The sequence below is a fragment of the Fulverythrobacter ferritrahens genome (assembly GCF_020539485.1).
GTDB classification, from domain to species: Bacteria; Pseudomonadota; Alphaproteobacteria; order Sphingomonadales; family Sphingomonadaceae; genus Andeanibacterium; species Andeanibacterium ferritrahens.
In genome coordinates this window covers 114,859-225,973 of sequence record NZ_JACDXU010000003.1, presented here as the reverse complement: position 1 = coordinate 225,973, position 111,115 = coordinate 114,859, and the positions used below count along the sequence as shown (strand labels likewise).

Genomic DNA, 111,115 nt, shown 5'->3' with positions numbered 1-111,115 from the left:
GGTGCTAAACCCGCCGGAAAACCGGGGCCCAGAGGCCGCAAGTGACCATTCGCCTTGCCGTGTTCGATTGCGATGGAACGTTGGTCGATGGGCAGGCGGCGGTATGCAACGCCATGCGCGCCGCCTTCGATACGGTCGGCCTGCCAACCCCGCCCAATTCCTCCATCCGCAGGATCGTGGGGCTGAGCCTGCCGGTGGCTGTCCGCCATCTGGTTCCCGAAGCCCTTGGGGAACAGCACACCCATCTGGTCGAAGCCTATCGCGCCGCCTTTTTCGAGGCTCGCAGCAGCGGACAATTGGCCGAACCGCTTTATGACGGGATTCGCGAGTTGCTGGGCGATCTCCATGCCTCCGGCTGGGTGCTGGGCGTTGCCACCGGTAAATCGGATCGCGGGCTGAAGGGCTGCCTTGCCACGCATGGCCTGCTGGACCTGTTCTCCACCCTGCAGACGGCCGACCGGCATCCTTCCAAGCCGCACCCTTCGATGCTGGAACAGGCCATGGCTGACGCTTTCGCAGTCCCCGCCGATACGGCAATGATCGGGGATACGGCCTATGACATCGAGATGGCCCGGGCCGCGGGGGCGCGGCCAATCGGGGTCGCATGGGGCTATCACGAAGTGCAGGAACTGATGGATGCGGGGGCCGAAGCTGTGGCCACCAATGCTGCGGAATTGAGGGAATTGCTCAGGTGAGCGACGATCCGGCGCGCGGGCGCTATTTCACCATTTCCATGATCCGGCTGGCAGGCGTCGCCATGGTGCTGGTGGGCGCGCTGGTGGTGCGCCAGATCATCGAATGGCCCAAAATGGCCGGCTATGTGCTGATCGCGGCGGGCCTCATCGATGTCTATATCGTGCCGCAAATCCTGGCGCGTAAATGGCGGACGCCGAAATGAAACGGTTTTACAAGGATGTAGCAGCCGAGCAGGTCGCAGGCGGCTGGCGAGTGACGCTGGACCGGCGCGGGATCAAGACGCAACGCGGCGCGGCGCAGATCGTACCCTCCCGCGCGCTGGCAGAGGCAATGGCGGCGGAATGGGCAGACCAGGGCGAGGAGATCGACCCCGCTGCCTTCCGCTATCGCGATCTGGCCGATTACGCGATCGATATGGTCGCCGCTGACCCTGCCGCCGAGATTGCGTCCATCCTGCGCTATGCCGAAACGGATACGCTCTGCTACCGCGCGGAACCCGACGAGCCGTTGTTCGCACGCCAGGAAGCTTTGTGGGAACCTGTTCTCACAGGGCTCGAAGGGGTACATAAAGTGCGCTTCGAACGCGTGAGCGGCATCATGCATCGCCCGCAACCGGCAGAGACGCTCGCCGCGCTGAAGGCCCATCTCGAAACGCTCGATCCCTTCACCCTGGCCGCGCTGAAGACGCTCGCCTCCCTCGCGGTTTCACTGGCGGTCGGCCTCTGCGCGCTGGAGGAAGGCGCCGATGCGGAAGCCCTGTGGGCCATCGCCAATGCGGAGGAAGACTGGCAGGCCGAGCAATGGGGCTGGGAATGGACGGCGGAGGAAAAACGCGCCCGCCGCCTTGCCGAATTCACTGCCGCGCTGGACTTCGCCCGGCTGGCGCGGATGCGCTGATCGTCAGGTAATAAGCCCTGCCCTATATCTGTTACAGGGTGCCGCCATGTTGCTATCGCCTGCGCGCTGGAGAATTTCTCCCGGCAATTAAGGCGTCTGGCTCCACTTACAAAGTGCTGTGCAAGGACCGCGAGGGCACCGAAACCTGCCAGTTCTTCAACCTTGTGAGCGACCCGCTGAAACAATTCCCGTTGAAACCGCCCGTCATCTGCGAGGCCAAGGGCGCCGTGCTGCCATCGAACCCGGATGCCAATTACTGCTATTTGCGGGATCGGCTGGAAACAGAAAAGAAACTCTGAACAGCGTTTCGATCAGAGCGGGCGGTGCCCTGTTTGGAAGGATGAATGCTGAAAGAAGCTCGGCATAAAGAGTTTTCCAATATCAGCCCTCCTCCATCCCCGCCGTTCGCTGGGGAGAACGATATCGCTCAAAGCTGCCTGCCCGGAAGCCACGACATTGCGGATATTCCCGCCTCGGTTGGGAAGGCCCTCCAGCCGAACTCGCCGGGCCTCAGCCGATCCACTCCGCCACTTCAGCGGCGACCTTGTTGGCGGCTTCGTTCAGGGCGGGCGCAACGCTGGCGGCGGTGGGGGTCACGCCGCTCACCGTCGCTTCGAAACGGCGGGTGAGAATCTGGCCGTCAGGCTGCTTCAGCACCGCATCGAACCGCACGATCACGGAGCTGGTGCCAGCATCATAGCCCATCTCGCTCAGTCGGCCCGAAAGGCGCGTGGCGGCGGAATAGGCCGTATCGGGCGCCTCCACCACCAGCCGGGTCTGCCTGTCGCGGATCGTTTCGGCCAGCAGGCGCCCAAACAGGCGGGCAGGCTTTTCCACCCAAACCGCATCCTTGAGATAGGCAATGGTCGAGGGATCGACCTGCACGGGCACCCGCGCCACATCGAGTTTCTGGGGCGCGTCCGGCTCGATCACTGCCAGGGCCTGCGCCGCCGTACCGCTGGCTGAAAGGCCTGCCGGGGCGAGAGCTGTGGGAGTGAGCGTGAACAGGGTCGGCGGCGGTTCCTTGCCCAGGCTGACGCAGCCCGGCAGAGTGAGCGCCAATGCGATGGCCGCGAGCCCGGCCTTGCAGGTAACCGTCATCGCGAAATCCCTCATGGCTTATAGTCCGGCAGGTCGTTGCCCTTCAGCAGCGCGCCCGCTCCCTGATTGTCGATCTTCTCGGTGATCTTGCGCAGCGCCTGGCTCGCCTCGCGCAGGTCGCGCAGGGTGGCCTCTGCCGCCGGCAGGGTCGTTTCGGAAAGCTGGCGCGTGGCGGGCTGCGCGGTCTTGAGCGTGGTATCCAGCGATTCCGCCGCCAGCTTGGCCGATTTCAGCGTATCGCGCAGTTGGGCGGCGAGTTGCTCCCCATCCTTCTTCAGCAGGCCATCGGCAGTGCCCATGGTCTTTTCAAAGGCGGCGAGGCTGCCCGATGCCTGGCGCAAGGTGGCCTGCAATTCGGTAAGCGTCGCTTCGATCTGCGGCGAGGCATCGGCCACGTGATCGGTCAGCCGTTCGGTATTCTTGAGAATGCCGGCAATCGATGCCTGATTGTCGTCCGACAGAAGCTGCGTCAGCCGGTCCGTCAGCGTCGCCAGCCGTTCCAGCAGCAGCGGGGCGTTGGACAGGATTTCGCCCAGCCCGCCGGGCTTGGCCGCGATCGTGGGCTTGCCTTCCAGACAGCTGGTGTTCTGGCAAGTGATCTCCGGCGCGCCTTCGCGTGCACCATCGAGCTGGACCTTGGACGATCCCGTGAAGCTGGACTGCACCGTGGCCACTGTTCCCACCAGGATCGGCACATCCTTGCCCACCCTGATCCGCACGCGAACATATTCGGGGTTCCGGGGCCACAGCTCGATTTCCGAAATCTCGCCCACCGGCACGCCCGAGAAAGTGACGTTCGATCCGCGGGCCAGCCCGTCGACCGACTGCTTGAAGAAGATGTCATACTCCTTCTTCTGCGCACCGCTGAGCCCCGCGATCCACATGATGAATACCGCCAGGGCTGCCAGCAGGAACAGAGTGACTGCCCCCACCCAGACATGGTTCGCGCGCGTTTCCATAGGCTGTCTATGCCCCCCCGCCCGCAGGCTTGTCCATGGTCCCGGTTTGTTTTTGACCGGCCCGTTTCTGGCCGGCCCGTTCCTGGCTGGCTTTCGCTGCCCGCCCCCGCGGGCCGTTGAAATATTCCTGGATCCACGGATGGTCCATGGCCAGCAATTCCGGGATCGTGCCCACGCCGATCACCTTGCCGTCAGCCAGCACCGCCACGCGGTCGCAGATTTCGAAAAGCGTATCGAGATCGTGAGTGATCAGGAACACGGTCAGCCCCAGCACATCCGCCAGCTCGCGGGTCAGCCGGTCGAACGTGGCAGCGCCGACAGGATCGAGCCCCGCCGTCGGCTCGTCCAGAAACAGCAGCTCCGGGTCCAGCGCCAAGGCGCGCGCCAGCCCGGCGCGCTTCTTCATGCCGCCGGAAAGCTCGGACGGGAACTTGCTGGCCGCCTCTTCGGGCAGGCCCGAAAGGCGCACCTTGTAGCGCGCGATCTCGTGCCGCAGTTCCGGTGCGATTTCCGGATAGAATTCGCGCAGCGGCACTTCCACATTCTCGCCCACGGTGAGGGTAGAAAACAGCGCCCCGCCCTGAAACAGCACACCCCAGCGGGAGCGTATGTCCGCCTGGCTGCCGTCCCCAAGATCGGTGACCTTGTGGCCCAGCACCTCGATCTGCCCTTCATCGGGCACCTGCAGCCCAATGATGGAGCGCATCAGCACGGATTTGCCCGTGCCCGATCCGCCCACCACGCCGAGCACTTCCCCGCGCCGGACCTTCAGGTCCAGCCCATCATGCACGGCATGCCCGTCAAACCGGTTGACCAGCCCCTGCACGATCACGGGATATTCGCCCTGGAATCGCTCCGGATCGAACGGCAGGGCGCGGCGCTCCACGCTGGCGGCGATCTGTTCCTCGCTCATCCCCAGCCCACCTCGGTGAAGAACACCGCGAAGAAGGCGTCGAGCACGATCACCATGAAGATGCCCTGCACCACCGCCATGGTGGTGCGCAGGCCCACTTCTTCCGAATTACCGCGAACCTGCATCCCCTGATAGCAGCCCGCCAGTGCCACGATCAGGCCGAACACGGGCGCCTTGACCATGCAGACCCAGACGTCATGCAGCGGAACCACTTCCTGAATGCGGCTGAGGAAAGTGAAAAAGGGAATGCCTAGCGTCAGGTCGGAAACGATGGCGCCGCCGATAATCGCCAGCCCGGCAGAAAAGAAGCCCAGCAGCGGCATCATCAACACGGCCGCGATCAGGCGCGGCAGGATCAGCGCCTCCAGCGGAGAGACGCCAATAGTCCGCATCGCGTCCACTTCCTCGGTCAGCTTCATCGTGCCGATCTGCGCGGCAAAGGCGGAGCCGGACCGGCCGGCCACCATGATCGCGGTCATCAGCACGCCCAGTTCGCGCACGGCGAGGCGCCCGGTCAGGTTCACCGTATAGATTTCCGCGCCGAACTGGCGCAGCTGCACCGCGCCTTGCTGGGCGATCACGATGCCGATCAGGACGCTCATCAACCCGATGATGCCCAGCGCGGAGACGCCCACCAGCTCGAACTGGCGCGTGATGGAGGCAATGCGCAGGCGGCGCGGGTGAGCGAGCAGCGAGCCGAATGCCATGAGAATCGCGCCAAGAAAGCCCAGCAGCTTCACCACGCCGAGGCCCCAATTATAGACGCGGGTGCCCACGGCCGCAGGTACGCGAGTAATGAAGGGCAGCCGCGGCGGCTCCACCGTGCCTTCGCCCTGCGCGCCCTGCACCGCTTCGATCAGGCGCTGCGCATCTTCGCTGGCGCCGGTTATCTGCGCCTTGGTCTCGCGCGCGAAACGCCAGACGATCCAGGCGCCCACCGTATCCACCGGCCCGGCCTCTGCCAGATCGATCTGGTCAACAGGGCCCTGCCAATCGCGCAGCTTGCGGTCGATCACGCCAATGGAGGAAATCAGCAAGGGGCCGGCCAGCACCAGTCTGGTGCCGCCCTTATCGTCCGTCTCGACGGTGAAATCAGCCCATTCCCTCATCGTCTTGAGCTATGGGGGCAAAATGGGCCCGGGACAAGGCGCGAAGCGCGCGCCGGGGGGAACGGAGCCATCGCGGCAAGTCATTGGGCATTGCACCGCACAAGTGCGGCTGGCAAAGGCCCAAGCCAGTATGAGCGACACTCTGGACAAGACTTTCGACCCGGCCGCAATCGAGGCCAAGTGGTATTCCCATTGGGAGAGCAACGGCCTGTTCCGACCCGAGCGGCCCGACGCGCAACCCTTCACCATCGTGAACCCCCCGCCCAACGTAACGGGCAGCCTGCATATCGGCCATGCGCTGGACAATACGCTGCAGGACGTGGTCGTGCGGTACGAGCGGCTGCGCGGCAAGGATGCGCTGTGGGTGGTCGGCATGGACCATGCCGGCATCGCCACGCAGATGGTGGTCGAACGCCAGATGGAGCAGCGGCAGGACAAGCGCACCAACTACACCCGCGAAGCCTTCGTGGAGAAGGTGTGGGAATGGAAGGCCGAAAGCGGCGGCGCCATCACCGGCCAGTTGCGCCGCCTGGGCTGCTCCATGGACTGGAGCCGCGAGCAATTCACCATGGACCCGCACTTCACCCGCGCGGTGCTCAAGGTGTTCGTGGACCTGTATAATCAGGGCCTGATCTACCGCGACAAGCGGCTGGTGAACTGGGACCCGAAACTGAAGACCGCCATTTCCGACCTGGAAGTGGAAACCCGCGAGGTTCAGGGCGGCTTCTGGCACTTCAAATATCCGCTGGCCGATGGCGTGAAGCTGGACAACGGGCAGGACTACATCGAAGTCGCCACCACGCGCCCGGAAACGATGCTGGCCGATATGGCCGTGGCCGTGAATGCGGAAGACGAGCGGTATAAGAGCGTCATCGGCAAGGAAATCCTCCAGCCGATCACCGGTCGGCGCTTCCGGATTGTGGCGGACGAACATGCAGACCCCGAACTGGGCAGCGGCGCGGTGAAGATCACGCCGGGGCATGATTTCAACGATTTCGAAGTGGGCAAGCGCGCCGGGATCGCTCCCGCCGACATGCTCAACATGCTCGATGAAAATGCCTGCGTAGTGCAGACGGCGGACGGTCTGGTGCCGGAGGAATTCCTCGGGCTGGACCGCTTCGACGCGCGCACGCTGGTGGTGCAGCGGATGAAGGAGCAGGGCTTCCTCATCCCCCACGTCACCAAGGACAAGGAAGGCAACGAGGTTCTGCACGATGCCGAACCGCGCACCATCCAGACGCCCTTCGGCGACCGTGGCGGCGTGGTGATCGAGCCCTGGCTGACCGACCAATGGTATGTCGATGCCGCAACGCTCGCTCAGCCCGCGATGGAAGCGGTGCGCAGCGGCGCGATCGAGATCGTCCCCAAGAGCTGGGAAAAGACCTATTTCAACTGGATGGAGAACATCCAGCCGTGGTGCGTGTCCCGCCAGCTCTGGTGGGGCCACCGGATTCCGGCGTGGTATGGGCCGGATGGTGAAGTATTCGTCGCCGAGACTGAAGAAGAGGTGACGCAACTTGCGACGGCCCATTACCAGAGCAAGGGCCTGCAAAATCCGCAGATAGATCTGCTCAATGTTGCCTATCAAAAGATAGGGAATGAAGTTGTCGGTTGGGTCGGCGAAGTCCGAGATACCGAAAACACTCAGATTACCAGCTCGACTGTCGCTTTGACCCGCGATTCCGACGTGCTCGACACCTGGTTCTCCTCCGCCCTGTGGCCCTTCGCCACGCTGGGCTGGCCGGACGAGACCGAGCTGCTCGCCAAGCACTATCCCAACGATCTGCTGATTTCCGGCTTCGACATATTGTTCTTCTGGGATGCGCGCATGGCGATGCAGGGCATCCATTTCATGGAAGATGTGCCGTGGAAGCGGCTCTATCTCCACGGACTGGTGCGCGCACCGGATGGGGCGAAGATGTCCAAGTCCAAGGGCAATGTGGTCGATCCGCTGGGCCTGATCGACAAATATGGCGCGGACGCGCTGCGCTTCTTCATGGCGGCGATGGAAAGCCAGGGCCGCGACATCAAGATGGATGAGAAGCGGGTCGAAGGATACCGCAACTTCGCCACCAAGCTGTGGAACGCCACGCGCTTCTGCCAGGCCAACGGCATTGGCGCCTCCGCCTCCATCGAAGCGCCTGCTGCCACCAGCGCGGTCAACAAATGGATCATCGGCGAAGTCGTCGAAACCGTGGCCGAGCTGGACAAGGCCATGGCCGAACTCCGCTTCGACGCGGCGGCCAATGCCATCTACCACTTCGTGTGGGACACTTTCTGCGACTGGTACATCGAACTCATCAAGGGCAACTTCGACGAGGAAACCAAATCCGTCGCCGGCTGGGTGCTCGACCAGATTCTGGTGATGCTGCACCCCTTCATGCCCTTCATCACCGAAGAGCTGTGGAACGCGCAGGGCGAGCGGCCTTACGAACTGATCCTCGCCAAATGGCCCGAACCGAATGCACAGGTCGATCCGGCGGCCAAGGCGGAAGTGGAGTGGCTGATCGCCCTCACTTCCAACATCCGCACGGCCAAGAACGAGCTGGGCATTGCTCCCGGCGCCAAGCTGGAAGCCTATCTCGAAGCGCCCAGCCCGCTCGGCAAGGGCGTGATTGAGGCCAATGCGGCGGCAATCGACCGGCTGGCGCGCCTCTCGGCCATCCGCTTCGAAGCGGCACCGGCAGGCGCGGCAATGCAGATCGTGGCGGGCGGCGACGTGTTCGTCATCCCGCTGGAAGGCATCATCGACATCGAGGCTGAAAAATCCCGCCTGACCAAGGCGCTGGAAGCTTCGCGCAAGGAAGCCAAGTCGCTCGAAGGGCGGCTCGGCAATCCGGCCTTCGTCGAAAAGGCCAAGCCCGAAGCAGTCGAGAAAGCCCGCGCCGACCACGCCCACCACGCTTCCGAGGCCGAGAGGCTGGCGGCGGCTTTGGAACGGTTGGGGTGATGCTGGCGCGCGTGCTTCGACAGGCTCAGCATGGGCGGACTTGTTTTCAAACCCAAGTTCCGCTCACCCTGAGCCTGTCGAAGGGCACGCGCGGGAATTGCCCCAAGTGACTCTCACCCTCGCCACCACCACTCCCGGCGAGCCGGAGATTTTCGCCTCGATCCAGGGTGAAGGCCCCTCCATGGGCAAGCCCTGCGCCTTCGTGCGCCTGTCCCGCTGCAACCTTGCCTGTGTGTGGTGCGACACGGCCTATACCTGGCGCTTCACCGGCGATAACCGCCCGCACCGTGACGGGATCGCCTATGATCGCGCGGAGAACCAGCTGACCCTGCCCGAGGAGGAAGTGGTCGCGCGTATCGCCGCCCTGGGAATGAAGCGGCTGGTCATCACCGGGGGCGAACCGCTGTTGCAGGCCCCCGCCCTTGCCCGCATGCTGGAACATCTGCCCGGCATGATCGTGGAGATCGAGACCAACGGCACGATGAAGCCCGCCGAGGCGCTGGACCCGTTCGTCGCGCAATACAATGTCAGCCCCAAGCTGTCGCATAGCGGAAACCCGGCCGAGCTGGCGCTGATCCCCGAACGGCTGGAAGGCTGGGTCGCGCAGCCGAAGGCGACTTTCAAATTCGTGGTCGCTACCATGGAAGATGTGGCCGAAGTGCTGGCGCTGGCGGAGGCCCATGCCATCCCGCGCGAACGCATCATGGTGATGGGCGAAGGAACCGATCAACAGACCCTTGAACGCCGCGAGGCATGGCTTGCCGATGTCTGCATCAGAGAGCAATTGACTTTGTCCAAAAGGTTGCACATCCAGCTGTTCGGAGACAGCAGGGGCACATGACAACTCAAGCGGAAACGGGCACGGAGCAGGGCGGCGAAATGGCGGAAACCGGCCACCCTAAGGGTCCACCGGGCCGCATGATGCGCGGCGACCTGACGCAGGGCCCGATCCTGCGCACGCTGATTCTGTTCAGTATCCCCACGCTGATGGCCAACATCCTGCAATCGCTGTCCGGCACGGTGAATTCGATCTGGGTCGGGCGGATGCTGGGGGAAGAAGCACTGGCCGCCACGGCCAATGCCAATATCGTGATGTTCCTGGTTTCCAGTGCCGCCTTCGGCTTCGGCATGGCGGGCACGGTGAAGATCGGCCAGCGCTTCGGCGCGCGCGATGTCGATGGCGCGCGGCGCACCTTCGGCACAGCCGTGGGTTTCTGCAGCCTGCTGATGATCGCCATCGCCGCGTTCGGCTGGTACATCGCGCCGGGCCTTCTGACCGTGCTGGAAACGCCGGAAGGCGCCTATCCGCTGGCGCTGACCTATCTGCGGATCATCTTCCTCTCCATGCCGTTCATGATGGTGTCCATCATCCTGACCATGGGGCTGCGCGGCACGGGCGATGCCCGCACGCCGTTGATCTTCATGGGCGTGACCGTGGCGATCGATGCCGTGTTCAACCCGCTGCTGATCGGCGGCTTCGGCCCGATCCCCGCGCTGGGAATTGCCGGCTCAGCACTCTCTACCATGCTTGCCAGCTTCATCTCCTTCCTGGGCATGATCATCTATGTCTATGCCAAGGATCTGCCCCTGCGCCTGCGCGCGGCCGAGCTTTCCTATCTGCGCCCTCAGCGGGAGGAGCTGGGCTATATCATTACCAAGGGCCTGCCGATGGGCGCCCAGATGCTGGTGATGAGCGCGGCGGGCATTATCGTGGTAGGGTTGGTCAATCGGGAAGGCCTGCTGATGACCGCTGCCTATGGCGCGGCAATGCAGCTGTTCACCTATATCCAGATGCCCGCCATGGCCATTGGCGGCGCGGTGAGCGCCATGGCCGCGCAATTCATCGGCGCAGGCAAGTGGGACCGGCTGGACAGCGTGACGCGCGCGGGCGTGATCGTGAACTTCGTGATGACCGGCGTCCTCACCGTAATATTGCTGCTGTTCGACCGGCCGGCTTTGGGCCTGTTCCTGGGGCCCGACAGTCCCGCCGTGCCGCTGGGCCGCCACATCCAGTTGCTGGCCGGGTGGAACTTCATCTTCTTTGGCGTGACGATGGTCTATTCCGCCACCATGCGCGCTGGCGGTGCGGTGATGGTGCCGCTGATCATCATCGCGATCGCACTCTATCCCGTGCGCCTTGGCTTCTACTGGCTGACCTATGACTGGCTGGGCGCAGACGCGATCTGGTTCAGCTTCCCGGTCGCGGCCTTTGCCGGGCTGGTGCTGGGCTGGTGGTTCTACCACTATTCCTCATGGCGCGAGGTGGCGAAGCCCGAAACAGAGGGCGAGGCTGCGGAACAGGCGCAGGCCGAAGGAGAGCCCGCAGGCCGCTTCACGCCATCGGTGTGATGCTCTGCCACGCCTCGTCATTGCGAGCGTAGCGAAGCAATCCAGGGCGCCCTATTCTGAGCTCTGGATTGCTTCGGACCTTTGGTCCTCGCAATGACGACATCTCACGAAGCGCGAGAAGGGGTGGAATTCACCGCCCCTGTGAGCGCCAGCGCTGGACGACCCGCTGAACCATCTCTTCCTCGCCGCCCGACTGGCGCCACAACTCCACGAAGCTGGGATCGTCAGACGCAGGGCGCCGTGAATCTTCCAGATTGTCGAATGACACGCGGATCGGAATCGAAACGCCCTCCCCCACGATGATGCATTCGCGGTTGCGCAGGGCGGGGATGGAATCGAGGAAACCGCGCGCGCCTTCAGGCATGGCGGCTTTCACGAAGCTCTGGTCGCGCTCGTTATTGAGGCGCATCGAGATGATCGTGCCGCATTGGGAGAGCACGCCTTCGGCAAGGTCGGAAGGGCGCTGCGTAATCAGGCCCAGCGATACGCCATATTTGCGGCCTTCCTTGGCTATGCGCGAGAGAATGCGGCCAACGGAAGACCCATCGGCATTCTTCTCGTTCGGGACATATCGATGCGCTTCTTCGCATACCAGCAGGACCGGCCGCTGTTTTTCCTCGCGCCCCCAGATAGCGAAATCGAACACCAGGCGGCTCAACACCGCCACCACGGTGGAAGTGATGTCCGAAGGCACACCGGACACGTCGATGATCGAGATCGGCTTGCCGGAAGGCGGCATGCGGAAGATCTTGGCGATGAATTCCGCCATCGTGTCACCCACCAGCATGCCCGAGAACATGAACTGGTAACGCGGATCGGATTTCAGCTCGTCGATCTTGGTCTTGATCCGCATGTAAGGCGCAGAGGAAGTCGCCTTGTCGAGCTTGCCCATCTCGTTCTGGATGATGTTGGTCAGGTCCGACAGGAGATAGGGGATCGGCGAATCCACCGTGATCTTGCCCATGCTCGCCGCGAGGCGATTCTTGCTGCGCGCCTCCAGCAGGCACTTGGCCAGAATATCCGCATCCTCCTGCAGCGCATTGCCCGTGGTCTTCAGGAAGACTTCGCAATGTTCCTCGAAGTTCATCAGCCAGTAGGGCATCTGCAGGTTCGACACGTCATAGATCACGCCGGTATTGCGGAACGCGGCCGAATATTCGCCATGCGGGTCGATCATCACGATATGGCCCTGCGGCGCGGCTTCGCAGATGCGGTGCAGGATCAGCGCCGCACTGGTCGATTTGCCGGTACCCGTGGAGCCCAGCAGAGCGAAGTGCTTGCCCAGCATGGCGTCGATGTAAATGCCTGCGCGAATGTCGCTGGTAGGATAGACCGTGCCGACTTGGATGGCCGAGCGGCCATCCGAGGCGTAGATCTGCCTCAGATCCGCATTGGTCGCGGGATAGATCAGCGCACCGGGAATGGGATAGCGCGTTACGCCGCGACGGAAGCTGTGGATGCGGCCGGTCAGGCGCTCCTCATCGCCCTCGCCCAAAAAGTCGATATTGGCGACGATACTGGAATTGGGGCCGCGCCGGTCCTGCCGCTGGTTGCGCACGCTTGCCAGCAGCCAGCCGCCGGGCACGCGGATCTTGACCTGGCTGCCCACCTGCCCTGCCAGCGCAATGGAAGGATCGGCATCGCCCGCGCATTCATTCAGCCGTTCGAGATCGAGCGCGATCTGCGAGCCGGAGCCGGCAATCTCCAGCACTACCCCGATGGGCTGGCTGGCATTCTCCCCGGCCGGAAGCGGCGCGGCATGCTGCGACGCCTGCCCCGCATCGTGGGGCTGCCCGGCAGGTTGGACTGGCCTGAAATACTGCTTGTCCAGATCGGTCATTCGCCCCCCGCGGTTGCGTGTGTCTATTCACCGCACCGCATAGGAAAATGACGTTAATATCGCGTCAATGCCGCCCCTCGGATCAGCCTCTGCCCGGATCAGACCAGCGCGAACAGACGGCCTGCCACCCAGCCCATCAGCACGGACAGCACACAGGCGATCAGGCCATAGAACACAGGCTGATCCTCGGAGAATTGCGCTATGAACCGCTCAAACCCCTCCTTGCGCACTTCCACGCGCGAAACGGCAGAGGCCACCACCCGGCCACGGGTGATGGCAAAAGTTTCGGCCGTATAAGTGCCGGTCTGCACGCTGGAAGGCAGCGCAATACGTGCCTGATAGAGCACCTGCTCGCTCACCGAGACGCCCTTGTCATCCTGCTTGTAGAGCCCTTCACGCGTGCGCAAATCCACCAGGCCGGCGGCAAAACGCGCCTGTTCTTCCGGATCGATCGCGCCAATGGGCGACAATTGCAGCCAGCCGAGCCCTAGTTCATAGATCGCGGCTGTCCGCTCATCCACGATGTCCTTGATCGGTCGGGAACTGGCAACAGCGAAGAATGACGGCGCGGAACGGAAATCGCTGCTGTCTACGTTCACCCACATGCCCGCGATCTTCTGCTTCTCACGCAGGCGGATGGACTGGGTGGGGCCCTTCAGCACCACAACGATATCGTAGTCGCGGCCCGCGCGGATGCCGCTGGGATCGAGGATCGCGCCGAAGAGCAACAATTCCGTGCCGGTGAAGCCCTGCCGCACCTGAATCTCGTGCTGGGACACCTCCGGCACAAGGATCGGGTCTCGCTGGCCCGACAATGCGAAAAAGGCCAGCAGCGCCAGCAGAGCGGATGCAGCGCGCCCATTCATAGCGGGACTACCGTGTAAATCTCGTCCGGCCGGTATCCCAGGCCGAAAGCCATGCGCAGCGCAATGGCAAGGACGATGGCGGCGAGAGCGAAGCGCAGATAGACCGGCTTGGCCTTCTGCGCGAACTTTACCCCCAATTGAGCCCCGGTGACCGAGCCGATCAGCAGCATCCCCGCCAGCACGATGTCCACCGCCTTGGTGGTCAGCGCATGCATCATGGTGGTGACCATGGTGACGAACAGGATCTGGAACAGCGATGTTCCCACCACGACATTGGCACTCATCCCGAGGATGTAGAGCATCGCCGGGACCAGGATGAACCCGCCACCCACGCCCATCAGCATGGTCATGATCCCGGTCAGTATACCCAGGATCAGGGGTGCCAGCGGTGATATGTAAAGGCCGGAGCGATAGAAGCGCCAGCGCAACGGCAGGCTGGCGACCAGCGGGTGATGGCGCCGCTTGCGTGCTGGCGGGGCATTGCCGCTGCGCATGGCGCGGATCGTCTGGATGCTTTCGCGCATCATCAGCGCGCCGATAGTGCCCAGCAAGAGGACATACAGGATGTTGATCACCGTATCGATCTGGCCAATCGCCTCAAGGATACGGAACAGCACCGCACCGATGCCGGTGCCGATAATGCCGCCTGCCACAAGGACAGCGCCGATACGATAATCAACCCCGCCGCGGCGGGTATGGGCAAGCACGCCGGAAACGCTGGCGCCCGTCACCTGGCTCGCCGCACTGGCTGCCGCGACGGTGGGCGGCACTCCATAGAAGATCAGCAACGGAGTGGTCAGAAACCCGCCGCCCACGCCAAAAATACCAGAGAGAATGCCCGTCAGCGCACCCAGGCCAATGATCACCAGACCATTGACCGCCAGATTGGCGATGGGGAGATAGACATCCATATCACCGCGTAACGCAGCGTTGCGGCGGATTAAAGGCGCTGTGCCCGAAATTCCGCCAAAATCAGGTGGAAGAGCGGGCGCAGATCACCAGGCACACCTAAAATCCCGTTGAAACCGTAATGGCCGCCCCATCAGAAGGCTCGGCCTGCCCCGCAACCCGCATGCGCCAGTCCACCGACACGCGCGAATTGAGCTTACCCAGCGGCATATAGACGGACGCGGCGGGCCCGACATCCAGACGCCCCGCCCCTTTCTGCGCTCCACCCCAGACGCCCGCCCCGGCGTGCACATCCATAGTGCCGATCCGGACCACCGGACGCTCCGCCCGGACCTGTCCATCGACAAAGGCGCTCGAGTAATCGCCCCAGACATAGCCAGCCTGTGCATAGGCTTCTGCACGAACTCCCAAAGGAAGCTGGACAGGGGGCAATTGCGTTACCGCATAGGCCGCCGGCCGGATGGAGGTGCGCCCGTTTACCCGGGAGACCCGGCCTTCGGCGGCCAGAGTCACGGGCACATCCGCCAGCGGACGCGCGGAAACGCCAAGCGCCCCCTCAACCTCCTGCGCGCCAGCCATGGCCTGACTGATCCGCCCATAGATTTCGGGGCGATGCCCGCTCTTCGGCATTACGCGATAGCGCACCACCACGCCTGCCTGGCTGGCCCCATAGCTATTCCGCCCCGACGCGAGCGCCGTAGTGGTATCCTGACGCAGCAACGCCCAGCCATCTACGGACCACCGGCGCAAGGGCTTCGCCTGCGCGGCCTGAACTGCTGGCTGGAACGGAGCGGCTTGCGGCGTTGCCTGCGCAATGTTTGCCTCCGTATGGGGTGCCCCGGGGGCCAGCGAATAGCTCCATGGCAGAATCCCGGTTGAAGACATCGCGCCTTGCTGGACGGACCCACCCATCGCTGAGCCGGGCATCGCTGAGCCCCACATCGCTGAGCCCCACATCGCTGAGCCCCACATCGCTGAGCCAGGCATCCCTGAGCTCCGCATCGCGCCCGGAGCAGCTTGCTGTTGCCAGACCGCGCCCGGCCGAAATCCCATCCGCATGATGATCTGCTCAATCAGTCCCGGATCGGGTTCTGCAAGGACATAGACCACAGCCGGTACCTGCTGGACTTGCTGGACCTGCTGAAGTTGCTGCCTGTGCCCGGCCAGGGGCGGTTGACCTGCCGTTCCGGCACCCGCCCCGGCAAAGCCCTGCGCCGCATGCGACATTGGTATTTCCCCATATGCCCCGCGCAGGCCAATCCAGCCTCCAAGCACGAGCAACAGCATCATTATCGGCCGGCCGCGTGGTGGCCTGTAATTATTCATACTGTCGCCCCTCTCTTCATGGCCGGATGGGCGTCATGATGAGTCTTGTCCCAATGAGGCGCTACTCCAGCGAGGCTGGCGATATATGCGAACAAAGCCCGCCGCCCGGCCATGATCGCGATCACATTCGCCACCGGTATGCGCGCAATGGCTCGGATACCCTCCCCCATACCATATTCGCGTGTCGTGAACGCGAAGCGCATCGCCGCGCGCCAGACAAAGCTCGCAAAGTTGATCGCCACCAGGGATGCCACCAGCCCATCGCCGACCAGATAGCGACCGAAGCCGAGCTCTTCGGCTACCCACAGCACCGCCGCGATGGCGAGCAGGAGATAGGCGATCGCCAGCACAAGCGCGGTAAGCGGCCCCCGCCGGTCCCGCATCCGCATCCACAATTCGACGGGATGAGGATGCCATCCCAAGCGGTCCCACCCCTGAAAGGCAATTCCGTGAACCCAGCGGGTCTTCTGCCGGATCGCGGCGTTGAGCTGAGCGGGAAAACAGGCGCGGGTAGCCACCAGTTCGCCGTCATCTCCGCGAAGGCGCAAAAAGCGCGACTTGCCGCCAGCGGCCTTGATACGGATGCCCAGTTCATAATCCTCAGTCAGGCTATCGACCGAGAAAGGCCCGTCACTGTCCGGCCGGGCGGCAGTCAGCCGCCCCAGTATCGGGCGCGCGAAAGCACAGCCGACCCCTGCCGCAGGAAGGCCCGCAGCAAGTGCATCGCGCACCACCATGGCTTTGGCGTGGGCTTCGGCGAATTCATCGAGATAATGGCCCGCAACCCAGCGCGATCCGCCCTGAGGCTCCGGCCTGACCGGGAGCTGGATGAAGTCCGCGCTGTCGAGCGCGCCGTCCAACACCCCCAATGCCGCAGGATCGACCATATCCTCCGCATCGTGGAGCAGCACCATCCGGCAGGCTTCCCCCCGTCGCCGCTCGTCATCGCACATCGCCAGATAAAGCCGATTCAGACAATCGGCCTTCGTGGTGGGGCCATCGCGATCATGCACAACCAGCCGCACACGGGCATCGCCCCGGGCCGACTTCATCACAGCTTCCATCGTGGCCGGATCATTGCGATAGCAGCCGACGTAGATAGTCAGTTCCTGCTGCGGCCAAACGGACAAGGCATGGGCCACGGTCGCCCCGATCACATCTGCTTCCCGCCAGGCCGGGATCAGGACGGCGGCCCTGCCCTTTAGCGGCCGGGCGACCTCAACGGCCCGATCGATCCGCCCGGTTTGAGCCCGGCCGGTCAGTTTCAGCCACCCCCAGGCGATATCGATGCCGAATTCATCAAGCGCGCCAAGCAGGAAAAAACATCCTGCAAAAAGCAGCAGCTCATGCTCTGCCAGAGCCAGCCAATCGAGCAGCGCAGATGCCCCGAATTCCACTAATGCGACCCCCGATTCCCCTTATTTCTTAGGCTAATGGCCACTCCGCGCATGCGCAACGCGAGAAACATCCAAAATACCGCATTTACTTGCATCTCTTGCCCCCATCGGAAATGGTGAGCCCATGCAACAGCCATCGCTTATCCGTGTCGCCGTTCGACCCTTGCGTGCACTGTTCGTCAGCGACGCCTTCGAGGGAATATTGCTGATCGCGATTGCTGCCCTGGCGATTATCGTGGCCAATTCCCCGCTCGCCGATGTCTACGAGGGGTTCTTCCACGATCCGCTGGCCTGGACGCCGATCGCCAAGCTGAACACGGTTCACCTGTGGATCAACGACGCATTGATGGCCGTGTTCTTCTTCGTAGTCGGGCTGGAAGTGAAGCGCGAAATCGTGGCCGGGAACCTCGCGGATGCCCGCCAGCGCCGCCTCCCGGTGATGGCGGCCGTTGCGGGAATGGCCGTGCCGGCGGCGGTCTATCTGCTGATTGCCGGCGGCGATCCCCGGCTGGCCAATGGCTGGGCGATCCCCGCGGCGACCGACATCGCCTTTGCCATGGGGGTGATCGGCCTGCTCGGCAGCCGGGTGCCGGCATCGCTGCGCCTGTTTCTGCTGACCGTGGCCATCGTGGACGATATCGGCGCCGTACTGGTCATCGCGATATTCTACACCGCCAATCTCAAATTCGCCTGGCTGATCGCTTCGCTGCTGGTCTTCGGCGGCTTGCTGGCGCTGAACCGGGCGCGCGTCAGCATGATGACGCCCTATATCCTGGGGGCGCTGGTGCTGTGGTTTTGCGTGCTCAATTCCGGCATTCATGCAACCATTGCCGGTGTCGTGGCGGCACTCGCCATCCCCATGCGCGAGCGAGGGGGATCGACCATGCTGGAAACCATGGAACACGCTCTGGTGGGCTGGAACGCCTATCTGGTGGTGCCGCTGTTCGGCTTCGCCAATGCCGGCGTTGCGCTGGCCGGGCTGGGGCTGGAAGAGGCCTTTGCGCCTCTGCCGCTGGCTGTTGGAGCAGGGCTGGTTCTGGGCAAGCAGCTGGGCATTTTCTCCTGCATCCTGACAGCCGACAAGCTGGGAATAGCCAAACGGCCGGAAAATGCAGGCTGGGCTCAGATTTGGGGCACTTCAGTGCTGTGCGGGATTGGTTTTACGATGAGCCTTTTCATCGCTGAACTGGCCTTCCCCACCAATCGCCTGCTGATCGAGGAGGCCAAAATCGGCATTCTGGCCGGATCGCTGGTCTCAGCCCTGCTGGGTTACGCGGTGCTGCGGCTCTCCACAAAGGGATCCCCCGCAGCCGCGTAACCCGGCGGGCGGAGCTTACCAGCTGCCGGTATTTTCCATGCTGACCCAGGGTTCCTGCGGTTCCAGATGGCCGTCCTGAAGCAGTTCGACCGAAATGCCGTCCGGCGTCTTGATGAACGCCATGTGCCCATCCCGCGGGGGGCGGTTAATGGTAATTCCAGCGTCCATAAGGCGCTGACAGGTCTCGTAAATATTATCGACCTGATAGGCCAGATGGCCGAAATTACGGCCCCCGGTATACTTCTCGCCCTCTTCGCCTTCGGCCGGCCAGTTATAGGTCAGCTCCACCTCGGCATCCTGACCGGGCGCGGCGAGAAAGATCAGGGTGAAGCGGCCCTTGTCATTTTCCATCCGGCGCGTTTCTTCCAGCCCCAGCAGCTTGAAGAAAGCCACGGTGGCGTCCGGATCGGTTACCCGGATCATGCTGTGGAGATATTTGACCACGCTTTACTCCATTCATCGCTATTCAAACACGGTTCATCGGCAAAGTAGGATCCATTCATCGTCCGCTTCCCGGACTCAGCGAGGATGCCTGCCATGAGTGAAGACCCTAACGAAGATACCCCTGCCCCCGCCACCGCTTTCTGGCACAGGCATGATACGAAGCTCTTGTTGGGCAGCGCCACAATCCTTGCCGTGGGTCTGATAGTGGGCGGATACCTGCTGGGTGACGGACTTACTCGCGCCAGGGCGGCGGACCGTTCAGTGACCGTGCGTGGCCTCGCGGAACGCGATGTCACGGCAGACCTCGCCACCTGGACGATTTCCTATTCCTCGACCGCGCAAAACCTTGCCGAGGCGCAGGCCGACGTTGACCGGGACACTACCCAGATCAAGGATTTCTTCAAGGAACTGGGCTTCCCGCAGGACGCATTGGAGCCGACTGCGGTGAACGTGTCCAGCTACAACAATAATAACGGGATTCCGCAATTTACCGTCCGCCAGCGCATGAGCTTGCGCAGCCATGACATCAAGCGGGCGCAGGACGCGGTGCGTCGCCAGTTTGATCTGGTACGGCGCGGGGTGGTGCTGGAGGAAGGATCGGGCATGGCCTACACCTTCACCAAGCTCAACGCGATCAAGCCTGAAATGGTGGCAGAGGCAACGAAGGATGCGCGCGCTTCGGCAGAACAGTTCGCCAAGGATAGTGGAACCAGCGTGGGCGGCATCAAGAGTGCGACCCAGGGCTATTTCTCGATTGAGGCGCGCGACGGGGAACAGGGCGGATGGGGCATTTCCGATAGCCCGTTCAAGAAGGTCCGCGTGGTCACAACAGTCGATTTTTACCTGCGCTAACGCCTGCCCGGAGGTTCCCATCCGCGCATGAATAATTCGGGCCGCGTCGAGGAGGCGCTACGCTGCACATAGAAAAGGGCCCGCACCAGTGCCGGTGCGGGCCCCTTCTTTTCGGTTCAAAACCGCGCGGCCCAAAGGCCGCAGCAGCTTAGAAGCTGACGCTCAGCGAACCAACGACGGTGTCGTCGGTGAAGCCCGAAATGTCCTTCAGCGGCGCATCGGCTTCGACGCCGACATAGCTGACACCCAGCGAGACATTGCCCAGCACGGTCAGCGAAGCGCCGATCGAGTAGTCCCAAGCCTTGCTGTTGGCGGTGTAGGTCATGGCGCCATCGGTGTAGCCGACATGCCCGGTCACGGTGATCGGGGTCGACGGAATGCCGATCGACGCATCAGCCGAGAGGTAGAGGTTGTCGTCGGGCAGGCCGACGCCGAAGTCCAGCGAGTCCTGGCTCGGAGCGTAGGCAACGCCCAAGGTCAGGGCGAGCGGGCCGACGGTCGGCTTCAGCTTGGCGTAGAGTTCAAAAACGTCAGCCGGATCGACGGTGTTCGACGGATAGAGGTAGTAGGTTGCGCCGACATCGACACCAAGGCCGTCGGTCACTTCACCGGCCCAACCGGCGAAAAGGTCGAGTTCCATTTCGCCGTAGGCGGGGCTGTCAGCGAGCGAGGAAGCCCAGGTACCGACGTAGAAACCGGGAGCGGTATTCAGCGTGATGCCGCCCTGGATGGCCGGATCACCGCCCGACAGGCCAACGCCGCGGAAACGATAGTCGGTCACCAGTGCAACATTGCCGGTCACGGTGACGATGGGGGTTTCTTCGTCCTGCGCCATGGCGGGAGTAGCCGCCAGCGCGGCACCGGCGAGAACAGAAGCAGCCAGAAGGCTGCGAACGGACGTAAGCATGGCAAGTTCCCTTATAACTTGGTTTTCAGCCTCGTCCCACCTGCGTAAACTGCGGTCGCATCGTTAAGTGTGCATACCTGCAGTTTGCGTAATTAACTTGCCCAGCCATGCTGCATCGCACAAGGCATATTGCCGAGTGTCACATATAATTCGCACTACTGTGGATTTTCAGCATCACCTGTTCCACATGACCCCTCGATTCGACACTCAAGCGTAGTGCCGCTTGCGGTCAACGAAGTGGGCCTTACATCGTCGCCAGCACCATGATTGAAGTATTGCGCAGATTCTTTCCCCTCCCCGTCGGGAACAAGGAACCTTCGGTTCCTGTGGGGGAGCGTGTCTATGCGGTGGGCGACATACACGGGCGACTGGACCTGTTCGAAGCGTTGATCGATGCCATCGAGCGGGACGATGCCAATGGCCGCCCGCTGCGCAGCACCGTGATCCTGCTGGGCGATCTGATCGACCGCGGCCCCGACAGCGCTGGAGTGATCGCCCGCGCACGCGAATGGGGCAAGGCGCGCAAGCTCCACATACTGGCCGGCAATCACGAGGAAATGTTCCTCGAAAGCCTGAAGCGCCCCGATGTGCTACGCCACTTCCTGCGCTTCGGCGGGCGCGAGACCTTGCTGAGCTATGGCATCCAGCCGCGCGCGCGCACCAAGTCGGAACTGGCCGCGCTGCAGGATCTGATGGCGCATTACATCCCCGCCGAAGACCTGGATTTCATCCGGTCCTTCGAGGAACTGGTGGTGATCGGCAATTATGCCTTCGTTCATGCCGGAATCCTTCCCGGCGTTCCGCTCAAGCAGCAGCAGGGGCAGGACATGCGCTGGATTCGCGAACCGTTCCTTTCGCATGAAGATTTGCACACCCATGTGGTGGTTCATGGCCACACCATCACCGAACGCGCGGTAGTACGCCCCAACCGCATCGGCATCGATACCGGGGCCTTCAATTCCGGCCGCCTGACCGCGCTGGTACTGGAAGGCGCCGGGCGGCGCCTGATCCAGACCAAGGTCAAGAAGAAGAAGGGCATCGTCACGCTCGACAAGCCCGCTGAAATGGAAACCCCGGCCGAAGCGAAGGCACAGGCTGAGGCGGATGCGCAGGCGCGGAGACGGCCCCGCAGCGAGGACGAGTAAGGCGAGCCAGCTTTCGGGCCGATGCGCCCATTTGCCGCAGTCCACTTATATCCGTTCGTCCTTCGACAGGCTCAGACAGGCTCAGGACGAACGGAGGCTGAAAGATGGGTTCGGCAACTGAGCATCCCGGCCCTCATAGGCAGAAAGTTTACCACCGGCGATTAAACATGGCTCCTCACAGGAGGGATGGCTGTGATGCAAGCGCAGGCCGCGGGGTCAGCTCAGGAACAGCAGGCTTTGGCCGGAGTTTTCTCCGGATCGCGGCCCCTTGCCAGCATCGCCGGTGATTCTGCCCTGCTGCGGGACTGGGAACGGCTCGAAAGCTGCGCACCCCTGCCCACACAGGCCCATGCCTTCGTAGCCGCCCTGGCAGTCACGCTTCTGGCGGAGACCGCAATCGAGATTTTCACCGCGCCCGGCCTTGAGGGGATCGGCGCACTGCTGCCCCTCTGCCGCGCACCCGGCCACTTTACCGCCTGGCGCATGGCCGGCGCGCGCGAAGTATTCGAGCCGATTGACGCCCTGTGCGAAAGTGCCGCCGCCGCGCGAGGGATGGCAGATCGCCTGGCCAGCCAGCCCCGCGCGCTGTGGTTCGAGCGGGTACCCGCCGAATCCCCTCTGATCCCGGCCATGAAAGAGGCGATGAAGGGCAAGGGCGTGCTTTCCGTCCGTCCTGCCGTCCCCTGCCCCATGATTGCCCTGGATGAGAGTTGGCACGAACCCGAAGGCCGCTTCAACTCTGGCCGCCGTTCCGACTTCCGCCGGGCTGCGCGCAAGGCGGAGCAGATGGGCAAGCTGAGCTATCAGGTGATCTCGCCCACGCCGGACAGTTTCGATGCCCTGTTCGACGAAGCAGTGGCGGTGGAACTGTGCAGCTGGAAGAAGGAGGCAGGAACCGCCATCGCATCCCAGCGCGCAAAGGAGGATTTCTTCCGCACCTATTTCCGGGCAGCCTGTGCCAACGGCGAATTCCGCCTCTCCTTCCTGCGTATCGACGGACGGGCAGCGGCGATGCAGATGGCCGTGGTGCGCGGCGGCCGCTACTGGCTGTTCAAGATCGGCTTTGACGAGGCCTATTGCAAATGCTCGCCCGGCACCTTGCTGATGCTCCACACGCTCGGCTGGGCCGCGCGGGAAGGGCTGGAATCCTATGAGCTGATGGGCGGCGTCGAACCCTGGATCGCCGAATTCTGGACCCGGGACCAGCATGAGACGATGCAGCTGCGCGCCTATCCCTTCAGCCTCGTGGGCATGGGTGCGCTGCTGATCGAGGCAAGCCGGTGGCTCGGCAGGCGAGTAGCGCGGGCCGTGCAATGACATTCTCGCTTCGTGCCGGCGCGCGCCATATACGCTACGCCTTGCCCCGCCATCTCGGCCGCCTGCTGCCCACATCCCATGCGGAGCATGTCGCGCGGCTGGGAGCCCGCTTGAACCGCAGGGGGTGCGCGGTCACGGTGGGCTATTTCCACGCGGACGATGCGGAACCCGAAGCCATCGCTGCGGCGAATATTGCGGCTGCCCGCTTGCTGGGCGCACAGGGCGGCAGCAGCTACCTCTCGCTCAAGGCCCCACCCTTGCGGTTCGACCATGCGCTGATCGCTGCGATTGCCAAGGAGGCAGAGGCCACCGGTATCGACCTGCTGCTGGATGCCCATGCTCTCAAGGATGCCGATGCCACGCTGAGCCTGGCCGCGGACCTGCCGGGCACGGGCATTGCCCTGCCTGCCCGCTGGCAGCGCAGCGCCGGCGACGCGGTGCACTTCCGCAACAGGCCCGCCCGCATCCGCATCGTGAAAGGCGAATGGGCAGATCCGCAAGGCGACGTGCCGGACGTTGCCAAGGCCTATCTCGCGCTTGTCCGCAGCCTGGCCGGACGCAAGGCGCCGGTAGCAATCGCCACTCACGATCCCGCTCTGGCCGAAGCAGCATTGTCGGCGCTGGAACAGGCCGGCACACCGTGCGAGCTGGAGCAATTGCGCGGGTTGCCCCGCCGCCGCTCCATGGCCGTCGCCCAGCGCATGGGAGTGCCGGTGCGGCTCTATCTGCCCTTCGGGCCTGGCTGGTGGCCCTACGCGCTCAACAGCCCGCTGGCACGGCCGCATCTGCCGCTATGGGCGGCACGGGATCTGCTGGGCCTGAAGTAAAATGCCAGGGGGCCTGTAAGCCGGGTTCTGTATCACGGACGGTATCCGAAAACCGGACCGTATCCGCAATGGCAGCCATTCATCTTGGCCACGGATCGCTCCGTGGCTCGAGCAACCAACCCGGGCAACTCGGCTCGAAACCAGCCTGCCCCGGACGAATCCGGGGCGCGTTGCCCCTATTCGGTCTTGCTCCGGGTGGGGTTTGCCATGCGGACCCTGTTACCAGCGCCCCGGTGCGCTTTTACCGCACCCTTTCACCCTTGCCTGTGAGGTCTCCCTCCATCGGCGGTATACTCTCTGTGGCACTTTCCCTGAGCTTGGGGGCCGAAACCCTTCGCCCGGCGGGCGTTACCCGCCACCCTTGTTTCGTGGAGCCCGGACTTTCCTCGACGCATAAACGCCGCGGCTGCCCGGCCCCCTGGCAGACCCTATCTAGTCAAGCCGCGGTCACGATCCAAGAGCAAAGCGAACAGGATCGCGCCCAGTTCCCCATCTATCTCGCCATCGATCCGGCGTGGGCGCCAGCGCCGCTGGAACGCCCGCACCGCCGCGCGGCCATCGGAGATGTCATAGCCGAAGCGTTCCAGCCCCAGCATGAAGGCCCCGTCATTCTCGAAGGGGGAGCCCAGCGTCACCTTGGGCGTCTTGAGCACGAGATGGAGCGAGGCCAGCGTTTCCCAGTCGAACAATTCGCCTGGATCGTCCTTGCGGGCAGGCGCAATGTCCGAATGGCCGACAATATTGGCGCGCGGAATGTCATGGCGCGCCTTGATGTCGGCCAGCAACGGGATCAGCGCGCCCATCTGCTCTTCCGTAAAAGGCCGGTAGCCCCATTCATGGCCGGGATTGACCAGTTCAATCCCGATACTGGCGGAATTCACGTCGGTGATCCCGCGCCACAGACTGCGCCCGGCATGCCAGGCGCGCTTCTCCTCCGGCACCAGACGGAAGACGGTGCCGTCCTCCTCGATCATGTAATGGGCGGAAACCTCCGCTGCCGGATCGCACATCCGCTCCAGCGCCTCGGCCCCGGTGCGCATGCCGGTGTAATGGAGCACCACCATGGAGATGGGCAGCTTGCGCTCGTTCCAATTGGGAGAAGGCGCCTCGCGATCGACGAATTCATTGTCGCTCACCCCACGCGCTCCCCGCCCGACCCTGAAACAGAAATCAACCTTGCGGCAGCACCGCGCCCAGCACCAGCGCATCCTCGCCCAGTGCATATTGCACCCCGCCGCCTGCCTGGCTGGCGAGCAAATGCATCATATGGGCGGGCGCGGTGCGGCTGGAGAGATCCTGTGGCGGCAGCGTGCCGTTCAGGGCCCGCCCGATATTCTCGTCAAAGGCGATGCGTGGGCCAGTGGCGCGCACCGCGATCTCGCTGGCGCGGCCATTCACTTCCGCGCCGATATCCAGCGTGCCGCCGCGCACCAGTGCGTCCATCCCGATGGAGGCGAGGTTCAGCAGCATCTTCACTGCCGGCTTGGGCAACACGGGTTCGCGCACTGCCCAGTTCAGTGTAATGCGCCCGCTTCCGCCCGCCAGCGCGGCGATCACCTGCCGCGCCTCGCCAACGTCCACCCGCTCGCCAAAGCCGCCCGCCGCCCCGAAGGCGAGGCGGAAGAACTTGAGCTTGTCAGCACTGATCTTCGCGCTCTGTTCGAGCAGTTCGAAGCAACGAGCCCGCATCTCGGGGTCTTTTTCTTCCGCCAGCAATTCCAACCCGTTCGACAGCGCCCCAACCGGGCTCAGCATGTCATGGCACAGGCGCGAACAAAGCAGGCTGGCTAGGTCGATGGGGGAAGTGGTCATGTTCAGGTTCAGGCTCGATCAGCTGAAGGATATTACACGTGTTACACAGTCATGGGACTATAGCCCATGACCCTTTAACCATGCCCTAGCAGGCCCGGGCGGCCGGCGGAATCCCCGGTGGAAAGAAAGGCAGGCAGACGGTGCATGGGCCGGGACTACGCCTCCACCAGCCTGTAGCAAAGCGGTTCGAACCCATCCGGGTGATCCACCCAGAAACGCACCACGCCCTGCCCGGCTATGGCCCATACCTTCCCGTCCCCCGCAGCCTGCTCCCGATCCGTGGCTGAAGGTTCCGCCGGCCCGCAGGGGTGCGAATGATAAAAGCCGATCAGTTGCGGCCCGCCGTTTCGCACGGCGCGATAGGCCGCGATCAGCGCGACCGGATCGATCTCGAAATGGCGCGCCTTGTCCTGCGCGACATTCTGGGTCGGGCGCGCTTCGGTGACGCGGCGATCATTGCCCAGCAGCAAGCCGCAGGCCTCCTCCGGCGCGGCACGAGCAGCCTCGGCCATGATGGCTTCCAGAGCCGGACGCACAATCTCCAGCCCGACGTCACTGTAAGGATCAGATGGCTTCGACATGGTTCCTGAACCAGTCCGCCAATTCATCCTCGCTCAGTTCCCCGGCGGCGAGGGAGAGCACCGCAACCACAAGTTCAGCATCAGTCGCAACGAGAGCATAGCCGTTGAGCATCAGGAAGGTTTCGCTGATAACCGCTGCGGTCCGCTTGTTCCCGTCGGCAAACGGATGGTTTCGCACAATGCCGAAGGCATAGGCCGCAGCCAGCTGCGCCGCATCCGGATCACCATAGCTTGCCAGATTTTGGGCCCGGTGCATTGCGCTTTCCAGAGCGCCGGCATCGCGCACACCATCGGCTCCGCCATGCTCGGCCAATTGCTCGGCATGCCCCGCCAGGGCTACTTCGCTGGCAATCCATATCCATCCTTGCGACATGCGATCTACTTGGCGAGTTCGCGCAAAGCTCGTTTGCGTCGCGCCATAACTTCCCTTGCCGCTGCCATCTGTGCCTCGAAATCCGGCTCTTCCGCAGACAGCTCGATTCCGCGCGGCGTCGTCACCAGTGACAGTGTTTCGCCTACCTCGGCGTTGAGATGCGACAGCACTTCCTTGGGCAGGATGATCCCTGCGGAATTGCCGATTTTCTTGATTTTGAGCGAGGTGTTCATACGTGTGTTATAACGCCTCGCCATCGCCACAACAAGACTGTCGCGCCGCCCCTACCCGCCTTGATATGAGCCCTTGGAATAGCCCCGCCCCATCCCCATATCGCACGGGCATGGGGGCCGAGAACATCATTACCGGCGTGCTGGAAGCAGGCGGCGAGCGGCTGGACAAGGCGCTGAGCGCGGCCAGCGGGCTTTCGCGCGAACGGGTCAAGGCCCTGATCGGCGAAGGGCGCGTCAGCCTGGGAGGCAAGCCCGCTACCAGTGCCTCCGCCAAGCCGACAGCAGGTACAAGCTGGTCAATCGATGTCCCCCCCGCTGCCGAGGCAGAGGCCCGGCCTCAGGACATTCCGTTAACGGTAATTTTCGAGGACGAGCACCTGATCGTGATCGACAAGCCCGCCGGGCTGGTAGTCCATCCGGCCGCCGGCAATCCCGACGGCACGCTGGTCAACGCCCTGCTCCATCATTGTCGGGGCCAGCTTTCCGGCATTGGCGGAGTCGCCCGTCCGGGTATCGTCCACCGAATCGACAAGGACACGTCCGGCCTGCTGGTGGTGGCCAAGAGTGACGCCGCTCATATCGGCCTTGCCGAGCAATTCGCGGATCATTCCATCGAGCGCGCTTATCTGGCTTTAGTGGCGGGCCATCCTCGCCCCCTTTCCGGCACGGTGAATGCGCGGATCGGGCGATCCGATTCGAATCGCAAGAAGATGGCCGTGCTGGCCGACGAATCCAGCCGGGGCAAGCATGCCACAACGCATTACAAGGTTCTGAAAGAACTTGATAATTCGGCGCTGGTCGAATGTCGGCTGGAGACGGGGCGCACCCATCAGGTGCGCGTTCACATGGCGTCAATCGGCCATGCCCTATTGGGGGATCCTGTCTATGGCCGAACTCCCGCCCCCTTGCGCCCCCTTCTCAAACGGCTCGGTTTCGAGCGTCAGGCGCTGCACGCGGCGGTACTCGGCTTTGAACATCCGGTAACCAGAAAAACTTTGCGGTTCGAAAGTGATTTACCGGCAGATATGAGGGAACTGATCGACGAAACCACTCGTTGATATCGACGAAATGCAGGAGTTTCCTGCTTTCATCCCCTATATAAGGGGAACGGGGGGCAAGTGGCCGTGCTCCCTTTTGGACGCCCAGCAGGGGTCCGCAAAATATCGGTCGACACTGTGAAAGGTATGGGAAAGTGAGCAATCAGAAGATCGGCAAAACGAGGGCTCTTGCCGTTCCCGCTCTGAGCGGGGAACAGAGCCTCAATCGTTATCTAGCCGAAATCAAGAAGTTCCCGGTGCTGACGCCCGAGCAGGAATATATGCTCGCGAAGCGCTATCAGGAACATGAGGATCCCGAAGCTGCCGCGCAGCTCGTGACCAGCCATTTGCGGCTCGTGGCCAAGATCGCCATGGGCTATCGCGGCTATGGCCTCCCTCTGTCCGACCTCATCAGCGAAGGCAATGTCGGCCTGATGCAGGGCGTGAAGAAGTTCGAGGCCGATCGCGGTTTCCGCCTAGCGACTTATGCCATGTGGTGGATCAAGGCCAGCATGCAGGAATTCATCCTGCGCAGCTGGAGCCTGGTGAAGATCGGCACCACGGCCGCGCAGAAGAAGCTGTTCTTCAACCTGCGCCGCATGAAGCGCAACCTCGACGCCTATGAAGATTCCGACCTGCGTCCGGAAGACGTCGCCAAGATCGCCCATGATCTCGGCGTGGCCGAGCAGGAAGTGATCAACATGAACCGGCGCATGATGATGGGCGGCGATGCCTCGCTCAACGTCTCCATGCGCAATGACGAGGAAGGCTCCGGCCAGTGGCAGGACTTCCTGGCGGACGACACCCCGCTGCAGGACGAGCAGGTGGCCGAAGCAGAAGAAGCCAAGATGCGGCATGAAATGCTGACCGAGGCCATGGACAGCCTCAACGAGCGTGAGAAGCACATCCTGACCGAGCGGCGCCTGGTGGATAATCCCCGGACGCTGGAAGAACTCAGCCAGGAATATGACGTCAGCCGCGAACGCATCCGCCAGATCGAGGTGCGGGCCTTCGAAAAGCTTCAGAAGGCCATGCAGCGCATTGCAGGAGAGCGGCTGCTGGCTGCGGCCTGATCTCGTCATTGCGAGAGGCGAAACCTCGAAGCAATCCAGAGCCCCGGACGCAACGGCCCTGGATTGCTTCGCTTCGCTCGCAATGACGTTTCCCCCCATTCCCTCTCGCCACCAACCTCGCTAAACGAAACGCATGGCCGTTCGGATCATGCGCTTTCTCGTCATGGTTTTTGTGTGGTTCCTCGTGCTGAGCGTGGGGCTGGTGCTGATTTACCGTATCGTGCCGCCGCCGGTGACGGCGACCATGATTCTCGACGGCAATGGCATCACCAAGGATTGGGAGCCGCTTTCCCGCATAGACCGCAACATGGTTTCCGCCGTGATCGCGGCGGAGGACGGCAAGTTCTGCAGCCATAACGGCTTCGACAAGGAAGCGATCGAGAAGGCCATCCAGCGCAATGCCAGAGGCGGGCGCATCCGCGGCGGCTCCACCATCAGCCAGCAGACCGCCAAGAACGTGTTCCTGTGGCAGGGCGGCGGCTATTTCCGCAAAGGGCTGGAAGCCTGGTTTACGGTGCTGATCGAGAGCGTGTGGGGCAAGCGCCGGATCATGGAAGTCTATCTCAACGTCGCAGAGACGGGGATCGGCACCTATGGCGTGGAAGCAGGCGCGCAGCGTTATTTCAACCATTCCGCCGCGCGCCTCTCTCGCGTGGAAGCCGCCCGCATCGCAGCGGCCCTGCCCCTGCCCAAGGAAAGGGCGGTAGTGAACCCCACAGGCTTCACCCGCCGCTATGGCAATACGATCGCCGCCCGGATCGGCACGGTCAGGCGTGACGGCTTCGATTCCTGTGTGTACGACTGAGCGCCATGGGCGCAAATCACTCGCATAATCACTCGCACAGTCCCTTGCACGGCCACGCCAGCGGGCACAGCCATGGCCACGCACCGGGACATGGCCACAGCCATGCCCCCGCCGACTTCGGACGCGCCTTTGCCATCGGCGTAGTGCTGAACAGCATTTTCGTGGCTGTGGAGGCCATCTACGGCTTCTTCTCGGGATCGATGGCGCTGGTTGCCGATGCGGGCCACAATCTGTCTGACGTGCTGAGCCTGCTTATCGCCTGGGCCGCCAGCATCATGGCTGCCCGCCCGGCCTCCGCCCGTTTCACCTGGGGCTTCAAGTCCAGCTCAATCCTGGCCGCCCTCGCCAATGCGGGGCTGCTGCTCGTGGCAATCGGTGCGATCCTGATCGAAACGCTGCGCCGCTTCGTGGAGCCTGCCGAAGTGCAAGGCACCACCATGATCGTGGTCGCCGGGATCGGCGTGGTGATCAACACTGCCACGGCCCTGCTGTTCATGCGCGGGCGCAAGCATGACATCAATATTCGCGGCGCCTTCCTTCACATGGCGGCGGACGCACTGGTTTCCGTGGGCGTAGTGATGGCGGGCATCCTGATCGTGCTGACCGGCAAGAGCTGGATCGACCCCCTCACCAGCTTGGTGATCGTGGCCGTGATCGCCTGGGGTACGTGGGGCCTGCTGAAGGACAGCGTGAAGATGGGCCTACTGGCGGTGCCGGACCGAATCGACGAGGCCGAAGTGCGCGGCTGGCTGGCCTCGCTGCCCGGCGTCAGCGCGGTCCACGATCTCCATATCTGGCCGATGAGCACCACCGAAACCGCCTTCACTGCCCATCTGGTGATGCCATCCGGCCATCCGGGCGACGCCTTCCTCAACGAAATCGCCCATGAGCTGGACGAACGCTGGCACATCCACCACGCCACCGTGCAGGTGGAAACCGGCGAAAACTGCACTCTGCATGCGGGAGCAATATGACGACAAAGGAGGGAGGCTGCGCCTGCGGGGCGGTGCGTTACGAAGTGCGGGGAGACCCGATCTTCGTCAATAATTGCCACTGTACCCTGTGCCAGCGGCAGACCGGATCGACCTCGGTGGTCAACGCCTTCTTCGAAAGCGAGCAGATCACCCTGACACAGGGCGAGCTTGGCGAATATGTGGTGACAGCCGGCAGCGGCGGCCCGCACAGGATCTGCCGCTGCCCGCAATGTGGCACTGCCATACTGAGCTATTACCCCCGTCTCGGCCGGCTGGGCGCAGGGCTGCGTGTCGGCACGCTGGACGATCCCGGCGCGTTCCGGCCCGATGCCGTGATCTTCACTGCCAGTGCCATGCCATGGGTCAGTTTCCCGGAAGGCATCCCCACCTTCGAACAGAGCTACGCCCCGGCAGACATCCTGCCGCCCGAAAGGCTCGCACGGCTGATGGCCATGGTGGAACGACGCAAGGCCGGGGAAGGCTGACAACCCCTCCACTCCCGCCTGCGGCGGCGGTCCCCCTCCCCATTGCTCTGCAACGGGGAGGATCGTGGAGTGCTTAGCTAGCCTTTCCGCTCAAACGCGACGTATCGTTCGACCTCAGGCTGTGACAGCTGGAGGAACCACTCCACATCGAAGCCGCCCAGGAATTCCAGCTTGCGGATCAGCTCATCCCAGTGGGACAGCCTTTCATGCGCGGAGATCACGCCCTGACGGGTCGTGATGTCGCAGCATAGCACATCACGCCTGCGTTCATGGCGCTTGTAGAATTCGACCCGTAGAACGCTGGTGAGTTTGAAGGGCGGCATTTATGCCGCCTCATCTTCCTTCTTTTCCGGCCCGATAACGCGGACCGGTTCCTTGCGGCCTTCGACCACGTCCTTGTCGACCACCACTTCGGTCACCCCGCCTTCCATGCCCGGAAGATCGAACATGGTATCCAGCAGGATGCCTTCCACGATGGAACGCAGGCCGCGTGCGCCGGTCTTGCGCTTGATCGCCTTTTCCGCGACCGCCACCAGCGCCTCGTCCGTGAAGGTCAGCTTCACGTCCTCGAGCTCGAACAGCTTCTGGTACTGCTTCACCAGCGCGTTCTTGGGCTCCTTGAGGATCTGCACCAGCGCGGGAACGTCCAGATCGTTCAGCGTGGCGATCACCGGCAGACGGCCGACGAATTCGGGGATCAGGCCGAACTTCAGCAGATCTTCCGGCTCGCTCATCTGGAGCAATTCGCCCACTTTGCGCTTTTCCGGATCGGCGACATGCGCGCCGAAGCCAATCGAGCGCTTCTCCAGGCGGTCGGCAATGATCTTGTCGAGCCCGGCAAAGGCACCGCCACAGATGAACAGGATATTGGTCGTGTCCACCTGCAGGAATTCCTGCTGCGGATGCTTGCGCCCACCCTGCGGCGGCACGGATGCCGTGGTGCCTTCCATCAGCTTGAGTAGTGCCTGCTGCACGCCCTCGCCCGAAACGTCGCGCGTGATGGAGGGATTTTCCGCCTTGCGGGTGATCTTGTCGATCTCGTCAATATAGACGATGCCCTGCTGCGCCTTCTCGACATTATAGTCGCTCGCCTGCAGCAGCTTGAGGATGATGTTCTCCACATCCTCGCCCACGTAGCCGGCCTCGGTCAGCGTAGTGGCGTCCGCCATGGTGAAGGGCACGTCGAAAGTGCGCGCCAGCGTCTGTGCCAGCAGCGTCTTGCCCGAACCGGTGGGGCCAACGAGCAGGATGTTCGACTTGGCCAGCTCCACATCGCCCGACTTGCCGCTGTGCTTCAGGCGCTTGTAATGGTTGTGGACCGCCACGGAGAGGACACGCTTGGCGCGATCCTGCCCGATCACATAATCGTTGAGCGTGGCGAAGATTTCCCGCGGCGTAGGCACGCCGCCATCCTTCTTGCCGGCGATGCCCGCCTTGGTTTCTTCACGGATGATGTCATTGCACAGCTCCACGCATTCATCACAGATGAACACCGTGGGCCCGGCAATGAGCTTGCGCACCTCATGCTGCGACTTTCCGCAGAAGCTGCAGTAAAGGGTGCTCTTGGAGTCGGAACCGCTCAACTTGGTCATTCTTTCTTTCCCGATCCCCCGGTTCAGCTAGCCCTGAAACTGCGACAAAGCCAAGAGGGATTCGCTTCCAAGTGTAACCCGGAAGTCTTGATAATCAATGCAACCCGCCCGCGCAGCCCCGGTTGTAGACGGCCAAAGCGGGAGGGTTGCCAAAATGATACAGCCTTGCAGCCCGTGGTTCTGACGGCCCGGCCTTATTCAGGCGCGCCGCCCGAACCGCTTTCATCGCCGGTGGCTTCGGTTTCGGGACGGGTCTCGAACACCTTGTCCACAAGGCCGAATTTCAGCGCTTCATCGGCCTCAAGGAAAGTATCGCGATCCAGCGCCTTCTCGATCGCATCGAGCGGCTGGCCGGTATATTTCACATAGAGATCGTTCATCCGCGAACGGATGCGCAGGATTTCCTTGGCCTGGATTTCGATATCCGAAGCCATGCCGCGCGCGCCGCCCGAAGGCTGGTGGATCATGATCCGCGCATTGGGCAGTGCGATGCGCATGCCCGGCTCGCCCGCGCAGAGCAGGAAGCTGCCCATCGACGCGGCTTGCCCGATGCAGACCGTGCTGACGCGCGGCTTGATGTATTGCATCGTGTCATGGATCGCCATGCCGGCCGTAACCACGCCGCCGGGCGAGTTGATATACATGCTGATCGGCTTGGAAGGATTTTCGCTCTCAAGGAACAGCAGCTGGGCCACGATGAGCGAGGCCATGTTGTCTTCCACCTGACCGGTGACGAACACGATGCGTTCGCGCAGCAGGCGGCTGAAAATGTCGAAGCTGCGTTCGCCCCGGCTGGTCTGTTCGACCACGACGGGAACCAGCGCGCCGGTGAACGGATCGCGAGTGAACTGGCCCTGAGTGCCGTAGGTTTCGCCGATATTGCCGAACAGGTCGATCATGAATGCCTCACAAGCTGGAACTGACCGCCTATGTCGCGACTGGCGGCTCGATGTTCAAGTGCAATAGGCGCTATACCCACAATCGCCCCTTGTCAGCCCTCCCCGTCAGCGCACCCTGTCCCATTTTCTGCGACTTCTTGCGACAAAGGCCTGCTTGCGCGGCGGGATTTTCCCGGCAAACTCGGCCGTGCAAAGTGGGTGCGGATGAATAGCGGCCACAGGGGGGAGTGACACGATATGGAATCCAGACGGGGAACCTTGCCGGCAAGGGCAATGCTTGCTCCCATCCTCGCGGCGGGCATTGCCGCCTTTGCCGTGTCCTCACCCGTGAAAGCCGATACGATCCCCCTGGACCAGCTCATTTCGCTGGATGAAGCCGATCCGGCCGACACGATCGTGGTCACGCGCAGGCCTGATCCGGCACCCGACCATGATGAAGTCCGCCAGCAGGCGCGGTCGATCACCCGTTCAGGAAACCTCCATAACGAGCCGCTTGCCCTGTTCTCCTCGAAAATCTGCCCGGGCGTACTGGGCCTGCCGGTGGAGGTTGCGGAAATGGTCGTGGGCCGCATCCGGTATAATGCAGAGCGATTGGGCCTGGCAGTGGCTTCCACCGGCGAGTGCGCCCCGAACCTCATCGTGGGATTTGTGGGCAGCGGAAAAGCCGACATTCGCAAGATGATGGACAAACGCGGATCGATGCTGGCGAAGCTGCCCCTCGCCGAGCGGCGTGAATTGCTGGCCGAAACAGGGCCCGTCCATGCCTGGGCCGTCACTACCGTAAGGGGATTTCACGGCAAGATGCTGGACGGGCAGGAAGCCAATCTGGTCAACCCTCCGGTTCTGCGGGCGGAAGCCTCCCACTCGCTCATTACCATGTCGACGCGCCTCGATATCGACCAGTCGGTGGTGCTGATCGACATCGCCACCATCGACGGAATGAGCGTGAACCAGCTCGCCGATTATGCGACTATGCGCGGCATTGCGCGCACTCGCGCCGTTTCGGGGCAGGCCTCCTATGGAACGATCCTCAACCTGTTCGATCCCGATGCCACCCACGCGCCCGAGCTGACCCCCTTCGATATCGCCTATCTCAAGAGCCTTTACGCCAATGTTCCCAACATTCCCGGAATTGCCAAGGTGGCTGCGGTGAAAAGCGCACTAGCTCGGGAAGTGGCCCTCACGGGTACTGGCCCTGAAGCCCAGCCCTGAAACTGGCATCCGATCTCCCCAAAGGGCCGATCCCCCCAAGGGGAAGCCTAGCTGTCACGAACGAAAAAGGCCGCGAGGATTGCTCCCCGCGGCCTTTTCATCACGCCTCGAAGGCGATTATTTCTTGGCAGGAGCCTTCTTCGCGGCAGGCTTCTTGGCCGCGGGCTTCTTCTCGGCGGCCGGGGCTTCCTCGGCGGCTTCCTTCTTGGCAGTGGCCTTCTTCGCCGGAGCCTTCTTGGCAGGAGCTTCCTCAGCCGCATCGTCGGCCTTGGCTTCTTCCTTCTTGCCCTCGTCCTTCTTGGCTGCAGCCTTCTTGGCCGGAGCCTTCTTCGGCGCGGGAGCAGCGGCTTCTTCGCCTTCTTCGGCTTCGATCGCGGCTTCCAGCTGTTCGCGGGTCACTTCACGTTCGGTGACTTCGGCCTTGTCGAACAGGAAGTCGACGACCTTGTCCTCATAGAGCGGAGCGCGCAGCTGAGCCTGGGCCATCGCATCGCTCGCGACATAGTCGACGAAGCGCTGACGATCTTCCGGACGATATTGCTGGGCGGCCTGCTGCATCAGCATGCGCATTTCCTGCTGGCTGACTTCCACGCCATTGGCCTGGCCGATTTCCGACAGCAACAGGCCCAGGCGCACGCGGCGCTCGGCGATGCGACGGTAATCTTCCTTCTCGTCCTCGATTTCCTTGCGGGCCGCTTCAGGATCGGCTTCGCGCGCGGCTTCCTGCATCAGCTGGTTCCAGATCTGCTGGAACTCGGCTTCCACCATGGTCGGCGGAACCGCGAAATCGTGATCCTTCGCCAGCGTGTCCAGCAGGGCGCGCTTCATGGCGGTGCGGGTCAGGCCGGCAGTTTCCTGCTCCAGCTGGCCGCGCAGCAGGCCCTTGAGCTGCTCCAGGCTTTCAAGGCCGAGCGACTTGGCGAATTCATCATCCACCGTGGTTTCACCAGCGACCTTCACCTGCTGAACGGTGATGTCGAAAGTGGCTTCCTTGCCCTTCAGGTTTTCCGCCGGATAATCTTCAGGGAAGGTGACGCTGATGGTCTTTTCCTCACCGGTCTTCACGCCGACCAGCTGGTCTTCGAAACCGGGGATGAACTGGCCCGAGCCAATTACCAGCGGCGCGCCTTCGGCCTTGCCGCCGTCAAATTCCACGCCGTCCAGCTTGCCGACGAAATCGATGATGACCTGATCGCCTTCGGCGGCCTTCTTGGTCTTCGGAGCGTCGGTATAGCTCTTCTGATTCTCGGCGATCTTGGCGACGGCTTCGTCGACCTGTTCGTCCGTGATGGGCACGACCAGCTTTTCGAGCTTCAGGCCTTCGATCGAAGGCGCCTGGATTTCCGGCAGCACTTCCAGTTCGATGGCGAGCTCGGCATCCTTGCCCTGCTCATAGCCTTCGCTCAGCTCAACGCGCGGCTGCAGCGCGGGGCGCAGCTTCTTGTCGGCGATCAGCCCATCGACCGATTCGCGAATCGTGTTGTTCAGCACGTCGGCATGCAGCGCCTCGCCATGCATCTTCTTCACGAGGTTGGCGGGGACCTTGCCGGGACGGAAGCCGGGCATGCGGACCTGGGGGGCGATCTTCTTCACCTCGCTCTCGATCCGGGCCGCGATATCCTTGGCCGCGATGGTGAGCGTATAGGCGCGCTTCAGGCCTTCATTGCTGGTTTCAACGATCTGCATTTCAGACTGTAGCCTTCCAAAAAATCTCTCTCATACCGGAACCCGCGTCGGGCAAAACTGGTGCGGGCGAAGGGACTCGAACCCCCACATCTTGCGATACTGGTACCTAAAACCAGCGCGTCTACCAATTCCGCCACGCCCGCGGCCCGACGAAGCCTGCAGGCCCGGTATTGCCTGCCGACCTGCGAAACAGGCAAGCGCCCTTATAAGGGAGCAGCGCAAAGGGCAAGCGGAAGCGAGGGCATGTGCCGCTCATTCGCACCGAAGCCAAGCATAAACGGGCCCATGCAGCCCTTCAATCGGGCGTTGCGCGGGCCCCAAGGGGCGATTAGGAGGCCGGCATGAGCGAAGAAACAACCCCGAACACCACCCCTTCCACTGGCGCGGACGTCCCGCCGGACCGGCTGGCGATCAATCCGACGAATCCCTTTTTCGATGCCGAAAAGCTGCAGCGCGGCATCGGCATCCGCTTCAAGGGCACCGTCCGCACGAATGTGGACGAATATTGCATCTCCGAAGGCTGGGTGAAGGTTCAGGCGGGCCGCACGGTGGATCGCAAGGGCAATCCGCTGCTGGTGAAGCTCAATGGCCCGGTCGAGGCCTGGTTCGAGGATCTGGGCGAAGACGCTCCTGTCGCGAAGAAGGACTGAACCCGAAGGGCCGTTCAGCCCTTCCTTTTCTTCTTTGCAGCCTTGCTCTCGCTCGCGGCGATGATCTCTGCGATCACGTCGCGGCGCGGGGCAGCTTCCGATTTCGCGGCCAGCGCGACCTCCTTGCCCCTGGCACCCGGCTTTTCATTGTAGATGAAGCCCGACACCGGCCAGGCCGTGCTGCCCAATGACTGGATGGGGCCGAACCAGACGCGCACCGCACTCCAGTCATTATTCTGGGAAACATCCATCGCGCGCACGTCGTCCTCGATCTGGCCGCGCCGGCCATTAATGGGCGACCAGTTGGCATGGCGCAGCAGCACGGTGCGGCTGTCCACGATCTTGCTGACGGCCGCGACATGGCCCAGCGCCATGTTGCCATGGGGCTGGAACGCCATCACCGCGCCCACCTTGGGCCGGTTGCCGCGCCGATAGCGCCCCTCCGCCTGATCCCACCAGGTCCAGGCATCGCCATAGAGCTGGACGCCCGATACCCGGCGCGCATAAGGTACGCATTGCAGATAAGGCAGCGTATCGATCCCCAGGCCGGATCTGGTATCCGCCGGGTTGATCGCCGTTTCGCCCAGTGCAGGCGCGGCCACCATGACCAGCGCCGCACCGGCGATGAACTGAGAGAATTTGCCCCACATGAGGCGCAAATTCCGACAACTCGGTTATCGGAAAACTTCGCCCTATAGTTAACGACACGGTAAGGATTGCGCCTTTCTCTTGCCATCTGCCCTGCGGCAGGCCACCTGCGATGCAAATGGCAGGCACACCTCTCCCTCAGGTCATCATTATCGGCCGCCCCAATGTGGGCAAATCGACTCTGTTCAACCGTCTGGTGGGCAAGAAGCTCGCCCTTGTGGACGACCAGCCGGGCGTCACCCGCGATCGCCGTTTTGGCGAGGCGCATCTGCTCGGGCTGGACTTCACCATCGTGGATACGGCCGGCTGGGAAGATGACGATCCCGAAAGCCTGCCCGGCCGGATGCGGGCGCAGACCGAGGTTTCCGTGCAAGGCGCAGCGGTCGCGCTGTTCGTATTCGATGCCCGCGCGGGCGTGACGCCGCTGGACGAGGAAGTGGCCCGCTGGCTGCGCGAACAGGATGTTCCCGTGGTGGTAGTGGCCAACAAGGCCGAAGGCCGGGCCAGCCAGCCGGGCATCATGGAAGGCTATTCCCTGGGTCTGGGCGATCCGATTCCCTTCTCAGCCGAACATGGCGAAGGCCTAGGCGATCTGTTCGAGGCGCTGCTGCCGCTGCTTGAAGGCGCCGAGGCCGAGGAGCCGGAAGGCCCCGAGCTTGACGAGAATGGCGACGAACTGCCCACCGGGCCGCTCAAGCTGGCCATCGTGGGACGCCCGAATGCCGGCAAATCGACCATCATCAACCGGATGCTGGGCGAAGACCGGCTGCTGACCGGGCCGGAGGCGGGCATCACCCGCGATTCGATCGCGGTGGACTGGCAATGGCGCGATCCGAAGACGGGCGAGACGCGCGACGTCCGCCTGATCGATACGGCCGGCATGCGCAAGAAGGCCCGCGTGGTCGAGAAGTTGGAGCGGCTGGCCGTGGCCGATGCGCGCCATGCGATCGACTTTGCCGAAGTGGTCGTGCTGCTGCTGGATGCCACCAAGGGGCTGGAGCATCAGGATCTCAAGATCGCCGACATGGTGCTGCAGGAAGGCCGCGCCCTGATGATCGCGATCAATAAGTGGGACGTGGCCGAAGATCCCTCCGCCCTTTATAACGGCATTCGCGAGGCGCTGAATGAAGGGCTGGCGCAGGTGAAGGGCGTGCCGCTGTTCTCCGTCTCCGCCCGCACCGGCAAGGGTCTGGATACGCTCATCGGTGCCGCCTTCGAACTGCGCGAAACCTGGTCCAAGCGCGTGCCTACCGCCGCGCTCAACCGCTGGTTCGACGATGCGCTGACCGCCAATCCCCCGCCCGCCCCCGGCGGCAAGCGGATCAAGATGCGTTACATCACCCAGATCAAGACGCGCCCGCCCAGCTTCGTCATCTTCGGATCGCGGCTCGAAAATCTGCCTGAAAGCTATCGCCGCTATCTGGTGAACGGCATCCGCCGCGAACTGGGCTTCGGTTCGGTGCCGGTGCGCCTGACCCTGCGCAGTTCCAAGAGCCCCTTCGCGAAGGATTGATTCCGCTAGTTCCGCGCCAAGAACAGGCCCAGCACCATTACTGCGATGCCAGCAGGCGCTTGCCGTCGATGCTGGTCTGCGGCGTGCCGAACCAGCCGAAATGATCGATCAGCGCGGTCACTAAAGCGGGTCAATGACCCGAATGCTGACATCCTCCACGTCCGCTCATCCTGAGCTTGTCGAAGGAGACGTCGCGCCCATTGCCCGGATTTCTGCTCAATCGCTTCCGCACCGCGAAATAGCCCGGCAATAATTCCTGCCCAGAATTCACGTTTCACGCGTCCTTCGACAAGCTCAGGACGAGCGGATGTTGGGCTGATTACGAAGCTTACGACGAGCGAATGGTCGGGAATCTCCGACACCTGAAGGCGAGAATCCCAACGCACCATCTCGCCACCAGAATTGTCTAACCCGAGACCAGGATTGCGTCAATCGGGGGGGGCCGTGCCAATAAACCGGCCCGCGATTCGCAATGAAGGGCCTGAACCATGTCAGCTTCCGCCAGCCAATTCGTCCAATCCTTCTTCCACGGGACGCGTGCCGATCTCCAAATCGGCGATCTGATCGCCGTGGGATACCAGTCCAACTTCACTGAAGCCGCACCGCTTTCATGGGTCTATTTCGCTGCGACGCTGGATGCGGCGATCTGGGGCGCGGAACTGTCCGCAGGGGCGGGGCCGCAGCGGATCTATGTGGTGGAGCCAACCGGGCCCATTGTCGATGATCCCAACCTCACCGACAAGAAGTTCCCCGGCAACCCTACCATGTCCTATCGCTCCCGCGATCCGCTGCGGATCATTGCGGAGGTTACGAACTGGCAGGGCCATCCGCCCGAGGTGGTGCAGCAGATGCTGGACGGCCTCGCCCGCCTGAAGGCGGACGGCGCCAATGTAATCATCGACTGAACCACCCCGGAGTTAGGCGGGAATGGGCGCGCTATTCCCGCCCGCTCACCGGATTGCGATAGTGATAGGGCGGCAGGAAATAATCCGGGAACACCGGATAGGGCTCGGTCTTCTCATCCGGCGCCAGATCGTCGAAATCCATCAGCAGTGGCATGGCATGCTGCGCCCAGCCCTTGTCGAAATCGGTGTAGAAGCTCTGCCATGATTTGAGCACGGCGATTTTCCACACGCCGTCTTCCTTCACATATTCATTCTCATACAGGCATTCGCCCCACATCGCCTCGCCGCCCATGCGACCGACCTGGATCAGGGCGCGCAAGCGGCATTGGCCGCGCTGCCCATCGTCGGAGACATGGATAACCGGCTGCAACTGGATATGATTCATCAGCAGACCCGGCGGCGGCGGCCCGAAATGGAGCATATATTCGCGGATGCGCTCATGCCCGAAGAACTTGCCGCGCCCGTTTATTTCCAGCGTGGCATCGCGCGCGAAGAGATCGGCCGCGTGATCCCACTGGCTCTTGTCGACATAATAGCCATAGATCCGCTGGAGATTGGCGATGGCCAGATGGTCTTCGGCGGCCTGGGCACGCTTTTCAACTGCCGCCAGCCGCTCTTTCAGCGCGCGGATTTCCGCTTCGCAATCCATTTTCGATTCCTCTCCCACAGAGCCGCACTAGGGCGAACTCGCTGATCGCTGTCCTGCACAGACGGGGATGAGGCGTCAACGGCGGGCCGCTTCGCAATGGAAGCGCCCGCCTGACAGGCAGAGGCCTACTCCGCCGCTTCGCTGTTCAACTGAACGTAGTTCTGCAGGCCCATGCGCTCGATCATGTCGAACTGGGTTTCGAGGAAATCGACATGTTCTTCCTCGCTTTCGAGGATGCGCTCGAAAATCTCGCGGCTGACATAGTCGCGCACGGTTTCGCAATACTCGATGGCATCGCGCAGCATGGGGATGGCTTCCATCTCCAGCGCGAGATCGGCCTTGAGGATTTCCTCCACCGTTTCACCCACCTTGAGGCGGTTGATCGCCTGGAAGTTGGGCAAGCCATCGAGGAACAGCACGCGTTCGGCCAGAACGTCTGCATGTTTCATCTCGTCGATCGATTCTTCGCGTTCCTTTTCGGCCAGTTTGGAAACGCCCCAGTGCTTCAGCGTGCGGTAATGCAGCCAATACTGGTTGATCGCGGTGAGTTCGTTGGTGAGTGCCTTATTGAGGAACTCGATTACCTTGGCGTCGCCCTTCATGGCCGGCCCCTTTTATATCTGCTGCGAACTGAATGGTCGGAATGATGCGCGCAACCACTGGCCAAGACAAGAGGCCGCGCGAAAAACCCGAGGATTTCTGCGGTCTTGCGAGTGATTAGCGATAGTGGAAGTCTTCGCCCTCAGGCGCGGGCGAAGGCGTGATCGGAGGTGAAAGAGGGTGCCGCTTCGGGCGTGCCCCCGCGTTCCTCAATCAGGATTTCCGCCGCTTCGTCCAGGCACTGCCCGCATTGCGGACGCTTGCCCAGTTTCTCGTAAACAGCGTCAGGATCGCCCGCATGGCAGCGCGCGGCGGCGCGCAGATCGCACTCACGGATGGCGTTGCAGATACAGATGTACATGCGCATTTGTTAATGCGAATGGATTGCAGTAGCAAGAGGAATCTGCATCACTTCCGCAGGGAGAACAGCCTCCCGTAAGTGAGGCACCGCCACAGCCATTCGAGCGGGCCATATCGGAAATGCTCCAGCCACGGCTTCGACCAGGCCAGCATCAATGCGCAGCCCGCCAGCGCGATAGGCAAAAGGCCCGCGCGGCCCAGTCCCCCCCACAGGCCCCCTGCCCAGTGGCGGAACACCAGCATCATCACCAGAGATGTGGCGATATAGTTCGTAAAGGCCATCCGCCCGGCCGCCGCCAGCCTTGCGCCCAGCCAGCCTGTCACCGCGCGCGGTGCACACAGTGTCAGCAGCGCTGCAAGGCCAAGTACCATCGCCAGATGCGGCAATGGCGCGGCAAAATCCGCCACGAAACGGGTGAGCCAATAGGGAAAACCCTGCACCATGGCCCACAGTCCCAGCGGCAGGGACAGCCCGGCGCCAAGGATCACGCCAGCCCAGCCCCAGCGCCGCATGCGTTCCGGACTGCAGCCGCCCGAGAAGAAGCCCAGCCGAAACAGCGCCATGCCAATCAGTATCAGCGGCACCGTCTCGAACAGGGCAAAAGCGGGATATTCCCCCAGCAGATGGGCCCGCTCCTTCGCGACGAAGGAGATTTCCTCACCATAGCTGCCCACGGTGAAGGCCGCGCGCTCCGCCTCGGCCTCCTGCAACTTGCGCCCTTGCGCTTCCACGATGGCGGCATGGTGCGCGGGATTGGCGAGCTGCGCCTCGGCGCTCTGTTCCAGCACGAGCGTGCCGGTAAAGCTGGCCGCCAGATAGATCGCCGCAGCGGCATACCACAACAGCCCCACTCGCAGCAGCAGCCGCTCAGGGAGCGCCAGGAACGGCAAGGCGATGAGCCCGGCAATCGCATAGAGGAACAGGATGTCGCCCCAGAACAGCAGGAAGAAATGTACAAGGCCGAATGCCGCCAGCCAGCCCAGCCGCCGCAATTGCAGGCCTGTGCCTGCTCCACGCGCAGCGGCCCGCGCCGCGAACAGCGCCATTCCGGCACCAAACAGCAAGGTGAAAAGCCCGCGCATCTTGCCGTCGATCAGCACAAATTGGGCCAGCCACAGCCCGTTTTCCAGCAGGCCCGGCTCCATGCCGAAGCCCTGCGGCCAGCCATAGGCGATATGCGGCTGGGCGAAGGCCACGATATTGGCGAAGACGATCCCCAGCACTGCCACGCCGCGAATGAAATCAAGCGTGACCAGCCGCTCGCCTGGAGAAACCGGCCCAGATAGTCCCGGCCCGGAAAGACCCGGCGCAACGGGGCCGGAAGCCCCATCAATGCCCGGCGCGCGCGAATGCATGATCCGTCCTTGCTCAGAAGGCGGGACAATCCCCGCCGGTTAAGCGGCAGGCCGGGTTACTGAGTAACGAGGCACTCCTGCCCGGCCGCCTTCAATTTCACGCAGGCCCTATCCGCTTCCGCACGCGAGGCAAAGCCGCCTGCGAGCAATTTGGTGACCTTGCCCGACGGAACGAGAATCCTCTGCTTGCCGGAAAGTTCCGGGCGCACGGAAAGCTGGGCCCACAGCTTCTGCGCATTGCCCTTCACTCCGAAGGCGCCGAGCTGGAGCTTCCAAGGGCCCGTGGCTGCTACGGCCTGAGCCGGACGGGCGGCCGGCTTAGGCGCAGCGGGCACTGGTGCCGGACGGACAGCGGGTTGAGCAACCTGCGCCGCCGCCGGTTTCGGAGCGGGCCGGGCGGGAGGCGGCGCAATAGGCGACTGAGCAGTTTTCGGCGCGGGGGCGGCGGGACGGGCATAATCCGCACCGGCCGTGGCCGGGCTATCGGTGCCATCAGCCTCCATTGCCTGACGCACCGCAGCCTCCGCCGCCGCGCTGGAAGGCGGAATAGCCGCCTGTCGCACCGGCTGGGGCACGCGGGGCGAGGCCGACGCGAGCGGCGCGGTCGGCGATTTCGGCTTGGCCGCAGGCTGCACTACCGAGCCGGAGGGAAGCGCGGGCGAACCGTCCGCCGCAGAAAGGTCGAAGGCGGCCAGCTGGCTGGCGCGTGTAGCTTCCGCCTGCTGCTGCATTTCCACTGCGAGCGCGGCGGCCTGCTGGCGCTGGGCGAAGGGGACATATTGGTCCATTTCCGCCAGAGCAGGCCCGGCCTGCGGCAGGCCCTGCGTATTGGCCATGGTCAGCAAGGCATAGGCGCGCACCCAATCCTTGGCCACGAGATCGCCGTTGAAATGCGCAATGCCCAACAGATATTGAGAACGCGGATCGCCCCGGCGCGCGGCATCCTGCACATAGGACAGCGCCTGTTCGCGCCGCCCGGTCTGGAACAGGATCAGGCCATAGATGTCAGCCGCGCGGATGTGGCCCTTCTCTGCCGCGCGGGCATAATAATATTCCGCCATGGAGGAATCCTCCTCCACCCCGCGCCCCAGACGATAGGCCTGCGCCATGTTGAACAGCGCATCGGCATCGCCCGATTCGGCAGGCGCTTTCCATTCCGCAACAGCGGCGGCGTAATCACCCCGGCTCCACGCATCCACGCCAGCCTTCACATCGGCCTGCGCGGGAGCCCATGCAGGCACGGCCAGCGCCACTACAGCCAGAGCGGCCATCAATCCGGTGGGGCGAAGAATCGCCATTGTCGCTGCACTCCCCTGGTTATGCGGGCCTGTTTGTACGGGCCTGATTGTGCTGGCCCGAACATTTCGCCGCCCCTTAGGGCAACATAGTGAATGCTGCGTTAGCATGATGCCCCCATCCCAAAGCCGCACCAAACCGGGACATTTCGGCCACAAGAGATAGGCCGGAGATTCGCGCCATCCTTCACTTAACCGAAAATTAGGGGTGATCTGCGATCCCGCCAGGGGAAATGCCGGGAATCCAGGACTGATCCGGCCTTATTGAGCAACCCAGGGGGACAGACCTTGCGCGTATTGGCATTGGCATCTCAGAAAGGTGGTTCCGGGAAGACCACCCTGTCGGGGCACCTGGCCGTACAGGCCCAGCGGGCCGGCGCAGGCCCGGTAGTACTCATCGACATCGACCCGCAAGGATCGCTTGCCGACTGGTGGAACGAGCGCGAGGCGGAATATCCCGCCTTCGCCCAGACGACCGTGGCCCGGCTGGCGAACGATCTGGCAACCTTGCGTCAGCAGGGCTTCAAGCTGGCGGTGATCGATACGCCCCCCGCCATCACGATGGCGATCCAGTCCGTCATCTCGGTTGCAGAGCTCATCGTGGTCCCCACTCGCCCCAGCCCGCATGATCTGCGGGCAGTGGGGGCCACGGTGGACCTGTGCGAACGTGCGGGCAAGCCGCTGATCTTCGTGGTGAACGCTGCTACGCCCAAGGCCAGGATCACTGCGGAGGCCGCCGTCGCCCTGTCGCAGCATGGCACGGTGGCGCCGATTACGCTGCATCAGCGCACCGATTTTGCCGCCTCGATGATTGACGGGCGCACCGTCATGGAAGTCGACCCGGCGGGCAAGTCCTCCCACGAGGTTGGGGCTCTGTGGAACTATGTTTCCGACCGGCTGGAAAAGAACTTCCGCCGCACCATCTTTTCCGCCCCCGGCCTTACCCAACTGCCCGGCACCTATCGCGCCGCGGGCGGCTTCGGCCGCCGGGTGGCTCAGAATTGACGGGCCGCGACATGAACGAACCCAAGCCTTTCGCTTCGCTCACCCCCACCCTTCTGGCGCGCAAGGGTGCGGCGCGACCCGCCATGCGCACGCCGTTCCAGCCTCTTGGGGTATTCGAGCGGCTCGACGCCTTCCCGATCGAGGACGATCTGGGATGGAACGACATGGGCCATGAACAGACCGGCGCGGGTGGTGTCGCCCAAGCGCCTGTGGTTCAGTCGGCACCTCGGCAGCCTGCTGCCAGGCAGATAATCCGGCAGCCCGCCGAAAGCCGCGCCGCCGGGCGCCGCAAGGCGCTGGATGAGGGGCGCCGCGCGGCCTTCACACTGCGCGTGGATGCGGAACGCCATCTCAAGCTGCGGCTGGCCTGCACCATCCGCAATCTCAGCGCCCAGCAGATCGTGACCGAGGCGCTCGACCGGCTGCTTTCCGGGATTCCGGATCTCGACATGCTTGCCGCGCAGGTGAAGCGGAAATGATTACCCAAGGGGATGTGACGATGAACCGTACCGTCAGCACGAACGGGAACAGGGATGCACGGCTGATCGGCCTCGCCCTCACCACCGCGCTTGCCGGGGTTACGCTGACCGGATGCGCAGCATCCGCCCCGCCCGCCAATCTCTCGGCCAGCAAAGCCGAAGCGGCGCTGGCCAAAGGCAATTACGATACCGCCATCCAGCACGCGGAATCCGCTGTTCGCGCCGATCCGCGCAATGCCCATTTCCGTATGACGCTGGGCTCGGCCTATCTCGAGAAAGGCCGCTTCGCTTCCGCCGCAACATCTTTCGACGATGCCATGAAGCTGGGCGACACTTCGCCCCGCACGGCCCTCAGCCTTGCGCTCGCCCTTGCGGGTGACGGCCGGGGCGCGGAGGCTATTGCCGTGCTGCGCGACTGGGAAGGCGATATCGCCGCCTCGGATCTTGGCCTTGCCTATTCGCTGGCCGGGCAGCCCGAACGCGGCATCCATGTGCTTTCCAATGCCGTCCGCAATGGCGAGAACACCGCCAAGGTACGTCAGAACCTGGCCTATTCCTATGCACTGGCGGGCCGCTGGCGTGAAGCGCGGCTGATGGCCCAGCAGGATATCGGCAACGAGAAGGTGGGCGACCGGATGGCCGAATGGGCCGCCAGCATCCATCCTGATGCCTATCGCGTGCGCGTGGCCATGTTGCTGCAGGTCGTGCCTGACATGAAGGATGCCGGCCAGCCGGTGGAACTGGCACTCGCCAATTTCCCCACTGCGGAACAACTCGCCGGCGAAGCTGCCGTCGCCCCCACCATGGCGCAGCCCGCTGCCGCCCCGGCCGCTCCTCAGGTGGCGTTGAACGACGCACCGCAGACGAGTTATGAATTGCCGCCCATCGGCGATGCGCCGGAACCGGCCTTTTCGGCGCCGGCCTACAAGGCACCGAACCCGCAGCGCGTGAACGATTTCCAGGCGGCCTTCCCCGCCAGCGGCGCCAGCAGGGTCGCACTCGACACGCAGAGCTTCGCCAAGCCCGCACCAAAGGCTTCCGCCCGCCCTGCCCCGAAAGCCGTACCGGCAAAGGCAGCCTCCGCAAAAGGCGCCAGCCGCATCGTCAAGGCAAGCGAGGGCACGCATCTCGTCCAGCTGGGTTCCTTCACCAGCGAACAGGGCGCACGCCGCGCCTGGGGCATCTATGTGAAGCGCTACCCGGAATTGGCAGGCCATGAAATGGTGCTGACCCAGGCCAAAGTGAACGGCAAGGCCTATTGGCGCGTGGCGGCGGGCGGTTATTCCGCCGCCAGCTCACGCTCCATGTGCGGCAAGATCGGCAAGGCCGGCGGCGAAGGCTGCATCGCCTATGCCCAGAACCAGCCGCTTCCCGGCACAGTGCAGAACGAACGGCGGCTGGCCAGCCGCTGATCACTCTGGATCAGATCGAACATCCCCCGGAAGCCCTCTGCGGATAACCGCAGGGGGCTTTCTCTTTGAGGTTTCAATCGTCACCCTGTGCTCGGTTGGGGCATATTCCACTGAGACAAGTACCCATTCGTCATCCCGGCGAAAGCCCGGAACGCTGGCCATGGTGGCTGACGGTGGCCAGCGGTCCCGGATCAAGCCCGGGACGACGGGCGGATACTTGTCTTTATGGGATAAACGCCAACTCGGTTCAGGGTCCAATTCTCCTGATCGAGCTACTGCTTGGAAGGAGAGATGAATGCTGAACCGAATTCAGCATGGCGATTGTGGAAGCAGGGAAGCAGCAGGCGGGATTACTTCCCCACGCGCACTCCGCCCTTGTAGAGCGCCGTGACCCGGCCCTGAGCGGGCTGACGGTCAAACGGTGTATTTCCCGCGCTCGCTTCCATCTTGTCGGAAGAGACGATCCACGGCTTCTGCGGATCGACCAGCGCGATGTCCGCTTCCATCCCCTCAGCCAATACGCCTGCTTCCACGCCTAGCAGAGCGGCGGGATTGGCAGCCAGCAGAGCGAAGGCGCGGGGCATGTCGATCACGCCATCCCTCACCAGAGTCAGCACCATGGCGAGCAGGGTTTCGGCCCCTGCCATGCCCGGCTCCGCATCGGCAAAGGGCAGGCGCTTGTCCTCCGGCCCGCGCGGATCGTGGCCGCTGGCGACAACGTCGATCGTCCCGTCGCCAATCGCCTCGATCACGGCCTGCCGGTCCGCCTCATCCCGCAACGGGGGGGACATGCGGGCAAATGTGCGGAATTCCGCAGTTGCGATGTCCGACAGCATGAAGTGCGCAGGCGTGACGCCCGCTGTAACTGCCACGCCGCGCCGCTTGGCCGCGCGCACCAGATCAAGCGCGGCGCGCGTCGTCACCTGCCGCAAATGCAACCGGGCGCCCGCCAGTTCAGCCAGCGCAATGTCGCGCGCCACGGCCAGCGCTTCCGCCTCGGCAGGCGCGCTCGGCAGGCCCAGCCGCGTGGCCATGATGCCCGCAGTAGCGACCGCATCGCCCGCCAGCCCGCCATCTTCCGCATGCGTCACCACCACCATGTCGAGCATCGCGGCATAACGCAGCAGGCGCAGCATTACGCCCGAATCCGCGATCCAGCGCCGACCGGTAGCCACTGCCCGCGCACCGGCATCCCGCATCAGGGCGAGTTCCGCCAGATTATGCCCTTCCAGCCCCACTGTGGCCGCCGCCAGCGGATGAACCCACAGGTCCGGCTTGCCGCTATAGGCGAGGAACTGGACACGCGCGGGATGGTCGAGCGGGGGGTTTTGGTCGGGCATCAGCGCCGCACGGGTAATCCCGCCGAAATGGAATGCAGGCTTGTCCACGGTGAAGACGCCAAGATCGACGATACCGGGAGCGACAAGCTTGCCGCCTGCATCGATGATCTCATCGCCGACATGGGGGGTGACATCCCCCAGCGAGACGATCCGCGCCCCTTCGCAGCGCAAGGTGCCCGGGCAGAGGCCATCGGGCGTGACCAGCGTGCCATTGACGATCGTGAGCGCAACGGGCTTCATCACACGATCTCCCCGGCCATGTCGGCCGCGCTCCAGCCCGGTACTCCGCGCGTGCGGCGGGTCAGCACTTCCAGGCAGGCCATGCGGATCGCCACGCCCATTTCCACCTGCCGCGTGATGATCGAGCGGCCTTCCAGATCGGCCACGTCGTTGTCTATCTCCACGCCGCGATTCATCGGGCCGGGATGCATGATCAGCGCATTGGGCTCCGCCTTTTTGAGCCGCTTGGCCGTAAGGCCATAGAGATGGCGATATTCGCGCGTGGAGGGCACGAACTGGCCGTTCATCCGCTCGTTCTGCAGGCGCAGCATCATAACCACTTCCGCCCCGTCCAGCGCGGCATCGAAATCGTGGAACGGCTTCACGCCCATTTCCTCGATCCCGGCGGGCATCAGCGCGGGCGGCGCGCAGACACGCACTTCGGCGCCCAGCGCGGTGAGGCACAGGATGTTTGAACGAGCCACTCGGCTGTGCAGGATGTCCCCGCAGATGGTCACCCGCAGGCCCCACAGCCCTTCGGCAAATTCCGTGCGGCCCCGTTCGCGCAACGCATGGCGCAGCGCCAGCGCATCGAGCAGCGCCTGCGTGGGATGTTCATGCTGCCCGTCGCCAGCATTCAGCACGGGGCAATCGACCTGCTCCGCGATCAGCCGCACCGCGCCGGAACTGGCATGGCGGATCACGATAGCATCGGCGCGCATGGCATTGAGCGTCACCGCCGTATCGATCAGCGTTTCGCCCTTCTTCACGCTGGACTGGGCCGCGTGCATGTTCACGACATCCGCACCCAGACGCTTGCCCGCGATCTCGAAGCTCAGCAGCGTGCGAGTGGAATTCTCGAAAAAGGCGTTGATGATGGTCAGGCCCGACAGCGAATTGCTGTGCTTGGAAGGCTGGCGGTTCAGTTCCACCCATTGTTCCGCCTCTGCCAGCAGGAACATGATTTCATGGGTCTGGAGCTGACCGATGCCGAGCAGGTCGCGGTGCGGAAAGGCGTACCATCCGGCCGGGAAACGGCCCGAGGCTGAGGGGGTTGGCGTGGCTGTCATTAAAGTCGGGGCAATAGGCACAGTTTGCGCCCATGGCAACGCCTCGTGTCGATCAAGATCGCCGGTTCCTCGGTTTCCTGTGGAACCTTCCGCCAGCCCCGCCTAGGTTATGGTTCGCAACCAATCACGCGGGATCACAAGCGAATGAGTTTTGCAGGAAAAGTCTGGCGCTTGCTGGTCGGGATCAAGGACGGTCTTTCCCTAATTCTGCTGCTGATGTTCTTTTCCGCGCTGTTTGCGATCCTCAGCGCGCGGCCCAGCCCCGGCGTCGTGCGCGAAGGGGCGCTCTATCTCCAGCTTGACGGGTCCGTGGTGGAGGAAGCTTCCGCTCTCGATCCGCTCAATCTGCTGCTCAGCCAGGAACTGCCCGCCGCGCAATATCAGGCGCGAGACCTGATCGCCGCGCTGGATGCGGCCGCCACGGATGACCGGATCAAGGCCGTGGTGCTCGATCTCTCGGCCTTTACCGGCGGCGGCCATATCCACATGCAGGAAGTGGGCGCCGCGATGGACCGCGTGCGCAAGGCGAAGAAGCCCGTGCTGACCTTCGCGCTGGCCTATACGGACGATTCGATGATGCTGGCCGCCCATGCCAGCGAGGTGTGGGTCGATCCGCTGGGGGGCGCACTGATCATGGGCCCCGGCGGGCAGCGGCTCTATTACAAGGGCCTGCTCGATTATCTGAAGGTCAACGCCCGGGTCTATCGCGTGGGCACCTACAAGAGCGCGGTCGAGCCATATATGCGCAACGACATGTCGCCCGAGGCAAGGGAGAATGCCCAGGCGCTCTATTCCTCCATCTGGGAGGAATATAAGGCGAAGATCCGTTCGGCCCGCCCGAAGGCGCAGATCGATCGGGTGACGACAGATCCTGCCGCATGGCTGAAGGAAAACCTGGGGGACAATGCCCGGGCCGCATTGTCGGCAGGGCTGGTCGACAAGGTCGGCGATTGGGAAGCCTTCGGCAAACATGTGGCGAGCATCGTGGGCGAGGATCCGTTTGACGGATCGCCCGGAGCCTTTGCCAAGACGGAACTCCAGCCGTGGCTTGCCGCGATCCGGCCCGCCTCCACCGGGGGAAAGGCCATCGGCATCGTCACCATTGCCGGCGAGATCAGTGACGGCGAAGCTGGCCCCGGCGAAGCAGGCGGCGCGCGCATCTCCCAGATCCTGGACGATGCCCTGACGGACAATCTGGCCGCCCTGGTGGTGCGGGTCGATTCCCCGGGCGGCACGATCACCGGATCGGAGGCGATCCGCCGCGCGATCATGCGCCAAAAGCGCAAGGGCATACCCATCGTGGTGTCCATGGGGAATTACGCGGCGAGCGGCGGATATTGGGTTTCCACCCCGGCTGACCGGATATTTGCCGAACCGGAGACAGTCACCGGCTCCATCGGTGTCTATGGCGTAGTGCCGACTTTCGAGAAGGCGCTGGCGAACTGGGGCGTGGGAACGGACGGAGTCTCCACTACGCCCCTTTCCGGCCAGCCTGACATTCTGGCGGGCTTCACCCCGCAGATCGAGTCGGTCCTGCAGCAGACAGTGGAGCACGAATATGGCGTATTCCTCTCGCTGGTCGCGAAATCGCGCGGGATGACCCCGCAACAGGTCGACCGGATCGGCCAGGGCCGCGTGTGGGATGGCGGTTCCGCCCGCCAGCTCGGCCTGGTGGACCAGTTCGGCGATCTCGATGCGGCCATCCAGTGGGCGGCGCAGAAGGCGGGGCTCAAGCAAGGGAACTGGCACGCGAAATATCTCGGCTCCCGGCCTGATCCTTACGCCACGCTGATCCAGCGCATGCTGGGTAGCGAATCCGAAAGCGCCCGAGCCGGTTCACGCGATCTGTTCGCCACTGTGGCCGGGCGGGAACAGGCCCGGATCGGGCAGGCCATAGGCGATGTCAGCCGATTGATGGGAGGAAGCGGAGCGCAGGCATATTGCCTCGAATGCGCCGCCCTGCCTTCCGGAAAGCCCGCAAATCCGAGGCCTGGCGGGCTGACGGCACAGTTCCTCAGGCTTGTGCGATAGACTTCGGATGCAGGCAGGAGGAAACGAGTTGAACAAATCCTCCCTGTTTGCGCTTGAGTTTGCCGCGCAGCCATGGCAAGGGCGCGCCCCTGCCGTGAGGGAGCCTCGTTCCTTCACTATTCGGCGGGCGCGTAGCTCAGTGGTAGAGCACACCCTTCACACGGGTGGGGTCGCAAGTTCAATCCTTGCCGCGCCCACCATTTCCCTCAGGAGATGGACGCATAACCGGACGCCCGAAGGCCTCCGGGCGGTTCCGCTTGCCCGCTGCGCATGGGCAGTCCGATACGGGACATCACGTAAGGGACTGACGAAGCTTCACAATTTCTGATCGAAAACGGATATATCATCCCAGCCGATCCGTGCGGATCGGCTTGCCTTGGACGTGAACCATCCATATTGAATTGAGCCAGAGACGCAGCCAGGCATTTGAAGTTGAAGCGTTTCATGGGGAAGCGCAACCGGTGATCGGGCGCGCCAAGGTCGTTATGGATAGGGATTCCTCCGGGGACGATATTGCCCTCTTGGCGGCACTCACCGCCAAGCAGAAGGATGTGCTTGACCTGCTGGTGCAACATAAGACGTCGAAGGAGATCGCGCGCGAGCTCGGCATCTCCCCACATACGGTCGACCAGCGCATCCAGTTCGCCAAAACCAAACTCAACGCTGGCACCCGCGGGGAGCTGGCCCAGGAGTATCGCCGCCTTTGCGCTATATGCGACGCAATGACATATGAAAATTCACGTATAGCGGAACCTGCCGAACACGCCGAAATGGTTTCGATGGACGACGCGGAGTCCATGTCTCTTGCTTCGGCGCCAGTGGAAGGGATCAGCCATGGCGAAACGGACAAAAAAGGGGGGCACCACGTCGTTCCGGAGATGTTCGAGGGTCCAAATGGAACCTTGATGCGGATCGGTGCGATTTTGCTGATGGCGCTGGCGATCCTGCTTCTGGCGCTGGGCGGCATGGCGGTATTCATCGAGGCTTCGCGCATCCTGGGCCATTGACCTCGCGGTCATCTCCGCTTTGCCGGGCCGATCCGCCCGCCCGAACGAGGACGCGACGCGATGAAGATCAGCCATTCCCCCCGATCAGCCGGACCGTGCAACGATACGGCTCGCGGGGGGTTCAAGTACGGAATCAGCACTCATATCGCTCCGCATGGCCTCGCCTGACCGAGTTTCGCGGCAGAACGGTGGATGAGCGCAAGGCGTAATGCCTCCCTTTCTGCTCTTCTTTTTGGCGGTCATCCTCGCCCTCGTGGCATGGATGGGCGGCCCGCCGGAGCGCTGGGGCGCGGCCTTCGTGTTTATCCGGCACGTCCTGGTGGATCCGGCCTATCACGCCTTTTCGGAGCCGTCGCGGTTCGACTCATTGGAACCCGTCCACGCCGTTCTGGACACATCGCTCTTCCTGGCAATCCTCTGGCTTGCGCTCCATGCGAACCGGATCTGGCCCATGTGGCTATGCGCCTCCGCGCTGATTGTTCTGGTGGGGCATTTCGTTGTGCTGATGGGCATGAAGGGAAATCAGCTCGCCTATTGGGGCATGACGCAATTGCCGATCTTCATGGAACTGGGCATCCTGCTGGCAGGCACGATCAGCCACCGGCTTCGCCTGCGAAGGACTGGCCCTTATCGCAGCTGGCGGCTCTCATGACGCGCCGAATGGGGGAATGGGGCTGCCATGAGCACTCCTGATGAACCGACAGATTTCGCCAGCCGCCTGCTGGCACTCAGCCAGCAGCTGCTATCCATGGCAGGGGCCGCCACGACCGCGCCTCCGGTAAAGGAGGAAGGCGTTGAGCATTCCCCTTGGAGCTCGCCTGAAGAGGAGCCGAACGAGACCTTGCTGGTTTATGTCGCGGAAGCCATGTATCGCCATCGCCAGTCACGGCGTGAGCTGTTTCCCAACGGGCTGTTCGGGGAACCGGGTTGGGATATCCTGCTGGATCTCTTCATTTCCAGCCGGCGCAACCGGCAGGTGACGGTAAGCGATGCCTGCCTTGCCTCGCTGGTGCCTTCCACCACGGCTTTGCGCTCGCTTGCCCAGCTCGAACAGGAAGGCATGGTGGAGCGCCACCGCGACCCGCAGGACGGACGGCGTATCTACGTTCGCATGTTGCCCAATGCGGAGGCGCGCATGATCGCCTATCTGACGCAGGTTCTGCGGGAACGGCAGGCTTCCGCTTATTGACGCCGCGCCACCGCATGTCATGATCCTCCCTGCCGTTCTGGCATGGAGAGGAGGCTGGCATGTTCAAGACCAATGTAGGCCGGACTGACCGTATTCTGCGCATCCTTGTGGGGCTGGTGCTGATCGCACTGGTATTCGTGGGGCCCAAGACCCCGTGGGGCTGGCTAGGGATCATCCCGCTTGCAACGGGCCTGCTGCGGAGCTGCCCGCTTTATTCGCTGATCGGGGTGAATACCTGCGGCGTAAAGCAAGGCTGACACTTCTTGCATGGGGCGGGCCGAAGCGGCATAGCCCGCGCCCATGCACGACCTGCGATATATCCGTGAGAATCCCGCCGAGTTCGACGCGGGACTGGCCAAGCGCGGGGCCGAACCGGCCTCGACCGTGATCCTGGACCTCGATACGAGGAAGCGGGAAGTCACCACGCGCATGCAAGAGGCGCAGAGCCGCCGCAACGAAGCCTCCAAGGCAATCGGCGCGGCCATGGGCAAGGGTGACAAGGAAACCGCCGAGGCGCTGAAGGCCGAAGTGGCTGAACTGAAGCAGACCCTGCCTGCGCTGGAAGAGGACGAACGCGCCCTTGCCGCGGAGCTTGACGCGCTGCTGGCCGCCCTGCCCAACATCCCGGCGCATGACGTGCCGCTGGGCGCGGACGAGACGGACAATGTCGAGGTTGCCCGCTGGGGCACGCCGCGCGAATTCAACTTCACGCCGAAGGAACATGCCGATCTCGGCCCGGCGCTGGGGCTGGATTTCGAAACCGGCGCCGCCATGTCGGGCGCGCGCTTCACCTTCCTGCGCGGCCAGATGGCCCGGCTGCAGCGCGCCATCGCGCAATTCATGCTCGATACGCAGACTCTGCGGAATGCCTACACCGAATGCGCCGTTCCCCTGCTGGTGCGCGATGAGGCCGTGTTCGGCACCGGACAGCTGCCGAAATTCGCGGAAGACCTGTTTCGCACCACCGATGGCCGCTGGCTGATCCCCACTGCCGAAGTCAGCTTGACCAATGCCGTGCGCGAGCAGATTCTCGAGGAAGATGCCTTCCCCATCCGCATGACTGCCCTCACCCCCTGCTTCCGCAGCGAAGCGGGCGCCGCCGGGCGCGATACGCGCGGTTATATCCGCCAGCACCAGTTCGAGAAGGTCGAGCTGGTCAGCGTCTGCCGTCCCGATCAGTGGCAGGTCGAGCATGACCATATGGTCCGCTCGGCCGAGAGCATCCTCGAAGCGCTGGGCCTGCCCTATCGCAAGGTGCTGCTGTGCAGCGGCGACATGGGCGCCACCGCGAAGAAGACCTACGATCTGGAAGTGTGGCTGCCCGGCCAAGGCGCTTATCGCGAGATCAGCTCGATCAGCTGGTGCGGCGAATATCAGGCCCGCCGGATGAATGCGCGCTTCAAGCCGGAAGGATCGAAGCGCACCGAATTCGTCCATACGCTCAATGGCTCGGGCCTTGCCGTCGGCCGCACGCTGGTGGCGATCCTGGAGAATTACCAGCAGGCCGATGGTTCGGTGGAAGTGCCCGCTGCGCTGCAACCCTATATGGGCGGCGTGACGGTGCTGGAACCCTGAGGGAAGGCACGGCAATGCGCATCCTCCTCACCAATGATGACGGGATCAACGCCCCCGGCATGGCCGTGCTGGAAGCCATCGCCGCGCGGCTGAGCGACGACGTGACTGTCTGCGCCCCGGCGGAAGAGAATTCCGGCGCGGGCCATTCGCTCACCCTGCATATGCCCGTGCGCCTGCGCGAACATGGCGGGCGGCGTTATTCGGTCACAGGCACGCCGACCGATTCCGTCAATCTCGGCCTCAGCAAGCTGTTTGCCGGTGGCAAGCCCGACCTCATCATTTCCGGCATCAACAATGGCGAGAACCTGGCGGATGACGTGACCTATTCGGGCACGATCTCCGCCGCGATGGAAGGCGCGCTGGCAGGCATTCCGGCCATCGCGCTGAGCCAGGCGACGCGCGATCGCGGCCATGGCTTTGCGGCCGCCGAAGCCTGGGCGGAAAAGGTGCTGCGCCCGCTGCTGGACATGCAGATGGCAAAGCGCACTGTCATCAATGTCAATTTCCCCGCCCTTCCGGCAGAAGAAGTGCGCGGCATCCGCGTGACCCGGCAGGGCTTCCACGATTATTCGCGCGGCTCCGTGGTGGAAGGCGTCGATCCGCGCGGGCGGCCTTACTACTGGTTCGGCCTTGAGGATGTGGAACACACGCTGGACCACGGCACCGATCTGGAGGCCGTGAATGACGGCTATATCTCGATAACGCCCCTGCAGCTCGACCTGACGCATCACGCGGCGATCGGCGCGCTGGCTGAAAGGTTTGCCTGATGTTATCCGGCCGTGCCCGGCACTGGATGCTGCCGCTCGCGGCAGTGCTGCTGGTGGCGGCCACGAACGATAAAAAGCCCGACCCTGCGACAGAGACAGAGCATGTGGTGGCTCCCGGCGAAACGCTGGGCGGCATCGCCAACCGCGCCAACGTGCCGCTGGTGGCGATTGCCGAGGCCAATGGCCTTGCCGAGCCCTATGTCGTAAAGCTTGGCCAGAAGCTCATCATCCCGCGCCAGCGCGTCCATGTGGTGAAGGGGGGCGATACCGGCTTTGCCATCGGCTTCCAATACGGCGTGCCGTTCGACCTGATAGCGCAGGCCAACGGGATCAAGCCCGACGCCACGTTGAAAGTCGGAAAAAGGCTGATCATCCCGGCGGTAATTTCCAACCCGAAGCCGATCGAGATCAAGGAACCGGCATTTCGCCGCCCGCATGACGGTGCTGTGTTGCTGGGCTGGCGCCGCCGGGCCGACGGCGGCGGACATGAAGGCCTGGATTTCCGCGTGAAGGATGGCGACATGGTGCGCGCCGCCGCTTCTGGCACGGTAATCTTCGCGGGCAAGGCACCGGAACGCTTCGGCAATCTGGTGGTGATAGACCACGGCAATGGCTGGCACACCGCCTATGGCCATCTGGAAAAGGTCACCGTGAAGAAGGGAGAGACGATCCGCGCGGGCGAACGTATCGGCCTCGGCGGCCATAGCGGCGAGGCGACAGGGCCCGAACTCCATTTCGAAATCCGCCAGAATGGCCAGCCGATAGATCCCGCACCCCGCCTTGGGTTGAAAGAGGGCGGCTGATGAAGCGGCCCTTTTCCGCCGCCCGCCGTTTCCGGCCCTTGCGCCGCGCGGTGCGCGTGCCGGTCTGGGCCGATCTGGCACTGCGCCTTTCAGCTGCGCTGGCGCTGATCTTCTTCGTGGTGCTGGTCCATTATGCCGATCGCGAAGGGCTGGTGGACAATCATGACGGCCAGGTGAGCTTCCTGGACGTGGTCTATTTCACCATGATCTCCATCACCACCACGGGCTTTGGGGACATTGCCCCGATCAGCGACCGTTCGCGCCTGATCGAGGCGGTGATTGTCACCCCCATCCGTTTCGCGGTGATCTTCATTTTCGTGGGCACTGCCTATAATTTCATCATCAAGCGCAGCTGGGAGAGATTCCGCATGGCCCGCATCCAGAAACAGCTTTCCGGCCATGTTGTGGTCCTGGGCTTCGGCGTCAGCGGCTCCGAAGCGGTGGCCGAACTGATCGAACGGGGCACCGATGCCAATTCCATCGTGGTGATGGACACCAGCGAGGAGCGGCTGCAGATCGCCGAGGAGATGGGCTGCAACGTGATCTGCGCCGATGCCGCGCGCGACGAAAACCTGATCGCCGTACGCATCGCGCAGGCACAGACCGTGCTGGTTTCCGCCGGGCGTGACGATGCCTCGATCCTGATCGTGCTGACCGTACGCCACCTCGCGCCCAAGGTACCGATCAGCGTGGTGGTACGGGCGGAGGATAACGAAATCCTCGCCCGGCAGGCCGGGGCGGACAATGTAATCAACCCCGTGCGCTTTACCGGCCTGCTGCTGGCAGGATCGGCGCAAGGCAGCCATGTGGCCGATTATCTGGCAGACCTCGCCTCCGTCTCGGGGAACGTCCAGCTGGTCGAACGGCCAGTGCGACCGGAAGAGATCGGAAAGCCGCTCCGCAGCCTGGCAACCGGCGGCATGGGCCTGCGCATCTATCGGGGGGAAAGGGTGATCGGCTTCTGGGAAGACGAAGCCGGATCGCTGCAACCCGGCGACGTGGTGGTGGAAATCCTGCCTACCTGCGCGCAGGAAGCCCCGCCCCCCTCCTGACGCTTCCTCAGTAAAGCGCCAGATGCACCGCACCCATCGCCGCCATGCCGACAAGGAAATGGCCGGAATCGATCAGGAACAGCTTCAGCGGCTTGCGCTGGAACAGGTAATTGATGGCAATCGCCGGGATCATCAGCGCGCCGGCAAAGCCCAGTGCGAACATCATGATCACATGCGGCGGCGGGCTGGTGCGCGCGATCTGGTGGCCCAGCATCCAGGAAATCACCAGTTCCGCCACAAAGCACAGGCCGAATATCATCGGCATGCTCGCGCCCTTCAACTGCTCCGCGCTCAACCCCGCAGCGCGTTGCCAGGCCTTGCCGAACAGCAGGCTGTACCAGGCCGCGCCAACCGCGAAGAAGGCGAGCGCACCCAGAAAAACCGCCGTATAGTTGATCGGACCCATGGTATAGCCTCCAGTCCCGCGTGCATGATTGCGCGTGACTCCGCCAGCCAGGATAGATAGGGGCGCGCGCCATGGCCACAACTATCAAGGAAGCCCCCAAGGTCGGCATGGTCAGCCTCGGCTGCCCCAAGGCACTGGTGGATTCCGAACGCATCCTTACGCGCCTGCGGGCAGACGGTTACACGATGAGCCCGGATTATTCCGGCGCCGACGTGGTGCTGGTGAACACCTGCGGCTTCCTCGATTCCGCCAAGGAAGAAAGCCTTGCCGCCATTGGCGAGGCGATTGCCGAGAATGGCCGCGTGATCGTGACCGGCTGCATGGGCAACGAGGCGGAGCTGATCCGCGCCCGCTTCCCCGATGTGCTGGCCGTGACCGGCGCCCATCAATATGAACAGGTGGTGGAAGCCGTCCACGATGCCGCCCCGCCCAGCCAGGGCCCCTTCGTCGACCTGATCCCGGCCCGTGCCGATCTGGCCGATGTGAAGCTGACCCCGCGCCATTACAGCTACCTCAAGATTTCCGAGGGCTGCAATCATTCCTGCGCCTTCTGCATCATCCCGCAATTGCGCGGCAAGCTCGTCAGCCGCCGGGTGGATGCCGTGCTGCGCGAGGCGGAAAAGCTGGTGGCCGCCGGCACGAAGGAATTGCTGGTCATCAGCCAGGACACCTCCGCCTATGGCGTGGATGTGCGGCACGAGGAACGCGAGTGGAAGGGCCACCCCGTCCGCACCCATATGACCGACCTCGCCCGCGAACTGGGCCAGCTGCGCACGCCGGAAGGCGATACGCCCTGGGTGCGGCTGCACTATGTCTATCCCTATCCCCATGTCGATGCGGTGATCCCGCTGATGGCGGAAGGGCTGCTGACGCCCTATCTCGACATTCCGTTCCAGCATGCCAGCCCGAATGTGCTGAAGGCCATGAAGCGCCCGGCGAACGAAGCCAAGGTGCTCGAACGGCTGAAAAGCTGGCGGGAGATCTGCCCGGACATCGCGATCCGTTCCAGCTTCGTAGTTGGCTTCCCCGGCGAAACGGAAGCTGACTTCCAATATCTGCTCGACTGGCTGGACGAAGCCCAGCTTGACCGTGTGGGCGCCTTCCGGTTCGAACCGGTCGAAGGCGCGGCGGCCAACGACCTGCCCGGCGCCGTGCCGGAAGAGGTCAAGAAAGAACGCTACGCCCGGATCATGGAAAAGACCGAGGCGATCAGCGCCGCCAAGCTACAGGCGAAGATCGGCCGCACCTTGTCCGTCATCATCGACGAAGTGGGCGAGCCCGACGAAGATGGCGACATCGGCGCCACCGGCCGCAGCCAGGCCGATGCACCGGAGATCGACGGCAGCGTCTATCTGCGCAATGTCCCGGCCAGCCTGAAACCGGGCGATTTCGTGCAGGTGGAAGTGGAAGACGCGGACGCGCACGATCTGTTCGGCGCGATTGTCTGATTTTTAGGGACGTTAGGCGCGAACCCTTGTGAGCATTAGTGCCCGCTGAAAGGCAACGGCAGCGGTTAGCCTCTGCTATTGCCCCTCCGGTGGCGCGCTTCCTCGCAGGGCCCCGCGAACAACGATCTCCAATGCTTGCTGGATTTCCTGATTTTGAAGCCCGCGCTGACGGTCGATCTGAAGTATCGCCAAGCCATGCACCACAGCCCAACAGGCGAGCGCAGCCCCGGGTACAGGTGAGCGAGACGCACGCTCTATCCGTTGCATCATAACGATATACGCGCCCTCCCGGGCTGGAAGCTGGGCTTGAACAGAGTTCTCCCCACCGAACATCAGACGGAAAAGCTGGGGGCGTGTTGTAGCGAAATTCACGTAAGCCATGCCCTGCGCGACAAGCGCGGCTTCGTTCTCGGCAGAAGTATCCGCCTTTTCAAGTTCGGCACGGAGCATTTCGAACCCTGCCTGAATCACAGCTTCCAATAGCGCCGCTTTATTGGGAAAGTGGCGATAGAGAGCCATCGCGGAGACGCCGAGCCGCTTTGCGAGCTCACGCAAACTAGGCTCACCCTCGCCCGCGCTTACCATATTGATCGTCTCCTCGACGAGTTGTCCCTTCAAGCCGGTTGGTTGCGTCATCTCTGCTTGCACCCTAAGCGAATCGTCGTATGTTTACACTGTAAACATAGAGGTGTTTTCAGGCAAACAGGCACGGAGATAAGTTGATGCTGGTTCATCATCTCAATAATTCGCGATCCCAGCGGATCCTCTGGATGCTGGAAGAACTGGGCCTGCCCTATGAAGTGCGCCGGTATGAACGCGATCCAAAAACCCTATTTGCCCCCAGCCAGCTGAAGCAGTTACACCCTCTCGGCAAATCGCCGATGATTGAGGACGAAGGCCAAGTCATCGTCGAGAGCGGTAGCATTGTGGAATATCTCGTCGAGAAGACAGGCGGCCGCCTTGGGCCAGAAGGTGAACGGGACGCCGCTCTGCGCTATCGGATGTTCCTACATTATGCAGAAGGCTCGGTAATGCCGCCACTGCTTCTCAAGTTGGTGCTCAGCCGCATTCCCATCATGGGCAGATTTGCGATCAGGCGCATACAGCCAATGATCGATGTACATCTCGATTTTATCGAATCAGAACTCGCGCAACGCCCGTGGTTTGCGGGTGACGCAATGACCGCTGCCGATATCATGATGAGTTTCCCGATTGAGGCCGCATATCATCGTGGCGGCCTCGATCAAACGAGACCTTCCACTTTGAAATGGCTGAACAAAATCCAGGCAAGGCCAGCTTATCGACGGGCAATTGAGGTAGGAGGGCCCTATGCTTATGGATAGGCAGGATCTCCCACCCATGCGCCAGTCCGTAACCCGCCTCCAGTTCCGTACCCCCGGCCGGGGCCTCACCGAGATCACGCGGGACGTTGCCGCCTGGGTTGCGGAGAACGGCATCCGGACGGGCCTTGTCACCCTGCATTGCCTGCACACCTCTGCCTCGCTCCTCATCACGGAGAACGCCTCCAGTGCGGTGTGGCGGGATCTGGAGGCGTGGCTGGACCGGGTGGCGCCGGAAGGCGGCTATTATGCGCATGACGATGAAGGGCCGGACGATATGCCTGCCCATCTCAAATCCGTGCTGACGGGCGTGAACCTGTCGATCCCGGTGATCGGCGGCAGGATGGCCCTGGGTACATGGCAGGGCATCTTTCTGGCTGAACATCGCCGCGCGCCGCATCGGCGCGAAGTGGCCCTGCATTTGCTCGGGGAATAGAGGGCTGAACCAAGCGTCACCCCGAACATGGTGGGCGTTTGCCCCATTAAGACAAGTATTCCTCCGTCGTCCCGGACTTGATCCGGGACCGCTAGCCAGTATGAGCCAACCACGCCTTGAGCCACCATCGCCAGCAATCCCGACCTTCGCCGGGACGACGAGTGAGTGATTGCCTCAGTGGAACAGGCCCAAAACAACTTCAGCATGGCGATGGATTTGCAATCGATTGCAGATCGAGTATCCGCATGTCGCGCATGGTCAATTTTTTGCGCGGTTCGGGCGCTGGCCAAGCCGTTTCAAACCTGTTAGCCATGTTGCAATGCAGCAAGAGACAATGCTTCCGCCGTTCGGGAAAGGAGCCCCTGCGCAATGAGTTTTACGGCAGACCGGCTGCTTCTGTTCGGCGCCACAGGAGATCTGTCGCAGCGGATGCTCCTGCCCTCGCTCTGCGCACTGGATGCCGATGGGCTGGTCGATCCCGATCTGCGGATCGTCTGCACTGCCCGTTCGGCGCATGACACCCCCGAATTCCGCAATTTCGCCCGTGCGGCGCTGGAGAAATTTCTCCCGGCGGAGCGGCGCGGCGGGGTGGCAACTTTCCTCAACCGCCTGCATTATCAGACGCTCGATGCCACCGATCAGGCTGGTTACGAAAAGCTGGCGCAGATGGTCGGCACTCCCGAAAACGGGCTGGCCATTTTCCTGTCCACCGCGCCCAGCCTGTTCGAGCCGACCATCGCAGGGTTGCAAGGCGCCGGTCTGACCAGCGGCAATGTCCGCATCGGGCTGGAAAAGCCGCTGGGCATCGATCTGGCCAGCAGCCGCGAAATCAACGACGCCGTGGCCGCCGCCTTCCCCGAGGACCGGATTTTCCGCATCGATCATTATCTGGGCAAGGAAACGGTCCAGAACCTGCTGGCCATGCGGTTCGGCAATATCCTGTTCGAGCCTTTGTGGAACGCGGCCCATATCGATCACGTGCAGATCACCGTGGCCGAAACCGTGGGGCTGGAAAGCCGCGTGGATTTCTATGACGAGGCCGGTGCCCTGCGCGACATGGTGCAGAACCACATGCTCCAGTTACTCGCGCTGGTTGCGATGGAGCCCCCGGTGAGCTTCGACGCCACCGCCGTACGCGATGAGAAGGTGAAGGTCCTGCGCTCGCTGCGTCCCATATCCTCCGGCGAGACGGTGACGGGCCAATATCGCGCGGGCGCGATCACCGGCAAGGCCGTGCCGGGCTATGACGAGGAACTGGGCCGCGACAGCGACACGGAAACCTTCGTGGCGATCAAGGCCCATGTCGATAACTGGCGCTGGAAGGGCGTGCCTTTCTATCTGCGCACCGGCAAGCGCATGATGCGGCGCACGACAGAGATTCTGGTGCAGTTCCGCCCGGTGCCGCATTCCATCTTCGGCAAGAGCACGCGCAGCATGCCTAACAGCCTGCTGATCGGCATTCAGCCGGAAGAGAACATCACCCTTTCCCTGATGGCCAAGGTGCCGGGGCTGGACCGCGACGGCATCCGCTTGCGCAAGGTGCCGCTCAACATCGCCATGCCCGATGCCTTCACCGGCACCCAGCGGCGCATCGCCTATGAACGCCTGCTGCTCGATCTGGTGGAAGGCGACCAGACCCTGTTCGTCCGCCGTGACGAGGTGGAGGCGCAATGGCAATGGATCGACCAGATCCGCGCCAATTGGGCCGAAGAGGGGTTGACGCCCAAGCCCTATACTGCCGGAAGCTGGGGCCCGAGCGCGGCAATCGCGCTGGCCGAGCGTGACGGAGTGACATGGCATGAGTGATCTGCACCCAACCATCGCCCGGGTCACCGAGCGTATCATCGCCAAGTCGAAATCCGCCCGCGCCGCCTATCTGGAACTGATGGAGCGCGAGGCCGGGCGGCGGCCGGACCGCAACCAGATGGCGTGTTCCAACCTCGCCCATGCCTATGCCGGGGCGCTGGAAGACCAGCAGGCGCTGAAGGCGCATCGCGGGCCGAACCTGGCCATCGTCACTGCCTATAATGACATGCTGTCTGCCCATCAGCCCTATGGCGCCTATCCGGCACAGATGAAGCTCTGGGCCCGCGAAGTGGGCGCCACGGCGCAGGTGGCAGGCGGCACTCCGGCCATGTGCGACGGGGTTACGCAGGGGCAGGAGGGGATGGAGCTGTCACTGTTCTCCCGCGACGTGATCGCGCTCTCCACTGCCGTCGCGCTCAGCCACGAAATGTATGACGGCGTGGCGCTGCTGGGCATTTGCGACAAGATCGTACCCGGCCTGCTGATCGGCGCGCTGCGCTTCGGCCACCTTCCCGCCGTGTTCGTGCCCAGCGGCCCCATGCCCAGCGGCATCGCCAACAAGGAAAAGCAGAAGGTCCGCCAGCTCTATGCCGAGGGTAAGGCAAGCCGCGCGGAATTGCTGGAGAGCGAGAGCAAGTCCTACCACTCGCCCGGAACCTGCACCTTCTATGGCACGGCCAATTCCAACCAGATGATGATGGAGATGATGGGCCTGCACATGCCGGGCGCGGCCTTCGTGCCCCCCGGCACCCCGCTGCGCCAGGCGCTGACCCGCGCGGCGACCCAGCGGCTGGCGTGCATGGCGCAGGATGGCGGCGACTATCGCCCCCTTTCCCGCTGTGTGGACGAGAAGGCCATCGTCAATGCCGCCATCGGGCTGCTGGCCACAGGCGGCTCGACCAATCACGCCATCCACCTGCCCGCCATCGCGCGGGCGGCCGGGGTTCTGTTCGATTGGGAAGACCTGTCCGAACTGTCCGGTGTCGTGCCACTGATCGCGCGCGTCTATCCCAATGGCTCGGGCGACGTGAACCAGTTCCACGCAGCAGGCGGCATGGGCCACGTCATCGGCGAGCTGCTCTCCGCCGGCCTTGCCCATGGGGATATCCTGACCGTCGGCGGAGATGGGCTGGCGGCCTATGCGGACGAGCCTTTCCTCAACGGTGGCGCACTTGCATGGCGCCCCACTGGGCCATCGGGTGACGATGCCATGCTGCGCCCCGCCGCCACGCCGTTTCAGGCGGACGGGGGTATGCGGCTGGTGCAGGGCAATCTCGGCCGGGCGTGCTTCAAGACCAGCGCCGTTGAAGCCGAGCGCTGGACCATCGAGGCGCCCTGCCGCGTGTTCGAGCGGCAGGAAGATGTGATCGCCGCCTTCAAGGCCGGCGAGCTTGACCGCGATGTTGTGGTGGTAATGCGCTTTCAGGGCCCGCGTGCCAATGGCATGCCCGAACTGCACAAGCTGACCCCGCCGCTGGGCGTGTTGCAGGATCGCGGATACCGTGTGGCGCTCGTCACCGATGGGCGCATGTCGGGCGCGTCGGGCAAGGTTCCCGCCGCGATCCATGTCACACCCGAGGCACTCGCCGACCGCAACGGAACCCCCGGCCCACTCGCCTTGCTGCGCGAAGGCGACGTGGTGAAGCTGTGCGCTACCACCGGCACGCTATCCACCAGCGCCGATCTTTCTACCCGCACGCCCGCCCCGCCGCCGCCTGCACAGATGGGCGTGGGGCGCGAATTGTTCGCCATGTTCCGCCTCAATGCCGATGGCGCCGAACAGGGCGGATCGGCCATGCTCGCCATGGCGGGGCTGTGATGACCGATCTCGTCGCGCTCGACATAGGAGGCACTCATGCCCGCTTCGCCCTCGCCTCCATCGGCGCGGATGGGGCGATCACGCTGGGCGAGCCGGAAACGCTCAAGACCAGCGACTTCGCCAGCCTGCAAACCGCATGGGAAGAGTTCGAGCGCCGCTGCGGCTGCGCCCTGCCGCGCGCGGCATCCATTGCCATTGCCGGGCCGGTAACCGGGGAAAAGGTGCAGATGACCAACAACAGCTGGGTCATCCATACGGGCGCCATCGACGATCAGCTCGGGCTGGACGAGGCAATCGTGCTCAACGATTTCGCCGCCGTCGCCCATGCCGTGGCCCGCGCGCATGAGGACGAGTTCCTGCACCTGAGCGGCCCTGACGTGCCCTTGCCCTGCACCGGCACGATCAGCGTGCTGGGCCCCGGCACCGGCCTTGGCGTGGCCTATCTGCGTCGCGACGGGCCGAATCGCTATCACGTGCAGGCCACCGAAGGCAGCCATATCGACTTCGCGCCGATCGATCCCATCGACGATGCGATCCTGCTGCGGCTGAGAAAGCGCCACCGGCGCGTTTCGGTGGAGCGCGTCGTCTCCGGCCCCGGCATCGTGGACATCCATCAGGCGCTTGCCACGCTGGAAGGGCGCCAGCTTCCCGAAGGGGATGACAAGACGATCTGGGAACTGGGCCTCTCGGGCAAAGACAGTCTGGCTGCCGCCGCGGTGGAGCGTTTCTGCATGTCACTGGGCACGGCCGCAGGCGATTATGCGCTGGCCCACGGATCGGGCGCGGTGGTAATCGCGGGCGGGCTGGGCCTGCGCATCCGTGACACGCTGGCCGCATCGGGCTTTGCCGAACGCTTTCGCTTCAAGGGCCGCTACGAACAGATGATGGCCGGCATTCCGGTCAAGCTCATCACCCATCCGCAGCCGGGCCTGTTCGGGGCCGTGGCCGCATTCCAGAGCCAGATGAAGGGCCAGGACAAATGACTATCGGCATGAGCCGCGCCATCGAACAGATCATGCTGACCGCGCCGGTGATCCCGGTACTGGTAGTGGACGATGCCGCCATTGCCGCCCCACTGGCGGAGGCCCTTGTGGCAGGCGGCCTCAAGGTACTGGAAGTCACCCTGCGCACCCCTGCCGCACTGGATGTGATCCGCGCAATGAAGCAGGTGCCGGGCGCCATTGTGGGTGCAGGCACGGTCACCAACCCGGCCCAGTTGGACGAGGCGCTGGCCGCAGGCAGCGAGTTCATCGTTTCCCCCGGCCTCACCGAGACGCTGGGCAAGGCCGCCATCGCCCGCGGCGTTCCCTTCCTGCCCGGCATCGCAACGGCGGGCGACATCATGCGCGGGCTGGATCTTGGCCTCTCGCATTTCAAGTTCTTCCCAGCCTCCACCTCGGGCGGCATCCCCGCGCTGAAGGCACTGGCGGGGCCATTCGGACAGGCCCGTTTCTGCCCCACCGGAGGCATCACGCAGGAAACCGCGCCGGACTGGCTGGCACCCGATCCCGTCCTGTGCGTGGGCGGCAGCTGGATCGTTCCCAAGGGCCCGCCGGATTACGCGGCCATCACCGAAGCAGCCCGAAAGGCAGCTCAGCTCGCATAGGAGAAGCGCGGTATGAAGACAGTCTCCGATCTCCTCGCCCGGCTCGAACAGCTACGCGATCGGACAAGCGAGACACCGCTCTTCAACCCCGCGTTCCAGCTCAGTCTGGAATTGTCGCGCGCGCTGGAAGGCGGCGAATTGTCGCTGGCCGATATGGAAGCGATGATTGCCGAGCTGGAATGCGACGCGCTGCAAAGCCGCGCGCGGCGCCTGCAACGGCTGGTGGCCCCGGTAACGCCCGACGCCAATCTGACGGGGTTCAATGCCATGCTCGGCAAGGAACCGGGCGATTATTGGGAATTCCGGAAAAGATGGGAACATCCCCAGCTCCATTGCGTGTTCACTGCCCATCCCACTTTCCTGCTCTCTCCGATCCAGACCGAGGCAGTCGCGCGAGCCGCATCGCATGACGAGCCGGTGAGCGCGGATATCTGCGTCCTGCCGGGGCAGCGCGCCCACATCACCCTGGCTTTCGAGCATGAGCAGGCGCTGGCCGCCATCGCCAACGGCGCTGCCGCGCGCGACAGGCTGGTGAGCGAATTGCTGGCCGAAGCGGCCCGCCGCTGGCCCGGCAAATGGCACGATTTCGAACCGCTGCCGTTCCGCTTCGCCAGCTGGGTAGGCTATGACATGGATGGCCGGACGGACATCAGATGGTATGATTCCATCCATTTCCGGCTGGTCGAAAAGGCGGGACGGCTGGAACGCTATGCCGTTTCGCTGGAAGCGATAGACCCGGCCCACCCATTGCTCGCCACGCTGGAAGCAGCCGCTACCTATACCAATGAACGCGCCGAGGATTTCGCAGCCGATCTGGGCGATCCGGAAGTGCTTTCTGCCGCCGCCAACCGGCTGACGCAGGATCATCCGGCAAAGATACTCACCCTCGCCCCGCTGATCTCCGCGCTGGAGGAAGAAGCGAAAGGCGCCCGCCTGCAGCGTGCCATTGCATTGAAGACTCTGGCCGCTGCCATGCGTGCCGACGGGCTGGGCGCGGGCTGGATTCACTTCCGCGTCAATACCAGCCAGCTGCATAATGCGATCCGCCGCGTGATCGATGGGGACGGCACGCTGGACCTGGCCAGCCGGGGCGCAATCATGCGGCTGCGCGAATTGCTGGCGGGTGTGAAACCGCATCGCGCCAATTTCGCCGCGCTGGCGATCGAGAGCAGCACGGCCATCCGGCAGTTCCTGGCCATGGCGCAGATCCTGCACCATATCGACGCCGACGCCCCAATCCGCATGCTGATCGCGGAATGCGAGCAGCCTTCCACCATTCTCGCCGCTCTCTATTTCGCAAAGCTGTTCGGCATTGCGCATAAGGTGGATGTCTCGCCCCTGTTCGAGACGGAGAGCGCGCTGGAACATGGCGGGCGGCTACTGGACGCCTTGCTGGCGGAGGAAGCCTATCAGGATTATGCGCGCCAGCGCGGCCGCGTGGCTGTGCAGACCGGCTTTTCCGACGCGGGGCGCTTTGTCGGGCAAGTGCCCGCCAGCCTCGCCATTGAACGCCTGCAAGGCCGCTTGGCACAGGCGATGGTGGCCAATGGTCTGACCGATGTGGCGGCGCTGATCTTCGACACCCATGGCGAGAGCATGGGGCGCGGCGCCCATCCTTCCAGCCTGGCGGACCGGCTCGCCTGGCCACTGTCCCCCTGGGCGCGGCGACGCTTCATGCGGGCGGGCATTTCGCTGGAGCCCGAAGTGAGCTTTCAGGGCGGCGACGGTTATCTGTTCTTCTCCACGCCCGAACTGGCGCTGGCCACCCTCGCCCGTATCGCGGAACTGCGCCCGGCCGAAACCGATGCCGATGCGCCGACCGATCCTTTCTATCGCCGCACGGACCTTTCGCTCGATTTCTACCGGGCCATTCGCGATCACCAGCGCGCCCATCTGGAAAGCCGCACCTATTCCCGGGCGATCACGGCCTTCGGGCTGGGCATGCTGAACCCCACCGGCAGCCGCGTTTCGCGCCGTCAGTCGGACCTTTCGGCGGACCGCGAAATGAGTCTGCGCCAGATCCGCGCCATTCCGCACAACGCCATCCTGCAGCAGCTGGGCTATCCGGTGAACGTCATCTGCGGCGTGGGCACGGCAGCGGACGGGATTTACGAGGATCTGGCCGCCTTGCTGCGCGAAAGCGACCGGGGCCGCCAGCTGATCCGCCTGGTCCGCGCGGCCAATGCGCTGGCCAGCGTGAAGACCGTGGCCGCCTATGGCGAGCTGTTCAATTCCGCCTATTGGGCCAGCCGGCCCTATCGCGGAACGGAGGCGCATCTTTCCAATGCCTGCGAGGCGCTGGCCGAATATCTCATCAAGGATGACCGGGCCGGCGTGTTCCGCCGTCTCGCCTCGCGCCTCAGGATCGACGCGCTCAAGCTGCATCGCCTGCTGGAGCTCGTCCCCGATGACAGCCCGATGGAGGATCGCGAACCGGTGCGGCGCGCGATTGGCGTGTTGCAGGCAATCCGGCTGACGCTGTTCCAGCATATGTTCATCCGCGCCGTATCCGTTCCCGCCTTCAGCCGGGCGAATGACATCAGCCGGGAGGATGTGCTGGAAATGGTGTTCACGCTGCGCGTCGATGAAGCGCTGGCGCAGCTGCGGCGGGCCTTTCCCATTCGCTTCCCCAAGATCGGGGATTTCACGCTGGATGAGCCGACCGATTATCCCGAAGGGGCGGATGACGGCTATGAGTTCATCCATCGCGATTATGTCGATCCCATTGACCGGGCGTATCTTTTGTCGCTGCGCATAACCACCGCCATCGCCAACCACTTCGGCGCCCACGGCTAACCTTTTCATGATGCCCCGAAATTCCGCTTGCCGGGCGCTGCAATCGTTCTAAGCGGCGGAAAGACGGCTCAAGGACGGGTTACGATGGGTGCGATTTACGAATTCGGCGTGGCGCGTAATGTCCGCGTCGTGAAGGCGCGGATCAAGGGTACGGCCCATTCCGCGCTGGACCGGCTGTGGGGCGCATTCGGGGCGACATTCCATCGCCGGCCAGCACAATCGGTTTATGGTGTGCCGATGGTGCCCAATTTCGCGGACAAGACCTTCCGCTATTGCCTTTATGGCACCTACGGCAAGTACTTCTCCGACTATCTCGACCGCATCGATTACGATTTCACCTTCATCGATATCGGGGCGAACCAGGGCCTCTATTCGCTGGTGGCGGCGCGCAATCCGCATTGCCGCAAGATCATCGCTTTCGAGCCGGTGAAGCGCACATTCGATTTCCTTTCCGCCAATGTTGAGCTGAACGGCGCAAGCGAGCGTTCGGTGCTGCTCAACGCCGCCCTGTCGGATCATGCGGGCACGGCGCAGATCGCAGTGAAGGCCAATCACAGCGGCGTCGCCTCGCTGGCGGGCCATTCCGGCATGGAAGGCCAGCCGACGGAAACCATCACCCTGATGGACGCGGCGGGGCTGGACGAACATATTCCCGAAGATCTGCCGATCATCGTCAAGATCGACGTGGAGGGGCATGAAGGCGTGGTGATCGCCGAACTGGCAAAATCCGCGCATTTCGCAAAGGTTAGGGCCGTGTTCCACGAGATGGATGAACGCTGGGCCGAAGCGCCGAAGATCCGCAAGATGCTGGTGGAAGGCGGCTTTTCCAAGTTCCGCAAGTTTGGCATCCGGCGCCATTACGACATTCTTGCAGAACGCTGAGCGAGTTAACCTGCACGCCCCGCACGTCCCTTTGCGAGACGCCGGGTGCGCCGCTCTGGCATTTGCGCCCGGTTTGAGGGCATAGGAAGGGCATGGACCCGGCCCTCAAATGGATCGGCGGCGCAACTGCCGCCATCGTGCTCGTATTTGCTGGCATAACACTGGGATCGCGCGCCTTTGCCGATGAAGAACCTGCCCCCCAGCTGACGGCGGAAGATGTGCTGGGAATGGGCAAGCCGGCGAACGATGCCCCCACTGCTGCAATCACGGCGGAAGGCCTCGATCCTGTCACGCCTCCGCCGGGCGAGGAAGCGCCCCGCCCCTCCATTGCGGAGAACGAGCCCTTCGTGATCAAGCGCGTGCTCGATATTCGCGAGCCGATCAAATATGGCCAGTGGTTCTGGGACGATGAAGGCGTGCCCGATGGCCCGCTGGTGATGACGGTGGACCTGGAGGCGCGAGTACTGTCCGTCTTTCGTGGCGGCTATGAAATCGGCGCCACCGCCGTGTTGCTGGGCACGGACGATCACCCAACTCCGCTCGGCCGCTTTCCGATCCTGACCAAGGAACGGCACAATGTGTCGGAGAAATACGACAACGCCCCCATGCCCTGGACCCTGCGGCTGACATGGGATGGGGTGGCGATCCATGGCGGCTCCCAGGTGGAGAACGGCTATGCCAGCCATGGCTGCATCGGCACGCCCGACGAATTCGTTTCGCGCCTTTTCGCCATCGCAAAGAAGGGTGATGTAGTGATCATCACGCGCGGCAAGAAGACCGGCGTGGGCCAGTCGCTCGTCGGTTGAGTTTTAGTCCAGCCCGGCAATGCGGCGCGGCGGCTCCTTGCGCAGGGTCCAGCTATCGCCATTTACCCGCGCGACCACGCCGCCCAGCGTGGCATCCTTGCCGTTGAGCAGCCGCCTCATGAGTTGAGCCACGGAACTGCCGCGCGGCTCCACCCCCAGCATGGCGATGGCGCGGGCCAGCACACGGATGCGGATCGCGCCGGGGGCCTTGGGGCGATAGCGGATTTCTCCCTCGGTCACCGTCACGGCCTCGTCCCATTCACGCTGGGCGGCCCATTGCATCACCCCTTCGGCCTCTGCGAGGTGAGAGGCGCTGGCAGCCACGCCCGCTACATCCAGCCAGTCGGCCGAACGCAGGGCTTCCCTGATCCGTGCGCGATCATATTTGGGATCGTCATTGGAAGGGTCCAGCGCGGGCTCCAGCCCCCAGCGTTCGACGATCCCGGCCAGCTCCGCCCGCCGCCAGCCCAGCAAGGGGCGCAGCAAGGGCAATTCAGTTCCCGGCACGACACCGCGCGCGCGCACACCTGCAAGGCCCGCCACACCGCTGCCCCGGTTGAGGCGCATCAGCAGCGTCTCAGCCTGATCGTCAGCATGGTGGGCCGTGGCGAGCGCGGCCAGCCCACGTTCGGCCATCCATCTGGCCAAGGCGGCGTAACGTGCGGCGCGGGCCCTGTCCTGCACATTGCCGCGCGGCACCTTCACCGTCAGGATCCTATGCGGGATGGAATAGGCAGCGCATAGTTCGGCAACCATCGCCGCTTCCCGCGCGCTTTCCGGACGCAGCCCGTGGTCTACCGTGGCTACCTCGATCTGGTCAGGCAAGGCACCGCGGGCAAGCAGAAGCAGGGCAAGACTGTCGGACCCGCCGGACACGGCCAGCCCCAGTCTATCGCCCTCCGGCCAGATTGCCGCAAGATCGCCCGCGAAACGCGCGATCATGGTATGGGGCAGCGCCTCAATGGCTCATTTCCCCTTGGTGCACTTAACCTTGGCGACATTCGCCTGATATTGCGGCTGCAACCGCCCGGTGGCCAGGGCGGGATAGACCTCGCTGAATTCAGCGAGCGCCAGGCAGGCGCGGTTGGTATCCTTGATGGCGATCATCGATTCAGCCAGATAAAGCAGGCTGTCAGCCGCGCGTTCCCCGGCCTTGTCCTGCTGATAGTTCTGAAGGAACCACTGCGCCGCCTCGCGCGGCTTGCCATCATCGAGATAGGCCCGACCAAGGAGATTGCGCGCATAGGACATCCGCCAGTGCTTGGGATATTTATCCACGAACAGGCTCAGCTGCTGCTGCGCCTCGGGATAGAATTTCGCATCCCACAGGCGGAAGCCATAGGAATATTCGTCATCCGCCGCATCGTCGGTAGTCGGCTTCGCGATGGCCTGCACCGCAGCCAGCCGCGCGGCCGTGGGGCCGCTGGCTGTCGGGGTGGGCGTAGCGGCAGGACGCGTCGCGGCAGCCGTTGGCGCAGCGGTGGAAGCCGTACCCCGGGTTCCCGGCGTGGTGGCCAGCGCGGCGCCGCCCGAAGGAGCGGGAACCGTTCCCGTGCCCGAACCGGGCAGAACCGGGCCCGCCGCCTGGCTGGCAGCGGTTTCCGCCGCGCGAGCATTTTCGATTTCCTGCACCCGCAGTGCCAATTGGGCGACGGAGTTCGTATTTTCCTCTGTCTGCGAAGTCAGCCGGGTCAGCTGGGATTCGATCGAATCGAGCCGCCCCAGAATATCCGTGATCGGCGTGCTGGCAGAACCGGTGACATTGCCAGCGCCCGCGCCGGGCGTAGAACCCTGCTGCGGCGTAATCACCTCGGGCGTGAAGAAGCGCCCGTCCCCGCCGGGGAAGACCTGCCGCTGCAACGCCTTGACCTCAGCCTCGATCTTGCGCAGCCGCGCCTCTGCATCCTGGGCATGTGCCGCCTGCGGCAACGCCGCAAGGCCGGAGCCTGCCAGCGCGAGTGCCAGGACCATCGTGCGCTTGCGCGCCCAGCCGGTCACCATCTCATCCAATCTCCTGTCGCATCGCCTCAGCCACAGTGCGGCCCAAAGGCCAAACCGGGGCTGAACGATCCCCAAAACCATGCGCAGCGGATTGTGCCAAGCCGCCAGTCACTTGTCGAGTTAACCACGAAGTTAAGCTGTGGGCGACGCACCTGCCGAGGGAGTAGAAGCAGAAGAAGCCCCCGGACTTGCCGCAGGAGCAGCCGCGCCGGTTGCAGGCGCAGGCGCCCCGGTTGAAGGCATAGCGGCGCGGGCCAGCAGTGCCTCGGCCGAAACGGGCACATCCTTCACGATTTTCTGGCTTTCAGCCAGACGGGCCACCGGCTTGCCCCCAACGGTGATCGCCAGCGCATCGGGCCGACCGGTCCACAATTGCGGGCCTTCGACGTCACCGGGCAAAATATAGGTTTCGCCCTTGGCCATTGCCTTCTGGAGCAGCTGGCGCCCGGCAGCATCGTAGAATTTCACCCAGACCCCGTCTTCCAGCGAGGTGAACACGACCGGCCCGCCAGTAGCCATAGCCGTCGGCGTCACCAGGGCCGCCATCGGCGCGGAAGCAGGCGTGGCGGCGGGTTGGTCCTCTGTCAGCCAGGGAAGATCTCCACTGGGTGAAACGAAACTGGTCCACACGAAAAACAGCAAACCGCCAAACAGGACGATTGCCGCAGCCGCCGAAACCCATGCCAGCATGCGCGAAGGCACGCGCGCGGGATCGCCGGGCTCGAAAGTAGAAAGCCGGCTTTCATGCGGCACCATTGCGGAAAGCTCCGCCCGCACTTCGCGTGCGATCGCATCCCCATCCAGCCCCAGAAGCCGGGCATAGGTGCGCGAAAAGCCCACCGCATAGGTGCGGCCCGGCAGGGCAGCAAAATCATTCGCCTCGATCAGGGTAAGATGGCGCACGGTTATGCGCGATTCCGCTGAAAGCTGCTCAAGACTCAGACCTTTGGCCTCGCGCGCGGCCCGCAGCTTTTCGCCAACAGTAAGGGGTAGCAACTCGCGCTGCTCGCTCAACTCTTCTTCGATCATCCTCGCTCCGGTGGGTGTTTGGAAAGGGAGCATCTAGTGCGGGGAAGTTCGCGACGACCCTTGGCCCACACAAACGGGGGCGGCAGGTTTAAGTCAAGCACTGCTTTCCGCCCATGCGCGCCAGCGCGACGGGCTGACGGCCTGATGCGGCGGATTTACTCGATGCTAACCATCGAGGGCACCCTAGTCCAGTTCGATGCCCCGCTCCGTAGCCCAATCTTCCAGCGCCTTGCGCAGGCTTGGGGGCGGAGAAGCGAGCCAACCATTCATGGCCTCGCCGATTTCCTCCAGATCCACCTTGCGTACCAGTTCCTTGATCGGGCCCACGCCCGCCGGGGTGATCGACAGGCGACGGATGCCCAGCCCCAACAGCGCCAGCGCCTCCAGCCGTCGCCCGCCCATTTCGCCGCAGACGGTCACATCCACCGGATGTCCTGCCGTTGCCACCACGACCCGGCGGATGAAGCGCAGGATCGCAGGGCTGACCCAGTCATAGCGTTCGGCCAGCTTGGGATTGGCCCGGTCCGCCGCGAACAGGAACTGCGTCAGATCATTCGTGCCAATCGACAGGAAAGAAATACGCGGCAGGAGAATATCGAGCTGCTCGGCAAGAGCAGGCACTTCCAGCATCACGCCATAGCGGATCTGATTGGGCAGCTTGCGCTTCTGCTTCTTGAGGAAAGCCAGCTGACCTTCAAACACGGCGCGTGCCGCCTCGAACTCCCAGGGTTCGGACACCATGGGGAACATGACGTTCAGCGTATGGCCCGCCGCCGCTTCCAGCAAGGCGCGGGCCTGCGATTTCAGCAGCCCTTCCCGCTCCAGCGCCAGCCGCAGCGCGCGCCAGCCCATGGCCGGATTCTCGTCATTTTCGGAATTTTCGCTGCGCAGGTAAGGCAGGGACTTGTCGCCCCCGATATCCACCGTGCGGAACACCACCGGCCGGTCCCCCGCCGCCTCCAGCACGTCGCGATACAACCGCGTCTGCCGTTCACGCTGGGGCATGGCGGCGGAAACCAGGAACTGGAACTCCGTGCGGAACAGCCCGATGCCGTCAGCCCCGGTGAGGTTGAGGTTGGGCATATCGTCCCGCAGGCCGGCATTCATCATCACCGTGATGCGCGTGCCGCAACGGCTGAAAGGCTCCACCTCGCGCAGTTTGGCATAAGCCGCCTGCCGCTCGCGGTTCTTGGCCGAGCGCATTTCGAAGGCTTCGATCAGGCTGGGTGAAGGCCGCACCGTCACCATGCCGCGATCCGCATCGAGCAGCAGCTGATTGCCTTCGCGGATCAGAGTGCGGGCATTGCGCACCCGGCCCAGCACCGGCACGCCCATGGCACGGGCCACGATCACGACATGCGCGGTGAGCGAACCTTCTTCCAGGATCACACCCTTCAGGCGGCGCTTGTCATATTCCAGCAGTTCTGCCGGGCCGAGATTGCGGGCGATCAGGATCGCATCCTCGCGCAGGCCCATGGAGGCGGCCGTGCCAACCTGGCCGGAAACGATGCGCAGCAGCCGGTTCGCCAGATCTTCCAGATCGTGCATCCGGTCCGCCAGCAAGGGATCGTCGATCTCGCGCATGCGCATGCGGGTGCGCTGCTGCACGCGCTCGATCGCGGCCTCGGCAGTCAGCCCGCTGTCGATCGCCTCGTTGATCCGGCGGCTCCAGCCTTCGTCATAGGCGAACATCTTGTAGGTTTCGAGCACGGCTTCATGCTCGCCATCCACGCCGAATTCGGCCTGATTCGCCATCTGCTCGATCTGTTCGCGCATCTTGTCGAAGGCGAGGTAGACGCGCTGACGCTCCGCCTCGATGTCCTCCGCCACAATATGCTCGATATTGATGCGCGGCTGGTGAAACACCGCCACGCCCGATGCCAGCCCCTTCACCAGGGTCAGCCCTTCCAGCGTGTCAGGCTCGGAAAAAGCGGCGCCGCTGCCCAGCGCATCTTCTGCATCGACCAGGCCGGCATTGTCGATCATCTCGGCCAGTACCATGGCCACGGTCTGCAGCGCCTCGATCTCCACTTCCTCATAGCGGCGCGGATCGACATGCTGGACGGTTAACACCCCCACTGCCCGCTCGCGCCGCACAATCGGCACGCCGGCGAAGGAGTGGAACTTTTCCTCGCCCGTTTCGGGGCGATACTGGAATTCGGGATGGGCAGTTGCCTGGGCGAGGTTCAGTGTCTCGACATTGGCGGCGATAGTGCCCGTCAGGCCTTCCCCCACGCCCATGCGGGTAACGTGGACGGCGCTCTGGTTCAGGCCGCGCGTAGCGAAAAGCTCCAGCACGCCTTCGCGCAGCAGATAGATCGAGCAGACTTCGCTATCCAGCGTTTCGCCGATGATTTCGACGACCTGGTTGAGCTTGCCCTGCGGGTGCAGGCGCGAAGCCATGACCTCGTGCAGTTGCGTAAGGATCGAACGGGCGGCAGCGACAGCACTCATGTGCGACGCCTAACGCAGATTGCCCTTCAAAGGAAATATTTCGCTTCGATTACGTGCAATCCGGTCCGCCCGTCCCAGTGGCAGCCCCGCGAGGCTAGATATGCGCGATTTCTTCCTTGATGCGCAGCTTCTGCTTCTTGAGGCTTTGCAGGATCACCTCATCGGGGGAAGGCCGGTTCATCTCGTCCCGGATACGGCGCTCCAGCCCTTCGTGCTTATTCTGCAGGGCAGCAAGGTGAGATGTTTCCATAGGGGGCGTCCTCCTTCTTTAATTGCCGGTACCCCAAAAGGGCCCCGGGTAAAGGCGACTCGCCTGCGTGGCCGAGCCGCGCGATTGTCATCAAACCATAATACAACTAAGTCGGCAAACGGCTGTCGCATCCGTTCGACGCAAGAGCCGTTGGAAGGGATGGGCCGTGAGCATACAGGCGACGGGCCGTGGCCGTAGGAGCGTTGGGTAAGTGACCGAAGAGGAGATGCGCAAAAGGCTGGCCGCGCTTCGCATCGAACACAGGGATCTGGACGCCGCGATCGATGCGCTGAGCGCGTTGGGCTCGCCCGATCAGCTCCAGATCGCCCGCCTCAAGAAACGCAAATTGATGCTGAAGGACCAGATCGCGATATTCGAGGATTATCTCACTCCCGACATCATCGCGTAATCTCGTTCGTCCAGGCAGCACCCGGACACGAATTTCCTTCCTCCGGACGCTCCACCCTCGAAACCCGCGCAAAACCGTTCCACGCCGGCACAGTCCCAAATTGGCTCGGGATAAGTGCGTGGAGTCTCTGGCCGTGCCTTCCGCTCGATAATAGTGAATCTTCCGTCTATGACTGGCCCGACCGACATCAACCCGCACATCGTCGAAGCCCTCTATAACGAGGCGCTGACCCTTGCCGATGACGTGCGCGGCAGCTTCGATCTGTCAGGGCGACTGGAAGATGCGAGCCAGGACGAGGATATCGCCCGTGTTGCCCTGTCCTGCGAGGCTTTGCGCACCACCACCCGGATGATGCACATCATTGCCTGGCTGCTGAACCAGCGCGCCTTCTTCGCGGGCGAAATCACTCAGCTGCAATTGCGCCGCCACGGGCGCCTGCCCAGCCGCGCATCGCGGTCCGACCCGGCGCAGACGGCGCTGCTCAGTCCCGAACTGCGGAGCATCGTCACCACGACCGAGCGGCTCTATGCCCGGATCGAACGGCTCGACGCCGCATGGCAGGACAATTTCCGCATGCAACCCCGCGCGGTGGACCGCCTGCGAGAACGGATCGGCCAGCGCCTGAAGGCGATTTAAGCCCCCTATCCCCCCTTTGCGTGAACTCATGAACGCCTAAACCGAACTGGCCCGCACTGCCGCCAGTGCCCGGCGCCAGCGCTCCAGCCTTTCGGCCCGCACATCCTGCAGCATCACGGGATCGAAGCGTACAGAACCGCCGCGCATGGCTGCGGCGGCATCGTCCAGCGATCCGAACAACCCCGCGCCCACGCCCGCCAGCATCGCCGCGCCCAGTGCGGTGGTTTCCACCATTTCCGGCCGTTCCACCGCAATGCCCAGCAAATCGGCAACGTCCTGCGCCATCCAGTCATTGACGCTCATCCCACCGTCAATCCGCAGCGACTGCCAGGGCGCGCCATCGGCGGCAAAGGCCCTGGCCAGGTCATGCGTCTGGTGCGCCATCGCCTCCAGCGCGGCGCGGGCGATTTCCGCCTTGCCGCTGGCGAAGCTGAGGCCGGTGATGATGCCCCTCGCCTCCGGCTCCCACCAGGGCGCGCCAAGGCCGGTATGGGCAGGCACGATCACCACCCCGCCGCTATGGTCCACTTCGCGTGCCAGGGCCTCGGTTTCATCTGCGCTGGAAATCAGCCCCAGCCGGTCACGCAGCCATTTGACGAGGCTCCCCGCCACGAAGACGGAACCCTCCACGGCATAGGTCCGCTCATCCCCCAGTTGATACAGCACCGTGCCAAGCAGGCGATGGTCCGAACGCGGCAAAGTTCGGCCGGTATTGGAAAGGACGAAGGCCCCCGTGCCATAAGTTGCCTTGGTATCGCCCGGCGCAAGGCAGCCCTGCCCGATCGTGGCGGATTGCTGATCACCCGCCATACCCGCGATAGGGATCGGGGCGCCGAACCATTCGGGCAGCGTCCAGCCAACTTCGCCTGCATTGCCTACCACTTCGCCCAGCGCGGTGATGGGCACGCCGAACAGGTCGCACAGCCCCGCATCCCAGCCAGCGCCTGCCAGCGGCAGCAGCAAGGTGCGGCTGGCATTGGTGGCATCGGTGACATGGGCGCCGCCGGTCAGCCTGAATACCAGCCAGCTTTCCACCGTCCCCAGCGCCAGCCGCCCGGCCCGCGCCGCTTCGGCCACGGCCGGTTCATGCTCCAGCAGCCAGCGCATCTTGGTGGCGGAAAAATACGGATCGAGCAGCAGCCCGGTCGCCTCCTGCACGAAAGGCTCGTGCCCCACCGCGCGCAGGGCGGCGCAAGCCTCAGCCGTGCGCCGATCCTGCCAGACGACCGCGCGAGCCAGCGGCTCACCCGAAACGCGATCCCACGCGACCACCGTTTCACGCTGGTTGGTGATGCCGATGGCCGCGATCCGGTCAGCCCCGCCCGCCCGCTCCACCATCTCTCGCCCGCAGATCAGCGTGTGCTCCCATATCTCGGCGGGATCGTGCTCCACCCTGCCCGGCGCGGGATAATGCTGCGTCAACTCGCGCTGCGCCGTGCCATGGATGGCACCATCGGGCGCGAACAGCATGGCGCGAGTGGAAGTCGTCCCCTCGTCCAGCACCAGGATGAAGCGTTCGGTCATGGCAATCCTCTCTCGCCTGCCCCATATGCGGCCCATGCCCCTGCCCCCGCAACCCTGGCCAACCGGCGATGCCGAACAGATCGAACCTCTCGTGCGCCGTGTGCTTGCGCCCAATGGCTCGCCCTATACCTATACCGGCACGCAGACCTATCTGGTGGGCGCGCAAGGCACTCTGGCAGTGATCGATCCGGGGCCGGACAATGCGGACCATCTCGCCGCGCTGGAACGCGCGATTGGCGGTGCAAAGGTCTCGGCCATTCTATGCACGCACACTCACCGCGATCATTCGCCCGGCGCCGCGCCGCTCGCCGCGCGGACCGGGGCAGAGATAGTCGGTTGCGCGCCGCTGGTGATCGAAAGCGGGGAGCCGCGCGTGGATGCCCCGTTCGACCGTGCCTATGCCCCGCACCGAGTGTTGACGGATGGAGAGCAGGTTTCCGGCCCCGATTGGACACTCACCGCCGTCGCCACGCCCGGCCATACCTCCAATCATTTGTGCTACGCGCTGGAGGAAGGCGGCGCACTGTTCACCGGCGATCATGTGATGGGCTGGTCCACCAGCGTAGTGGTGCCGCCCGATGGCGACATGGCCGATTACATGGCCAGCCTGGAAAAGCTCTACGCACGGCAGGATCGCATCTATTACCCAGCCCATGGCCCGGCGGTGGAGAGGCCGCGCCAGCTGGTGCGCGGCATGATCGGCCATCGCCGCCAGCGCGAACGGCAGATCGTGAAGCTGCTGGGCGAGGCCCCGCAGCGCGTCACCGATCTGGTCCCGCGCATGTACAAGGGCGTGGATGAAAGGCTGTGGACCGCCGCCGGGCAATCGGTGCTGGCCCATCTGCTGGAACTGGAACGCCAGGGCCGCGTGGCCCGCAATGACGATATCTGGGCAATCAGCGCGTGAAATCCTCTCTCACCTCGCTATATCGGCCGCAGGAGATAGCATGACCGTCGAAACCAAACTGCCCGCCGGAACCGACCTGATCGAAGAGATCAACCGCCTGCGCAAGGAACGCAAGGCCGTGATCCTGGCCCATTATTATCAGCGGCCCGAGATTCAGGATCTCGCCGATTTCGTGGGCGACAGCCTGGAGCTGAGCCGCAAGGCCGCCGCCACCGATGCGGAAGTGATCGCCTTTTGCGGCGTGAAGTTCATGGCCGATACGGCCAAGATCCTTTCCCCTGAAAAGATCGTGGTGCTGCCCGACATGGATGCCGGTTGCAGCCTTGAGGATTCCTGCCCGCCGGAAAAGTTCAAGGCCTTCCGCGAGGCGCATCCCGATCACATCGCGCTGACCTACATCAACTGTTCGACCGAGGTGAAGGCGCTCAGCGACATTATCGTCACCTCGTCCAGCGCCGAGACGATCCTTGCGCAGATTCCGCCCGAACAGAAGATCATCTTCGGGCCTGACCGGCACCTTGGCGGTTATCTCAGCCGCAAGTTCAACCGCGAAATGCTGCTGTGGCCGGGCGTGTGCATCGTGCACGAGGCGTTCAGCGAGACAGAGCTGATGAAGCTCAAGGCCCAGCATCCCGGCGCGCCCGTTGCCGCGCATCCGGAATGCCCGCCTTCCATCATCGATCATGCCGATTATGTCGGCTCCACCAGCGGCATCCTCAAATTCGCGCAGGAATTTTCCGGCGATACGCTTATCGTGGCGACCGAGCCGCACATCATCCACCAGATGCAGAAGGCGCTGCCCGAGAAGACTTTCATTGGGGCCCCCGGCGCGGACGGCAACTGCAACTGCAACATCTGCCCCTACATGGCGCTCAACACGCTGGAGAAGCTCTACGTCGCCCTGCGCGATTTGGAGCCCCGCATCGAAATCGAGGAAGGCCTGCGCCTGAAGGCCAAGGCCAGCCTCGACCGGATGCTGGAGATGGCCAGCGGCACGGTGGGCAAGGGCGATCTCGGGGCGCGGGACTGACCCCAGACCCCTGACCTCAAGCGGGAGCCCCGGCATGCCCAAACGATCATGGTTGTTCGTACCGGGCGATAGCGAGCGCAAGCTGGCCAAGGCACCCTTGTGCGGGGCCGATGTGGTAATTGTGGATCTGGAAGATGCGGTCGCTTCCGAAGCGAAGCCTGCCGCGCGGCGCATGGCGGCGGAATGGCTGCAAATCCACCGCCACCGCATTACCGAAGGCCCCGAACAGGCCCATTGGGTGCGGATCAATGGGCTGAGGACCGATTGGTGGCGCGGCGATCTGGATGTCGTCATGGCGGGCGCGCCCAGCGGCATTGTGCTGCCCAAATGTTCCGGCCCTGACGATCTGCGCCAGCTGAGCGCCGAGCTTTACGAATGCGAGCAGCGCCACGGTCTGCCCATCGGCAGCACGCGGATCATGCCGCTGGTGGGCGAAACGCCCGCCGCCGCACTGGCCATTCCTGCCTATGCCGCCGCCAGCGCCAATTCCGAACTGCCGCGCCTTGCCGGGCTGACCTGGGGGGCGGAGGATCTTTCAACCGCGCTCAACGCCACACGCAAGCGGGCTGGCAATGCCCATGGCGGAGCGGGCGAATGGACCGACGCCCTGCGGATGGTGCGCGCCACAGCCCTCGTCACGGCCCATGCGGCGGGCGTGCTGGCAGTGGACACACTCCATTCCGATTTCCGCGACCTTGCAGGGCTGGCCTCCATCGCCGCCGCATCCCGCGCGGACGGCTTCCACGGGATGCTGGCGATCCATCCCGATCAGGTGCCGGTGATCAATACCGCCTTCAGCCCCACCGAAGCGGAAGTGGCCCATGCCCACGCAATCGTGAATGCCTTTGCCGTCAATCCCGGCGCGGGCGCGCTGTCTCTGAACGGACGGATGATCGAGCCACCCCATCTCGCCCAGGCGAAGCGCTTGCTGGGGCTGGCCGAGTAATTCGCCCGGAAGCCCTGCGCAGGCAGGGGCTCACATTCGGGGATTATTCCGCCACTGCTTCGCTGGGCGCCGCCGGGACCACCGGCTGCTGTGCGTCCAGCGCCTCCGCATCCTCGCCTGCCTCCTCGCTGGCAGCGGCGCCGGGGCCGCCGCCGGAGCTTTCTCGGATCAGCGGCGGCTTGGAAGTGACGGTTTCGAGCGGCAGCATCTCGTCGCTGATGGAGCCTTGCAGCACCTGCCCGGAAGCAGTGCGATCATCCTTGTTCTTTTCCGAACCGCAGGCGGCCAGCAACAGCGCGGGGGCTGCCAGCAAGGCGGGGGCCAGCCAAATCGGGCGAAGAACATTTGCGGCGCTCATGCAGCCTCACTCTCACTCAGCGCGGCGAGGAATTCGCCCACGCGGCGCTGCAATGCCTCATCCCATGCCTCTTGCGCAACCGCTACGCCGAGCCGCGCGAGCGAGGTTACGCCATAATCCGCGATGCCGCAGGGCACGATCCCGCCGAAATGGGTAAGGTCCGGATCGAGATTCACAGCAAAGCCATGCATCGTCACCCAGCGACGCACGCGCACCCCTATGGCTCCGATCTTCGCTTCGGCACCGTCAATATCGCGGGTCCAGATGCCCACCCGGTCCGGCACGGCCCAGGCTTCCACGCCGAAATCCCCCAGTGTGGCAATCACCCAGTTTTCCAGCCCATGCACGAAGCGGCGCACATCCCTGCCCCGGCGGGAAAGGTCCAGCAGGACATAGCCCACGCGCTGGCCCGGCCCGTGATAGGTGTAGCGCCCGCCCCTCCCCGTCTCCACCACATCGAAGCGCGGGTCGATCAGGTCGGAGGCATCGGCGCTGGTCCCCGCGGTGTAGACCGGCGGATGCTCCAGCAGCCAGATCAGCTCGGCCTCGGTGTCGGCGGCAATCGCGGCATTGCGTCGCTCCTGCTCGGCCAGCGCCTCGCGATAGGGAACCTGTCCCTGCCCGATCCGCCATTCGATGGGCCGCTCGCTCGATTTGGGCAAATTATCCGCCATGCGCGATTGCGTGGGGATAGATGGCGGGTTTATCAAGAGCCTTGGAGCAAAGAGGGGAATTGTAATGCGCTTCGACATGAGCCGCGCCTGGCGCGATGCCACGGCGATGATCTCGGCCAATCGCGAAGTGATGCTGATTGTGGCCGGGGTTTTCTTCTTCCTGCCCAGCCTTGCCTCGTCGCTGCTGATGCCGGCTACCGAAACCATGGTGCCGCAAAACAGGGCTCCATCCGAGGATGTCGGGCAGGTGCTGGCCGAACTGGAGAGCCAGTTGCAGGCCGCCTTGCCGCCTGGCGCGATGGTGGCGCTGGTCGTGGCCGCGCTGGTGCAGGCCGTGGGCTTCATCGCCCTGCTGGCCCTGCTGCGCGACGATCGCAAGCCCACTGTGGGCGAGGCGCTGAAGACCGGGCTGATCGGCCTGCTACCCTATATCGGCGCGCAATTGCTGGCAGGCTTCACGGTCGCGCTGATCCTGGTGCTGCTGATCGGCATTCCGGCAGCGGCCGGACTGGGCGCCATCGCGGCGATCATGATTCTCGCGGCAATCCCCCTGTTCATCTATGTGATGGTGAAGATGTCGCTCGTCTCGCCGGTCATCGCGATCGAGAAGATGACGAACCCCATCGCCATCCTCAAGCGGTCCTGGACGCTGACCAAGGGCAACAGCGTGCGCCTGCTGGGCTATTACATGCTGCTGGCACTCGTCTTCATCGTGATTTCGATGGTGATCGGCATGGTCGTGGGCCTCATCACCGCGCTGATGGGCAGCGGCACTGCCCTGCAACTGGTCAGCGGCGTGTTTTCCGGCCTGATTGGAGCGGGCTTCACCATGGTGTTCGCCGGAGTGATGGCCGCAGTCCACCGGCAGCTGGCAGGCCCTTCCACCGGTAGCCTCGAACAGACCTTTGGCTGACTACAGGCTGCTGATTACAGGATGTAGATAGTGCAAACGCCCCGTCGCAAGGCGGGGCGTTTGTCGTGAAGGCTATTCGCCTTCCGTTTTCCAGCCCCAGCACAGCTTGCAGGGCAAGATGTTCAGCGGCTCGAACCCTTCGTCGATCCGGCTGAAATATTGCGCGGTCAGGTTCCGCGCCGCATTGCTGAACTGATAGGTCAGGAACGCGCCGCCCGGCCGGAGAACCCGCGCCGTGGCCGCAGCGATGCGCGGGCCAACGCCTTCGGGCAGGGTGGAGAAAGGCAGGCCCGACAGCACGTAATCGGCATGGTCATGACCGTGCGCGCGGACGATTTCCTCAACATCCTCGGCCGATCCGTGAACCGCGATGAAGCGGGAATCGCCGATCGTGCGCTTCAGATAGTCGATGAAAAGCGGGTTGGTATCGATCACCAGCAGCGTGGCATCCCGACGCAGCCGGTCCAGCACCGGGCGGCAGAAGGTACCCACGCCGGGGCCATATTCGACGAACAGCTTGCACTCGTCCCAGTCCACCGGCGCAAGCATCTTGCGGATGGTGAAGCGAGAGGACGGGATGATCGAACCGACCATCACCGGATGTTCGACGAAGCCCTGGAAAAACACGCCCCACGGGCCCAGAAACTCGCGAATCTTGCGCTTCAGCTTGGTGGACTTGCGTTCACCGGTAAGCTCGTATCCTGCCATTTAGGCCCAGAACCCTTGCGACGCCCCGCCCGGGGCCAGCTTCGTGTAACACGGCGTTCGCAAATCCTTCTCCGATTTGCAAGGATATGCCGCGACTTGTCGGCAGGCCGTTGTGCATAGCCTGCCGAAGGTGAGCGCGATCAGAGGATTTCCTTAATTTTTTCTGGCGGACGGCACAGGCGAACCCCCTTTTCCGTTTCCACCAGAGGCCGCTCGATCAGCTTCGGGTCCGCGACCATCGCCGCAATCACCGTGGAATCGTCCGCCTCGGTCAACCCGCGCTCCTTCGCGTCGGTGCCCTGCAGGCGCAGCCCTTCGCGCGCGGCCATGCCGGCATCGCGATAAAGCTGGGCGAGCTTTTCGGCACTGGGAGGGGTCTTGAGATACTGGATCACTTCCAGTTCCACCCCCGCAGTGTTCTGCAGCGTTTCCAGCGCCTGGCGCGATTTGCTGCAATTGGGATTGTGCCAGATAGTGGCCTTCATGCTCGTCATTCCTGTTCGCTGTTTCCTGCCCGCATTGCCGGAACGGCGCGGGCGGCGTCTTCGGTGCTGATCCCCGGTGCGGGGGCCGCGCTGATCACTTCCTGCCGCAAGGCCACCCGTCCGGCGCGCTGGATCGCGCTGACCAGCCGGGGATAGACCCCGCAGCGGCACAGATTGGGAACGGCGGCCGCAATATCCTCTGCTGTGGGTGCAGCATTTCGCTGGAGCAAGGCGGCGGCGGCCATCACGATGCCTGGCGTGCAGAAACCGCACTGGATCGCCTGTTCGGCCACCAGTGCCTGTTGCACGGGGTGGGAACGATCCCGGCTCAATCCCTCGATAGTGGTGATGTAGCGGCCTTCCGCCTCGGCAATGGTGATGAGGCAGCTTCTCAGCGCCTCCCCATCCACGATCACCATGCAGGCGCCGCAATCGCCCGCGCCGCAACCAAATTTCGTGCCCGTAAGGTTCGCCGCATCCCGCAGCGCCCACAGCAGCGGCGTTTCCGGATCGATATCGAACTGGACCGGGCGGCCGTTGACGGTCATGCGCGACATAGCCGCGCCTTACCCTGTCCCGGCCGCCCTCCGCCAGCCCCTATTCGCGCCAGCTGGGATCGATCTTGTCGATCTTTCGCTTCCACGCTTCGAAATCGAGCACCCCGAAGGCCGCCGTCAGCATCTTGTCGCGATCCTGCTGATGGACCTCGATCACTTCGGGGGGCACGCGGATCGGATTGCCGAGCGAGGCCGTCTTCACCTGAATTTCGCAGGCGCGCTGCAGCATGTAATATTTGAGGAACATCTCGGGCAGGGTTTCCCCCATCACCACCGGGCCGTGATTGCGCAGCATCAGAATGCGGTGATTGCCCAGATTGCGCAGCAGCCGCTCGCCTTCCTCGCCGCGCACGGTGATGCCTTCGAAATCGTGATAGCCGATCGCGCCTTCGAAGAAGCAGGAATAGAAATTGGTCGGCGTCAGCCCTTCCTCGCTGGAACACACCGCCATCGTATCGGGCGTATGCGTGTGGACGATGGCATGGGCCCAGGGCAGTTCCTTGTGAAATACCGAATGCTGCGTGAAGCCCGCCAGATTCACCCAATGCGGGCTGCCGTCGAGCTTGTTGCCCTCGCTATCCACCTTCACGAGATTGGACGCGGTGACTTCCGACCATAGCAGGCCGAACGGGTTGATCAGGAACGCGTCCTCATCCGGCACGCGCAGGGTGATATGGTTGTAGATGGATTCGCACCAGCCGAGATGGTCGAAAATGCGATAGGCCGCGGCAAGGTCCTGCCGGGCCTTCCATTCCGCCTCGCTGCATTCCGGCTTGTGCTTCAATTGTGTGGCCATGATCCTCTCCATGGATGGCGTCCCGCTCTCTGTCGCATGGCGGGCAGCGGTGCCTCAAGGTGCACAGCATGTTGACTTTGTCGCGGCGGATGGCAAGCCATGACCGGCCAATCGCGGGAATCAAGCGGCTCAACAAGACCGCGCCCCGCTTCCTGGGGAGGATGTAATGAATAAGTCGCTGGGCTACGGCCAGCCGATGGGCGGAATCGCGCAAACCGCCTTTGTCGTTGAAGATCTGCGTGCCTCGGTCAATCGCTTCATTGCCGATATGAAGGCGGGACCATTTTTCATTCTCGATAATTTCCTGGTCCCCGGCCAGAATTATCGCGGAGCGGAATCGACGGCGGACATCACCATCGCCATGGGCTTTGCCGGGCATATGCTGATCGAGCTGATCCAGCCGCTCGACAACAATCCCTCGGTCTACAAGGAAACGATCGAGAAGCGCGGTTATGGCTTCCACCATTTCGGCATTGCCTGCGCGGATGTGGACGCGGCCAGCCTCGACTACCAGAAGCGCGGATATCACGAAGCTTTCCGCGCTTCTGTGCCCACAGGCGGCGAAGTGGTCTATCTGGATAACGGCACGGGCGCGCAGTGGGGTTTCCTCGAACTGCTGCCGGTGACGCCGGGCATGGACGAAACCTTCACGCGCTTCTTCAAGGCCTCGCAGGGCTGGGACGGCAGCGATCCCGTGCGCTCGTTCCTCTGATACCAAGTTCGCATACATAAAATCCGCGGCGAAAAGATCGCGGGTGGGAGAACTCGAATGCAGCCTGTCGTCGCCCCCGCACAGGGGAACTGGATGAAGAATTCGCCAGCCTATCAGTTCCTGCTGGTATTCCTGCTGAGCCTCAATTTCGGGATCGTGTTCTTCGATCGGCAGGCGCTGAACGCGCTGATGCCCTTCGTGCAGCCCGATCTGCAATTGTCCGATACACAGATTGGCCTGCTGGCGGGCGGCCTCAGCTTCAGCTGGGCTATCGCCGCCTTCTTCGTCGGAAAGCTGTCCGACAGCCTGGGTAAGCGCAAGCTGCTGCTGATCGCCTCCACCGTCGCCTTCTCGCTCTGCTCCTTCCTGTCGGGCATTGCGACCAGCTTCGTCTTCCTGTTCGCCGCCCGCCTGCTGATGGGCGCGGCCGAAGGCGGGGTCATGCCGATCAGTCATGCGATGGTGGCATCCGAAGTCGACCCCAAGCGGCGCGGGCTGGCGCAGGGCGTGGCGCAGAACCTGGGTTCCAACCTGCTGGGCAGCTTCCTCGCCCCAGTGGTGCTGGTGGCCTTCGCCACTGTCTTCAGCTGGCGCGAAGCCTTCTATCTGGCCGCCGTGCCGGGCCTGCTTTCTGCCGGCCTCATCTGGCTGACCCTGCGCGAACCCGAGATGGCCCCTGCCCCTGCTGCGGAAGAAGCGGGCGACAAGATGGGCCTGATGGACGCGATGAAGGTCCGCAACATGTGGATCTGCGTCGTCGTGGGCGTTCTGCTGGTGGCTCACTTCGTCATCACCTGGGCCTTCATGCCGAATTACCTGGTGCAGGTGAAAGGCATGGACCCGACCACGATGAGCTGGGTGATGGGCGCGCTTGGCATTGCCGCGGCGATCTATTCCATCGTCATTTCCGGCCTGTCCGACATGATCGGGCGCAAGCCGGTGATGGTGATCCTGCCCTTCCTGTCGGTGGTCGGCCCGCTGGCGGCAATGTATTTCACCGGCAGCGCTACGATGCTGGCGGCGATCTTCTTCGTGGGCTGGGCCGTGAACGGGATCTTCCCGATCTTCATGGCGACCATCCCTTCGGAAACTTTCGACCAGCGCCACCATGCCACCGTGCTCGGCCTCGCCATGGGCAGCTGCGAAGTGCTGGGCGGCGTGTTCGGCCCGGTAGTGGCTGGCGCGCTGAACGATATTGCGGGCAAGGACAGTTTCCTGTGGCTGATGATGGGGCTGGCAGTGATCAGCGGGTTCATCGCCATGGGCCTGAAGGAGACGGCTCCAGCCGTGCTGGCACGGCGCGGGAACAAGCCGGCTCACGCCTGAACGCGCGCCTGACGGGACGGGCGCCTAACGGGACGGGAGGAGAAAGAGAGACCGGTCATGGGCTTATTGCAGAAGTTCACCACATCCGGCGTCGCGCCGGGTGACCGGCTACGCTATTGGAACGTGATCGCGGACGAGGTGTTCAGCGGCACCTATGTCAATGCCGAAGGACCGCAATTTGCGGGCGAGATGTGGCATTGGGGCATGGGCGAACTGAACATGATCCGCACGACCTCGCAGCAGGCCGCCGTCGGCCGGCGCGGGATCGACCGGACCGAGGAACATCTCATTCTCCACCTGCAATGCCGGGGCACCAGCCGCTTCCGGCAGCAGGGCTGTGACGCCAGCCTTGAACCGGGAGACTTCTCGATCGGTTCCTCGCACAAGCCCTATTCCTTCGATCTCTCCGCGCATGAACTGCTGGTGATCGAATTCCCCAAGGCCCCACTGGCCGAGCGGGTGGCGGCGCTGGACGACATCGTCGCCGGGCGCATCTGCGGCGCATCGGCCGCCGGGCGCATCTTCTACGATTTTCTGCTCTCTCTGTGGCGGCAGGGCGGGCGCCTGCTGCAGGAGGATTCGTGGGAACCGGGCATGAACACGGTGTTCTACGATCTGGCCGCCGCCGCCATCAGAGGGTCGGATCGCAACCTGGGCGATAGCTCCCGCGCGCCGCACGGGCAGGCCCTGCTGGCGCGGGCCAAGGCCTATATCGAAACCGAACTGCCCAATCCCGAATTGCGCACCACCAGCATCGCGGACGAGCTCGACCTGTCGGTCCGCTCGGTCCAGAACCTCTTCGCCGCTATCGGCACGACGCCGATGGGCTATGTGCTGGACCGGCGCCTGGCCCGCGCGGCCGAACGGCTGATGGCCGATCCCGCCGCCAGCGTGACCGAGATCGCCTTCGACCACGGTTTCACCGATGCAGGCTATTTCACCCGCTGCTTCCGCCAGAAATTCGGCGCCTCGCCGCGCAACTGGCGGCTGGGGCAGTGATTCCGGAAGGCACGCTCGCGGGGGGGGGAACAGAACAGTGGTTGCGAAACCTCAAGGGCGTCAGTGCCTGACCAATGGGCGTTGCACTGACATTCGGTAACCTCTCGGACCAACACCTGCGCGCGTCCTTCGACAGGCTCAGGACGAACGGCGGTTGGAAGGCTCTCAGCTCTCAAGCCCTACCCCGATAGTCCGCCCCCAATATCCATCCGTTGCAAATTGGCAACGCTGGCGCGCTTGCGTCTCTCTCCCAGTCGTCTGCGCCCCAGTGCAGGCGGCACAATTTGGCGCGTGGTAAATTCTCAAGTCTGGGGGGTGGGCAATCTGCCTCAGTAACAACAACATCTATTGGGAGTTCAGCATGAGACTTGCACCGGTATCCCTGGCCGTACTTGCAGCGGCCCTGGCCACCCCGGCCTTTGCACAGGATGCGGGCGCCGAAGATCAGGGCGGCATCCGCGAAATCGTCGTCACCGCGCAGAAGCGCGCCGAAGACGTTCAGGACGTGCCGATCGCGATCAGCGCCTTCGACGCTACCTCGCTGCAGGAACGCGCGGTGGGCAGCGTGGCCGCTCTTTCCGGCATCACCCCCAACGTCACGCTTGACGCATCGACCCCGTTCTCGGGTTCCAGCGCAGTACTGGGCGCCACGATCCGCGGCATCGGTTCCAGCGACTTCGCCTTCAACATCGACCCGGCCGTGGGCGTCTATCTCGACGGCGTCTATCTGGGCCGCTCGATCGGCGCGAACCAGGACCTGCTGGACGTGGAGCGCATCGAAGTGCTCAAGGGCCCGCAGGGCACGCTGTTCGGCCGTAACTCCGTGGGCGGCGCGATCTCGATCGTGACCAAGAACCCCGGCGACAAGTTCCGCGTCACCGGCGACGTCACCGTGGGCAGCTTCGAGCGCATGCAGGTGCGCGGCATGGTCGAACTGCCGATCACCGAAGGCCTCAGCTCCTCGCTGGCCTTCAGCATGCTCAACCGCCAGGGCTACCAGAAGCGCGTCGCCTATGATGGCGATGCGGGCGATTTCGATTCCTGGGAACTGTTCCCGGCCTCCGGCTATCAGAGCGGCTCGCGTCAGGGCGGCGACGATACCTGGAGCCTGCGCGGCAAGCTGCACTGGGATAATGGCAGCACCTTCCGCGCCACCCTGTCGGGCGACTTCACCAAGGTCGATCAGGATTCCACCGCCAATACGGTGCTGGCCGTTACCCCGATTTCCGGGCCCTTCGCAGGCCTTGCGGAAAACAACATCCCCGGCACCGGGCTTGACGTGGTCACCGGCAATTCGGGCTTCCTGTTCGCCGGTCTCTACAATTTCTGTATCGGCGCCACGCCTGACGAAATCGCCGCGCGCAACGCCCAGAACCTATGCGGACCGCGTTCCAGCACTGGAGGCTATCTCTCGCTTGCGGGCCTCGGCAGCCGCAATGTCGATGCCGATCCGCTCAACGATGTCGCACCTTACGACAGTCGCTGGGTGAGCCAGGACATCGACGAGAGCTGGGCCACCGGCAACAACTTCTCCAAGCTGAACCAGGGCGGCGTCGGCCTCGACCTCGAACTCGACCTGACCGACAACGTCATGCTGAAGTCGATCTCGTCGTGGCGCAAGCTCGACTTCGCCGCGGGCGTCGACCTCGACAACTCGCCCCTGCCGATCCTGCAGACCAGCTTCTCGGTCAATCAGGAACAGTGGAGCCAGGAACTCCAGCTGACCGGCTCGGCGATGGACGGCAACCTCAACTTCGTTCTGGGCGGCTACGTCTTCAACGAAAAGGGCAAGCTTCACGACTATGTGACCTTCGCCGGCGGCCTGCTGCAGGTCGACGGTCCAGGCGATGTCGACACCACTGCCTATGCCGGCTTCGGCCAGCTCGACTGGCGCGTCAGCGACCTGATCGGCTTTACCCTGGGCGGCCGCTGGACGCGTGAAGACAAGACCTATGTCGGCGCCCAGTCGGACGTGAACGGCTTCAACTACAAGCTGTTCAACTGCATGGACCTGACGCCTGCGGGCATCCCGACGCAGGAATGCGCCACCGAGGTCGGCTTCCCGATCCCGAGCGAGCCGTTCCGTTACTATCCGCTCTTGCCGAAGGATCAGGAGTTCGAGAACTTCTCGTTCAAGGCCGGCGTGCAGGTCTATCCTACCGACGACGTGATGCTCTATGGTTCGTTCAGCCAGGGCTACAAGACGGGCGGCTGGACCACTCGCCTTTCCAACCCGCTGCCCACCGCGCCGACCTTCGGCGAGGAAAAGGCGGAGACCTGGGAAGTGGGTGTGAAGTCGACCCTGATCGACCGTCGCCTGCAGCTGAATGCCGCGGCCTTCAGCACCGAATATAACGGCATCCAGCTCAACTTCCAGGAAGGCGTCTCGCCGACCGTGCAGAATGCGGGCGATGCGCGGATCAAGGGCTTCGAAGTCGAGGCAGTTGCCGCCCCGACCGACAATTTCCAGATCACCGCGTCGATCGGCTATCTCGATGCCTATTACACCGACGTGGCCGGCCCGGCACAGGTTGCCGCCAACCCGTTCCAGCTGGGCGTGTTCGCGGGTGCGGACCTGCCCAAGGCTCCGGACTGGAAGATCAACATCTCGCCGCGTCTGGAACTGCCGGTGGGCAACGGTTCGCTCGTCCTGCTGGGCGACTGGACCCACACCACCAGCATGCGCAACGATACGGAAGGGACCATCCTGCTGATGCGCCCGGCCACCGACATCGTGAATGCCAGCGCGACCTATCGTCCGGACGATGCCAATTGGGATCTCACCGTGGGCGCCACCAACCTGACCGACGAGCGCTATCTCGTCACCGGTCAGGCCCAGATCGCCGGCGGCGTGATCTACGGCACCTACAGCCGGCCCCGCGAATGGTATGTCCGCGTCGGCTTCAATTTCTAAGCCGCGCGACGAATTTGGAGGGGGCCGCTATGGTGGCCCCCTTCTATTTTGGGAGATGGACAGATGGCAGAAGCCGCGACCTCAGAATTCTGGAAAGATATCAAGCCGATCCCCGAGGCGTTCCGTCCGGGCGCGGCACCCGAATCCTATATGCCGAAAATCGCCGAGGGCGACCCGCGTTACTGGGTGCCGATGAGCGAGACGGTCAGCTCCAAGCCCGTATGGATCAGCCCCACCCGCAACATGTGGGCCGACGTGCTCTATTCCAGCGGTCCGGGGCTGGTGAACCGCCACTATCACCCCCAGCCGATCTGGGCCTACACGATCAGCGGCAAGTGGGGCTATCTGGAGCATAGCTGGACCGCCACGGCAGGCGATTTCATCTATGAGACGCCGGGCGAGAGCCACACGCTGGTCGCCTATGACCATCCCGATCCGATGCGCGTGTTCTTCGTCGTTTCGGGCCCGCTGATGTGGCTGGACGAGGATGGCAAGACCATCGGCCATTATGACGTGTTCGATTACATGCGCGATGCCCGCGCCCATTACGAGAAGGTCGGCATTCCCGCCGATTATCTCGACAGCCTGATCCGCTGAGAGGAATCCAGACAATGGCAAGCGTGATGAAAGCCCCCCCGTCCACCGTGCAGAAGATCGTGGATGTACCTTTCAACTACCGCAGGCTGGTGGAGGATCGCTCCCCCGGCGGGCGCTACATCGACATGGAAAGCGATGCGGACAGCCCATGGGTGCCCTTCGGCGAGAGCGCGGCGATCAAGCATCTTTCCTTCGATGTGCGCACCAACACCTATTCCAACATCCTCTGGATGAAGGGTCCCGGCACCATTGGCACTCACCTGCATCGCGGCACGGTGACCATGGTCTGCATCACCGGTTCGGTCCGCTATCTGGAATATGACTGGGTGGGCACGCCGGGCGGGCTGATCCTGGAAGTTCCGGGCGAAAGCCACACCCTCGTCACCGACCACCCCGAAGGCTGCAAGCTGTTCGGCTGGATGACGGGGCCCATCGAATTCTACGATGCGGATGCCAATTTCATCGAAACGGTCGATGTGTGGTGGATGATGAACCACTACGAAAGCTACTGCAAAGAGCAGGGCATCGCCATTAATCCCAAGCTCTATCTGTAAGCCTTAAGGCGTCGTCCCGGACGTGATCCGGGACCGCTGGCAGCCGGACAGACGCGCCGCCAGCGATACCGGCTTTCGCCGGGATGACGATTAAGGGGGAGAGGACATATTCCATGAAGACACTCGACCAGTTCGATATTCGCGGCCGTTCGGCCCTCGTCACCGGCGCGGCCAGCGGCATTGGCCTGGCCTATGCGGAATGCATGGCCGAAGCCGGGGCGCGCGTGACGCTGACCGATATCGACCGTGACGGCGCGGAACGCGAAGCTGCCCGCCTGCGCGATGCAGGCTATGAGGCGCGCGCCGCGAAATGCGACGTCTCGAAGCTGGAGGAAGTCGCCGCCGCCTTCGACGATCACGCCGCCACCTATAATGGCTGCGACATCGCCTTCGCCAATGCCGGGCTGGATGTCGGCAACGGTTTCTGGACGCCGGAGGGCAAGCGCAATCCCGCAGGCCAGATTGACGTTTACGATCCGCAGGCCTGGTACAAATCCATCGGCATCAATCTCAACGGCGTGTTCCATACCGTGCGCGAGGCTGCGCGGGTAATGAAGCAGAACGAGCAGCTTTCCGGGCGCCGGGGCGGCTCGATCGTCATCACCAGTTCCAACGCGGCGGAAGTGAACGAGGCCATCGTGGGCGTTCCCTATATGGCGGCCAAGGCAGGCGTGAAGCACTTCATGCGCCATGCCGCCTTCGAACTGGCCGCATACGGCATCCGCGTGAACGCCATCGCGCCCGGCCCCTTCGTCACCAATATCGGCGATGGCTGGGTGAAGAAGAACCCGGCGGCCAAGAAGGCGTGGGATGAATTGTGCCCGCTGGGTCGCATGGCAGAAACTTACCAGATCAAGCCGCTTGCCCTGTTGCTTGCGTCCGATGCGGGGAGCTACATGACGGGCAGCCATGTAATGATTGATGGCGGCATGCAGCTCGGTCCGATCAAGCCGCTCAGCGACTGAGCGGCCTGATCGGGAGAGCGGGACCGGCGCGAATGAGAGGAAAGACATGACTACCCAAGCACAGGCCGCAATCTGTCGCGGCAATTCCGTTCCCTTCTCGATCGAGAACGTCACGCTTGACGATCTGCGCCCTGACGAGTTGCGCATCCGCATCGTCGCCTGCGGCGTGTGCCACACCGATATGGCGGTGCGCGACGAACAGCTGCCGGTTCCCCTGCCGGTGGTGCTGGGCCATGAAGGCGCGGGCATCGTCGAGGAAGTCGGCAGCGCCGTAACCGTGGCGAAGCCGGGCGACCGGGTGGTGATGAGCTTCAACAGCTGCGGCCATTGCCCCAGCTGCGATGTGCACGCCCCCACCTATTGCTACAATTTCTTCCCGGAAAACTGGTCGGGCGTGCGCCCCGACGGCACGCCCACCATGTTCATGGACGGCAAGCCGATGAACGCCAATTTCTTCGGCCAGTCGAGCTTTGCCACCCATGCCATCGCGCATCAGCGCAATGTGGTGAAAGTGCCGGAAAGCGCCACCGCCCTGCCGCTGGAGCGACTGGCCCCCATCGGCTGCGGCTTGATGACCGGCGCGGGTGCCGTGCTGCGCGCCATGAAGGTGCGTGCGGGCATGCCGATTGCCGTATTCGGTACCGGCACCGTGGGCATGGCCGCGATCATGGCGGCGAAGATCGCGGGCGCGAACCCGATCATCGCGGTGGACGTGAACGATGAACGCCTCACTCTGGCGAAGGAACTGGGCGCCACTCACGCCTTTAACGGGCGCGACGACGCTTTCGGCAAAATCCGCGAACTCGTGCCGCAGGGCCTGGGTTATGTGTTCGACACAACCGGCATCAACAGCCTGATCCAGGAAGCGTGGAACCTGCTGGCCCCGATGGGCATTTGCGGCATCGTGGGCGCCAGCGATCCGGCCGACAATTTGACCTTCAACGAAGCGGCCTTCATGGGCGGCGGGCGCCGGGTGATGGGCATTCTGGGCGGTGACAGCGATCTGGTCACGTTCCTGCCCGAACTGATCGAGCACCATCTGGCGGGCCGTTTCCCATTCGAGAAGCTGATCGGCTATTTCGACTTCAGCGAAATCAACGAAGCCATCCATGCCAGCGAAAGCGGCAAGGTGGTGAAGCCGGTGCTGCGCATTTCGGCGGAGTGACCAGAAACGAACGATCCTCATTGCGAGGGCCGCAGGCCCGCAGCAATCCAGGGCGGCACAACGCTGCCCTGGATCGCTTGCTCCGCTCGCGATGACGAAACAGGATTAAACAATGAAAGCCGTCACCTTCCAGGGCCTTCACAAGCCCCTCGCCTTTGAGAACATTGCCGATCCCACGCCGGGCGCGGGCGAAGTGGTGGTGAAAGTGGGCCGCTGCGGCATTTGCGGCAGCGACCTGCACATGACGGAAGATGCCGCCTATGGCTGCCGCCATGGCGATGTGCTGGGTCATGAATTCGCGGGCGAAGTAGTGGCACTCGGCACCGGAACGCAGGGGCTGAAGGCAGGCGATCTCGTCTCGGTCATTCCGTTGAAAAGCTGCGGGGAATGCGAACACTGCCGCAAGGGCACCGTGCAATGGTGCGAGAAGTTCGGCCTGCAGGGCGGCGGCTATGCCGAATATGCCGTCACACGCCCCAACCAGTGCGTGAAGCTGCCGGGCGAGCTTTCCCTCGCCGATGGCGCCATCGTGGAGCCGCTGGCAGTGGCGCTGCACGGCGTCAATCTGTCTGGCATGCAGACGGGTGACAAGGTGCTGGTGCTGGGCGCGGGGCCCATCGGGCTGGCCGTAGCCTTCTGGGCCAAGCGTTATGGCGCGGCGAAAGTGGCGGTGCAGGACATCGCAACGCACCAGCAGGACCGCGCACTGGACATGGGGGCGGACATCTTCGTGGTCGATCCTGCCGATCCCATCGGCGGGGCGGAACGGGCGCTGAGCGGCAAGGCGGATGTGGTGTTTGAATGCGTGGGGCTTCCCGGCCTGATCCAGCAGGGCGTCAGCCAGGTGCGCAACGATGGCACCATCGTGCTGCTGGGCCTCTGCACGAAGCCCGATACGCTGAACACCTTCGCCATGCTGTCCAAACAGGTGCGGCTTGTCACCAGCGCCTTCTTTACCCGCCAGGAATACGAAGCCGCGCTCGATGCACTGCACCAGGGTGCCATGGAACCGCGCCTGCTGGTGACCGACACGATCACGCTGACCGAAACGCCGGACGTGTTCGAAAGTCTCCGCCAGCGCACCAGCCAGTGCAAGGTGCTGATCGCGCCCTGAGATTCTCCGGCTGAGACTTTTTGGCGGGCTCAGGCTGGTTTCAGCAAAAGCCCGCCCCCGCTCAGAACCGCGTGCTCCAGCGCATCGCCACACCCTGATCGTCGGGCATGGCCTGGTAGTGCCCCGGCTCCCTGCGGTAATAGATGCTGGCCGACGCCCAGCCGCTCCACAAGGGGCCGCGCCAGGCCAGTTCGCCCATGATCTCCCGCCCGTCAGGCGCCAGCGACAGAGGAATGGTGCCGAAAGTCGCGCTTTCGGTATCGTAGCTATAGGCGATCGGAAGGCTGAGCTTCAGCCCGCCGCTTTCCACCCTGAGCGGCTGCGCCACGCGTAGCGCAATCCGGTCCTGACGGGAAAACAGCCCTTCCTTCTGCAGGTCGACCGACCATGCACGGCTGTAGATCACCGAGCCGTTTTCGATCACGCTGCTCGTTTCGGCAAAGGTCCAGCCGTTGCGAAGTGCGCCATAGACGCTCCAGCCCGGGGCGATCTGCCAGCCTGCGCTGGCATCGATGAACAGGGTATTCGACCCGCCTCCGCCGAATGCTTCGTGGAAGCGCGCGCCCAGCACGGTGCGATCTTCCTGCATCCAGTCGAAACCGAGGGAGGCCTGAAGCTCGCCCCATTGCCGGTCCGCCGTGAGCGAGAAACTGCGCATCGGGTCCCGCGTCCGGCCTCCGGTCGCTTCATGCACCAGCCATTGGCCATTGCCGCTCATCACCACGCCGGATTCGCCCGCCAGCGTCAGGCCCCAGGGGCCGAATTGCCTGCGCAGGGCCAGCGCCATGTTCGGCAGATGGATGGTGCCGTCCTCACTCCCGGCGGAACGGGCGATCAGGAAGGCCGGGCGATCCTGCCCCTGCATCTGCATTACCAGCCCGTCAGGCCGTTCCGCATAGGCGAAACCCAGCTGGGTCTCGGGCGCCAGTTTCAGCGCAATCCGCGCGGCAAGCACCCGCGCGCTTTCGGCCTGTTCGGTGGTCAGCATCAGCTGGCGGGGCACGCCCCGCATCACTGCTGCCGGGTTCGAGGCGTCAATCGTATAGGCAATCGCCGCCGAGTCATTCGCGGTCGAAACGAAGCGGGTTTCCCCTCCCACCGCGTCATTCAACCGCGGCACCAGCGTGGCGCCGCGCATCGACTGGCCGGCATCGAACCTGTAGGCGCGGCGATATTTGTCGAGCACGAGCGTATTGATCGACGCGGTAGCGAGCGCATCCCCCATCGCCGGAGAACCTACCGCGGTGGTGTCATTCAGCGGCAGGGAGGCCGTGCCCTTCTGCGCAAGAGTGGTCGTGCCCTGCGGCTGGAATGCCGAATGAATATCGAGAATGCCGCGCCCATAGACGCTGTCCGTCCCCGGAGTGCCGACGTCCTGCGCGGTCGATAGCAGCAAATCGACGATCTCCGCGCCGGTGAGCGATGGAAAAGCCTGATGGATCAGCGCCACGGCGGCCGCGATCTGAGGCGCGGAAAAGCTCGTACCGCTGATCTTGTAAAAGCCGGCGCCCTGATAGCCGGGATCGATTTCCCATTCGGAACCGGCGAGATAGACGTTCACGTCCTTGCCCAGAGCGGAAAGGAAAATGCTCTCGCTCCCCCTGGCACGGTTGCTGAAGGAGGCGATGGCGCCGGTATAGTCCACCGCGCCCGCGATGATGACATTCGAAAAGCCCTGCCCGCCGATCCCCCGAGGGAAAGGATCGGGCCTTGAAGTGCCATCATTGCCGGCGGCGATGACGACCACCACCCCCGCTTCCGACGCACGCCGGATGGCGGCGATTTCCGCGGAAGATGGCGATGACCCGCCCAAAGACAGGTTGATCACCGTTGCCCCGTGATCGACCGCATAATCGATCGAAGCGGAAAGGTCGCCAAACGTACATTCGCCGCTAGCGCAGGTGCCCGGTGTATCGGCCCTTATCGAGAGGATCGTGGCATCATAGGCAATGCCCACCGTGCCCGCGCCATCATTGGCGGCCGCAGCCACCATGGCCACTTCCGAGCCATGTGTCCCTTCCCCCTCGACCGAGCCGCGCGATGCTATGATGTCCGTGGAATCGGATGAAATGCGCCCGGCAAATTCGGAATTGTTCTGGAAGATGCCGGTATCCACGATGCCGATGATGGAGCTTTTGCCGGTATAACCCGCAACCCATGCTGTCGCAGCGCCGTGGAACTTCGGACCGTTGGAATTGCTGAATTCCTGGTCGTTATAACCGATCGTGTCGGTCGGCAGCGGCGGGCGCACATAGCTGATCGGAGGTGGCGTAGGAGTGGGAGTTGGTGTCGGAGTCGGAGTCGGAGTCGGAGTCGGACTGGGTGTTGGCGTGGGGCTCGGCGTTGGCGTCGGGGACGGCGTGGGACTGGGGGTAGGAGTCGGGCCTGGCGTAGGCGTGGGCTGCGGCGTGGGCTGCGGCGTGGGCTGCGGCGTGGGCTGCGGCGTAGGCGTGGGTGTAGGCGTGCTGTTCACCCCTCCGCCGCCACAGGCCGAAAGCAGCGCCAATGAGACGGATACGGTTCCTACCGCAGCCGACCAACGAAACAGATGGAATACCCTCATGATTGCCCCCGTCCTGGCAATTTATGTTACACCCGCTGCATCCACCCACCACAGTAAAAATGCCGTAAAGCCCATTACGCCAACATGCGGCGCGTCGGGCTGTGGCGACGTGGCTTCCGCGTTGCCGTCAGGGCGATATCCGCCTTGCCCCCACGCAAGCGACCGTTTAGGCGCTCGGCGGTTCACGAAACAAGTCTTCGCCTGACCGGTAGATGACGGTTGATAGAAACAGGAGTTGCCCCTCATGTCCGCCCAGCTCGAAACTGCGATCGAAGCCGCCTGGGAAGCGCGCGACACCGTTACGCCCGCCAGCGCCGATGTGCGCGAAGTGGTGGAAGCAGCGCTCGAACTGCTCGACAGTGGCAAGGCCCGCGTGGCCGAGCGTGACGGGGCTGGCGCATGGACGGTCAACCAGTGGCTGAAGAAGGCTGTGCTGCTCTCCTTCCGCCTGAACGACAATGTCTTGGTGGATGGCGGCGCGGCCGGTGCTCCGGCCTTTGACAAGGTGCCCAGCAAGTTTGCCGGCTGGGGCGAAAACCGCTTCCGCGATGCAGGCTTCCGCGTGGTGCCAGGCGCCGTGGCGCGCAAGGGCAGCTTCATCGGCAAGGGTGTGGTGCTGATGCCCAGCTTCGTCAACATCGGCGCCTATGTGGATGAAGGCACCATGGTCGATACCTGGGCCACCGTGGGCAGCTGCGCGCAGATTGGCAAGAACGTCCATATCTCCGGCGGCGCCGGTATCGGCGGCGTGCTCGAGCCGCTGCAGGCCGGGCCGGTTATCATCGAAGATGGCTGCTTCATCGGCGCACGTTCGGAAGTGGCCGAAGGCGTGGTAGTGGGCGAAGGCGCCGTATTGTCGATGGGCGTCTATCTCGGCGCATCGACCAAGATCGTGGACCGCGCGACGGGCGAGGTCCATATCGGCAAGGTGCCGCCTTACAGCGTGGTCGTGCCCGGCGCGATGCCCGGCAAGCCGCTGCCCGATGGCACGCCCGGCCCCAGCCTCTATTGCGCCGTCATCGTCAAGACGGTGGACGCGCAGACCCGCTCCAAGACGGGAATCAACGAGCTGCTGCGCGACTGATCGCACGGGCGGCCCGCTCCGCCCGGAGTTTCGGAACGCTCTCCCCTTCCCACCCGTAAATCGGGTAAGGCCCCGCGTCCGGGGCCATGGAAGAGGAGACATCCGATGACGCAGCCCCTTGAAAAACCGGGCGAACAGGTCCGGATCGACACTGACGAAGCGCGCGCCGGCTCTACGCCGCATATCGTGCGCTATGTCCTGCTTTTCAGCCTTACCCTGGCTATCATCGCCATGACGATCGCCTGGGTGAGTGCGGCACTGACCACGAGTTGAGGAGGCCGAAATGCCCGCTCAATCGAAGAAGCAGCAAATGGCCGCCGGGGCCGCGCTCTCAGCCAAACGCGGGGAGGCGAAGAAGTCTTCCCTCAAGGGCGCGTCCACGGAGATGTATGAATCCATGTCCGAAAAGGAACTGGAAGATTTCGCTTCCACCAAACGCAAGGGCCTGCCCAAGAAAAAGAGCTGACTGACAGCCAGCCTGATCTGAGTTAATCCGGCGGATATGGAGCGAGCCATATTCACCGAGTTCGCCGTTTCCGCCGTGCTGGTGGTGATCTGCGTCACTGTTCATGGACTGGGCCTTGCCGGGCTCAGCCTCGTTCTGCGCAGCGAGGCGGCGAATGAACGGCTCAAGGCAATCAATCCCCTTTCCCTGCGCGGCAGCCTGTTCACGCTGGGCATCGTGGTGGCGATGGTCGCGCTCCACGGGCTCGAAATCTGGCTGTTCGCCCTGACCTACCTCGCCACCCATGCGGTACACGGCTTTGAGGAAGCGCTGTATTTCTCGACCATTTCCTATTCCACCGTGGGCTATAGCGACACGCATATCCTCCCCGAATGGCGCCTGGTGGGCGCCTTCGAGAGCATATTGGGCGTGATCCTGCTAGGCTGGTCCACGGCCTTCTTCCTGCGCATGATCTCCCGCATCGACCCGCACTAAGCCTAGCCCTTTTCGGGATATTCGATTGGCGGATCGGCCCGGTGCGCAGCGGCATAGGCTTCTGCCGCTTTCAACACGCGCATCATGTTGCGGCTGGCGATCTTTTCCAGATCGGCCTGCGAATAACCGCGCCGTGCCAGCTCGGTGAACAGGGCGGGATAGCCAGTCACATCCTCCATCCCCACCGGGCCGCTATCCATCCCGTCATAATCGCCCCCAAGGCCGATATGGTCGATCCCGGCCACATCGCGGACATGGTCGATATGGTCCGCCATATCGGCAATCGTGACCTTGGGTTCGGGATGCGCCTTCATCCAGGCGTCCATCCCCTCCTTCACCTGCGCGGGCTCGCCGAGCCAGAGCGACTTGAGCCGCGCTTCCTCTCCCACCCGATCCGCACCCCACTGGCGGCGCTTCTCACCCAGATAGCCGGGCAGGCCGACCACCATCACGATCCCGCCATTGGCCTTGAGCCGCGACAGCACCCCATCGGGCACATTGCGCGCATGGCCGTTAATCCCGCGCGCGCCCGAATGGCTGAAAATCACCGGGGCCTTCGCCACATCCAGCGCATCGAACATCGTGTCCTCGCTGACATGGCTGAGATCCACCAGCATGCCGATCCGCTGCATTTCGCGCACCACATCCTTGCCGAAATCGGTCAGGCCGCCGTGCTTGGGCTCGTCGGTGGCGCTGTCCGCCCATTCGAGCGTCTTGGAATGCGTAAGGGTGAGATAGCGCGCGCCAAGGTCATACATCTGGCGCAGCACACCCAGACTGCCATCGATGGAGCTGCCGCCCTCCATCCCCATCAGCGAGGCGATCTTGCCCTGCTTCAGGGCCACTTCCACATCGGCCGAACTGGTCGCCAGCATCATGTCATTGGGATAGCGCGCCACCAGCCGCTTGAGCACGTCGATCTGTTCCAGCGTAACCACGACAGCCTCGGCCTGCGGCAAGTCCGCATCGACATAGACAGACCAGAACTGGGCGCCCACCTTGCCCTTGCGCAGGCGCGGCAGATCGGTGTGCATACCCACGCCGCTCCAGTCGGTCGGCGGGGCCTTGCTCGTATCGGTAAAGTCAAACTGGTTGATCATATTGCCATAGCGGCCGCGCAGCTGCTCGGGCACGTCATTATGGCCATCCCACACAGGCGCGGCGGCGAGAGCGGCGGCTGCGGTTTCCTCCGGGCTCTTCGCAGCCAGAGGTGTTGCCAGTGCGGTGGCGCAGAGGGCGGTGACGAGCAGAGCGGCGCGGAAACGGGGCATGGGAACTCCTGTTGCAGAGCAGCATATCAGCGCGCCGCACGCGAATGCGCAAGCCCCGTCCTGCCGATTGCAGCTTCCGTCGCGCGCATGATAGGCCACAGGCATGAACACCGCCCGCCAGATCATAGACCGCCTGTCCCTCACCCCGCATCCCGAAGGGGGCTGGTATCGGGAAACCTGGCGGGCGCCTGCCGATGACGGCACCCGCGCGGGCGGCACTGCGATCCACTTCCTGCTGGAGGCCGGCCAACGCTCCCACTGGCACAGAGTGGATGCGGCGGAGATCTGGCTGTTCCACGCAGGCGATCCACTGCGCCTGTCGCTCAGCCCCGGCGATGCGGGGCCGGTTTCGAGTGTCATCCTGGGGCACGATGTGGCGGTAGGCCACGCCGTGCAGCACATAATCGCGCCGGGCGAATGGCAGGCCGCCGAAGCGCCTCCGGTCGGCCCGGCAGGCTATTCACTGGTCAGCTGCGTGGTGGTGCCGGGGTTCGAGTTTGCGGGGTTTACGCTGGCGCCGGAGGGATGGGTGCCGGGACAGTGATGCCCTGCCCGTCCTCTTCAAGGCGACGAATCTGCTCTGCGGAAGAGCTGCCTGACGGGACACGACAAAACCACGGTCATTGACGGTAGGCTTCGCACGTATCGGTTGCGGCCTCTCATTCAGCGATGCACGATGCCTTCCTTTGGTGGAGGCTCACAAACACCTGCTATGGCAAACGACGAAGTTCATCATGGTATTGAGTTCGCTAATCGCTATTCCCTCGGCATTGCCCAAGGGAATTTCAACGCCGCCACGGCTTTGAACCGCCTCAGAGGTCTCGCCAACGATATTGAGCATGTTGATGCAGCAATTGAAATTGCCAAGAAGTACGAAGAGGAGAATGATGGAGACTGGCATCTATTTCGTGAGATTGAAGCCTTTAGTTTCTATGCCGTTGGTGTTGTAACGTGCTTGGAATGGCACGCGCGTTCTCGGCTAACGGACTTGTTCTCGTTCATGCCAAGCGCGATCGGTCAAGACGACCTTAAGCCGCTGGCAAATGCCCGCCTGATGGCCCAAATGGTTGAGCACAATGTTTCAGCGGCACAGTTGCTTGGCGGAATGACCAACGTTGCAAGTGCCGATCGCTATTTGTCTATAATGAAGCGCGTATTTGAAAGCCTCTCGATTCCCAAAAAAGTACACGATCTTGTCAATCAGAACTCGGAGGCGCCCGGCTTGTTCGGCGATGAGGGTCGAGGAGGCATAGAACGGCTTCAGCGTATCTTCGAGTTCCGAAATGCTCTTGTTCACGAAATAGGGATCGAGATCCGCGGCCCTTATGTGATGCGCAACACCCTCGGGCCAAACCAAGCCTTAGAATGGTGCCGGTTCGCCATCGGCTGTATTGAAGAGATCGAGGCTCAAATAACCGCCCACGCACCAACTCATTTTCCAAACTGCCTTGATAAATGGGGCTACGCCAAGAACGAGGTTGAAGCACTTGATACAGTTATAACTGTGCTTGAAAAGGAAATATCAGTCATGTTTGAAAAAAAGAATAGGGGGATGAAACATTGGCTTAAAGCGTTACCTATATCACGGACTGCAATCGAGGCAGAGAACGAAATGTGCGGCGAACTTTATACTCGTTTCTTCGAGAATGCGACACCGGTCAGAATGTCTCTACGCCGTGCTCGATTGGCCTACTTGAACTCGGTCAAGGACGCTTTGGACCTCCTACCTGACAAGGGTTAATGAGTGTTATAATGTAATTCTACAGAAGTGCTACATGTGGACTGCAGGTCGTGGCTGTTTGATCGCTTTCCATTGTCCACGCCCACCACAAACACGGGTAGCCCCTCCTCCCGAAGGAAGAGGGGCCGGGGAGAGCCGGTTGGAAATCAGCTCGGGTTGGCCTCAACCGAGTAATTGATCGCGGCGTTGCGGGTCTTCTGGAAGTCCGGCACGCTCATGCCCTTCATCGCGGCATAGACATCAATATTGCCGAGGCCGACCACCGGGGCGAGCTTCTCCAGGTTGAAGAAGATCACGCCGTAATGGATCATCCCGATCCAATCGAGTTCGCGGATCATCCGCTTCTCTTCCTCGGTCAGCTTGTATTCGTCGGCCAGCCCTTCAAAGTCGGTCTTGAAGCGTTCGCGGAAGCCCGGTTCCACGATGGTGTGGAGGAAATTGTTGATCCGCCATGCCCGGGCGCTGACGCCCACGGTGAAGGGATAAGTGCCTTCAAGGCCCAGCGCGGGGGCCACATCGGCCATCATCCGGGCGGCATATTCCTCCTTGGTCACCGGTAGCGGATCAGGTTCCGCGTCCTCGAAGATCATGCTGGCGATGGAGGTCATGGAGGGCAGGAAGAAGCTCTGGTGCAGCTTGTTGACCTTGGGGGCCAGCGCGCCGCGCATCAGCATCCACATCACGATTTCGGCGCCTTCCATGCCGCCCAGCTTCACCAGTTCGCCCACCGGAATGTCGATCAGGCTTTCCGGGTCCTTGTGCAGGCGATCCATGAATTCCATGTCCCATTCGACATTGTTGAAGCCGCAGCGTTCGCCGTGCACCTGATGGGACAGGCCGCCGGTGCCCGCGATGGCTACCTTGATGTCCTTGGGATAGGACTGGATCGCCCGGCGCAGGGAGCGGCCGAAGTTCCAGAAGCGCTTGGCACGGGGAATCGGCAGTTCCAGCACGCCGCATTGCAGCGGCACGATCTTCACCGGCCAGCCGTTTTCGTCATCATAGGGCAGCAGCACGGAAAGCGGGGAGAACGCCCCATGGTCCAGCCCCATGCCCTGCCAGTAGGACAGATCGAAATCATCGGCCACCATGCCGAAGGCGATGTGCTGGGCAAGGTCCGGATCGCCCTTGATCGGCGGGATGTTGCGCGGGCCGCCGCCTTCGTCAGCCGCCGCATATTCCTCGCCGATACCCAGCGCGAAGTGGGAATAATGGCGCATCCAGAAGGAGGTCATGTGATCGTTGTAGATATAGAGGATCACGTCCGGCTTCTTTTCGGCAAGCCACTGTTTCACGGGCTCAAAGCCTTCGAAGATCGGTTTCCACACGGGATCGTCATATTTGCCCGCATCATGGGCAAAGGCGATGGTGGGGGTGTGCGATACGGCGAAACCGCCGACAATCTCGGCCATGGCAATGCTCTCCCTCTGCGCGGGAAAGCCGCCATTGTACCGCGCGATTCCCGGATCAAACAAGGATGCCGGGTTAGGGGAGAGAAGACCTACGCTCTTTGAGCGAGGTCAAAGCGCGAAAACTTCATATTTGTGAAGGGAACGGGTGAGAGCCCCTCCTCCGGAGAGGAGGGGCTGCATCAATCAGTCTTCCTTGCCAGCCACGCCGTAATTGATCTGGGCGTTGCGGGTCTTCTGGAATTCGGGAACCGACATGCCCTTCATCGCGGCATAGATGTCGATATTGCCGATGCCGGTCACGGCGCCGAGCTTTTCGAGCATGAAGAAGATCACGCCGTAATGGATCATGCCGATCCAGTCCCGCTCACGCACGAGGCGGCGTTCTTCCTCGGTCAGGCCAGCCTGTTCATAGGCGGCTTCCTCGTCCTCGCGGAACAGCTTGCGCACCTTGGGATCGGTCAGCGAGTGGAGGAAGTGGTTGAGGCGGAAGCCCTTCACCGCTCGTTCGATGGTAAAGGGATAGGTTCCTTCCATCTGCTCGGCGCCTTCATAGTCCCAATTCGCGCGGGCAATGGTTTCTTCCGGCGTTTCGGCCGGCTTGTCCTCGCTGCGCTCTTCCAGGATCATCGTGGCGATGGGGCACATGGAGGGCAGGAAATAGGTCTTGTGGGTGACTTCCACTTCCGCTGCCAGCGCGCCGCGCATCATCAGCCACATGACGACTTCAGCGCCTTCCCAGCCGCCCCGGCGGGCCAGTTCGGCAATGGACAGGTCGAGCAGGCTTTCAGGATCCTTCTCGAGCCGTTCCATGAATTCGGCATCCCACTTGGGATCGTTGAAGCCGCAGCCTTCGCCATGGACCTGATGCGAGAGGCCGCCAGTACCGGCAATCGCCACCTTGATGTCGTCGGGATAGGAAAGGATCGCCTGGCGCAGGCTCTTGCCGAATTTGTAAAACCGGCGCGCGCTGGGCAGCGGCACGGTCAGCACGCCGCAGACGATCGGCAGCAGCTTCACCGCCCAGCCATTTTCCTTGTCGTGATCGACCATGACGGAGAGCGGGCTGAAGGCGCCGTGATCCAGCCCCTTGCCCTGGAAATAGGACAGGTCGAATTCATTGGCGACCATCACGCGGGCAACATGCTCGGCAAACTTCGGATCGCCCTTGATCGCGGGAATATCGCGCGGGCCACCGCCTTCATCCGCCGCCGAATAGCTCTCGCCCACGCCCAGCGCGAAATGGCTGTAATGGTCGAAGAAGGAGGTCATGTGGTCGTTATAGATATAGACCAGCACGTCCGGCTTCTTCTCGCGGAACCACGCCTGCACCGGCTCATAGCCTTCAAAGATCGGCTTCCAGACGGGATCGTCCTGCTTGCCGCCATCCTTGGCGAAGGCGATGGTGGGGGTGTGCGACGTAGCTACGCCGCCGACGATGGTTGCCATTTTGCGCTTCTCCTCTCGCGCGGCCACCACCCGTCAGAAGCGGCGAATCCGCGAATTGTTGTTCAGATGGGCACGGGCGATAGCACGCGCAAACGTGCTTCGCTTCATCATTTTGAACAATTCGCGGATGCGAATGAATGCGGCGTCAGTTCCCGTCGAAATCGATCGCGTCGATTTCCACATCGTCCCAATCGCCTTCCTCCTCGTCATCCTGCCCTTCGTAAAAGGCGGTGAGGATCGTGGCCGCGATCACATGGCCCTCCATCGCTTCGAGCAGGGCCTTGCGGCTGCTGCCGGACGAAAGATCGAGCGAGGTGTCGAGCGCGAAGAGCTGGAACACATATTGGTGCCGATCACCCGTTTCGAGGCGCGGAAGCATCCATTCGCTGTTGCCCTGCGCATTCTTGCCCGCGCGGGGCGGCGTTTCGCCTTCCAGCAGCTGGCCCTTCTGCGGAGCAAGGCCCCAGACGAGCCAGTGGCAGGCCGGTTCCTTGCCCGCCGCATCGGGATCTTCCACGATCAGCACCAGTTCCGCCGCGCCTTCGGGCGGTGCCGTCCATTCCAGCGGCGGGGCGACGGCATCGTCCTCGTCGGCGGTGAAGCTGGGATCGAGTTCCTCGCCATCGTCGAAGGCGGCGGACTTCAGGCGGAAACCGCCCTTGCCCATCAGGCCGGGCGCACCGAGGCGGGCGATTGCGAGTGCCGCATGTCCTGCGCTGGCTGCCATGGTGAATCCTTTCCTGTCTGGCGAGTCCCTGCCGCCCTTACGGGCCGCGCCCCGGCAAGGACAAGGGCACAGGTCGCGCCGGCCGGGGATTTCCCCCGTGCTCTTGCCCGCAAACGCATGAGGCGGCATTTCCGCGTCATGGAGAACAGGCATATCGTTCATGGCTGGCTGGTCGATCCCGCAGCGCGCGAGGCGCTGCTGGCGCTCCATCCGCCGCGCTATGAGCAAGTGGTGGCCGAGCATGTCACCTTCAAGGCCGGGCCGGAAGAAAGGGCCATGCCTGAGGTCGATCACTGCCTGGCTTTGGGGATGAGCGATGACGGGCTGGGCGTGCAGGCTCTGGTTGTGGCCATCGACGGGACGACTGACCGGCCGGACGGATCGACCTGGCACATCACCTGGTCGCTGGCGGAAGGCCGACGCGCGAAGGAAAGCAATGACGTGATCGCCGCGCTGGGGTGGCAGGCACTGGCCGAGCCTCGGCACATTCCGCTGATCCCCGGCTGGTGGACCTGGACGAGCGGCTGAGGCGCTGGCCGCCCGTCAGCCCCCCGATTACCCTAGCCGAAGCGGAATGCGCTGACCGCGCCGCCCAGCACTACCTCGCCATAATCGCGCATGCCCGGTTCGCCCGAGGCACCGGCGGCGACCATCAGCGGGATCAGATGTTCCTCGCGCGGGTGGCAGAAGCGGGCAAAGGGAGCCGCCTGCCAGCCGGTAAGCAGTTCCGCCCGTTCCCCGGCATCGGCTTCCACCGCCTGTTCCAGCCAATTGTCGAACTCGCGCGACGGCGCTTCGGAGCGGGGATCGCCATAGGCGCGCATATTGTGGAAGCTCATGCCCGAACCCACGATCAGCACGCCTTCCTCGCGCAGGGGCGCCAGCGCTTCGCCCGCGGCAAGGTGCAGCGCGGGATCGAGCCCCGCCGTCAGCGACATCTGCACGCAGGGAATATCCGCATCGGGAAAGGCCACCTTCATGGGCACGAACACCCCGTGGTCATATCCGCGCGAGGGATGGATGCCCGCAGGCAAGCCCGCCGCGCGGATCAGTTCCGCCCCCTTTTCCGCCAGCCACGGCGCGCCCCGCGCGGGCCAGGTGAGCTTGTAGGTTTCGGGCGGGAAGCCGTAATAATCATAGACCAGATCGGGCGCATTGGCGCCGGTGAAGGCGAAGCCGTTTTCCTCCCAATGGCCGGAGATGATCAGGATCGCCTTCGGCCGTTCCGGCAGGCTGGCGGCCAGCCCTTTCAGATATGCCTCCATCCCGCGCCAGATGCCCTGCGGATCGGGCATGAAGAAGCACGGGCCACCGCCATGCGGGATATAAAGGCTGGGCTGCACGGCCATTCGCGATAATCCCCAAAGGGTTCTGGAAATGCGGAGGTGGCGCGCCAGCCGGGCGACGTCAACCGTCATTCGGCCCAGTAGGAAACCGGGGCTGGCCAAGCCGCCTTCCGCCTGCCATGGCACCGGCATCCCACAAAACTACCCAGAAAGGAGTACGGCCATGTCCGGCGCCGACGAAGATTATGTCTATGACGAGGAAAGCGGCGAATGGATGCCCGCGTCGGAACTGGCGGCAAAGCGCGCCGCGGCTGACCAGGTGGAAGTGCGCGATGCGGTGGGCAATCTGCTGGCCGATGGCGATCAGGTGACGCTGATCAAGGATCTGGAAGTCAAGGGCGCGGGCCAGACCCTGAAGCAGGGCACCCTGATCAAGTCCATCCGCCTGACCGGCGACCCGCAGGAGAT

Annotated in this window: 115 protein-coding genes, 2 tRNA genes, 1 other RNA gene and 1 pseudogene (2 of these 119 running past the window's edge); 69 read left to right on the top strand and 50 right to left on the bottom strand. The window is 63.4% G+C overall.

Annotation, left to right across the window (positions count from 1 at the left end; all coding sequences use genetic code 11):
- The 5 genes from H0274_RS13200 to H0274_RS13180 all read left to right on the top strand — a co-directional run.
- Nucleotides 1–45, top strand: partial view of an RluA family pseudouridine synthase gene (locus H0274_RS13200; RefSeq protein WP_226795960.1) — the end only. It extends 1,185 nt beyond the left edge of the window; only the last 45 of its 1,230 coding nucleotides appear in the window; its start codon lies off the left edge, out of view; it ends in the stop codon at nt 43–45.
- 2 nt (nt 46–47) lie between these two features.
- Nucleotides 48–695: an HAD-IA family hydrolase gene (locus H0274_RS13195; protein WP_226796162.1), complete on the top strand. Its 648-nt coding sequence runs from the start codon at nt 48–50 to the stop codon at nt 693–695.
- Nucleotides 692–898: a hypothetical protein gene (locus H0274_RS13190; protein WP_226795959.1), complete on the top strand. Its 207-nt coding sequence runs from the start codon at nt 692–694 to the stop codon at nt 896–898. Before H0274_RS13195 ends, H0274_RS13190 begins: the two co-directional genes overlap by 4 nt.
- Entirely contained in the window at nt 895–1,593 is a 699-nt protein-coding gene (locus H0274_RS13185; protein WP_226795958.1) for an ATP12 family chaperone protein, read from the top strand. Before H0274_RS13190 ends, H0274_RS13185 begins: the two co-directional genes overlap by 4 nt.
- 113 nt (nt 1,594–1,706) lie before the next feature.
- A complete protein-coding gene (locus H0274_RS13180) occupies nt 1,707–1,892 on the top strand; it encodes a hypothetical protein (protein WP_226795957.1) in 186 nt (61 codons plus the stop codon).
- Nucleotides 1,893–2,103: 211 nt separating this feature from the next.
- Here the strand turns inward: H0274_RS13180 and H0274_RS13175 are convergent, their stop codons facing one another.
- The 4 genes from H0274_RS13175 to H0274_RS13160 are packed head-to-tail and all read right to left on the bottom strand — an operon-like array spanning nt 2,104 to nt 5,675.
- Complete coding sequence (locus H0274_RS13175) at nt 2,104–2,694, bottom strand: ABC-type transport auxiliary lipoprotein family protein (protein ID WP_226795956.1); 591 nt, start codon at nt 2,692–2,694, stop codon at nt 2,104–2,106.
- Between the two features lie 11 nt (nt 2,695–2,705).
- The gene (locus tag H0274_RS13170; RefSeq protein ID WP_226795955.1) at nt 2,706–3,653 is read right to left on the bottom strand and encodes an MlaD family protein; all 948 of its coding nucleotides are present in this window, start codon (nt 3,651–3,653) and stop codon (nt 2,706–2,708) included.
- Nucleotides 3,654–3,660: 7 nt separating this feature from the next.
- The gene (locus H0274_RS13165; RefSeq protein ID WP_226795954.1) at nt 3,661–4,566 is read right to left on the bottom strand and encodes an ABC transporter ATP-binding protein; all 906 of its coding nucleotides are present in this window, start codon (nt 4,564–4,566) and stop codon (nt 3,661–3,663) included.
- Nucleotides 4,563–5,675, bottom strand: coding sequence for an MlaE family ABC transporter permease (locus H0274_RS13160; protein ID WP_226795953.1), 1,113 nt, complete (start codon nt 5,673–5,675; stop codon nt 4,563–4,565). Before H0274_RS13160 ends, H0274_RS13165 begins: the two co-directional genes overlap by 4 nt.
- Nucleotides 5,676–5,805: 130 nt before the next feature.
- Between H0274_RS13160 and H0274_RS13155 the strand changes: the two genes are divergently transcribed.
- The 3 genes from H0274_RS13155 (at nt 5,806) to H0274_RS13145 (ending at nt 10,974) form a co-directional block, all read left to right on the top strand.
- Complete coding sequence (locus H0274_RS13155; protein WP_226795952.1) at nt 5,806–8,625, top strand: valine--tRNA ligase; 2,820 nt, start codon at nt 5,806–5,808, stop codon at nt 8,623–8,625.
- A 106-nt stretch (nt 8,626–8,731) separates the two neighbouring features.
- Nucleotides 8,732–9,466 (top strand): 7-carboxy-7-deazaguanine synthase QueE, encoded by a 735-nt coding sequence (locus H0274_RS13150; protein ID WP_226795951.1) that lies wholly within the window; start codon nt 8,732–8,734, stop codon nt 9,464–9,466.
- 38 nt (nt 9,467–9,504) lie between these two features.
- A complete protein-coding gene (locus H0274_RS13145) occupies nt 9,505–10,974 on the top strand; it encodes an MATE family efflux transporter (RefSeq protein WP_461395896.1) in 1,470 nt (489 codons plus the stop codon).
- A gap of 130 nt (nt 10,975–11,104) precedes the next feature.
- On the opposite strand, the gene H0274_RS13140 is transcribed toward H0274_RS13145, so the two are convergent.
- The 5 genes from H0274_RS13140 to H0274_RS13120 form a co-directional block, all read right to left on the bottom strand.
- The gene (locus H0274_RS13140) at nt 11,105–12,814 is read right to left on the bottom strand and encodes an ATP-binding protein (RefSeq protein ID WP_226795949.1); all 1,710 of its coding nucleotides are present in this window, start codon (nt 12,812–12,814) and stop codon (nt 11,105–11,107) included.
- 98 nt (nt 12,815–12,912) lie between these two features.
- Nucleotides 12,913–13,680, bottom strand: coding sequence for a TIGR02186 family protein (locus tag H0274_RS13135; RefSeq protein WP_226795948.1), 768 nt, complete (start codon nt 13,678–13,680; stop codon nt 12,913–12,915).
- Nucleotides 13,677–14,591: a sulfite exporter TauE/SafE family protein gene (locus H0274_RS13130; RefSeq protein WP_226795947.1), complete on the bottom strand. Its 915-nt coding sequence runs from the start codon at nt 14,589–14,591 to the stop codon at nt 13,677–13,679. Before H0274_RS13130 ends, H0274_RS13135 begins: the two co-directional genes overlap by 4 nt.
- A 97-nt stretch (nt 14,592–14,688) precedes the next feature.
- A complete protein-coding gene (locus H0274_RS13125) occupies nt 14,689–15,474 on the bottom strand; it encodes a hypothetical protein (protein ID WP_226795946.1) in 786 nt (261 codons plus the stop codon).
- Between the two features lie 437 nt (nt 15,475–15,911).
- Nucleotides 15,912–17,312 (bottom strand): glycosyl transferase family protein, encoded by a 1,401-nt coding sequence (locus H0274_RS13120; RefSeq protein ID WP_226795945.1) that lies wholly within the window; start codon nt 17,310–17,312, stop codon nt 15,912–15,914.
- A 124-nt stretch (nt 17,313–17,436) separates the two neighbouring features.
- Here H0274_RS13120 and nhaA point away from each other — a divergent pair, with 124 nt between their 5' ends.
- Nucleotides 17,437–18,630 carry a Na+/H+ antiporter NhaA gene (gene nhaA / locus H0274_RS13115; RefSeq protein ID WP_226795944.1) on the top strand — a complete coding sequence of 398 codons (1,194 nt, stop codon included), beginning with the start codon at nt 17,437–17,439 and terminating at the stop codon, nt 18,628–18,630.
- Between the two features lie 15 nt (nt 18,631–18,645).
- Here nhaA and H0274_RS13110 read toward each other — a convergent pair whose 3' ends face one another.
- On the bottom strand, nt 18,646–19,074 hold the full coding sequence (locus H0274_RS13110) for a VOC family protein (RefSeq protein ID WP_226795943.1): 429 nt from the start codon (nt 19,072–19,074) through the stop codon (nt 18,646–18,648).
- 84 nt (nt 19,075–19,158) lie between these two features.
- Here H0274_RS13110 and H0274_RS13105 point away from each other — a divergent pair.
- Both H0274_RS13105 and H0274_RS15710 read left to right on the top strand, forming a co-directional pair.
- Nucleotides 19,159–19,758, top strand: a pseudogene (locus H0274_RS13105) (SIMPL domain-containing protein); the annotation flags it as partial.
- Complete coding sequence (locus tag H0274_RS15710; RefSeq protein ID WP_226796161.1) at nt 19,742–19,957, top strand: VHL beta domain-containing protein; 216 nt, start codon at nt 19,742–19,744, stop codon at nt 19,955–19,957. The pseudogene H0274_RS13105 and the gene H0274_RS15710, both read left to right, overlap by 17 nt.
- A 117-nt stretch (nt 19,958–20,074) precedes the next feature.
- Here H0274_RS15710 and H0274_RS13095 read toward each other — a convergent pair whose 3' ends face one another.
- Nucleotides 20,075–20,833 carry a TorF family putative porin gene (locus tag H0274_RS13095; protein WP_226795942.1) on the bottom strand — a complete coding sequence of 253 codons (759 nt, stop codon included), beginning with the start codon at nt 20,831–20,833 and terminating at the stop codon, nt 20,075–20,077.
- A 326-nt stretch (nt 20,834–21,159) separates the two neighbouring features.
- On the opposite strand from H0274_RS13095, the gene H0274_RS13090 reads away from it, so the two are divergent.
- The 3 genes from H0274_RS13090 to H0274_RS13080 all read left to right on the top strand — a co-directional run bounded on the left by H0274_RS13090 (nt 21,160) and on the right by H0274_RS13080 (nt 24,122).
- The gene (locus H0274_RS13090; RefSeq protein ID WP_319018265.1) at nt 21,160–21,978 is read left to right on the top strand and encodes a metallophosphoesterase family protein; all 819 of its coding nucleotides are present in this window, start codon (nt 21,160–21,162) and stop codon (nt 21,976–21,978) included.
- A gap of 195 nt (nt 21,979–22,173) precedes the next feature.
- Nucleotides 22,174–23,295 carry a GNAT family N-acetyltransferase gene (locus H0274_RS13085; protein WP_226795940.1) on the top strand — a complete coding sequence of 374 codons (1,122 nt, stop codon included), beginning with the start codon at nt 22,174–22,176 and terminating at the stop codon, nt 23,293–23,295.
- Entirely contained in the window at nt 23,292–24,122 is an 831-nt protein-coding gene (locus H0274_RS13080; RefSeq protein ID WP_226795939.1) for a proline dehydrogenase family protein, read from the top strand. Before H0274_RS13085 ends, H0274_RS13080 begins: the two co-directional genes overlap by 4 nt.
- On the opposite strand, the gene rnpB is transcribed toward H0274_RS13080, so the two are convergent.
- The 6 genes from rnpB to H0274_RS13050 all read right to left on the bottom strand — a co-directional run bounded on the left by rnpB (nt 24,123) and on the right by H0274_RS13050 (nt 27,121).
- An RNA gene (gene rnpB, locus H0274_RS13075) (RNase P RNA component class A) lies at nt 24,123–24,544 on the bottom strand.
- Nucleotides 24,545–24,550: 6 nt separating this feature from the next.
- Nucleotides 24,551–25,186 (bottom strand): N-acetylmuramoyl-L-alanine amidase, encoded by a 636-nt coding sequence (locus H0274_RS13070; RefSeq protein ID WP_226796160.1) that lies wholly within the window; start codon nt 25,184–25,186, stop codon nt 24,551–24,553.
- A gap of 106 nt (nt 25,187–25,292) precedes the next feature.
- Complete coding sequence (locus tag H0274_RS13065) at nt 25,293–25,934, bottom strand: histidine phosphotransferase family protein (RefSeq protein WP_226795938.1); 642 nt, start codon at nt 25,932–25,934, stop codon at nt 25,293–25,295.
- A gap of 155 nt (nt 25,935–26,089) precedes the next feature.
- Nucleotides 26,090–26,515 carry a M67 family metallopeptidase gene (locus H0274_RS13060; RefSeq protein WP_226795937.1) on the bottom strand — a complete coding sequence of 142 codons (426 nt, stop codon included), beginning with the start codon at nt 26,513–26,515 and terminating at the stop codon, nt 26,090–26,092.
- Nucleotides 26,499–26,888, bottom strand: coding sequence for a type II toxin-antitoxin system death-on-curing family toxin (locus tag H0274_RS13055; protein ID WP_226795936.1), 390 nt, complete (start codon nt 26,886–26,888; stop codon nt 26,499–26,501). The genes H0274_RS13060 and H0274_RS13055 overlap by 17 nt, the downstream gene beginning before the upstream one ends.
- Nucleotides 26,889–26,893: 5 nt before the next feature.
- Nucleotides 26,894–27,121, bottom strand: a complete 228-nt coding sequence (locus H0274_RS13050; RefSeq protein WP_226795935.1) for an AbrB/MazE/SpoVT family DNA-binding domain-containing protein — start codon at nt 27,119–27,121, stop codon at nt 26,894–26,896.
- A gap of 110 nt (nt 27,122–27,231) precedes the next feature.
- Between H0274_RS13050 and H0274_RS13045 the strand changes: the two genes are divergently transcribed.
- From H0274_RS13045 to H0274_RS13025, 5 genes are all read left to right on the top strand, one after another.
- Nucleotides 27,232–28,179: an RluA family pseudouridine synthase gene (locus H0274_RS13045; protein WP_226795934.1), complete on the top strand. Its 948-nt coding sequence runs from the start codon at nt 27,232–27,234 to the stop codon at nt 28,177–28,179.
- Nucleotides 28,180–28,313: 134 nt separating this feature from the next.
- The gene (rpoH, locus tag H0274_RS13040; RefSeq protein ID WP_226795933.1) at nt 28,314–29,231 is read left to right on the top strand and encodes an RNA polymerase sigma factor RpoH; all 918 of its coding nucleotides are present in this window, start codon (nt 28,314–28,316) and stop codon (nt 29,229–29,231) included.
- Nucleotides 29,232–29,364: 133 nt separating this feature from the next.
- Nucleotides 29,365–30,036 (top strand): monofunctional biosynthetic peptidoglycan transglycosylase, encoded by a 672-nt coding sequence (mtgA, locus tag H0274_RS13035; RefSeq protein WP_226795932.1) that lies wholly within the window; start codon nt 29,365–29,367, stop codon nt 30,034–30,036.
- Between the two features lie 5 nt (nt 30,037–30,041).
- Nucleotides 30,042–31,010 (top strand): cation diffusion facilitator family transporter, encoded by a 969-nt coding sequence (locus H0274_RS13030; protein ID WP_226795931.1) that lies wholly within the window; start codon nt 30,042–30,044, stop codon nt 31,008–31,010.
- Nucleotides 31,007–31,495 (top strand): GFA family protein, encoded by a 489-nt coding sequence (locus H0274_RS13025; RefSeq protein WP_226795930.1) that lies wholly within the window; start codon nt 31,007–31,009, stop codon nt 31,493–31,495. Before H0274_RS13030 ends, H0274_RS13025 begins: the two co-directional genes overlap by 4 nt.
- A gap of 77 nt (nt 31,496–31,572) precedes the next feature.
- On the opposite strand, the gene H0274_RS13020 is transcribed toward H0274_RS13025, so the two are convergent.
- From H0274_RS13020 to H0274_RS13010, 3 genes are all read right to left on the bottom strand, one after another.
- Nucleotides 31,573–31,818, bottom strand: coding sequence for a hypothetical protein (locus tag H0274_RS13020; RefSeq protein WP_226795929.1), 246 nt, complete (start codon nt 31,816–31,818; stop codon nt 31,573–31,575).
- Nucleotides 31,819–33,087 carry an ATP-dependent Clp protease ATP-binding subunit ClpX gene (gene clpX / locus H0274_RS13015; protein ID WP_226795928.1) on the bottom strand — a complete coding sequence of 423 codons (1,269 nt, stop codon included), beginning with the start codon at nt 33,085–33,087 and terminating at the stop codon, nt 31,819–31,821.
- 194 nt (nt 33,088–33,281) lie between these two features.
- On the bottom strand, nt 33,282–33,986 hold the full coding sequence (locus tag H0274_RS13010) for an ATP-dependent Clp protease proteolytic subunit (protein WP_226795927.1): 705 nt from the start codon (nt 33,984–33,986) through the stop codon (nt 33,282–33,284).
- A gap of 273 nt (nt 33,987–34,259) precedes the next feature.
- On the opposite strand from H0274_RS13010, the gene H0274_RS13005 reads away from it, so the two are divergent.
- Nucleotides 34,260–35,198: a hypothetical protein gene (locus H0274_RS13005; RefSeq protein ID WP_226795926.1), complete on the top strand. Its 939-nt coding sequence runs from the start codon at nt 34,260–34,262 to the stop codon at nt 35,196–35,198.
- A gap of 117 nt (nt 35,199–35,315) precedes the next feature.
- Here H0274_RS13005 and tig read toward each other — a convergent pair whose 3' ends face one another.
- Nucleotides 35,316–36,884: a trigger factor gene (tig, locus tag H0274_RS13000; protein WP_226795925.1), complete on the bottom strand. Its 1,569-nt coding sequence runs from the start codon at nt 36,882–36,884 to the stop codon at nt 35,316–35,318.
- A gap of 58 nt (nt 36,885–36,942) precedes the next feature.
- Nucleotides 36,943–37,027 (bottom strand) — tRNA-Leu (locus H0274_RS12995).
- A 198-nt stretch (nt 37,028–37,225) separates the two neighbouring features.
- Between H0274_RS12995 and H0274_RS12990 the strand changes: the two genes are divergently transcribed.
- Complete coding sequence (locus tag H0274_RS12990) at nt 37,226–37,534, top strand: DUF3297 family protein (RefSeq protein ID WP_226795924.1); 309 nt, start codon at nt 37,226–37,228, stop codon at nt 37,532–37,534.
- A gap of 14 nt (nt 37,535–37,548) precedes the next feature.
- Here the strand turns inward: H0274_RS12990 and H0274_RS12985 are convergent, their stop codons facing one another.
- The gene (locus H0274_RS12985; protein ID WP_226795923.1) at nt 37,549–38,184 is read right to left on the bottom strand and encodes a CHAP domain-containing protein; all 636 of its coding nucleotides are present in this window, start codon (nt 38,182–38,184) and stop codon (nt 37,549–37,551) included.
- A 116-nt stretch (nt 38,185–38,300) separates the two neighbouring features.
- On the opposite strand from H0274_RS12985, the gene der reads away from it, so the two are divergent.
- Both der and arr read left to right on the top strand, forming a co-directional pair.
- A complete protein-coding gene (gene der / locus H0274_RS12980) occupies nt 38,301–39,695 on the top strand; it encodes a ribosome biogenesis GTPase Der (RefSeq protein ID WP_226795922.1) in 1,395 nt (464 codons plus the stop codon).
- A gap of 488 nt (nt 39,696–40,183) precedes the next feature.
- Nucleotides 40,184–40,600, top strand: coding sequence for an NAD(+)--rifampin ADP-ribosyltransferase (arr, locus tag H0274_RS12975; protein ID WP_226795921.1), 417 nt, complete (start codon nt 40,184–40,186; stop codon nt 40,598–40,600).
- A 31-nt stretch (nt 40,601–40,631) separates the two neighbouring features.
- Here arr and H0274_RS12970 read toward each other — a convergent pair whose 3' ends face one another.
- The 5 genes from H0274_RS12970 to H0274_RS12950 all read right to left on the bottom strand — a co-directional run bounded on the left by H0274_RS12970 (nt 40,632) and on the right by H0274_RS12950 (nt 44,863).
- Nucleotides 40,632–41,249 (bottom strand): nuclear transport factor 2 family protein, encoded by a 618-nt coding sequence (locus H0274_RS12970; protein ID WP_226795920.1) that lies wholly within the window; start codon nt 41,247–41,249, stop codon nt 40,632–40,634.
- A 125-nt stretch (nt 41,250–41,374) separates the two neighbouring features.
- The gene (gene bfr, locus H0274_RS12965) at nt 41,375–41,851 is read right to left on the bottom strand and encodes a bacterioferritin (protein ID WP_054531833.1); all 477 of its coding nucleotides are present in this window, start codon (nt 41,849–41,851) and stop codon (nt 41,375–41,377) included.
- A gap of 140 nt (nt 41,852–41,991) precedes the next feature.
- A complete protein-coding gene (locus H0274_RS12960) occupies nt 41,992–42,210 on the bottom strand; it encodes a (2Fe-2S)-binding protein (protein WP_226795919.1) in 219 nt (72 codons plus the stop codon).
- 47 nt (nt 42,211–42,257) lie between these two features.
- On the bottom strand, nt 42,258–43,565 hold the full coding sequence (locus H0274_RS12955; protein ID WP_226795918.1) for a DUF418 domain-containing protein: 1,308 nt from the start codon (nt 43,563–43,565) through the stop codon (nt 42,258–42,260).
- A 56-nt stretch (nt 43,566–43,621) separates the two neighbouring features.
- Entirely contained in the window at nt 43,622–44,863 is a 1,242-nt protein-coding gene (locus tag H0274_RS12950) for an SPOR domain-containing protein (RefSeq protein WP_226795917.1), read from the bottom strand.
- Nucleotides 44,864–45,148: 285 nt separating this feature from the next.
- Here H0274_RS12950 and H0274_RS12945 point away from each other — a divergent pair, with 285 nt between their 5' ends.
- Genes H0274_RS12945 through H0274_RS12935 form a run of 3 tightly spaced genes read left to right on the top strand, consistent with a single transcriptional unit; the run spans nt 45,149 to nt 47,756 of the window.
- Nucleotides 45,149–45,865, top strand: a complete 717-nt coding sequence (locus tag H0274_RS12945; protein ID WP_226796159.1) for a ParA family protein — start codon at nt 45,149–45,151, stop codon at nt 45,863–45,865.
- A gap of 11 nt (nt 45,866–45,876) precedes the next feature.
- Nucleotides 45,877–46,344, top strand: a complete 468-nt coding sequence (locus tag H0274_RS12940; protein WP_226795916.1) for a hypothetical protein — start codon at nt 45,877–45,879, stop codon at nt 46,342–46,344.
- Nucleotides 46,345–46,364: 20 nt separating this feature from the next.
- Entirely contained in the window at nt 46,365–47,756 is a 1,392-nt protein-coding gene (locus H0274_RS12935) for an SPOR domain-containing protein (protein WP_226795915.1), read from the top strand.
- A gap of 350 nt (nt 47,757–48,106) precedes the next feature.
- Here the strand turns inward: H0274_RS12935 and H0274_RS12930 are convergent, their stop codons facing one another.
- Entirely contained in the window at nt 48,107–49,336 is a 1,230-nt protein-coding gene (locus H0274_RS12930; protein ID WP_226795914.1) for a dihydroorotase, read from the bottom strand.
- Nucleotides 49,336–50,385, bottom strand: coding sequence for an aspartate carbamoyltransferase catalytic subunit (locus H0274_RS12925; RefSeq protein ID WP_226795913.1), 1,050 nt, complete (start codon nt 50,383–50,385; stop codon nt 49,336–49,338). The genes H0274_RS12930 and H0274_RS12925 overlap by 1 nt, the downstream gene beginning before the upstream one ends.
- A gap of 144 nt (nt 50,386–50,529) precedes the next feature.
- Between H0274_RS12925 and sppA the strand changes: the two genes are divergently transcribed.
- From sppA to H0274_RS12875, 10 genes are all read left to right on the top strand, one after another.
- Complete coding sequence (gene sppA, locus H0274_RS12920) at nt 50,530–52,416, top strand: signal peptide peptidase SppA (protein ID WP_226795911.1); 1,887 nt, start codon at nt 50,530–50,532, stop codon at nt 52,414–52,416.
- A 125-nt stretch (nt 52,417–52,541) separates the two neighbouring features.
- Nucleotides 52,542–52,616: transfer RNA gene (locus H0274_RS12915), tRNA-Val, on the top strand.
- A gap of 201 nt (nt 52,617–52,817) precedes the next feature.
- A complete protein-coding gene (locus tag H0274_RS12910; protein WP_226795909.1) occupies nt 52,818–53,423 on the top strand; it encodes a response regulator transcription factor in 606 nt (201 codons plus the stop codon).
- Between the two features lie 208 nt (nt 53,424–53,631).
- On the top strand, nt 53,632–54,075 hold the full coding sequence (locus tag H0274_RS12905) for a hypothetical protein (protein WP_226795907.1): 444 nt from the start codon (nt 53,632–53,634) through the stop codon (nt 54,073–54,075).
- Between the two features lie 27 nt (nt 54,076–54,102).
- Nucleotides 54,103–54,612, top strand: a complete 510-nt coding sequence (locus tag H0274_RS12900; protein WP_226795905.1) for a MarR family transcriptional regulator — start codon at nt 54,103–54,105, stop codon at nt 54,610–54,612.
- A gap of 59 nt (nt 54,613–54,671) precedes the next feature.
- On the top strand, nt 54,672–54,869 hold the full coding sequence (locus tag H0274_RS12895; RefSeq protein WP_226795903.1) for a YgaP family membrane protein: 198 nt from the start codon (nt 54,672–54,674) through the stop codon (nt 54,867–54,869).
- Between the two features lie 43 nt (nt 54,870–54,912).
- A complete protein-coding gene (gene serS / locus H0274_RS12890; RefSeq protein WP_226795901.1) occupies nt 54,913–56,187 on the top strand; it encodes a serine--tRNA ligase in 1,275 nt (424 codons plus the stop codon).
- 14 nt (nt 56,188–56,201) lie between these two features.
- Nucleotides 56,202–56,954: a 5'/3'-nucleotidase SurE gene (gene surE, locus H0274_RS12885; RefSeq protein WP_226795899.1), complete on the top strand. Its 753-nt coding sequence runs from the start codon at nt 56,202–56,204 to the stop codon at nt 56,952–56,954.
- Nucleotides 56,954–57,757 (top strand): M23 family metallopeptidase, encoded by an 804-nt coding sequence (locus tag H0274_RS12880; protein WP_226795897.1) that lies wholly within the window; start codon nt 56,954–56,956, stop codon nt 57,755–57,757. Before surE ends, H0274_RS12880 begins: the two co-directional genes overlap by 1 nt.
- Nucleotides 57,757–58,809: a potassium channel family protein gene (locus H0274_RS12875; RefSeq protein ID WP_226795895.1), complete on the top strand. Its 1,053-nt coding sequence runs from the start codon at nt 57,757–57,759 to the stop codon at nt 58,807–58,809. The genes H0274_RS12880 and H0274_RS12875 overlap by 1 nt, the downstream gene beginning before the upstream one ends.
- A gap of 7 nt (nt 58,810–58,816) precedes the next feature.
- On the opposite strand, the gene H0274_RS12870 is transcribed toward H0274_RS12875, so the two are convergent.
- Complete coding sequence (locus tag H0274_RS12870; protein ID WP_226795893.1) at nt 58,817–59,215, bottom strand: DUF1761 domain-containing protein; 399 nt, start codon at nt 59,213–59,215, stop codon at nt 58,817–58,819.
- A gap of 71 nt (nt 59,216–59,286) precedes the next feature.
- On the opposite strand from H0274_RS12870, the gene rimO reads away from it, so the two are divergent.
- On the top strand, nt 59,287–60,663 hold the full coding sequence (gene rimO / locus H0274_RS12865; protein ID WP_226795891.1) for a 30S ribosomal protein S12 methylthiotransferase RimO: 1,377 nt from the start codon (nt 59,287–59,289) through the stop codon (nt 60,661–60,663).
- A gap of 75 nt (nt 60,664–60,738) precedes the next feature.
- Here the strand turns inward: rimO and H0274_RS12860 are convergent, their stop codons facing one another.
- Nucleotides 60,739–61,299 (bottom strand): TetR/AcrR family transcriptional regulator, encoded by a 561-nt coding sequence (locus H0274_RS12860; RefSeq protein ID WP_226795889.1) that lies wholly within the window; start codon nt 61,297–61,299, stop codon nt 60,739–60,741.
- Between the two features lie 86 nt (nt 61,300–61,385).
- Here H0274_RS12860 and H0274_RS12855 point away from each other — a divergent pair, with 86 nt between their 5' ends.
- From H0274_RS12855 to H0274_RS12815, 9 genes are all read left to right on the top strand, one after another.
- Nucleotides 61,386–62,006, top strand: coding sequence for a glutathione S-transferase family protein (locus H0274_RS12855; RefSeq protein ID WP_226795887.1), 621 nt, complete (start codon nt 61,386–61,388; stop codon nt 62,004–62,006).
- A gap of 16 nt (nt 62,007–62,022) precedes the next feature.
- The gene (locus tag H0274_RS12850; RefSeq protein ID WP_226795885.1) at nt 62,023–62,439 is read left to right on the top strand and encodes a secondary thiamine-phosphate synthase enzyme YjbQ; all 417 of its coding nucleotides are present in this window, start codon (nt 62,023–62,025) and stop codon (nt 62,437–62,439) included.
- Nucleotides 62,440–62,808: 369 nt separating this feature from the next.
- Nucleotides 62,809–64,245: a glucose-6-phosphate dehydrogenase gene (zwf, locus tag H0274_RS12845; RefSeq protein ID WP_226795883.1), complete on the top strand. Its 1,437-nt coding sequence runs from the start codon at nt 62,809–62,811 to the stop codon at nt 64,243–64,245.
- On the top strand, nt 64,238–66,064 hold the full coding sequence (gene edd, locus H0274_RS12840) for a phosphogluconate dehydratase (RefSeq protein ID WP_226795881.1): 1,827 nt from the start codon (nt 64,238–64,240) through the stop codon (nt 66,062–66,064). The genes zwf and edd overlap by 8 nt, the downstream gene beginning before the upstream one ends.
- Nucleotides 66,064–67,047, top strand: a complete 984-nt coding sequence (gene glk / locus H0274_RS12835; RefSeq protein ID WP_226795879.1) for a glucokinase — start codon at nt 66,064–66,066, stop codon at nt 67,045–67,047. Before edd ends, glk begins: the two co-directional genes overlap by 1 nt.
- Complete coding sequence (eda, locus tag H0274_RS12830; RefSeq protein WP_413463481.1) at nt 67,044–67,670, top strand: bifunctional 4-hydroxy-2-oxoglutarate aldolase/2-dehydro-3-deoxy-phosphogluconate aldolase; 627 nt, start codon at nt 67,044–67,046, stop codon at nt 67,668–67,670. Before glk ends, eda begins: the two co-directional genes overlap by 4 nt.
- Nucleotides 67,671–67,682: 12 nt before the next feature.
- On the top strand, nt 67,683–70,466 hold the full coding sequence (locus H0274_RS12825) for a phosphoenolpyruvate carboxylase (RefSeq protein WP_226795877.1): 2,784 nt from the start codon (nt 67,683–67,685) through the stop codon (nt 70,464–70,466).
- Between the two features lie 84 nt (nt 70,467–70,550).
- Nucleotides 70,551–71,348: an FkbM family methyltransferase gene (locus H0274_RS12820; RefSeq protein WP_226795875.1), complete on the top strand. Its 798-nt coding sequence runs from the start codon at nt 70,551–70,553 to the stop codon at nt 71,346–71,348.
- A gap of 92 nt (nt 71,349–71,440) precedes the next feature.
- The gene (locus H0274_RS12815) at nt 71,441–72,154 is read left to right on the top strand and encodes a L,D-transpeptidase family protein (protein WP_226795873.1); all 714 of its coding nucleotides are present in this window, start codon (nt 71,441–71,443) and stop codon (nt 72,152–72,154) included.
- A 3-nt stretch (nt 72,155–72,157) separates the two neighbouring features.
- Here H0274_RS12815 and tilS read toward each other — a convergent pair whose 3' ends face one another.
- The 5 genes from tilS to H0274_RS12790 form a co-directional block, all read right to left on the bottom strand.
- Entirely contained in the window at nt 72,158–73,096 is a 939-nt protein-coding gene (gene tilS / locus H0274_RS12810; RefSeq protein WP_226795872.1) for a tRNA lysidine(34) synthetase TilS, read from the bottom strand.
- A 24-nt stretch (nt 73,097–73,120) separates the two neighbouring features.
- Nucleotides 73,121–74,155, bottom strand: coding sequence for a tetratricopeptide repeat protein (locus H0274_RS12805; RefSeq protein ID WP_226796157.1), 1,035 nt, complete (start codon nt 74,153–74,155; stop codon nt 73,121–73,123).
- A 132-nt stretch (nt 74,156–74,287) separates the two neighbouring features.
- Nucleotides 74,288–75,184, bottom strand: coding sequence for a helix-turn-helix domain-containing protein (locus H0274_RS12800; protein WP_226795870.1), 897 nt, complete (start codon nt 75,182–75,184; stop codon nt 74,288–74,290).
- A gap of 183 nt (nt 75,185–75,367) precedes the next feature.
- Nucleotides 75,368–77,638 carry a phosphoenolpyruvate--protein phosphotransferase gene (ptsP, locus tag H0274_RS12795; RefSeq protein ID WP_226795868.1) on the bottom strand — a complete coding sequence of 757 codons (2,271 nt, stop codon included), beginning with the start codon at nt 77,636–77,638 and terminating at the stop codon, nt 75,368–75,370.
- A gap of 94 nt (nt 77,639–77,732) precedes the next feature.
- The gene (locus H0274_RS12790) at nt 77,733–77,888 is read right to left on the bottom strand and encodes a YdcH family protein (protein WP_226795865.1); all 156 of its coding nucleotides are present in this window, start codon (nt 77,886–77,888) and stop codon (nt 77,733–77,735) included.
- Nucleotides 77,889–78,099: 211 nt separating this feature from the next.
- On the opposite strand from H0274_RS12790, the gene H0274_RS12785 reads away from it, so the two are divergent.
- Both H0274_RS12785 and H0274_RS12780 read left to right on the top strand, forming a co-directional pair.
- On the top strand, nt 78,100–78,297 hold the full coding sequence (locus H0274_RS12785; RefSeq protein WP_226795863.1) for a YdcH family protein: 198 nt from the start codon (nt 78,100–78,102) through the stop codon (nt 78,295–78,297).
- Between the two features lie 168 nt (nt 78,298–78,465).
- Nucleotides 78,466–78,933, top strand: coding sequence for a DUF1465 family protein (locus H0274_RS12780; RefSeq protein WP_226795862.1), 468 nt, complete (start codon nt 78,466–78,468; stop codon nt 78,931–78,933).
- Between the two features lie 36 nt (nt 78,934–78,969).
- Here H0274_RS12780 and glpK read toward each other — a convergent pair whose 3' ends face one another.
- Nucleotides 78,970–80,457 carry a glycerol kinase GlpK gene (gene glpK, locus H0274_RS12775; RefSeq protein WP_226795861.1) on the bottom strand — a complete coding sequence of 496 codons (1,488 nt, stop codon included), beginning with the start codon at nt 80,455–80,457 and terminating at the stop codon, nt 78,970–78,972.
- 25 nt (nt 80,458–80,482) lie between these two features.
- Here glpK and H0274_RS12770 point away from each other — a divergent pair, with 25 nt between their 5' ends.
- Genes H0274_RS12770 through H0274_RS12760 form a run of 3 tightly spaced genes read left to right on the top strand, consistent with a single transcriptional unit; the run spans nt 80,483 to nt 83,340 of the window.
- The gene (locus H0274_RS12770; RefSeq protein WP_226796156.1) at nt 80,483–81,364 is read left to right on the top strand and encodes an MBL fold metallo-hydrolase; all 882 of its coding nucleotides are present in this window, start codon (nt 80,483–80,485) and stop codon (nt 81,362–81,364) included.
- Nucleotides 81,365–81,404: 40 nt separating this feature from the next.
- Nucleotides 81,405–82,394, top strand: a complete 990-nt coding sequence (gene nadA / locus H0274_RS12765) for a quinolinate synthase NadA (protein ID WP_226795860.1) — start codon at nt 81,405–81,407, stop codon at nt 82,392–82,394.
- A gap of 34 nt (nt 82,395–82,428) precedes the next feature.
- Complete coding sequence (locus tag H0274_RS12760; RefSeq protein ID WP_226795858.1) at nt 82,429–83,340, top strand: HpcH/HpaI aldolase/citrate lyase family protein; 912 nt, start codon at nt 82,429–82,431, stop codon at nt 83,338–83,340.
- Between the two features lie 43 nt (nt 83,341–83,383).
- On the opposite strand, the gene H0274_RS12755 is transcribed toward H0274_RS12760, so the two are convergent.
- Both H0274_RS12755 and lipB read right to left on the bottom strand, forming a co-directional pair.
- Nucleotides 83,384–83,698: a hypothetical protein gene (locus tag H0274_RS12755; RefSeq protein ID WP_226795857.1), complete on the bottom strand. Its 315-nt coding sequence runs from the start codon at nt 83,696–83,698 to the stop codon at nt 83,384–83,386.
- Nucleotides 83,695–84,372 (bottom strand): lipoyl(octanoyl) transferase LipB, encoded by a 678-nt coding sequence (gene lipB / locus H0274_RS12750; RefSeq protein WP_226795855.1) that lies wholly within the window; start codon nt 84,370–84,372, stop codon nt 83,695–83,697. Before lipB ends, H0274_RS12755 begins: the two co-directional genes overlap by 4 nt.
- A 64-nt stretch (nt 84,373–84,436) precedes the next feature.
- Between lipB and H0274_RS12745 the strand changes: the two genes are divergently transcribed.
- Nucleotides 84,437–85,285, top strand: a complete 849-nt coding sequence (locus tag H0274_RS12745) for a hypothetical protein (RefSeq protein WP_226795854.1) — start codon at nt 84,437–84,439, stop codon at nt 85,283–85,285.
- A gap of 72 nt (nt 85,286–85,357) precedes the next feature.
- On the opposite strand, the gene H0274_RS12740 is transcribed toward H0274_RS12745, so the two are convergent.
- The 4 genes from H0274_RS12740 to H0274_RS12725 form a co-directional block, all read right to left on the bottom strand.
- Entirely contained in the window at nt 85,358–85,993 is a 636-nt protein-coding gene (locus H0274_RS12740; RefSeq protein WP_226795853.1) for a class I SAM-dependent methyltransferase, read from the bottom strand.
- Nucleotides 85,994–86,133: 140 nt separating this feature from the next.
- Nucleotides 86,134–86,478, bottom strand: a complete 345-nt coding sequence (arsC, locus tag H0274_RS12735) for an arsenate reductase (glutaredoxin) (RefSeq protein WP_226795851.1) — start codon at nt 86,476–86,478, stop codon at nt 86,134–86,136.
- 5 nt (nt 86,479–86,483) lie between these two features.
- Nucleotides 86,484–87,035 (bottom strand): (2Fe-2S)-binding protein, encoded by a 552-nt coding sequence (locus H0274_RS12730; protein ID WP_226795850.1) that lies wholly within the window; start codon nt 87,033–87,035, stop codon nt 86,484–86,486.
- 40 nt (nt 87,036–87,075) lie between these two features.
- Nucleotides 87,076–87,831: a class II aldolase/adducin family protein gene (locus H0274_RS12725; protein WP_226795849.1), complete on the bottom strand. Its 756-nt coding sequence runs from the start codon at nt 87,829–87,831 to the stop codon at nt 87,076–87,078.
- A gap of 166 nt (nt 87,832–87,997) precedes the next feature.
- Here H0274_RS12725 and H0274_RS12720 point away from each other — a divergent pair, with 166 nt between their 5' ends.
- The 9 genes from H0274_RS12720 to H0274_RS12680 all read left to right on the top strand — a co-directional run bounded on the left by H0274_RS12720 (nt 87,998) and on the right by H0274_RS12680 (nt 98,177).
- Nucleotides 87,998–88,543, top strand: coding sequence for a VOC family protein (locus H0274_RS12720; protein ID WP_226795848.1), 546 nt, complete (start codon nt 87,998–88,000; stop codon nt 88,541–88,543).
- A gap of 57 nt (nt 88,544–88,600) precedes the next feature.
- On the top strand, nt 88,601–89,869 hold the full coding sequence (locus tag H0274_RS12715) for an MFS transporter (RefSeq protein ID WP_226795846.1): 1,269 nt from the start codon (nt 88,601–88,603) through the stop codon (nt 89,867–89,869).
- A gap of 57 nt (nt 89,870–89,926) precedes the next feature.
- Entirely contained in the window at nt 89,927–90,868 is a 942-nt protein-coding gene (locus H0274_RS12710) for a helix-turn-helix domain-containing protein (RefSeq protein WP_226795844.1), read from the top strand.
- A 361-nt stretch (nt 90,869–91,229) separates the two neighbouring features.
- Nucleotides 91,230–93,782: a TonB-dependent receptor gene (locus tag H0274_RS12705; RefSeq protein ID WP_226795842.1), complete on the top strand. Its 2,553-nt coding sequence runs from the start codon at nt 91,230–91,232 to the stop codon at nt 93,780–93,782.
- A gap of 63 nt (nt 93,783–93,845) precedes the next feature.
- Nucleotides 93,846–94,379 (top strand): 2,4'-dihydroxyacetophenone dioxygenase family protein, encoded by a 534-nt coding sequence (locus H0274_RS12700; RefSeq protein ID WP_226795841.1) that lies wholly within the window; start codon nt 93,846–93,848, stop codon nt 94,377–94,379.
- A 26-nt stretch (nt 94,380–94,405) separates the two neighbouring features.
- Entirely contained in the window at nt 94,406–94,933 is a 528-nt protein-coding gene (locus H0274_RS12695; RefSeq protein WP_226795839.1) for a 2,4'-dihydroxyacetophenone dioxygenase family protein, read from the top strand.
- A gap of 113 nt (nt 94,934–95,046) precedes the next feature.
- Nucleotides 95,047–95,898, top strand: coding sequence for an SDR family NAD(P)-dependent oxidoreductase (locus H0274_RS12690; RefSeq protein WP_226795838.1), 852 nt, complete (start codon nt 95,047–95,049; stop codon nt 95,896–95,898).
- A gap of 46 nt (nt 95,899–95,944) precedes the next feature.
- Nucleotides 95,945–97,063, top strand: coding sequence for an NAD(P)-dependent alcohol dehydrogenase (locus H0274_RS12685; RefSeq protein ID WP_226795836.1), 1,119 nt, complete (start codon nt 95,945–95,947; stop codon nt 97,061–97,063).
- A 112-nt stretch (nt 97,064–97,175) separates the two neighbouring features.
- Nucleotides 97,176–98,177 (top strand): alcohol dehydrogenase catalytic domain-containing protein, encoded by a 1,002-nt coding sequence (locus tag H0274_RS12680; protein ID WP_226795834.1) that lies wholly within the window; start codon nt 97,176–97,178, stop codon nt 98,175–98,177.
- Nucleotides 98,178–98,238: 61 nt separating this feature from the next.
- On the opposite strand, the gene H0274_RS12675 is transcribed toward H0274_RS12680, so the two are convergent.
- Complete coding sequence (locus H0274_RS12675) at nt 98,239–100,428, bottom strand: S8 family peptidase (RefSeq protein ID WP_226795832.1); 2,190 nt, start codon at nt 100,426–100,428, stop codon at nt 98,239–98,241.
- Between the two features lie 556 nt (nt 100,429–100,984).
- On the opposite strand from H0274_RS12675, the gene dapD reads away from it, so the two are divergent.
- From dapD to H0274_RS12655, 4 genes are all read left to right on the top strand, one after another.
- The gene (dapD, locus tag H0274_RS12670) at nt 100,985–101,824 is read left to right on the top strand and encodes a 2,3,4,5-tetrahydropyridine-2,6-dicarboxylate N-succinyltransferase (protein ID WP_226795831.1); all 840 of its coding nucleotides are present in this window, start codon (nt 100,985–100,987) and stop codon (nt 101,822–101,824) included.
- 105 nt (nt 101,825–101,929) lie between these two features.
- Entirely contained in the window at nt 101,930–102,097 is a 168-nt protein-coding gene (locus H0274_RS12665; RefSeq protein ID WP_226795830.1) for a hypothetical protein, read from the top strand.
- Between the two features lie 10 nt (nt 102,098–102,107).
- Nucleotides 102,108–102,290, top strand: a complete 183-nt coding sequence (locus H0274_RS12660) for a DUF3008 family protein (RefSeq protein ID WP_226795829.1) — start codon at nt 102,108–102,110, stop codon at nt 102,288–102,290.
- Between the two features lie 36 nt (nt 102,291–102,326).
- Nucleotides 102,327–102,764: an ion channel gene (locus H0274_RS12655; RefSeq protein WP_226795828.1), complete on the top strand. Its 438-nt coding sequence runs from the start codon at nt 102,327–102,329 to the stop codon at nt 102,762–102,764.
- Between the two features lie 2 nt (nt 102,765–102,766).
- On the opposite strand, the gene H0274_RS12650 is transcribed toward H0274_RS12655, so the two are convergent.
- Nucleotides 102,767–104,035, bottom strand: a complete 1,269-nt coding sequence (locus H0274_RS12650) for a dipeptidase (RefSeq protein WP_226795827.1) — start codon at nt 104,033–104,035, stop codon at nt 102,767–102,769.
- Nucleotides 104,036–104,138: 103 nt separating this feature from the next.
- On the opposite strand from H0274_RS12650, the gene H0274_RS12645 reads away from it, so the two are divergent.
- Complete coding sequence (locus tag H0274_RS12645) at nt 104,139–104,579, top strand: cupin domain-containing protein (RefSeq protein WP_226795826.1); 441 nt, start codon at nt 104,139–104,141, stop codon at nt 104,577–104,579.
- Between the two features lie 168 nt (nt 104,580–104,747).
- Nucleotides 104,748–105,776, top strand: coding sequence for a hypothetical protein (locus H0274_RS12640; protein ID WP_226795825.1), 1,029 nt, complete (start codon nt 104,748–104,750; stop codon nt 105,774–105,776).
- Between the two features lie 146 nt (nt 105,777–105,922).
- Here the strand turns inward: H0274_RS12640 and H0274_RS12635 are convergent, their stop codons facing one another.
- The 3 genes from H0274_RS12635 to H0274_RS12625 form a co-directional block, all read right to left on the bottom strand.
- Nucleotides 105,923–107,188: a gallate dioxygenase gene (locus H0274_RS12635; RefSeq protein WP_226795824.1), complete on the bottom strand. Its 1,266-nt coding sequence runs from the start codon at nt 107,186–107,188 to the stop codon at nt 105,923–105,925.
- A gap of 183 nt (nt 107,189–107,371) precedes the next feature.
- On the bottom strand, nt 107,372–108,634 hold the full coding sequence (locus H0274_RS12630) for a gallate dioxygenase (RefSeq protein WP_226795823.1): 1,263 nt from the start codon (nt 108,632–108,634) through the stop codon (nt 107,372–107,374).
- Nucleotides 108,635–108,779: 145 nt separating this feature from the next.
- Nucleotides 108,780–109,361, bottom strand: a complete 582-nt coding sequence (locus H0274_RS12625; protein WP_226795822.1) for a YbhB/YbcL family Raf kinase inhibitor-like protein — start codon at nt 109,359–109,361, stop codon at nt 108,780–108,782.
- Between the two features lie 138 nt (nt 109,362–109,499).
- Between H0274_RS12625 and H0274_RS12620 the strand changes: the two genes are divergently transcribed.
- The gene (locus H0274_RS12620; protein WP_226795821.1) at nt 109,500–109,889 is read left to right on the top strand and encodes a hypothetical protein; all 390 of its coding nucleotides are present in this window, start codon (nt 109,500–109,502) and stop codon (nt 109,887–109,889) included.
- 32 nt (nt 109,890–109,921) lie between these two features.
- Here the strand turns inward: H0274_RS12620 and H0274_RS12615 are convergent, their stop codons facing one another.
- Nucleotides 109,922–110,710: a DODA-type extradiol aromatic ring-opening family dioxygenase gene (locus H0274_RS12615; RefSeq protein ID WP_226795820.1), complete on the bottom strand. Its 789-nt coding sequence runs from the start codon at nt 110,708–110,710 to the stop codon at nt 109,922–109,924.
- A 160-nt stretch (nt 110,711–110,870) separates the two neighbouring features.
- Here H0274_RS12615 and H0274_RS12610 point away from each other — a divergent pair, with 160 nt between their 5' ends.
- On the top strand, nt 110,871–111,115 hold the 5' portion of the coding sequence (locus tag H0274_RS12610; RefSeq protein ID WP_226795819.1) for an alkylphosphonate utilization protein. The gene runs 64 nt beyond the window's last position; only the first 245 of its 309 coding nucleotides appear in the window; it begins with the start codon at nt 110,871–110,873; its stop codon lies beyond the right edge, outside the window.

Bases quoted from the DNA above. Each gene is read 5' to 3' on its own strand.
- H0274_RS13185 (WP_226795958.1), top strand. From the start codon at position 895: ATGAAACGGTTTTACAAGGATGTAGCAGCCGAGCAGGTCGCAGGCGGC.
- H0274_RS13175 (WP_226795956.1), bottom strand. From the start codon at position 2,694: ATGACGGTTACCTGCAAGGCCGGGCTCGCGGCCATCGCATTGGCGCTC.
- H0274_RS13170 (WP_226795955.1), bottom strand. From the start codon at position 3,653: ATGGAAACGCGCGCGAACCATGTCTGGGTGGGGGCAGTCACTCTGTTC.
- H0274_RS13165 (WP_226795954.1), bottom strand. From the start codon at position 4,566: ATGAGCGAGGAACAGATCGCCGCCAGCGTGGAGCGCCGCGCCCTGCCG.
- H0274_RS13160 (WP_226795953.1), bottom strand. From the start codon at position 5,675: ATGAGGGAATGGGCTGATTTCACCGTCGAGACGGACGATAAGGGCGGC.
- H0274_RS13155 (WP_226795952.1), top strand. From the start codon at position 5,806: ATGAGCGACACTCTGGACAAGACTTTCGACCCGGCCGCAATCGAGGCC.
- H0274_RS13145 (WP_461395896.1), top strand. From the start codon at position 9,505: ATGGCGGAAACCGGCCACCCTAAGGGTCCACCGGGCCGCATGATGCGC.
- H0274_RS13140 (WP_226795949.1), bottom strand. From the start codon at position 12,814: ATGACCGATCTGGACAAGCAGTATTTCAGGCCAGTCCAACCTGCCGGG.
- H0274_RS13135 (WP_226795948.1), bottom strand. From the start codon at position 13,680: ATGAATGGGCGCGCTGCATCCGCTCTGCTGGCGCTGCTGGCCTTTTTC.
- H0274_RS13130 (WP_226795947.1), bottom strand. From the start codon at position 14,591: ATGGATGTCTATCTCCCCATCGCCAATCTGGCGGTCAATGGTCTGGTG.
- H0274_RS13125 (WP_226795946.1), bottom strand. From the start codon at position 15,474: ATGTCTTCAACCGGGATTCTGCCATGGAGCTATTCGCTGGCCCCCGGG.
- nhaA (WP_226795944.1), top strand. From the start codon at position 17,437: ATGCAACAGCCATCGCTTATCCGTGTCGCCGTTCGACCCTTGCGTGCA.
- H0274_RS15710 (WP_226796161.1), top strand. From the start codon at position 19,742: ATGCGCGCGCTTCGGCAGAACAGTTCGCCAAGGATAGTGGAACCAGCG.
- H0274_RS13095 (WP_226795942.1), bottom strand. From the start codon at position 20,833: ATGCTTACGTCCGTTCGCAGCCTTCTGGCTGCTTCTGTTCTCGCCGGT.
- H0274_RS13085 (WP_226795940.1), top strand. From the start codon at position 22,174: ATGCAAGCGCAGGCCGCGGGGTCAGCTCAGGAACAGCAGGCTTTGGCC.
- H0274_RS13080 (WP_226795939.1), top strand. From the start codon at position 23,292: ATGACATTCTCGCTTCGTGCCGGCGCGCGCCATATACGCTACGCCTTG.
- H0274_RS13070 (WP_226796160.1), bottom strand. From the start codon at position 25,186: ATGGTGGTGCTCCATTACACCGGCATGCGCACCGGGGCCGAGGCGCTG.
- H0274_RS13065 (WP_226795938.1), bottom strand. From the start codon at position 25,934: ATGACCACTTCCCCCATCGACCTAGCCAGCCTGCTTTGTTCGCGCCTG.
- H0274_RS13060 (WP_226795937.1), bottom strand. From the start codon at position 26,515: ATGTCGAAGCCATCTGATCCTTACAGTGACGTCGGGCTGGAGATTGTG.
- H0274_RS13055 (WP_226795936.1), bottom strand. From the start codon at position 26,888: ATGTCGCAAGGATGGATATGGATTGCCAGCGAAGTAGCCCTGGCGGGG.
- H0274_RS13050 (WP_226795935.1), bottom strand. From the start codon at position 27,121: ATGAACACCTCGCTCAAAATCAAGAAAATCGGCAATTCCGCAGGGATC.
- H0274_RS13045 (WP_226795934.1), top strand. From the start codon at position 27,232: ATGGGGGCCGAGAACATCATTACCGGCGTGCTGGAAGCAGGCGGCGAG.
- mtgA (WP_226795932.1), top strand. From the start codon at position 29,365: ATGGCCGTTCGGATCATGCGCTTTCTCGTCATGGTTTTTGTGTGGTTC.
- H0274_RS13030 (WP_226795931.1), top strand. From the start codon at position 30,042: ATGGGCGCAAATCACTCGCATAATCACTCGCACAGTCCCTTGCACGGC.
- H0274_RS13025 (WP_226795930.1), top strand. From the start codon at position 31,007: ATGACGACAAAGGAGGGAGGCTGCGCCTGCGGGGCGGTGCGTTACGAA.
- H0274_RS13020 (WP_226795929.1), bottom strand. From the start codon at position 31,818: ATGCCGCCCTTCAAACTCACCAGCGTTCTACGGGTCGAATTCTACAAG.
- clpX (WP_226795928.1), bottom strand. From the start codon at position 33,087: ATGACCAAGTTGAGCGGTTCCGACTCCAAGAGCACCCTTTACTGCAGC.
- H0274_RS13010 (WP_226795927.1), bottom strand. From the start codon at position 33,986: ATGATCGACCTGTTCGGCAATATCGGCGAAACCTACGGCACTCAGGGC.
- H0274_RS13005 (WP_226795926.1), top strand. From the start codon at position 34,260: ATGCTTGCTCCCATCCTCGCGGCGGGCATTGCCGCCTTTGCCGTGTCC.
- tig (WP_226795925.1), bottom strand. From the start codon at position 36,884: ATGCAGATCGTTGAAACCAGCAATGAAGGCCTGAAGCGCGCCTATACG.
- H0274_RS12990 (WP_226795924.1), top strand. From the start codon at position 37,226: ATGAGCGAAGAAACAACCCCGAACACCACCCCTTCCACTGGCGCGGAC.
- H0274_RS12985 (WP_226795923.1), bottom strand. From the start codon at position 38,184: ATGTGGGGCAAATTCTCTCAGTTCATCGCCGGTGCGGCGCTGGTCATG.
- der (WP_226795922.1), top strand. From the start codon at position 38,301: ATGGCAGGCACACCTCTCCCTCAGGTCATCATTATCGGCCGCCCCAAT.
- arr (WP_226795921.1), top strand. From the start codon at position 40,184: ATGTCAGCTTCCGCCAGCCAATTCGTCCAATCCTTCTTCCACGGGACG.
- H0274_RS12970 (WP_226795920.1), bottom strand. From the start codon at position 41,249: ATGGATTGCGAAGCGGAAATCCGCGCGCTGAAAGAGCGGCTGGCGGCA.
- bfr (WP_054531833.1), bottom strand. From the start codon at position 41,851: ATGAAGGGCGACGCCAAGGTAATCGAGTTCCTCAATAAGGCACTCACC.
- H0274_RS12960 (WP_226795919.1), bottom strand. From the start codon at position 42,210: ATGTACATCTGTATCTGCAACGCCATCCGTGAGTGCGATCTGCGCGCC.
- H0274_RS12955 (WP_226795918.1), bottom strand. From the start codon at position 43,565: ATGCATTCGCGCGCGCCGGGCATTGATGGGGCTTCCGGCCCCGTTGCG.
- H0274_RS12950 (WP_226795917.1), bottom strand. From the start codon at position 44,863: ATGGCGATTCTTCGCCCCACCGGATTGATGGCCGCTCTGGCTGTAGTG.
- H0274_RS12940 (WP_226795916.1), top strand. From the start codon at position 45,877: ATGAACGAACCCAAGCCTTTCGCTTCGCTCACCCCCACCCTTCTGGCG.
- H0274_RS12935 (WP_226795915.1), top strand. From the start codon at position 46,365: ATGAACCGTACCGTCAGCACGAACGGGAACAGGGATGCACGGCTGATC.
- H0274_RS12930 (WP_226795914.1), bottom strand. From the start codon at position 49,336: ATGAAGCCCGTTGCGCTCACGATCGTCAATGGCACGCTGGTCACGCCC.
- H0274_RS12925 (WP_226795913.1), bottom strand. From the start codon at position 50,385: ATGACAGCCACGCCAACCCCCTCAGCCTCGGGCCGTTTCCCGGCCGGA.
- sppA (WP_226795911.1), top strand. From the start codon at position 50,530: ATGAGTTTTGCAGGAAAAGTCTGGCGCTTGCTGGTCGGGATCAAGGAC.
- H0274_RS12905 (WP_226795907.1), top strand. From the start codon at position 53,632: ATGCCTCCCTTTCTGCTCTTCTTTTTGGCGGTCATCCTCGCCCTCGTG.
- H0274_RS12900 (WP_226795905.1), top strand. From the start codon at position 54,103: ATGAGCACTCCTGATGAACCGACAGATTTCGCCAGCCGCCTGCTGGCA.
- H0274_RS12895 (WP_226795903.1), top strand. From the start codon at position 54,672: ATGTTCAAGACCAATGTAGGCCGGACTGACCGTATTCTGCGCATCCTT.
- serS (WP_226795901.1), top strand. From the start codon at position 54,913: ATGCACGACCTGCGATATATCCGTGAGAATCCCGCCGAGTTCGACGCG.
- surE (WP_226795899.1), top strand. From the start codon at position 56,202: ATGCGCATCCTCCTCACCAATGATGACGGGATCAACGCCCCCGGCATG.
- H0274_RS12880 (WP_226795897.1), top strand. From the start codon at position 56,954: ATGTTATCCGGCCGTGCCCGGCACTGGATGCTGCCGCTCGCGGCAGTG.
- H0274_RS12875 (WP_226795895.1), top strand. From the start codon at position 57,757: ATGAAGCGGCCCTTTTCCGCCGCCCGCCGTTTCCGGCCCTTGCGCCGC.
- H0274_RS12870 (WP_226795893.1), bottom strand. From the start codon at position 59,215: ATGGGTCCGATCAACTATACGGCGGTTTTTCTGGGTGCGCTCGCCTTC.
- rimO (WP_226795891.1), top strand. From the start codon at position 59,287: ATGGCCACAACTATCAAGGAAGCCCCCAAGGTCGGCATGGTCAGCCTC.
- H0274_RS12860 (WP_226795889.1), bottom strand. From the start codon at position 61,299: ATGACGCAACCAACCGGCTTGAAGGGACAACTCGTCGAGGAGACGATC.
- H0274_RS12855 (WP_226795887.1), top strand. From the start codon at position 61,386: ATGCTGGTTCATCATCTCAATAATTCGCGATCCCAGCGGATCCTCTGG.
- H0274_RS12850 (WP_226795885.1), top strand. From the start codon at position 62,023: ATGCGCCAGTCCGTAACCCGCCTCCAGTTCCGTACCCCCGGCCGGGGC.
- zwf (WP_226795883.1), top strand. From the start codon at position 62,809: ATGAGTTTTACGGCAGACCGGCTGCTTCTGTTCGGCGCCACAGGAGAT.
- edd (WP_226795881.1), top strand. From the start codon at position 64,238: ATGAGTGATCTGCACCCAACCATCGCCCGGGTCACCGAGCGTATCATC.
- glk (WP_226795879.1), top strand. From the start codon at position 66,064: ATGACCGATCTCGTCGCGCTCGACATAGGAGGCACTCATGCCCGCTTC.
- eda (WP_413463481.1), top strand. From the start codon at position 67,044: ATGACTATCGGCATGAGCCGCGCCATCGAACAGATCATGCTGACCGCG.
- H0274_RS12825 (WP_226795877.1), top strand. From the start codon at position 67,683: ATGAAGACAGTCTCCGATCTCCTCGCCCGGCTCGAACAGCTACGCGAT.
- H0274_RS12820 (WP_226795875.1), top strand. From the start codon at position 70,551: ATGGGTGCGATTTACGAATTCGGCGTGGCGCGTAATGTCCGCGTCGTG.
- H0274_RS12815 (WP_226795873.1), top strand. From the start codon at position 71,441: ATGGACCCGGCCCTCAAATGGATCGGCGGCGCAACTGCCGCCATCGTG.
- tilS (WP_226795872.1), bottom strand. From the start codon at position 73,096: ATGATCGCGCGTTTCGCGGGCGATCTTGCGGCAATCTGGCCGGAGGGC.
- H0274_RS12805 (WP_226796157.1), bottom strand. From the start codon at position 74,155: ATGGTGACCGGCTGGGCGCGCAAGCGCACGATGGTCCTGGCACTCGCG.
- H0274_RS12800 (WP_226795870.1), bottom strand. From the start codon at position 75,184: ATGATCGAAGAAGAGTTGAGCGAGCAGCGCGAGTTGCTACCCCTTACT.
- ptsP (WP_226795868.1), bottom strand. From the start codon at position 77,638: ATGAGTGCTGTCGCTGCCGCCCGTTCGATCCTTACGCAACTGCACGAG.
- H0274_RS12790 (WP_226795865.1), bottom strand. From the start codon at position 77,888: ATGGAAACATCTCACCTTGCTGCCCTGCAGAATAAGCACGAAGGGCTG.
- H0274_RS12780 (WP_226795862.1), top strand. From the start codon at position 78,466: ATGACTGGCCCGACCGACATCAACCCGCACATCGTCGAAGCCCTCTAT.
- glpK (WP_226795861.1), bottom strand. From the start codon at position 80,457: ATGACCGAACGCTTCATCCTGGTGCTGGACGAGGGGACGACTTCCACT.
- H0274_RS12770 (WP_226796156.1), top strand. From the start codon at position 80,483: ATGCGGCCCATGCCCCTGCCCCCGCAACCCTGGCCAACCGGCGATGCC.
- nadA (WP_226795860.1), top strand. From the start codon at position 81,405: ATGACCGTCGAAACCAAACTGCCCGCCGGAACCGACCTGATCGAAGAG.
- H0274_RS12760 (WP_226795858.1), top strand. From the start codon at position 82,429: ATGCCCAAACGATCATGGTTGTTCGTACCGGGCGATAGCGAGCGCAAG.
- H0274_RS12755 (WP_226795857.1), bottom strand. From the start codon at position 83,698: ATGAGCGCCGCAAATGTTCTTCGCCCGATTTGGCTGGCCCCCGCCTTG.
- lipB (WP_226795855.1), bottom strand. From the start codon at position 84,372: ATGGCGGATAATTTGCCCAAATCGAGCGAGCGGCCCATCGAATGGCGG.
- H0274_RS12745 (WP_226795854.1), top strand. From the start codon at position 84,437: ATGCGCTTCGACATGAGCCGCGCCTGGCGCGATGCCACGGCGATGATC.
- H0274_RS12740 (WP_226795853.1), bottom strand. From the start codon at position 85,993: ATGGCAGGATACGAGCTTACCGGTGAACGCAAGTCCACCAAGCTGAAG.
- arsC (WP_226795851.1), bottom strand. From the start codon at position 86,478: ATGAAGGCCACTATCTGGCACAATCCCAATTGCAGCAAATCGCGCCAG.
- H0274_RS12730 (WP_226795850.1), bottom strand. From the start codon at position 87,035: ATGTCGCGCATGACCGTCAACGGCCGCCCGGTCCAGTTCGATATCGAT.
- H0274_RS12725 (WP_226795849.1), bottom strand. From the start codon at position 87,831: ATGGCCACACAATTGAAGCACAAGCCGGAATGCAGCGAGGCGGAATGG.
- H0274_RS12720 (WP_226795848.1), top strand. From the start codon at position 87,998: ATGAATAAGTCGCTGGGCTACGGCCAGCCGATGGGCGGAATCGCGCAA.
- H0274_RS12715 (WP_226795846.1), top strand. From the start codon at position 88,601: ATGCAGCCTGTCGTCGCCCCCGCACAGGGGAACTGGATGAAGAATTCG.
- H0274_RS12710 (WP_226795844.1), top strand. From the start codon at position 89,927: ATGGGCTTATTGCAGAAGTTCACCACATCCGGCGTCGCGCCGGGTGAC.
- H0274_RS12705 (WP_226795842.1), top strand. From the start codon at position 91,230: ATGAGACTTGCACCGGTATCCCTGGCCGTACTTGCAGCGGCCCTGGCC.
- H0274_RS12700 (WP_226795841.1), top strand. From the start codon at position 93,846: ATGGCAGAAGCCGCGACCTCAGAATTCTGGAAAGATATCAAGCCGATC.
- H0274_RS12695 (WP_226795839.1), top strand. From the start codon at position 94,406: ATGAAAGCCCCCCCGTCCACCGTGCAGAAGATCGTGGATGTACCTTTC.
- H0274_RS12690 (WP_226795838.1), top strand. From the start codon at position 95,047: ATGAAGACACTCGACCAGTTCGATATTCGCGGCCGTTCGGCCCTCGTC.
- H0274_RS12685 (WP_226795836.1), top strand. From the start codon at position 95,945: ATGACTACCCAAGCACAGGCCGCAATCTGTCGCGGCAATTCCGTTCCC.
- H0274_RS12680 (WP_226795834.1), top strand. From the start codon at position 97,176: ATGAAAGCCGTCACCTTCCAGGGCCTTCACAAGCCCCTCGCCTTTGAG.
- dapD (WP_226795831.1), top strand. From the start codon at position 100,985: ATGTCCGCCCAGCTCGAAACTGCGATCGAAGCCGCCTGGGAAGCGCGC.
- H0274_RS12665 (WP_226795830.1), top strand. From the start codon at position 101,930: ATGACGCAGCCCCTTGAAAAACCGGGCGAACAGGTCCGGATCGACACT.
- H0274_RS12660 (WP_226795829.1), top strand. From the start codon at position 102,108: ATGCCCGCTCAATCGAAGAAGCAGCAAATGGCCGCCGGGGCCGCGCTC.
- H0274_RS12655 (WP_226795828.1), top strand. From the start codon at position 102,327: ATGGAGCGAGCCATATTCACCGAGTTCGCCGTTTCCGCCGTGCTGGTG.
- H0274_RS12650 (WP_226795827.1), bottom strand. From the start codon at position 104,035: ATGCCCCGTTTCCGCGCCGCTCTGCTCGTCACCGCCCTCTGCGCCACC.
- H0274_RS12645 (WP_226795826.1), top strand. From the start codon at position 104,139: ATGAACACCGCCCGCCAGATCATAGACCGCCTGTCCCTCACCCCGCAT.
- H0274_RS12640 (WP_226795825.1), top strand. From the start codon at position 104,748: ATGGCAAACGACGAAGTTCATCATGGTATTGAGTTCGCTAATCGCTAT.
- H0274_RS12635 (WP_226795824.1), bottom strand. From the start codon at position 107,188: ATGGCCGAGATTGTCGGCGGTTTCGCCGTATCGCACACCCCCACCATC.
- H0274_RS12630 (WP_226795823.1), bottom strand. From the start codon at position 108,634: ATGGCAACCATCGTCGGCGGCGTAGCTACGTCGCACACCCCCACCATC.
- H0274_RS12625 (WP_226795822.1), bottom strand. From the start codon at position 109,361: ATGGCAGCCAGCGCAGGACATGCGGCACTCGCAATCGCCCGCCTCGGT.
- H0274_RS12620 (WP_226795821.1), top strand. From the start codon at position 109,500: ATGGAGAACAGGCATATCGTTCATGGCTGGCTGGTCGATCCCGCAGCG.
- H0274_RS12615 (WP_226795820.1), bottom strand. From the start codon at position 110,710: ATGGCCGTGCAGCCCAGCCTTTATATCCCGCATGGCGGTGGCCCGTGC.